88 protein-coding genes (1 of these 88 running past the window's edge) are annotated in these 115,343 nt (G+C 46.1%); 37 read left to right on the top strand and 51 right to left on the bottom strand.

The window, feature by feature from the left end:
• A protein-coding gene (locus tag DWY55_RS05395) for a glycoside hydrolase family 57 protein (protein WP_005823576.1) crosses the window boundary here: on the top strand, window positions 1-132 show its final stretch. Its footprint begins 1,284 nt before the window's first position; only the last 132 of its 1,416 coding nucleotides appear in the window; its start codon lies off the left edge, out of view; its stop codon occupies window positions 130-132.
• An 80-nt stretch (window positions 133-212) separates the two neighbouring features.
• On the opposite strand, the gene DWY55_RS05390 is transcribed toward DWY55_RS05395, so the two are convergent.
• Both DWY55_RS05390 and DWY55_RS05385 read right to left on the bottom strand, forming a co-directional pair.
• The gene (locus DWY55_RS05390) at window positions 213-1,796 is read right to left on the bottom strand and encodes a DUF4270 domain-containing protein (protein ID WP_005835469.1); all 1,584 of its coding nucleotides are present in this window, start codon (window positions 1,794-1,796) and stop codon (window positions 213-215) included.
• A gap of 23 nt (window positions 1,797-1,819) precedes the next feature.
• A complete protein-coding gene (locus DWY55_RS05385) occupies window positions 1,820-2,644 on the bottom strand; it encodes a glycogen/starch synthase (RefSeq protein WP_009037059.1) in 825 nt (274 codons plus the stop codon).
• A gap of 246 nt (window positions 2,645-2,890) precedes the next feature.
• Here DWY55_RS05385 and panC point away from each other — a divergent pair, with 246 nt between their 5' ends.
• Together panC and panD are read left to right on the top strand one after the other, a co-directional pair.
• The gene (panC, locus tag DWY55_RS05380) at window positions 2,891-3,748 is read left to right on the top strand and encodes a pantoate--beta-alanine ligase (RefSeq protein WP_044469131.1); all 858 of its coding nucleotides are present in this window, start codon (window positions 2,891-2,893) and stop codon (window positions 3,746-3,748) included.
• A 32-nt stretch (window positions 3,749-3,780) separates the two neighbouring features.
• Complete coding sequence (panD, locus tag DWY55_RS05375; protein ID WP_005823568.1) at window positions 3,781-4,134, top strand: aspartate 1-decarboxylase; 354 nt, start codon at window positions 3,781-3,783, stop codon at window positions 4,132-4,134.
• 63 nt (window positions 4,135-4,197) lie between these two features.
• Here panD and DWY55_RS05370 read toward each other — a convergent pair whose 3' ends face one another.
• Both DWY55_RS05370 and DWY55_RS05365 read right to left on the bottom strand, forming a co-directional pair.
• Window positions 4,198-5,844 carry a S41 family peptidase gene (locus tag DWY55_RS05370; protein ID WP_117877921.1) on the bottom strand — a complete coding sequence of 549 codons (1,647 nt, stop codon included), beginning with the start codon at window positions 5,842-5,844 and terminating at the stop codon, window positions 4,198-4,200.
• 107 nt (window positions 5,845-5,951) lie between these two features.
• Window positions 5,952-8,252, bottom strand: coding sequence for a bifunctional dihydroorotate dehydrogenase B NAD binding subunit/NADPH-dependent glutamate synthase (locus DWY55_RS05365; RefSeq protein WP_035449960.1), 2,301 nt, complete (start codon window positions 8,250-8,252; stop codon window positions 5,952-5,954).
• Between the two features lie 196 nt (window positions 8,253-8,448).
• Here DWY55_RS05365 and DWY55_RS05360 point away from each other — a divergent pair, with 196 nt between their 5' ends.
• From DWY55_RS05360 to DWY55_RS05350, 3 genes are read left to right on the top strand one after another with little or no spacing between them, the layout of a single operon-like run.
• Window positions 8,449-10,584: a TonB-dependent receptor domain-containing protein gene (locus DWY55_RS05360; RefSeq protein WP_005835473.1), complete on the top strand. Its 2,136-nt coding sequence runs from the start codon at window positions 8,449-8,451 to the stop codon at window positions 10,582-10,584.
• Between the two features lie 5 nt (window positions 10,585-10,589).
• A complete protein-coding gene (locus DWY55_RS05355) occupies window positions 10,590-11,603 on the top strand; it encodes a sensor histidine kinase (RefSeq protein WP_005828900.1) in 1,014 nt (337 codons plus the stop codon).
• 1 nt (window position 11,604) lies between these two features.
• Window positions 11,605-12,306, top strand: a complete 702-nt coding sequence (locus DWY55_RS05350) for a LytR/AlgR family response regulator transcription factor (RefSeq protein WP_005828898.1) — start codon at window positions 11,605-11,607, stop codon at window positions 12,304-12,306.
• Window positions 12,307-12,453: 147 nt separating this feature from the next.
• On the opposite strand, the gene serS is transcribed toward DWY55_RS05350, so the two are convergent.
• The 4 genes from serS to DWY55_RS05325 all read right to left on the bottom strand — a co-directional run bounded on the left by serS (window position 12,454) and on the right by DWY55_RS05325 (window position 16,718).
• The gene (serS, locus tag DWY55_RS05345; protein WP_005828896.1) at window positions 12,454-13,728 is read right to left on the bottom strand and encodes a serine--tRNA ligase; all 1,275 of its coding nucleotides are present in this window, start codon (window positions 13,726-13,728) and stop codon (window positions 12,454-12,456) included.
• Between the two features lie 141 nt (window positions 13,729-13,869).
• Window positions 13,870-14,139 (bottom strand): 50S ribosomal protein L27, encoded by a 270-nt coding sequence (gene rpmA / locus DWY55_RS05340; RefSeq protein ID WP_005828893.1) that lies wholly within the window; start codon window positions 14,137-14,139, stop codon window positions 13,870-13,872.
• Window positions 14,140-14,161: 22 nt separating this feature from the next.
• Window positions 14,162-14,479 carry a 50S ribosomal protein L21 gene (rplU, locus tag DWY55_RS05335; RefSeq protein WP_005828892.1) on the bottom strand — a complete coding sequence of 106 codons (318 nt, stop codon included), beginning with the start codon at window positions 14,477-14,479 and terminating at the stop codon, window positions 14,162-14,164.
• 226 nt (window positions 14,480-14,705) lie between these two features.
• Window positions 14,706-16,718 (bottom strand): HAD-IA family hydrolase, encoded by a 2,013-nt coding sequence (locus tag DWY55_RS05325; RefSeq protein WP_120178032.1) that lies wholly within the window; start codon window positions 16,716-16,718, stop codon window positions 14,706-14,708.
• A 173-nt stretch (window positions 16,719-16,891) separates the two neighbouring features.
• Here DWY55_RS05325 and DWY55_RS05320 point away from each other — a divergent pair, with 173 nt between their 5' ends.
• The 10 genes from DWY55_RS05320 to DWY55_RS05275 all read left to right on the top strand — a co-directional run bounded on the left by DWY55_RS05320 (window position 16,892) and on the right by DWY55_RS05275 (window position 35,030).
• Complete coding sequence (locus DWY55_RS05320; protein ID WP_016272631.1) at window positions 16,892-19,123, top strand: GH92 family glycosyl hydrolase; 2,232 nt, start codon at window positions 16,892-16,894, stop codon at window positions 19,121-19,123.
• Window positions 19,124-19,134: 11 nt separating this feature from the next.
• Entirely contained in the window at window positions 19,135-19,728 is a 594-nt protein-coding gene (locus tag DWY55_RS05315; RefSeq protein ID WP_005828885.1) for an RNA polymerase sigma-70 factor, read from the top strand.
• Between the two features lie 11 nt (window positions 19,729-19,739).
• A complete protein-coding gene (locus DWY55_RS05310; RefSeq protein WP_005835480.1) occupies window positions 19,740-20,729 on the top strand; it encodes a FecR family protein in 990 nt (329 codons plus the stop codon).
• 65 nt (window positions 20,730-20,794) lie between these two features.
• On the top strand, window positions 20,795-23,071 hold the full coding sequence (locus DWY55_RS05305) for a GH92 family glycosyl hydrolase (RefSeq protein WP_005828880.1): 2,277 nt from the start codon (window positions 20,795-20,797) through the stop codon (window positions 23,069-23,071).
• A gap of 303 nt (window positions 23,072-23,374) precedes the next feature.
• Entirely contained in the window at window positions 23,375-26,761 is a 3,387-nt protein-coding gene (locus DWY55_RS05300) for a TonB-dependent receptor (protein WP_035449952.1), read from the top strand.
• A gap of 11 nt (window positions 26,762-26,772) precedes the next feature.
• Window positions 26,773-28,362, top strand: a complete 1,590-nt coding sequence (locus tag DWY55_RS05295) for a RagB/SusD family nutrient uptake outer membrane protein (protein WP_005828876.1) — start codon at window positions 26,773-26,775, stop codon at window positions 28,360-28,362.
• A gap of 22 nt (window positions 28,363-28,384) precedes the next feature.
• On the top strand, window positions 28,385-29,398 hold the full coding sequence (locus DWY55_RS05290; RefSeq protein ID WP_005835485.1) for a glycoside hydrolase family 18: 1,014 nt from the start codon (window positions 28,385-28,387) through the stop codon (window positions 29,396-29,398).
• A 9-nt stretch (window positions 29,399-29,407) separates the two neighbouring features.
• Window positions 29,408-30,562, top strand: coding sequence for a DUF1735 and LamG domain-containing protein (locus tag DWY55_RS05285; protein WP_005828870.1), 1,155 nt, complete (start codon window positions 29,408-29,410; stop codon window positions 30,560-30,562).
• A 38-nt stretch (window positions 30,563-30,600) separates the two neighbouring features.
• Window positions 30,601-32,583 (top strand): BT_3987 domain-containing protein, encoded by a 1,983-nt coding sequence (locus tag DWY55_RS05280; RefSeq protein ID WP_120178031.1) that lies wholly within the window; start codon window positions 30,601-30,603, stop codon window positions 32,581-32,583.
• A gap of 167 nt (window positions 32,584-32,750) precedes the next feature.
• Window positions 32,751-35,030, top strand: coding sequence for a GH92 family glycosyl hydrolase (locus DWY55_RS05275; protein ID WP_117588971.1), 2,280 nt, complete (start codon window positions 32,751-32,753; stop codon window positions 35,028-35,030).
• Window positions 35,031-35,088: 58 nt separating this feature from the next.
• Here DWY55_RS05275 and DWY55_RS05270 read toward each other — a convergent pair whose 3' ends face one another.
• The gene (locus DWY55_RS05270; protein WP_117588972.1) at window positions 35,089-35,643 is read right to left on the bottom strand and encodes an RNA polymerase sigma-70 factor; all 555 of its coding nucleotides are present in this window, start codon (window positions 35,641-35,643) and stop codon (window positions 35,089-35,091) included.
• A gap of 218 nt (window positions 35,644-35,861) precedes the next feature.
• Here DWY55_RS05270 and DWY55_RS05265 point away from each other — a divergent pair, with 218 nt between their 5' ends.
• The 9 genes from DWY55_RS05265 to DWY55_RS05225 all read left to right on the top strand — a co-directional run bounded on the left by DWY55_RS05265 (window position 35,862) and on the right by DWY55_RS05225 (window position 51,748).
• Complete coding sequence (locus DWY55_RS05265; protein WP_117588973.1) at window positions 35,862-36,782, top strand: FecR family protein; 921 nt, start codon at window positions 35,862-35,864, stop codon at window positions 36,780-36,782.
• A 256-nt stretch (window positions 36,783-37,038) separates the two neighbouring features.
• Window positions 37,039-40,329, top strand: coding sequence for a TonB-dependent receptor (locus DWY55_RS05260; protein WP_243633637.1), 3,291 nt, complete (start codon window positions 37,039-37,041; stop codon window positions 40,327-40,329).
• Between the two features lie 16 nt (window positions 40,330-40,345).
• Window positions 40,346-41,977: a SusD/RagB family nutrient-binding outer membrane lipoprotein gene (locus DWY55_RS05255; RefSeq protein WP_117588975.1), complete on the top strand. Its 1,632-nt coding sequence runs from the start codon at window positions 40,346-40,348 to the stop codon at window positions 41,975-41,977.
• Window positions 41,978-42,010: 33 nt separating this feature from the next.
• A complete protein-coding gene (locus DWY55_RS05250) occupies window positions 42,011-43,120 on the top strand; it encodes a glycoside hydrolase family 18 (RefSeq protein ID WP_117588976.1) in 1,110 nt (369 codons plus the stop codon).
• 27 nt (window positions 43,121-43,147) lie between these two features.
• The gene (locus tag DWY55_RS05245; protein ID WP_117588989.1) at window positions 43,148-44,299 is read left to right on the top strand and encodes a DUF1735 and LamG domain-containing protein; all 1,152 of its coding nucleotides are present in this window, start codon (window positions 43,148-43,150) and stop codon (window positions 44,297-44,299) included.
• Between the two features lie 214 nt (window positions 44,300-44,513).
• Complete coding sequence (locus DWY55_RS05240) at window positions 44,514-46,799, top strand: GH92 family glycosyl hydrolase (RefSeq protein ID WP_171030415.1); 2,286 nt, start codon at window positions 44,514-44,516, stop codon at window positions 46,797-46,799.
• A gap of 16 nt (window positions 46,800-46,815) precedes the next feature.
• On the top strand, window positions 46,816-48,123 hold the full coding sequence (locus tag DWY55_RS05235; protein WP_117588977.1) for an MFS transporter: 1,308 nt from the start codon (window positions 46,816-46,818) through the stop codon (window positions 48,121-48,123).
• A 108-nt stretch (window positions 48,124-48,231) separates the two neighbouring features.
• Window positions 48,232-49,206 (top strand): glycoside hydrolase family 130 protein, encoded by a 975-nt coding sequence (locus DWY55_RS05230; RefSeq protein WP_117588978.1) that lies wholly within the window; start codon window positions 48,232-48,234, stop codon window positions 49,204-49,206.
• Window positions 49,207-49,504: 298 nt separating this feature from the next.
• Window positions 49,505-51,748, top strand: coding sequence for a GH92 family glycosyl hydrolase (locus tag DWY55_RS05225; protein ID WP_117601114.1), 2,244 nt, complete (start codon window positions 49,505-49,507; stop codon window positions 51,746-51,748).
• Window positions 51,749-51,826: 78 nt separating this feature from the next.
• On the opposite strand, the gene DWY55_RS05220 is transcribed toward DWY55_RS05225, so the two are convergent.
• From DWY55_RS05220 to miaA, 9 genes are all read right to left on the bottom strand, one after another.
• Complete coding sequence (locus DWY55_RS05220; protein ID WP_117601113.1) at window positions 51,827-53,353, bottom strand: ATP-binding protein; 1,527 nt, start codon at window positions 53,351-53,353, stop codon at window positions 51,827-51,829.
• Between the two features lie 440 nt (window positions 53,354-53,793).
• Window positions 53,794-54,678, bottom strand: a complete 885-nt coding sequence (locus DWY55_RS05215) for a TraB/GumN family protein (protein ID WP_117877929.1) — start codon at window positions 54,676-54,678, stop codon at window positions 53,794-53,796.
• A gap of 77 nt (window positions 54,679-54,755) precedes the next feature.
• Window positions 54,756-55,268 carry a C40 family peptidase gene (locus DWY55_RS05210; RefSeq protein WP_005828855.1) on the bottom strand — a complete coding sequence of 171 codons (513 nt, stop codon included), beginning with the start codon at window positions 55,266-55,268 and terminating at the stop codon, window positions 54,756-54,758.
• Complete coding sequence (locus DWY55_RS05205; RefSeq protein WP_120178029.1) at window positions 55,265-56,068, bottom strand: ABC transporter ATP-binding protein; 804 nt, start codon at window positions 56,066-56,068, stop codon at window positions 55,265-55,267. Before DWY55_RS05205 ends, DWY55_RS05210 begins: the two co-directional genes overlap by 4 nt.
• A gap of 25 nt (window positions 56,069-56,093) precedes the next feature.
• On the bottom strand, window positions 56,094-57,581 hold the full coding sequence (locus tag DWY55_RS05200) for a DUF5687 family protein (RefSeq protein ID WP_005835497.1): 1,488 nt from the start codon (window positions 57,579-57,581) through the stop codon (window positions 56,094-56,096).
• Between the two features lie 83 nt (window positions 57,582-57,664).
• Window positions 57,665-60,493, bottom strand: coding sequence for a M16 family metallopeptidase (locus DWY55_RS05195; protein WP_009037041.1), 2,829 nt, complete (start codon window positions 60,491-60,493; stop codon window positions 57,665-57,667).
• 103 nt (window positions 60,494-60,596) lie between these two features.
• A complete protein-coding gene (kdsA, locus tag DWY55_RS05190; protein WP_005828848.1) occupies window positions 60,597-61,397 on the bottom strand; it encodes a 3-deoxy-8-phosphooctulonate synthase in 801 nt (266 codons plus the stop codon).
• Between the two features lie 23 nt (window positions 61,398-61,420).
• A complete protein-coding gene (locus tag DWY55_RS05185) occupies window positions 61,421-62,347 on the bottom strand; it encodes a diacylglycerol/lipid kinase family protein (protein ID WP_009037039.1) in 927 nt (308 codons plus the stop codon).
• 66 nt (window positions 62,348-62,413) lie between these two features.
• Entirely contained in the window at window positions 62,414-63,331 is a 918-nt protein-coding gene (miaA, locus tag DWY55_RS05180) for a tRNA (adenosine(37)-N6)-dimethylallyltransferase MiaA (protein WP_009037038.1), read from the bottom strand.
• Between the two features lie 627 nt (window positions 63,332-63,958).
• Between miaA and DWY55_RS05170 the strand changes: the two genes are divergently transcribed.
• Both DWY55_RS05170 and DWY55_RS05165 read left to right on the top strand, forming a co-directional pair.
• Complete coding sequence (locus DWY55_RS05170) at window positions 63,959-65,251, top strand: MATE family efflux transporter (protein ID WP_005828839.1); 1,293 nt, start codon at window positions 63,959-63,961, stop codon at window positions 65,249-65,251.
• Window positions 65,252-65,265: 14 nt separating this feature from the next.
• Window positions 65,266-65,886, top strand: coding sequence for a CatB-related O-acetyltransferase (locus tag DWY55_RS05165; RefSeq protein ID WP_005828836.1), 621 nt, complete (start codon window positions 65,266-65,268; stop codon window positions 65,884-65,886).
• Between the two features lie 10 nt (window positions 65,887-65,896).
• Here the strand turns inward: DWY55_RS05165 and DWY55_RS05160 are convergent, their stop codons facing one another.
• Window positions 65,897-67,957, bottom strand: a complete 2,061-nt coding sequence (locus tag DWY55_RS05160) for a HelD family protein (RefSeq protein WP_005835504.1) — start codon at window positions 67,955-67,957, stop codon at window positions 65,897-65,899.
• Window positions 67,958-68,084: 127 nt separating this feature from the next.
• Between DWY55_RS05160 and DWY55_RS05155 the strand changes: the two genes are divergently transcribed.
• On the top strand, window positions 68,085-68,669 hold the full coding sequence (locus DWY55_RS05155) for a nucleotidyltransferase domain-containing protein (RefSeq protein ID WP_009037035.1): 585 nt from the start codon (window positions 68,085-68,087) through the stop codon (window positions 68,667-68,669).
• A gap of 2 nt (window positions 68,670-68,671) precedes the next feature.
• Here the strand turns inward: DWY55_RS05155 and DWY55_RS05150 are convergent, their stop codons facing one another.
• Window positions 68,672-69,436, bottom strand: a complete 765-nt coding sequence (locus DWY55_RS05150) for a LuxR C-terminal-related transcriptional regulator (protein WP_120178028.1) — start codon at window positions 69,434-69,436, stop codon at window positions 68,672-68,674.
• A 167-nt stretch (window positions 69,437-69,603) separates the two neighbouring features.
• Between DWY55_RS05150 and DWY55_RS05145 the strand changes: the two genes are divergently transcribed.
• Window positions 69,604-70,068: a DUF2867 domain-containing protein gene (locus DWY55_RS05145; RefSeq protein WP_005835508.1), complete on the top strand. Its 465-nt coding sequence runs from the start codon at window positions 69,604-69,606 to the stop codon at window positions 70,066-70,068.
• Between the two features lie 317 nt (window positions 70,069-70,385).
• Here the strand turns inward: DWY55_RS05145 and DWY55_RS05140 are convergent, their stop codons facing one another.
• A complete protein-coding gene (locus DWY55_RS05140) occupies window positions 70,386-71,027 on the bottom strand; it encodes a hypothetical protein (RefSeq protein ID WP_004288678.1) in 642 nt (213 codons plus the stop codon).
• 479 nt (window positions 71,028-71,506) lie between these two features.
• Here DWY55_RS05140 and DWY55_RS05135 point away from each other — a divergent pair, with 479 nt between their 5' ends.
• Window positions 71,507-72,370 carry a toprim domain-containing protein gene (locus tag DWY55_RS05135; protein ID WP_004288680.1) on the top strand — a complete coding sequence of 288 codons (864 nt, stop codon included), beginning with the start codon at window positions 71,507-71,509 and terminating at the stop codon, window positions 72,368-72,370.
• A 100-nt stretch (window positions 72,371-72,470) separates the two neighbouring features.
• Here the strand turns inward: DWY55_RS05135 and DWY55_RS05130 are convergent, their stop codons facing one another.
• The 3 genes from DWY55_RS05130 to DWY55_RS05110 form a co-directional block, all read right to left on the bottom strand.
• Entirely contained in the window at window positions 72,471-73,250 is a 780-nt protein-coding gene (locus tag DWY55_RS05130; RefSeq protein WP_004288681.1) for a DUF4121 family protein, read from the bottom strand.
• Window positions 73,251-73,598: 348 nt separating this feature from the next.
• Window positions 73,599-73,901, bottom strand: coding sequence for a helix-turn-helix domain-containing protein (locus DWY55_RS05115; RefSeq protein ID WP_004288682.1), 303 nt, complete (start codon window positions 73,899-73,901; stop codon window positions 73,599-73,601).
• Entirely contained in the window at window positions 73,898-74,191 is a 294-nt protein-coding gene (locus DWY55_RS05110; protein WP_004288683.1) for a helix-turn-helix domain-containing protein, read from the bottom strand. Before DWY55_RS05110 ends, DWY55_RS05115 begins: the two co-directional genes overlap by 4 nt.
• A gap of 210 nt (window positions 74,192-74,401) precedes the next feature.
• Between DWY55_RS05110 and DWY55_RS05105 the strand changes: the two genes are divergently transcribed.
• The 3 genes from DWY55_RS05105 (at window position 74,402) to DWY55_RS05095 (ending at window position 76,524) form a co-directional block, all read left to right on the top strand.
• Window positions 74,402-75,232, top strand: coding sequence for a phosphoribosyltransferase (locus DWY55_RS05105; protein ID WP_172556406.1), 831 nt, complete (start codon window positions 74,402-74,404; stop codon window positions 75,230-75,232).
• Window positions 75,233-75,470: 238 nt separating this feature from the next.
• Window positions 75,471-75,797, top strand: coding sequence for a helix-turn-helix domain-containing protein (locus DWY55_RS05100; RefSeq protein ID WP_004288686.1), 327 nt, complete (start codon window positions 75,471-75,473; stop codon window positions 75,795-75,797).
• A gap of 22 nt (window positions 75,798-75,819) precedes the next feature.
• Window positions 75,820-76,524 carry an NYN domain-containing protein gene (locus DWY55_RS05095; RefSeq protein ID WP_004288687.1) on the top strand — a complete coding sequence of 235 codons (705 nt, stop codon included), beginning with the start codon at window positions 75,820-75,822 and terminating at the stop codon, window positions 76,522-76,524.
• Between the two features lie 80 nt (window positions 76,525-76,604).
• Here the strand turns inward: DWY55_RS05095 and DWY55_RS05090 are convergent, their stop codons facing one another.
• The 27 genes from DWY55_RS05090 to tssD (DWY55_RS04955) form a co-directional block, all read right to left on the bottom strand.
• On the bottom strand, window positions 76,605-77,384 hold the full coding sequence (locus tag DWY55_RS05090; RefSeq protein WP_004288689.1) for a PRTRC system ThiF family protein: 780 nt from the start codon (window positions 77,382-77,384) through the stop codon (window positions 76,605-76,607).
• Window positions 77,381-78,082, bottom strand: a complete 702-nt coding sequence (locus DWY55_RS05085; RefSeq protein WP_032935770.1) for a prokaryotic E2 ligase family D protein — start codon at window positions 78,080-78,082, stop codon at window positions 77,381-77,383. Before DWY55_RS05085 ends, DWY55_RS05090 begins: the two co-directional genes overlap by 4 nt.
• A gap of 10 nt (window positions 78,083-78,092) precedes the next feature.
• A complete protein-coding gene (locus DWY55_RS05080) occupies window positions 78,093-79,202 on the bottom strand; it encodes a hypothetical protein (protein ID WP_004288691.1) in 1,110 nt (369 codons plus the stop codon).
• A gap of 34 nt (window positions 79,203-79,236) precedes the next feature.
• On the bottom strand, window positions 79,237-79,458 hold the full coding sequence (locus tag DWY55_RS05075; protein ID WP_004288692.1) for a PRTRC system protein C: 222 nt from the start codon (window positions 79,456-79,458) through the stop codon (window positions 79,237-79,239).
• Window positions 79,459-79,479: 21 nt separating this feature from the next.
• Entirely contained in the window at window positions 79,480-80,454 is a 975-nt protein-coding gene (locus DWY55_RS05070; protein WP_039953009.1) for a PRTRC system protein E, read from the bottom strand.
• Between the two features lie 19 nt (window positions 80,455-80,473).
• Window positions 80,474-80,683 (bottom strand): hypothetical protein, encoded by a 210-nt coding sequence (locus DWY55_RS05065; protein ID WP_005858546.1) that lies wholly within the window; start codon window positions 80,681-80,683, stop codon window positions 80,474-80,476.
• An 18-nt stretch (window positions 80,684-80,701) separates the two neighbouring features.
• Window positions 80,702-80,914, bottom strand: coding sequence for a hypothetical protein (locus DWY55_RS05060; RefSeq protein ID WP_004288695.1), 213 nt, complete (start codon window positions 80,912-80,914; stop codon window positions 80,702-80,704).
• A gap of 297 nt (window positions 80,915-81,211) precedes the next feature.
• Window positions 81,212-82,984, bottom strand: a complete 1,773-nt coding sequence (locus tag DWY55_RS05055; RefSeq protein ID WP_004288696.1) for a DNA topoisomerase — start codon at window positions 82,982-82,984, stop codon at window positions 81,212-81,214.
• Window positions 82,985-83,056: 72 nt separating this feature from the next.
• Complete coding sequence (locus tag DWY55_RS05050; protein WP_004288697.1) at window positions 83,057-83,332, bottom strand: DUF4099 domain-containing protein; 276 nt, start codon at window positions 83,330-83,332, stop codon at window positions 83,057-83,059.
• Window positions 83,333-83,386: 54 nt separating this feature from the next.
• Window positions 83,387-85,225, bottom strand: a complete 1,839-nt coding sequence (locus DWY55_RS05045) for a DUF3945 domain-containing protein (protein WP_004288698.1) — start codon at window positions 85,223-85,225, stop codon at window positions 83,387-83,389.
• Window positions 85,226-85,837: 612 nt separating this feature from the next.
• A complete protein-coding gene (locus DWY55_RS05040) occupies window positions 85,838-87,157 on the bottom strand; it encodes a sigma-54-dependent transcriptional regulator (RefSeq protein ID WP_004288700.1) in 1,320 nt (439 codons plus the stop codon).
• Window positions 87,138-89,477, bottom strand: a complete 2,340-nt coding sequence (locus tag DWY55_RS05035) for a hybrid sensor histidine kinase/response regulator (protein ID WP_039952934.1) — start codon at window positions 89,475-89,477, stop codon at window positions 87,138-87,140. The genes DWY55_RS05040 and DWY55_RS05035 overlap by 20 nt, the downstream gene beginning before the upstream one ends.
• Before the next feature lie 196 nt (window positions 89,478-89,673).
• Window positions 89,674-90,198 carry a TetR/AcrR family transcriptional regulator gene (locus DWY55_RS05025; protein ID WP_005858561.1) on the bottom strand — a complete coding sequence of 175 codons (525 nt, stop codon included), beginning with the start codon at window positions 90,196-90,198 and terminating at the stop codon, window positions 89,674-89,676.
• A 236-nt stretch (window positions 90,199-90,434) separates the two neighbouring features.
• A complete protein-coding gene (locus tag DWY55_RS05020) occupies window positions 90,435-91,574 on the bottom strand; it encodes a StlD/DarB family beta-ketosynthase (protein WP_004288704.1) in 1,140 nt (379 codons plus the stop codon).
• Between the two features lie 4 nt (window positions 91,575-91,578).
• Window positions 91,579-92,199, bottom strand: coding sequence for a TetR/AcrR family transcriptional regulator (locus tag DWY55_RS05015; RefSeq protein WP_005858563.1), 621 nt, complete (start codon window positions 92,197-92,199; stop codon window positions 91,579-91,581).
• A 624-nt stretch (window positions 92,200-92,823) separates the two neighbouring features.
• Window positions 92,824-94,182 carry a transposase gene (locus DWY55_RS05010; RefSeq protein ID WP_004292408.1) on the bottom strand — a complete coding sequence of 453 codons (1,359 nt, stop codon included), beginning with the start codon at window positions 94,180-94,182 and terminating at the stop codon, window positions 92,824-92,826.
• Window positions 94,183-94,379: 197 nt separating this feature from the next.
• On the bottom strand, window positions 94,380-95,360 hold the full coding sequence (locus DWY55_RS05005) for a hypothetical protein (RefSeq protein WP_004288707.1): 981 nt from the start codon (window positions 95,358-95,360) through the stop codon (window positions 94,380-94,382).
• Between the two features lie 107 nt (window positions 95,361-95,467).
• Complete coding sequence (locus tag DWY55_RS05000) at window positions 95,468-95,971, bottom strand: hypothetical protein (RefSeq protein ID WP_004288708.1); 504 nt, start codon at window positions 95,969-95,971, stop codon at window positions 95,468-95,470.
• Window positions 95,968-97,200 carry an AAA family ATPase gene (locus tag DWY55_RS04995; protein WP_004288709.1) on the bottom strand — a complete coding sequence of 411 codons (1,233 nt, stop codon included), beginning with the start codon at window positions 97,198-97,200 and terminating at the stop codon, window positions 95,968-95,970. The genes DWY55_RS05000 and DWY55_RS04995 overlap by 4 nt, the downstream gene beginning before the upstream one ends.
• A gap of 184 nt (window positions 97,201-97,384) precedes the next feature.
• Window positions 97,385-99,658, bottom strand: a complete 2,274-nt coding sequence (locus tag DWY55_RS04990; RefSeq protein ID WP_004288710.1) for a hypothetical protein — start codon at window positions 99,656-99,658, stop codon at window positions 97,385-97,387.
• A 40-nt stretch (window positions 99,659-99,698) separates the two neighbouring features.
• On the bottom strand, window positions 99,699-100,325 hold the full coding sequence (locus tag DWY55_RS04985; protein WP_039953011.1) for a hypothetical protein: 627 nt from the start codon (window positions 100,323-100,325) through the stop codon (window positions 99,699-99,701).
• Window positions 100,326-100,327: 2 nt separating this feature from the next.
• Window positions 100,328-104,596 carry a DUF6531 domain-containing protein gene (locus tag DWY55_RS04980; RefSeq protein ID WP_004288712.1) on the bottom strand — a complete coding sequence of 1,423 codons (4,269 nt, stop codon included), beginning with the start codon at window positions 104,594-104,596 and terminating at the stop codon, window positions 100,328-100,330.
• Between the two features lie 81 nt (window positions 104,597-104,677).
• Window positions 104,678-106,054 carry a DUF5458 family protein gene (locus DWY55_RS04975; protein WP_004288713.1) on the bottom strand — a complete coding sequence of 459 codons (1,377 nt, stop codon included), beginning with the start codon at window positions 106,052-106,054 and terminating at the stop codon, window positions 104,678-104,680.
• A complete protein-coding gene (locus tag DWY55_RS04970) occupies window positions 106,051-106,524 on the bottom strand; it encodes a hypothetical protein (RefSeq protein ID WP_004288714.1) in 474 nt (157 codons plus the stop codon). The genes DWY55_RS04975 and DWY55_RS04970 overlap by 4 nt, the downstream gene beginning before the upstream one ends.
• A 45-nt stretch (window positions 106,525-106,569) precedes the next feature.
• The gene (locus DWY55_RS04965; protein WP_004288715.1) at window positions 106,570-107,928 is read right to left on the bottom strand and encodes a hypothetical protein; all 1,359 of its coding nucleotides are present in this window, start codon (window positions 107,926-107,928) and stop codon (window positions 106,570-106,572) included.
• Between the two features lie 11 nt (window positions 107,929-107,939).
• Window positions 107,940-109,748, bottom strand: coding sequence for a type VI secretion system Vgr family protein (locus DWY55_RS04960; protein ID WP_004288716.1), 1,809 nt, complete (start codon window positions 109,746-109,748; stop codon window positions 107,940-107,942).
• A gap of 117 nt (window positions 109,749-109,865) precedes the next feature.
• Window positions 109,866-110,264, bottom strand: coding sequence for a type VI secretion system tube protein TssD (tssD, locus tag DWY55_RS04955; protein WP_004288717.1), 399 nt, complete (start codon window positions 110,262-110,264; stop codon window positions 109,866-109,868).
• 266 nt (window positions 110,265-110,530) lie between these two features.
• Between tssD (DWY55_RS04955) and DWY55_RS04950 the strand changes: the two genes are divergently transcribed.
• The 4 genes from DWY55_RS04950 to DWY55_RS04935 are packed head-to-tail and all read left to right on the top strand — an operon-like array spanning window position 110,531 to window position 114,881.
• Window positions 110,531-113,008 carry an ATP-dependent Clp protease ATP-binding subunit gene (locus tag DWY55_RS04950; RefSeq protein WP_165859508.1) on the top strand — a complete coding sequence of 826 codons (2,478 nt, stop codon included), beginning with the start codon at window positions 110,531-110,533 and terminating at the stop codon, window positions 113,006-113,008.
• Between the two features lie 11 nt (window positions 113,009-113,019).
• Window positions 113,020-113,442 (top strand): type VI secretion system tube protein TssD, encoded by a 423-nt coding sequence (gene tssD, locus DWY55_RS04945; protein WP_004288719.1) that lies wholly within the window; start codon window positions 113,020-113,022, stop codon window positions 113,440-113,442.
• Window positions 113,443-113,455: 13 nt separating this feature from the next.
• Entirely contained in the window at window positions 113,456-113,866 is a 411-nt protein-coding gene (gene tssD / locus DWY55_RS04940) for a type VI secretion system tube protein TssD (protein WP_004288720.1), read from the top strand.
• A gap of 25 nt (window positions 113,867-113,891) precedes the next feature.
• Window positions 113,892-114,881, top strand: a complete 990-nt coding sequence (locus tag DWY55_RS04935) for a hypothetical protein (protein ID WP_004288721.1) — start codon at window positions 113,892-113,894, stop codon at window positions 114,879-114,881.
• Window positions 114,882-115,343 lie beyond the last annotated feature (462 nt).

Raw genomic sequence — 115,343 nt, 5'->3', positions numbered from 1 at the left:
GAGAAGATAAAGGCTGCAGAAAAGAAAGAGAGCAAGGCTACAGCTAAATCTGCCGCAGAAAAACCGGCAAAGACCAAGGCTCCTGCCAAAAAGCCTGCCGCAAAGAAAACAACTAAAAAGGCTGCTGAATAATATCGGCAGCTTGTCCCATCAATCAAAAAAGCCTTCCGCTCAACAATGAGTGGAAGGCTTTTTTATGGAATATCTGTCAGTTACTTGTTGAAACTGGTGTATGTAACTTCTATTTTCAGCGGAGATTCCACTTCACCTTTTGCATTCTCTTTCGGGCCGCCTTTTAGTTTGGCATATCCCGGCTTAAGGTCGTTTTGGATACCGGTCATGGTTTTGTTACCGCTACTACTTGTACTGTTGTCATAGGTAATGGAAACCGGAATCAGCAATACCTTATCCCAGTCTTCATTTTCTTTGTTCCAAGTTTTCTCCCACTCTGTCTCATTCCAAGAACTGCCGGCTTTGTCTTTGGCGGCTTTCTTGGCAGCTTGTTTTTCGTTGATGCAAGTGGTAACCAAACGGGCTATGTTGCTGAATACATATTGATTAGTAGCAAATGCATTGTGGGTGGTTGTAAATGAGGTAATATTATCCCTGACTTTGTTCTCTTCAAAGAAGCTCTTCAAGTCCTGTTTACGTATCAACAGCACGTCATTGGGAGCACTCATGCTATATTCGTAGTCACTGTTTATATTGTAATTCGTGAAAGTCAGCTTCACGGCATTCAGGGTGTCATTGGTCAGTTTGTTGTATATTGAATCGTATGGCATGATAGCTTCGGTGAAGATACCGGCAGGAGATTTGATATAAGTGTGTTGGGGTTCGGCAGCCTTTTCCTTTATCAAATCAGAATTCATGAACTGGTTTGCCTGGATAACCTCTTTGGTAGAGGCAAATACAGTCTGCATGCTATAGAACAAAGAGTCTGTACCATCTTTTTTCTTCAGTGCTACACCGGTAGTATCATTTACGTGGTGGAAACGGAATTGCATATTTAAAGCCACATAATCCACATAGAGGATGGTTCCATCTCCGTAATCGCTCTTTACATATACTCCTTTGAAAATCTTGTCTATGAAAGTTGCGGCGTCTTTAAAGTATTCGGGATGCTCGCGATAAACCTTCAATATTCTGTCTTCGCCGAAAGTTTTCTTGTCCAATGGGAACGTCACATTGGGATAGAAAGTGTAATAACCGTTATTGTCCTTTTCAAATCTCACAGAGTCCGGAACAGACGTATCGAAAGCTGAATAAGCCTTACGTCCGAGCAGGGACTTGGGGTCGTACTTGTTGTAGTACTCTTCCGGATTGATATTGGTATAGCGATTTTTGTCCAGCTTCTTGTCCAATTCATAGATACTCATCCGGCATGCATTCAGGGAGTCGCCGAACCAACTGGAATAATAGACTGCAAGTTGCACTGAAACTACCGAGTCGGCAGTCATTGTACCAGTTGCCTTGATTGGATTTCCTTCACTGTCCCGTTCGGTCACTTTATACACTTCCGGAAGGGAGAAGTTTTCCGTACAGTTCAGCTCCGTAAGGAAACTTGTTTCGTAATAACCGAATTCCGGGTCGGAAAACTTGCCTATATAGCCGGTACTCGTTTTGGCAAATACAGAATCAACGGCAAATGAACGTGTTGTTACATTAAAAGTAGTAGTATGCGCTGACATGCCGTCAGAATCGGGCAACATACCCAGACCTAATGTTCCGGTGTTGTCATCGCATCCAAAGAAAGTCAGGACTGCCAAAAGCAATGTTCCCAGGTATCTTACTTTCATAGTTTTAACTGTCTAAATCGATTTTATTTTTGTTCTGTTTCCCATACCTTGTCGTAGAAGTCATTGCAGGCTTCAGCAAAGTTCTCGGGAGATTGATATTCCAATACCGGTTTTCCGGATTCGCGGGCATAGTTCAGTACTTCCTCATTGACGTGTTCGCTTTGCTGGATAATGCCGTCGGAGAAGTCAGCAGCCAGTTTGCAAAGTGCTGTGTAGTCAATGGGTTCCTTCAATCCTGCAATATCTTTCTTGGCGATGCCTTTCAACAATAGCTTGTTAGAGAAGTCTGCGTGGAAAGGTTGTTTGAAGTCATCTTCATAAAGGGAAAATATGACTTTGGCATCTCTGAAGGAAGGTTCGTCTTTATAGACTTTTTTGATGTACAGAGGCGCTAAAGCGGTCATCCAGCCGTGGCAGTGGATGATGTCGGGACACCAACGCAGTTTCTTCACCGTTTCCAGTACGCCGCGGGCATAGAAGATGGCACGGGCATCATTGTCTTCATACTCTTCACCATTTTCGTCTGTTACCTGCAAGCGGTTCTGGAAGTAGTCATCGTTGTCGATGAAGTATACTTGCATACGTGCAGACTGGATAGAGGCAACCTTGATGATGAGCGGGTGATCGGTATCGTCAATGATGAGGTTCATGCCGGAGAGTCGTATCACCTCATGCAGCTGGTTTCTGCGTTCGTTGATATTTCCCCATTTGGGCATAAACGTTCTGATTTCTCTGCCTTTTTCTTGAATAGCCTGAGGTAGGTTTCTGCCTACGAGGGACATTTCGGATTCTGAAACGTAAGGGGTAATTTCTTGGGTTATAAATAAAACCTTGTTCGCCTTTGTCATAATAACAATGTTCTCAATTATTCTGCAAAGATATAAAAAAAATCGGGCAATAAAGCAAACGGAGCCCGTCTATAATTCCTTATGAATTGTTAACTGCTTGTTATTCAGTGAGACAGCTGCTTCTGGAATTGCCGGAAAGTGTACTGAGTTTTGCATTAATTTGCGATATTTCTTCTTTATATGCTAAATAATGGTTTATTTTGCACCGCTTTTGCGAACAACCAAGTTATTATATAACCAATTAAAATGGAAATAGTACATACTATCAAGGACTTGCAGGCCGGACTTTCGGCTTTGAGAGCCCAGGGAAAGAAGGTAGGTCTGGTGCCTACGATGGGTGCTTTGCATGCCGGTCATGCCTCATTGGTGAAACGTTGTGTGGCAGAAAATGACGCTGCCGTAGTAAGCGTTTTTGTAAATCCGACCCAGTTTAATGACAAGAATGATTTAGTGAAATATCCCCGTACGCCGGAGGCTGATTGCCGTTTGCTGGAGGAGTGTGGAGCGGCATTTGTCTTTGCACCTTCAGTGGAGGAGATGTATCCGGAACCGGATGCCCGCCGTTTCAGCTATGCGCCGCTGGACACAGTGATGGAAGGAGCATTCCGTCCGGGACATTTTAACGGTGTCTGCCAGATTGTGAGCAAACTGTTTGATGCTGTGCAGCCGGATCGTGCCTACTTTGGCGAGAAAGATTTCCAGCAGCTGGCAATTATTCGCGAGATGGTCCGCCAGATGAAATATCCTTTGGAAATTGTAGGGTGTCCGATTGTGCGTGAGGAAGACGGGTTGGCTCTGAGCAGTCGCAATGCCCGTTTATCTGCCGAAGAACGTAAAAATGCACTGAAAATTTCGCAGACTTTATTTGAAAGTCGTACCTTTGGAGCTTCACATACGGTAGCTGAGACACAGAAGTTTGTGGAAGACACCATCGCAGCCGCCCCCGGATTGCGTTTGGAATACTTTGAGCTGGTGGATGGCAATACCTTACAGAAGATTACCGATTGGGAGGAAACTTCTTATGCTGTGGGTTGCATCACAGTATTCTGTGGGGAAGTTCGTCTGATTGATAATATCAAGTACAAAGAGCCTGCTGCCTTGTAATTTATAATTAGTAATTCGTAATTTATAAAGATATGATGATTGAAGTGTTGAAGTCGAAAATCCATTGTGCCCGCGTCACGGAAGCGAACCTGAACTATATGGGAAGCATTACGATTGATGAAGATTTGATGGATGCCGCCAACATGATTGCCGGCGAGAAGGTGTATATAGCCGACAATAATAACGGTGAACGTTTTGAAACCTACATTATTAAAGGCGAGCGTGGCTCTGGCAAAATTTGCCTGAACGGTGCGGCAGCCCGCAAGGTGCAACCTGATGACATCGTTATTATCATGTCCTACGCGCTGATGGACTTTGAAGAAGCCAAGTCGTTCAAGCCGACGGTGATTTTCCCCGACCCGGCAACGAACAAGGTGGTGAAGTAGTCTCCATATTGAAATATGGAAATAAAGCCCTGTTTGCAATTTATTTGTAAACGGGGCTTTGTTTTACTTCTGATTCTTCTCCGCAGGGTTCGTATGAGAATGAGGAGCCGATTTAATCTTGTCGAGTAAATACAGAATCTCAGTTTGGACATCGAAATTATATCTTTGGTAATCCTGATAGGTGGGCATCAAGTCTGGATAAAGTGTGTGGGCACACCGGTCTTTGCCCGGAAAGCATATTTGTATGGAGTTGGAGATAGAGCCTTGCATACCGGTATAGGGTAGCCGGAATAAGGTTTGTTCCATGTAGGTATTGGGGGCTTGTCCGCTGGGTATTCCTACAAGGGTAGCACCCATTTTCCACAGATAGAAAGTGTAGTGGAAAGCTGCACTGAAGGTACGTTCGTTGGTAATGACGTAAATGTGTTCCGGAGTATAGAGCGCCTTTCCTTGTTGCTTTCTCAGTTCTTCCGGCACACTGGATATACAGTTCTTGATGAAGTCGGTCCGTCGCTGTTCTATGTTTGTGGTGTCTGCTTCGTCCGTACTAAAAGTGTAGTCACCGTAGGCATAGTCTGTTCCGTATGCTTGGTTGAAATCCTGTAAGTTTGTCTGTAGTTTTTGCATGTAGAGGGGAGAGATGATACGATAGAATTCTATATCCATATCCGTTTGCAGGAAGTGGTCGCCGAACAGTTGGTAAAGTGTGGGTAGGACAATTGGAGTCCAGCCACCGCTATTGTTGCGCAAATCTATGATGAGGGTGGAGGAGGCTTCCTTCTTCATCTCTTTCAGCATATGGGCGAAAACTTCGGAAAGGGACGGGAGTTGCCGAATGGCTAGCAGGGTATCGGCGGGCATCTCTTGTTTCAGGATATCCCGATAATAGAATCCTATTTGCCGGTATAAATCTTTCAGCCCTTGTTTTTGCATATACTCAAAATTATCCCGTGCCATGATACTGTTGATATTGATGAGCATTATTTGCTTGTCGTTGTCTATGAACTGATAGGCCAGTTGTTTGTCTGTATAAGCTTTCCAACTGTTATTGTGTTGCATGGGTGTGTTTTGCACTTCCTGCCTTGACAATAAGGGAAGGGTTAATCCTCTTGATTTGCCGTCGGGAGTAAGAAGTGAGAGGTGAAGGTTGTCTTTCATTTCAGGGAAAAGCTGTCTCAAGAAATGTTCCGTAGGCATGGACCTGCATAGATTGGCATAACGGTCATATAGGTTTTCACTGGCTTGGATAGCGGCAGTGCGGGCCAGTACCTCTTCTAAAGAATCTCCGTTGATGGTTGTGATACGGCTACCTAACAAGTCTTTGTACGTTTCAGGGATTCCTTGAAGTATAATGCCGTCGGGGATGGTGCGTACTTCCAGTGCCAGGTAACGCTGATTTGCTTGTTGATTGGCTGTGGGAGGTAAAAGGTAGGTATGTCCGTCTTGCAGATTGGATAGGAAAATGCTTACCTTGTCAAAAAAGGTCTGTTTCGTACCGGGAGTCCGGCGTAACTCGTTCTCCAGATGGAAAGCTTGTTCGTAGAAGAATACTTTTCCTCCGAAGCCGCTGTAAGGGTCGGGATGGGTTGCTGCCAGTTCTTTTACCAGATACCGAAAGTCTGAGGCAAGGGAATCCCCGTTTAGGGGCTCTTGGGCGCTTGCCAATAGGTAAGCCAAACAGAGAAGGAGGGATAGATAAATACGTTTCATATTCTTGAAATATTTAAATTGTATGCTAGAAGGGGCAAGTAGAGGGAGAGGTTGTAGTAGAATAAAAAAGGTGGAGTTCGTATGTCTCCACCTTTCATGACAGATTCTTATTTTTTTAGCTGCTCGTTCATCGCTGCTGCTGCCTTTCGTCCGTCTCCCATGGCAAGGATTACGGTGGCACCTCCGCGGACAATGTCGCCTCCGGCAAAGATGGTCGGGATGGACGACTGCATGTTATCATTGACGGCAATCGTTCCCTTCCGGCCCAATTCCAATCCCTTGATGGAGCTTGGGACAATCGGGTTGGGAGATACACCTACGCTGACGATGGCAAGGTCGATGTCGATGGTTTCCGTGGCTCCGGGGATGGGTACGGGACTGCGGCGTCCGCTGGCATCCGGTTCACCCAGTTCCATTTTCTGAAGCACCACTTGTTTCACTTTTCCTTGTTCGTCGGCAATGTATTCGATTGGGTTGTGGAGGGTCAGGAATTCTACACCTTCTTCCTTGGCATGTTTCACCTCCTCGATACGTGCCGGCATTTCTTCTTCCGAACGACGGTAGATAATCATGGCACGCTCTGCACCGAGACGGCGTGCGGTACGTACGGAGTCCATAGCTGTATTTCCACCACCTATCACGGCTACGCATTTGCCGAAAGGAACCGGAGTATCGGAGTCTTCACTGGCGGCATCCATCAGATTGACACGGGTCAGGTATTCATTGGACGAGAGGATATTGATGGAGTTCTCGCCGGGGATATTCATAAAGTTGGGCAGTCCTGCTCCGGAAGCTACGAATATGCCCTTGAATCCTTCCTCTTCCAGTTGTTCCACGCTGAGCGTCTTACCGATAATGCAGTCCTTGACGAATTCCACTCCCATTTTGGCAAGGTTGTCAATCTCCACATCCACCACTTTGTTGGGCAGGCGGAACTCCGGAATGCCGTATTTCAATACACCGCCAATCTCATGCAGTGCTTCGAAAACGGTAACGTCATAGCCATACTTTGCCATATCTCCGGCAAACGACAGACCGGCGGGACCCGAACCAATGACGGCAACTTTGATGCCGTTCTTTTCCTTGATTTCCGGTACGGAGATTTGCCCGCTCTCCCGTTCGTAATCGGCGGCAAAGCGTTCCAGATAACCGATAGCTACCGGCTTCTCGTTCATCTTCAGGTGTATACATTTGGATTCACACTGCTTTTCCTGCGGACAGACGCGACCGCAGACGGCAGGCAGTGCACTGGTTTCTTTCAGTGTCTTGGCCGCTTCGAGGAATTCTCCGCGCTCAATGTTCTTGATGAAGCGGGGGATGTCGATACCTACGGGACAGCCTTCCGTGCAGCCCGGATTAGCACAGTCCAGGCAACGCTTGGCTTCGGTCAGTGCCTGCTCTTCCGTTAAGCCCTGATTGACTTCCTCCTTGCGGCTGTGCGAACGATATTCCGCATCGAGTTCGTTCATCTCTACACGTGGAATGGCAGTCCGTTCTTTGGCTTTCATGGATTTGCGTAACTCCTGACGCCATGCAGCATTACGGCTTTTCTCATCTTCCATGTTTTCACCGGTAGCTTGGCAGGTCTGAGGTTCTTCCAGCTTGTGCATCTCCTCGCGTTCGATGTTTTTAAAAGCGCCCATACGCTTCAGCATCTCGTCGAAGTCCACTTGATGTCCGTCGAACTCAGGGCCGTCCACACATACAAATTTGGTCTTTCCTCCGATGGTGATTCGGCAGGCGCCACACATGCCGGTACCGTCAACCATAATCGTATTCAGGGATACATCCGTGGGGATTTCGTATTTCTTTGTCAGCAAACAAACAAATTTCATCATGATGGCGGGGCCGATGGCGAAACACTTGTTCACCTTCTCGCGCTTGATGACTTCTTCTACGCCTTCCGTCACCAGACCTTTTCGTCCGTAGGAACCGTCGTCGGTCATGATAATGACTTCGTCGGAGCTTTCGCGCATCTCCTTTTCAAGGATGATCAGTTCTTTGGTACGTCCTGCCAGTACGGTGATGACGCGGTTGCCGGCAGCTTTCAGCGCTTGCACGATAGGGAGCATGGGAGCTACGCCTACACCACCTCCGGCACAGACCACAGTACCGAAGTTGTCAATGTGCGTAGCTTGTCCCAACGGGCCGACAACATCCGTAATATAATCGCCTTCGTTCAGTTCGCAAAGACGGGTAGAGGAGAGCCCGACTTCCTGAACCACCAGTGTGATGGTTCCCTTTACCGGGTCGGCTTCCGCAATGGTAAGCGGCATACGTTCGCCTTTTTCGCCCACACGTACAATGACAAAGTGCCCTGCCTTACGTGATTTGGCAATCAATGGTGCTTCAATGACTAACTTAAAGACCTTTTCAGAAAAGTGTTCTTTGCTAATGATTTTATTCATTATCTAATAATTTTGTTGGTGTAATTACGCAATTACTGTCAGATTGATAGATTTTGCAAAGATAGGGGTTATTTGGTAATATCAAAAGAAGAATAGGGTAAAACTGCATGTTGTCACTGGATAACATTCCTTTGTCACTATAATTTGTTCACTTTCTACAGCCTGCCTACTTTTGAAATAAAAAATGAGGAAGAGTATGTATCGAAATGTTTTTTTAGGGGCAATTTTATTGAGTATGCCTTTGGTGGTTTGGTCGCAGCAGGATACGATTGCCGACCAGCGTTTGGAAGAAATTATGGTAACTGCTAAACTCCCGTTGGTAGAAATATCTGCCGGTAAAACAAGTTACCGGATGGATGCGTCAGTCACTCAAAGTACGGGAAGTCTTTATGATGTTCTTGCTTCCCTGCCGGGAGTCGTGATAGATTCCAATGGTAATATCTTGCTGAACGGACAAAGCGGTGCGACGATTCTGATGGATGGCAAGCCTACTTATCTTTCGGGAGATGAATTGATGAGTCTGTTGAAATCTACTCCTGCAACTAATGCTGATAAGATAGACTTGATAACCCAGCCTTCCGCACGCCACGATGCGGCGGGAAGCTCCGGGTTGATTGATATCCGTACAAGAAAAATCAGACTGCGCGGTGTGAATCTGGCCTTGAACGGCAATGGCAGTCTTGGACGGACGGGTAGCGGTTATGGAGGTGCCTCCATGAATATCCGGGAGAATAAGTTCAATCTTTATTTGAACTATTCGTATTATCAGGGGAAGGATGTCATAGACTTGTTTATCGACCGTGCGTTCGAACGGGATGGAGGAAGGATGATGCAGGACTCTTACCGGAAGCGTAGGAATTATTCGCACTATTTTCGTACCGGATGTGATTATTATCTCAATGAGCGGACAGTTTGGGGAGTCTCATTGGGTGGAAACTTTTCCCGGCAAAGGGAAAATGCAGGCATGTTTACGGAAATCCGAGAAACCGGAGTTGCGGGAAATACTTACAGCCATGCGGAGCAAAACCGGAATAATGTTTCTGCCGGAACCAGTATGGTGCACAAGCTGAAAAGAGAAGGGGGAGAACTCAGCGCTTCTTTTGATTATTTCCATTACTACCGTGTTGGAAACCAGTTGATGGATAGTTTTAAGCCCGATACATTGAAAGGGGATATGAAGGGAAATACCGACTTATATGTCGGACAGATAGATGCGGTTTATCCATTGAGTGAGGTTTGGAAGTTACAGGCCGGAGTCAAAACCTCATTTGTTACGATAGACAATACGGCAGGTTATATGCGTCCGTCGGTTTCCGGCTGGCTGCCGGACGGGGCACTTGGTTCCCGATTCGTATATGATGAGAATATCAATGCCTCTTATCTACAAGTCGGCTATGAGAAAGACCGCTTGAAAATCTCAGCGGGTCTAAGGTTGGAACATACCCATGTACACGGGGATTTTGGAGGAAATACACAACAGAAAGACTCTTCGTTTACAACGAATTACTTCCATTTGTTTCCTACTATTGCTTTGCAATACGGTTTGACTTCGGAACATCTGTTTCAGCTTTCGTATGGCAGGCGTATTACCCGCCCCAATTATGGTGATTTGAATCCTTTTACCTATATATTTGATGACTATACCCATGAAGGGGGAAATACGAAGCTGCATCCTTCTTTCTCTGATAATATAGAGTTGGGGTATGTGTATCGTGACTGGTTTCAGACAGTGCTCTTTTTCTCGCATACAGATGATGCTATCATGAAGAGCTATCGCGAACAGGAGGGGCGGCGTATCTATGTAATGCCCCAGAATCTGTCTTCCTATGTACAGACGGGTATGCGTGTACATGCCGCCAACCTCTCACCTGTTTCTTTTTGGAAGGTGAATCTGACCGCTATCGGTATTTATAATAATTATGGTTGGACGGAGCAAGGGCAGAAAATGAAAAACCGTATGTTTACCCCGATATTCGGCTGCATGAACCAGTTTGCTTTCACTTCCGTATGGTCGGCCGAACTTTCGGCAAATTATAATGGACGAATGGCCTACGGACAAGCCACAGTACATCCGGCGCTGGAAGTGAATGTCGGCATCCAAAAGAAGATGTTCCGTAACAGATGCACCGTTACCTTGTTTGCCAAGGATGTATTCAACACCAATTATCAAAAAGTAGATATTCAATCTCCCGGTGTGCAGGCGTTTGTTGACGAACGGCACAACAAACGTGTGCTGGGTATTGCTTTCGCCTGGCGTTTTCAAAAAGGCAGCGAGACAAAAGAAAGCAGAAGGAAAAAAGAAATAGATGAAACAAAAAGAGTAAATTTGTAACTGTTATGGGCAGACTGTGGAACAAGTGGCTGGTGCCGGCATTATTTGCCGTGATTCTTTTTCTGTGTATTCGTGTGGCGAATGATATTCCGAAACATGAATACTATTGGGAAAGTAATGAGTGGAATTTCATGCTGAAGGATATGCTTGTGGTACTCTTCATGTCTTATCCTATCTTTTTTCTATTGAAGTATTGGCTTCGTTTGTGCCGGAAGCGGAAGTTGGTATGGTGGCAGGAATACGGGGTAGTTGTCCTGACGGTTCCCGTCTGGTGTCTTCTGACGATGTGGGTCATCCGCTTTTTGATGGGGGTAAGTCTTGATTTATACGATGTGCCTGTTCCGGCCATAGTCAGTATGTTGCTTGGCGGCTTCTTTTATATATTCTTGCGTAATCAGATGATACAGAAGGAAAATGAAGCTCAACGCCTGCAGTTGGAGAAGATAAAAAATGACCAGCTCCAGACAGAACTGAAATTCCTTAAAGCGCAATATCATCCACACTTTCTTTTTAATGTACTCAATACGGTTTATTTTCAGATAGATGAGAATAATGAGGCTCCGCGGCATACTCTTGAGCAATTGTCCGATTTGCTTCGTTACCAATTATACAATGATGGGGAGAAAGTGCAAGTCCGTGTGGAAGTGGAATATCTGAAACAATACATCAGCCTATGTAAACTTCGTGCTACGAAGCGGCTGCAGTTGCAGGTGCATTTCGATGAAATGGAGGCGCAGGTTGAGATTTATCCATTGTTGTTTGTACCGTTGGTGGAGAATGCTTTCAAATATGTGGGAGGGAACTATTTTATAGCTATGGATATGTGTCTGAAAGAAGGCAAGTTGTGTTTTAGTATTGAAAATTCTATACCGGAACCATTAGTGCACCAGAAAGGAAAACATGGAATCGGCATAGAAAATCTGAGGCGCAGGCTGGAGCTGCTATATCCGGAGCGTCATACGCTGGACATAAATAGAGGAGATACTTTGTTTAGAGTAAAACTTGTGATAGAATTATAGGATGAAACAGGTAAAATGTGTAATAACCGATGACGAGCCTACTGCATGTGAAGGATTGCAACGCTATGTGGAAAAGGTGGATTTCCTTTCTTTAATGGGTGTATGTGAAGATACTATGCAGTTGAACACTCTTTTGCAGACTGAGCAGCCGGACTTGTTGTTTCTGGATATTGAAATGCCTTATCTTTCGGGGCTTGAACTCTTGGCATCTCTTGCCCATCCGCCTCATGTGATTATCACTTCCGCTTATGAGCAGTATGCATTGAAAGGTTATGAACTTGATGTTACGGACTATCTGTTGAAACCGATTTCGTTTGACCGGTTCCTGAAAGCGGTGAATAAAGTACATGGTCTTTTGCAGCAGGAGAAATGGCCGGATGAAGCTAATAATTTTATATTTGTCCGTTCAGACCGTCAGATGCATAAGGTGTTGTTTAAGGATATTCTGGTGGTGGAGGGGCTGGAAAATTACGTCTGTATTTATACGGAAAGCACAAAGCTGCTTGTACGTTCTACCATGAAGCGTATGATAGAGGCTCTTCCTGGTGGAGTATTTCAGCAAGTCCATAAATCATATCTGATAAATTTGGAAAAGATTGAGATGATAGATGGCAATCGGATTATAGTTGGGAGGCATACTGTTCCGGTGGCACGTAATTTCCGCGAGGAGGTGTTTGCACGTATTTTGAAGAATACTTTGTAGTTGCGCAGGAGAAGCTTGTCATGATAAAACTCCGGGCACGAATTACATGGATTTCACGTTTTTTGCTAACCGCAACTGTGAAATTCATGTAATTCGTGCCCGAAAGAAAGTGTCAAAGGCGTATTGCTGCACGTGACTATTATGGCCTTAGTCTATTATTTCAAATCCCGTATACGGAACCAATGCCTTTGGTATGCGGATTCCTTCTGGAGTCTGGTTGTTTTCCAGCAAGGCGGCAACGATGCGTGGCAGAGCGAGTGCGGAACCGTTCAGCGTATGGCAAAGCTCTGTTTTCTTTTCTGCCGTACGGTAGCGGCATTTCAGACGGTTGGCTTGATAAGTGTCAAAATTAGAGACGGAACTTACTTCCAGCCAGCGTTTCTGTGCTTCGGAATACACCTCAAAGTCAAAACAGAGGGCAGCCGTGAAGCTCATATCGCCACCGCAAAGGCGCAGGATGCGGTAGGGGAGTTCCAGCTTTTGAAGCAAACCTTCTACGTGGTCCAACATCTCCTGGTGGGATTGTTTGCTGTGTTCCGGTTTGTCGATGCGTACCAGTTCCACTTTGGAGAATTCGTGCAGGCGGTTCAAGCCACGTACGTCTTTCCCGTATGAACCGGCTTCACGGCGGAAACATTGTGTGTATGCACAGTTCTTGATGGGCAACTGCTTTTCGTCCAGAATCACATCACGGTAGATGTTGGTTACGGGGACTTCGGCGGTAGGAATCAAGTAGAGGTCGTCCACTTCGCAATGATACATTTGCCCTTCCTTGTCAGGCAGCTGTCCCGTGCCGTAGCCGGAAGCGGCGTTCACCACTGTGGGCGGCATTATTTCCGTATAGCCGGATTTGCGTGCTTCGTCCAGGAAGAAGTTGATGAGTGCGCGTTGCAGTTGTGCGCCTTTGCCTTTGTATACGGGGAAGCCGGCACCGGTAATCTTGACACCCAGGTCAAAGTCTATCAAGTCATATTTCTTGGCCAGTTCCCAGTGGGGCAGGGCGTCTTTGGGCAGCTCGGTTTCCATACCACCTATTTTCTCTACTACATTGTCGTCGGCACCTACGCCTTCAGGCACGCTGTCGTAGGGAACGTTGGGGATGGTATAAAGCAAAGTCTGCAAATCGTTGGCAGCCTGGTCCATATTGGCTTGCAAGTCCTTGTTGACTTCTTTCAGCTCGGCCACGCGGCTTTTGGCGGCTTCTGCTTCTTCTTTCTTGCCCTCCTTCATCAGTTGTCCGATGGATTTGGAGAGTGAGTTGGCTTCTGCCAGGTTTTTATCTAGGATGGTTTGATTGGCTTTTCTTTTGTCATTGAAGTCCAGCACTTGTGCAATGGTTTCTTTTGCATTCTTGAAGTGCTTCTTTTCCAGTCCGCGGAGAACCGCGTCGGTGTTTTCTGTAATTTGTTTGATGGTAAGCATATCTTATACTTGTTTTTATGTTATTCGGTTTTTTGAGTGCAAAGATATGGAAAAAACAAATAAAGTGTTGCTTTTGACATAAAAGAAAGGGATGCAACCTATTCGGATTGCATCCCTTTTCCTTATTTCTTGTTCGGAAACTTATGCTTCTGCATTTTCTGCAGGGATAACAGAAACTGAACGTCTGTCTTCCTTGCCCACTTTGAATTGTACAGTTCCGTCTACTAAAGCGAAAAGAGTGTGGTCTTTTCCCATACCGATGTTATTACCCGGGTGGAATTCAGTACCTCTTTGACGAACGATGATGTTACCTGCTTTGCAAGCTTCGCCACCAAATATCTTAACGCCTAATCTCTTGCTCTGTGATTCGCGGCCGTTCTTAGAACTACCGACACCTTTTTTATGTGCCATTTCTTCTTACTGTTTTAATTGATTAAGCTACTACTTCTGTAATTGTTAACTCTGTGAATTGTTGACGGTGACCGTTCAACTTACGATAACCTTTTCTTCTTTTCTTGTGGAAAACAAGAACTTTATCGCCTTTTACCATGTTTGATACGACCTGGCAAACAACCTTTGCACCCTCTACTGTGGGAGCACCTACGGTGATGTTGCCGTCTTTGTCTACCAAAAGAACCTTGTCAAACTCTACTGTTGCACCGTTTTCTGCATTCTGGATGTGGTGTACAAACAGCTTTTTGCCAGCTTCTGCTTTGAATTGCTGACCGTTGATTTCTACAATTGCGTACATTTCTTATATATAATGTATAAGTTAGCTCCGTCGGGTGGTCTCTAATCACTTAGAAAGCACTTGGTCGAACCCGGTGCGGAATAATCGGGCACAAAAGTACTCTTTTTATTCTAAATGGACAAATGTTCTTTTGCTTTTTTGTTCTTTTAATGCAGATTGTACTTTTAGATTATTGGAGAAAAACTGTTTCATCAAGGAGAAACAGTCCGTGTAGGGATGGTTTCTGTTACAAAATGAATTTCAGAACATAGATACCGGCCAGCATCAGCGCCATTACAAGACACGCGAATATGACGAGTAGCACAAGACTGTAAGTCAGCATGAGGATAGTGCGCCAAAAGCTTCTCCACCAGGTGCAGCGGTACAATTGTTTGTAATCCCAACAGAATAGGACGAAAATAAGCCATAAAGGCAGCTCATACAAATCGTCTACCTTTGCGTACCCGTTGAAAGGCAGCACGATGATGCTCAGCAGGAGTATCTGGCAAGCTATGTAGGCTTGTATGAACACATGCTCCGTGGTATTGTAGTTTAACTTATATTTCCGGCGTCGGAAGGCAAGTTGGGTGGCAAGTGCAAACAAAGGCAGTGTGGCAATGATGCGGAATGCCTTGTTTCCGTGTCCCCAGCTCTTCATCAGATTCCATACTTTCATTAGGAAAGGAGAGTTCTGTAAGACTTTTTCCAGTCTGTCTCCCACTTCCGAGGTGTCGTTTACAAATTCATCGATGAGGTCGCCATCATCGCTGTTCTGTTCGGACACCTGTGTGGCAGAAGTGGAGTCGTTCTTCTCTTCCAGTTTGTTCAAGCTTTTCTCCAGGCTTTTTATAGTGATGGCGAGGGCTCGCTTTTCCTCTTTGCTATAGGTTTTCTCCATCTTTTTGGTAAGCTTCTCTTTAGCGGCAATGATTTCTTTTTTGTCTGTCTGCTCTGTCTTTTCCGTCTTTTCTTTTTTGCTTAGGGCTTCCGGGTCTACCAGTTGCACAGCCATGATATAAAGGGCTGCAAGAATGAAGAGTGTCTGGAACGGGCGAAAATACTCTACACGCTTACCACCGATGAAGTCTCTAATCATGTACCCCGGACGGTAGAGGAGTTCCAGAAGGGTACGTCCAAAGCCATTATCTATATTGAAGAAGCCTCCGGCAATGTTTTTAAGCGCGTTACTCAACCGATAGCGTGGAGTGTTACGGCTTTGTCCGCAACGGTTACAGTAGTTGCCGGTATAGGTGGTGCCGCAATTCAGGCAGGTGCAGGTTTCGTTGCCAGCGGGAGGAGTTTTTCTCCCTTGTATCAGCTTGATGTGAAATGCGCGTAAGCGTACTGCGCAGGGGTGCCACCATGAGTCGATGAAAGTTTTTGCTTTGTTGGGTAGTATCCTTCTTTTTTGGAGGATACCCCACAATGTCAGTATGAAAACAACCGGGAAGAAGTTGCTGTCGTCGGTCATGTCCAGCTCTTCAATAGCCAGCCAGAAGAGTGTCACTAGAAGGAGGATTTGCCAGACGCTTATCCTTTTCTGTTTCCGGGGAGAAGTGGCATGCGCGTTTTCCGGCCGGATGGGATTTTCAATCTTGAATATGGAAGGATACTCCTCCTGAACTGCCAGCAGTTCTTCCAAGGTGTTCATTATTTTCCGGTGTGGGTACTTCTCCAATTCTTTGGCAGTGGTTACTCCGTGGGTGACTCCAGCAAAGTCTACTCCGGCCGCTTGGGCTGTTTCCGCATCTACCGTGCTGTCGCCTATATAGAGGGTCTCGGCTTTGCTGACATGTAGCCGCTTAATGGCAAGGAGTAGCCCTTCGGGAGATGGCTTGGCGGCTTTCACGTCTTCACCACCCACGATGATGTCCATAAAATCTTCAGGAAAATGCTGGTCGAGGAGTTCCTTGATGCGGAATCGGTATTTGGTCGAGATGATTCCGATGCGGGCGCCGGAGTCCTTCAGTGCAGTCAGTACGGACTTGGTTTCCAGGAAAAGCACCGTGTTGACAGTCATATGCGTATCGGCCTCTTTTCGGTATTCTGCCTTGAATCCTGCCAGTTGTCCGGCATCTGTCACGCCGGTGAGGATGGAAAAAGAGTCTTCCAGAGTCTTGCCGATAGTACGTTTGATGTCGTCATCCGTCACCTCTGTATATCCGTGACGGGTCAGTACGTTGCGGAAACAAGTGACGATTCCGCGGGAAGAATCAGCAAGCGTATAATCAAAGTCGAAAAGATAGGTCGTGTAATTCATTGTGACTTTTTGTGACAAAGATAGTGTAAAGTATATTTTTACAAAATAAAAAAGAGGATTAATCGGAATTTTGTATTACTTTTGTTTGCATGAATTCTGTAGAAAAGTGACAAGATGTGTAAGTGTTTTATCCGGTTAGGTTGTTATACTATACACGTTAACCCTATAATGTTATGAATTTGATAAAATCTTGTTGTTTGTTTGTGGTCTTTTCATCCTTTCTGGCATGCACCTCGCAGGTGTCGGATGTGAAGAGTGTGTCTTATACAGAGTTTGTGAATCCCTTTATCGGTACAGATTTTACTGGAAACACCTATCCGGGTGCTCAGGCGCCGTTTGGCATGGTGCAGCTCAGTCCTGACAACGGACTGCCGGGCTGGGACCGTATTTCCGGATATTTTTATCCGGACAGTACCATTGCAGGCTTTAGCCATACCCATCTCTCCGGAACCGGCGCTGGTGACTTGTATGACATCTCTTTTATGCCGGTGACATTGCCTTATAAGGAGGCGGAAGCTCCGCTCGGCATTCACTCTTTGTTCTCTCATTCGGAAGAGTCGGCAAGCGCTGGATATTATCAGGTGCGTCTGAAAGATTATAATATAAATGTAGAGTTGACGGCCACCGAGCGTTGTGGCATTCAGCGGTATACTTTCCCAAAAGCCGATGCTGCCGTTTTCCTGAATTTGCGGAAAGCCATGAATTGGGATTTTACCAATGATTCTCACATAGAAGCCGTCGATTCGGTAACGGTGCAAGGTTACCGTTACTCTGACGGTTGGGCACGCGACCAGCGCCTCTACTTCCGTACACGTTTCTCCAAACCGTTTGCTGCGATGCAGCTCGATACAGCTGCCATAGAGAAAGAAGGCAAGCGGATAGGGACATCTGTCATTGCACGATTCGACTTTCAGACTAAGGAAGGAGAACAGATTCTTGTCAGTACTGCCATCTCCGGTGTAAGTATGGAAGGGGCGGCACGTAATCTAGCAGCAGAAGTACCTGATGATGATTTCGACAAATACCTGGCTGCTGTGCAGGATGATTGGAACGAACAATTGTCCCGGATAGAAATAAAATGCGATGACCGCGATGAGAAAGTCAAGTTCTATACAGCTTTATATCATTCGATGATTGCTCCTACCATTTACAGTGATGTGGACGGCGCCTATTACGGTCCCGACAAGCAAGTGCACCGGGTAGAGGGCTGGACAAATTACAGTACTTTCTCCTTGTGGGACACTTACCGTGCGGCTCATCCTCTCTATACTTTTATTGAGCCGGAACGGGTGAATGATATGGTGAAGTCCTTCCTCGCCTTCTTCGAACAGAACGGCCGCCTTCCCGTATGGAATTTTCAGGGGGGCGAGACAGATATGATGATAGGTTACCACTCTGTGCCGGTTATTGTAGATGCCTATCTGAAAGGTATTGGGGACTTCGATGCGAAAAAGGCCTTGGAGGCTTGTGTAGCTACTGCCAATATCGATTCCTATCGTGGCATTGGGTTATATAAGAAATATGGCTATGTTCCTTATAATGTGACAGATCAGTATAATTCGGAAAACTGGTCACTTTCTAAAACACTGGAATATGCATATGATGACTATTGTATAGCCCGTATGGCAGAGAAGCTGGGCGATAAGGAGGTTGCGGACGAGTTTTATAAGCGTTCCCGTAATTACCGGAATGTCTACAATCCGGTAAGTTCTTTCATGCAGCCCCGTGATGACAAGGGAGAGTTTATCCGGAACTTCTCGCCGGACGACTATACTCCGCACATCTGCGAGAGCAACGGCTGGCAATACTTCTGGTCTGTGCAGCAGGATATTGACGGTTTGATAGTTTTGACCGGAGGTAAGGAACGGTTTGCCCAGAAGCTGGACAGTATGTTTACTTACAATCCTTCTGCAGATGATGAGTTGCCTATTTTCAGCACCGGGATGATTGGCCAGTATGCGCATGGAAATGAGCCTAGCCATCACGTCATCTATCTGTTCAATGCTGTGGATCAACCTTGGAAAACCCAGAAATATGCAGCCCGGGTGATGCGTGAACTCTACCTGAACACTCCTGCCGGTTTGTGCGGCAACGAGGATTGCGGACAGATGTCCGCCTGGTATGTGTTCAGTGCGATGGGCTTTTATCCGGTAGACCCGGTTGGTGGAAAATATGAAATCGGTACCCCCCTATATCCGGAAATGAAGATGCACCTGCCCGGTGGAAAGACCTTTACGGTACTGGCGCCGGCGGTGAGCAAGGAAAATTGCTACATTCAATCTGTCAAACTCAACGGTAAGAACTATGACAAAAGTTATATTACGCATGAACAGATAATGGATGGAAGTGTTTTCGAATTTGAAATGGGGGATAAGCCAGGTCAGGCATGGTACAGTCCCCGATAACCGGCTAACATATGAATGAACATTTCGACTTGACATATAAATCCCTTTTCCGCAGGTATTATACCAACCTGCTGTTCTATGCCACACGCATTGTGGGGGAAGAAGATGCGGAAGATGTGGTACAGGATGTTTTCGTGGAGCTGTGGAAGCGGAAAGATACCATGAAGGTGGGAGAGCAGATTCAGGCTTTTCTGTATAGGGCGGTGTATACCCGTGCCTTGAACGTTCTGAAGCATCGGGACATTGTGAGTGGCTATGAGGCTGTCATGCTCGAAATCCATAAAAAGAGGGTTGAGTTCTATCAACCTGACAGCAATGATGTGGTGAAACGGATAGAGGATGCCGAACTCAGGAGGAAGCTGTCCGATGCCATCAATGAATTGCCGGACAAGTGCCGGATGGTATTCAAACTCAGCTATCTGCATGATATGAAGAATAAGGAGATAGCTGATACAATGGGAGTGTCATTGCGTACGGTGGAGGCCCACATGTACAAAGCTTTGAAGTTGCTGCGTGATAAACTGGGGTATCTGAACCTGATGTTGGCTCTGTTTTTCATCGGGAAAGTAAGTGTTTTTGCGAGCAGCGTTGTTTTATTATCATAATGAAGGAAAGAATGAATAAGTTGAATGAGGAGATATTGGCCAAGTTCCTTATGGGTGAATGTACGGAAGATGAACTTCGTGAGGTGAACGCCTGGCTGGAAGAGTCGGGTGAGAATGCACGCGAATTGTTCAGGCTGGAGGAGATTTACCACTTGGGGAGACTGGGGGATACTTCGAATACACAAGACATAGAAAAGGCCGAAAAGCGATTGTTTAAAAGGCTGGAACAAGAGAAGACGAAACAATACAAGGTACGGAGGATGGTTGGGTGGATACGGTATGCGGCCGTATTTGTGGGCTTCTTCCTTTTGGGTACTTTCGGCTATCTTTTTTATCAGACTTATAGCCAGCCGGAAACATTACTGGCTGTCACCACTCATGATAAGATTAAGGAACTGAAACTGCCGGATGGAACCAAAGTCTGGCTGAATAAAAACACTACCCTGAAATATCCACATGAGTTTGCAGGGAAGGGAAGAAAGGTTTATCTGGAAGGAGAAGGATATTTTGAGGTGATGAGGAATCCGGAAAAACCGTTTGTCGTACAGAGTGAGGTCATGCAGGTCAGAGTATTGGGAACTGTTTTCAACCTCAAGTCTGACAAGGCTAAGATGTCTGCAGTAGCTACCCTTTTGAAAGGCGAAGTAGAGGTGAAAGGTAATCATGGCGAGGGTATGATTATCCTTGCCCCCGGACAGAAAGCCGAGCTGAACGGAATGACTAGGCGTCTGGTGGTGAAGCAGGTGGATACGGGAATCGAAAACTGGCACAATAATGAGTTTGTCTTTGAGAAGGCTGACCTATACACCATTGCGCGTACATTGGAGAATTCGTATGGGGTGAGGGTAATTCTGGCACCGAACATAGATGTAAGCAAGACTTACTCGGGTACACTGAAGAAAAAAGAGAGTGTAGGGGCTGTGCTGAATCTGATAAAGAATGCCATTCCATTGGAGTATAAAATTGTGGGGAACAGTGTTTTCCTCTCCTCAATGAAGTAGGAAGGCCGCACAAATTCGAGATATGACGAGAAGAATTTATTTAATACTAACAACTTTCTAATATTATGCGAAAATTAATCCTATTGTTTTTTTTTGTGAGCAGTGCTTTATGGCTGCATGCCAAAGACTTTACCCGGTATGTCAGTCCTCTTGTCGGCACGCAGTCTACTTTCGAGCTTTCCACCGGTAATACCTATCCTGCGATCGCACGTCCCTGGGGTATGAACTTCTGGACTCCTCAGACGGGTAAGATGGGTGACGGCTGGCAATACGTCTATACCGCGAACAAGATCCGTGGTTTCAAGCAGACACACCAGCCCAGTCCCTGGATTAACGACTACGGGCAGTTCTCCATTATGCCGGTGGTTGGCAAACCCGAGTTTGATGAAGAGAAGCGTGCAAGCTGGTTCTCCCACAAGGGCGAAGTAGCACTTCCTCATTATTATAAGGTATATCTTGCCGAACACGATGTGGTTACCGAGTTCACCCCTACCGACCGTGCCGTATTGTTCCGTTTCACTTTCCCTGAAAATGATCATTCATACATTGTTGTCGATGCCTTTGACAAGGGCTCTTATGTGAAGATACTTCCGGAACAGAATCGTATTATCGGTTATACTACCCGTAACAGCGGCGGTGTTCCCGAGAACTTCAAGAACTATTTCGTGATAGAGTTCGACAAGCCTTTTACTTATAAGGCGTCTGTAGCCGATGGCGTCTTGACCGAGAATAAGGTTGAGCAGGAAGCCGGACATGCCGGTGCTGTTATCGGTTTCAAAACCCGTAAGGGTGAAGTGGTACATGCCCGTGTAGCCTCTTCTTTCATCGGTTTTGAGCAGGCTGACCGTAACTTGAAGGAGCTTGGCAATGACAATTTGGAAACACTGGTTCAGAAAGGTCAGGATGCCTGGAACAAGGTGCTGGGCCGTATTGATGTGGAAGGCGGAACCCTTGACCAGTACCGTACTTTCTACTCATGTTTGTATCGTTCCTTGTTGTTCCCGCGTGCATTCTATGAACTGGATGAGGCGGGAAATCCGATTCATTACAGTCCCTACAATGGGCAAGTGTTGCCCGGCTATATGTATACGGATACCGGTTTCTGGGACACTTTCCGCTGTCTTTTCCCATTCCTCAACCTGATGTATCCGTCGGTGAACAGGCAGATTCAGGAAGGTCTTGTCAACACCTATAAGGAAAGCGGTTTCTTCCCCGAATGGGCAAGTCCGGGTCACCGTGGCTGTATGATTGGCAACAACTCTGCTTCCGTACTGGCAGATGCCTATCTGAAAGGTGTGAAGGTGGAGGATGTGCAGACGTTGTACGAAGGTCTCATCAACGGTACAAAGAATGTCCATCCCGAGGTCTCTTCTACGGGTCGCCTCGGCTATGAGTATTACAACAAGCTTGGTTATGTTCCCTACGATGTGAAAATCAACGAGAACACTGCCCGTACTTTGGAGTATGCTTATAATGACTGGTGCATCTACCGCATGGCAAAAGAACTGAACCGTCCGAAGAAGGAGCAGAAACTCTTTGCGGAACGTGCCATGAACTATAGGAATGTATTTGATAAGGAAAGCAAGCTGATGCGTGGTCGTAATCAAGACGGCCAGTTCCAGTCTCCTTTCTCTCCTTTGAAGTGGGGTGACGCCTTTACTGAAGGTAACAGCTGGCACTATTCCTGGTCTGTATTCCACGACCCTCAAGGTCTGATAGACCTGATGGGTGGAAAAGAGTCTTTCGTAGAGATGCTTGACTCTGTATTTATTGTCCCGCCCTTGTTCGATGACAGCTACTACGGCCAGGTAATCCATGAAATCCGTGAGATGACAGTGATGAATATGGGTAACTATGCCCATGGCAACCAGCCCATCCAGCACATGATTTACCTTTATAATTATGCTGGGGAGCCTTGGAAGGCCCAATATTGGCTTCGTCAGGTTATGAACCGCATGTACACTGCCGGTCCCGACGGTTACTGCGGTGACGAGGACAACGGTCAGACTTCGGCGTGGTATGTCTTCTCTGCACTTGGTTTCTATCCGGTTTGCCCTGGTACGGACGAATATGTGCTGGGCGCCCCTTTGTTCCGTAAGGCTACCCTCCATTTTGAGAACGGCAAGTCTCTGACTATTGATGCTCCGGATAACTCACCGGAGAACATGTATATCGAGTCTCTCAAGGTGAACGGCGTGGATTATTCCAGGAATTATCTGACGCATGGCGATTTGCTGAATGGCGGTACCTTGAGGTTTGATATGGGCAGCCAGCCTAATATGAAGAGAGGTACGCAGCCGGAAGATTATCCTTATTCTTTCTCGAATGAACTGAAGAAGTAAAGAATAGTAATAATATAGTAAGAAAAGGGTTGCCTCGAAAATAAGTTGATATATCATTTTGTTATTTACTATCTGTATTATAGGTGTTTTTCTTGAATCAGGTGGAAATAATTATTTGCTTCGTTAGTAATATTGAGCAAAATGATATATCAACTTGTTTTCGGGGTAACTCTTTTTTTTAGGATTAATGATAAAAAAGATACTTTTTCAGTAAGTGTATTTTCATTGTCTGTTGTTTTATATAGGAATGCGAGAGAATGAATCTCTCGAAGTAATTTATTGTATAACCTATAAATTGTGTTTATGAAAGACAATTATGCTTTTCGGAGTTCGACGTTCATGCGGGCTTTATTAGTTTTGTTGTTCATGGCAGTTTCTATCCAGTGGGGCTTTGCCCAGTTAAACCTGAATGTGTCTCGCGGCACATTGGGGACAGTCATTGAACAAATCAAGTCTCAATCCAAGTATCAATTTTTTTATGACGACAAACTGGCTGCGTTGCCGGTAGAAAACGTCAAAGTGAACAATGCGTCTATAGAAGATGCTTTGAATGTTATTCTCAAAGGGAAAGACATTTCCTATAAAGTGGAGGATAACATCGTTTATCTTTCTGAAAAGTCTGCTGCTCCTCAAGAGGGCAACCAACAAGGGAAAGAACGGACGATTACCGGAGTCGTGTCAGATGACATGGGACCTCTGATTGGTGTGAATGTATTGATAAAAGGTACCAGCAACGGGTGTATTACCGACCTCGACGGTAACTTTACGCTGACCACTACGGAGGCGAATCCGGTGATTGTATTCTCTTATATCGGTTATACTACGCAGGAAATCCCCGTGAAAGGTAATGCGCCGATTAATGTAATGATGGCCGGAGATACCCAACAGCTTGAAGAAGTTGTGGTTACTGCACTCGGTATCAAGCGTTCGGAAAAGGCATTGTCCTACAATGTACAGCAGGTGAATACAGATGCCATTACTTCCAATAAAGATGCCAACTTTGTGAACTCATTGAGTGGTAAGGTAGCGGGTGTGAACATCAATGCTTCTTCATCCGGTGTAGGTGGTGTATCAAAGGTAGTGATGCGTGGTACGAAATCTATCATGCAGTCTTCCAATGCACTTTATGTAATTGACGGTGTGCCTATTTTCTCTGGCCGTGGTACTGCCGGAGGTAAGGAGTTCGACTCCCAGGGATCTTCAGAACCGATTGCCGATATCAACCCGGAAGACATCGAGTCAATGTCAGTCCTGACTGGTGCCGCCGCTGCTGCCTTGTATGGTTCGGAAGCTGCCAACGGTGCCATTGTCATTACTACAAAGAAAGGTAAAGAAGGTAAGGTGAGCCTTACTGTCAGCAGTAATACTGAATTCACCAATCCGTTTGTGATGCCGAGCTTCCAAAACCGTTACGGTACGGGAACCGGTGGTGTGATGAGCACTTCAGGAGCCATGAGCTGGGGAGCGCCTTTGTCTGCAGCCAATAACTACAATTACAGCCCGAGAGATGATTATTTCCAGACGGGTATTGTAGGAACAGAGAGCATTTCTTTGTCAACCGGTACAGAGAAAAACCAGACGTATGCATCGGCTGCTGCTGTAAACTCCAAGGGTATTGTTCCCAACAACAAATACAACCGTTACAACTTTACGGTACGTAACACCACTACTTTCCTGGACGACAAGATGACTCTGGATTTCGGTGCAAGCTATATTCTGCAGAATGACCAGAACATGACGAACCAGGGTACTTACAACAACCCGTTGGTGGGTGCTTATTTGTTCCCGCGCAGCAACGACTGGTCTGATATCAGCATGTATGAGCGCTATGACGCTGCCCGTAAAATTTATACGCAATACTGGCCGGTAGGTGACGAAGGTATGGTAATGCAGAATCCTTATTGGATTAACTACCGCAATCTGCGCCAGAACAAGAAGGACCGCTATATGCTGAATGCCGGTTTGAGCTATAAGATTCTGGACTGGCTGACTGTTTCAGGACGTGTACGTTTGGATAACTCCAACAATGATTATACAGAAAAGTTCTATGCTTCTACCAATACACAGCTCACCGAGAGCTCTTCACGAGGTCTTTATGGTATTACCAAGACGCAGGACAAACAGTTGTATGCAGACTTCCTGGTGAGTATCAACAAATATTTCGGTGAAGATTGGTCACTCCAGGCCAACGTCGGTGGTTCATTCTCCGATATACGTTCGGATGCAATGAAAACACGTGGTCCGATTGCTGATGGTGGCGATGCCTTCAGCGGCGAACCGGTAGGTTTGACCAACTACTTTGCCATCCAGAACCTGAGTGCCAGCAAGACACAGCGTTTGCAGGAAGGATGGCGTGAACAGACCCAGTCTCTCTTCGCTTCGGCTGAGCTTGGTTACAAGAACACTTACTTCTTGACGCTGACCGGACGTAACGACTGGCCTTCACAGCTGGCAGGTCCCAACTCCAACAGCAAATCATTCTTCTATCCTTCAGTCGGTGGTTCTGTTGTACTGTCTGAGCTAATGCCTAACTTGAACAAAGATTATCTTTCTTTTATAAAGGTTCGTGGTTCATGGGCATCTGTTGGTAGTGCTTTCTCCAGATATTTGGCTAATCCTCACTATGAATGGAATTCAAGTTCCGGCCAGTGGAGTATCACGACCCAATATCCGTTGTACAATTTGAAACCTGAACGTACCAATTCTTGGGAAATCGGTTTGAACATGCGTTTCCTCAAGAACTTTGAATTGGACGTGACATATTACAATGCCAAGACTATGAACCAGACATTCAACCCGCAGTTGCCTGTCAGCGGTTGGTCGGCTATGTATATCCAGACTGGTGCCGTACGTAACTCCGGTATTGAGTTGTCGCTGAATTACAAGAATACCTGGAAAGATTTTACATGGGATACCGGTATAACCTTCTCCAGTAACAAGAATAAAATCCTGACTTTGGCAGACAATGCCATCAATCCCGTTACCGGTGAGCTGTTCTCTTTGAGCACGTTGAATATGGGTGGCTTAGGTGATGCCCGCTTCTTGCTGAAAGAAGGTGGGAGCATGGGTGACCTTTACTCACTGCGAGATATGAAACGTGATGCCAATGGACAGATTTTTGTGGACCAAAATGGAACGGTTGCTACGGAAGCCATAACGGACCCGGATAAATACATCAAGTTGGGAAGCGTACTTCCTAAAGGTAATTTGGCTTGGCGTAATAACTTCATTTGGAAGAATTTCACAGCAGGTTTCTTGATTTCAGCCCGTTTGGGTGGTGTGGTTTACTCACGTACACAAGCTATGTTGGACTATTACGGTGTGTCCGAGGCTTCTGCCGATGCACGTGATTTAGGTTACGTGTTGGTGAATGGTAGAGATAAGGTAAACCCCGAAACATGGTACGGTGTAGTAGGTAGCGGCACGTCTGTTCCCCAATACTACACTTATTCTGCTACCAATGTTCGTCTGCAGGAAGTATCTTTGGGTTACACCATCCCCAGAAAGTTGTTGAATGATGTGTGCGATATCAAGGTTTCGTTGGTAGGCCGCAACTTGTGGATGATTTACAGCAAGGCTCCTTTCGATCCCGAAAGTGTAGCTTCTACCGATAACTTTTATCAGGGAATAGACTATTTCATGATGCCGGCTTTGCGTAACATCGGCTTTAGCTTGAGCTTTAAATTTTAATACCAAACGATATGAAAAAGAAAAATATTATAAATAAATTGATTGTTGCTCCGTTGGTTATGGGCTTTATGTCCTGTACCGGCAATTATATGGATATCAACTCCAATCCTTATCAACCGGGTGATTTGACTCCGGATGATTATGCACTGGGTTCTGCCATGAGTAACTTGGCAAGTACGGTTATCTCATCAGATGTCAATACGGCACAGTTTACTGATTGTTTGTTGGGTGGACCGTTGGGAGGTTATTTTGCCGATTCAAATGCCGGCTGGTCCAATACAATATCCAATTTTAATGCTACAAATGACTGGACGCGTGTGTTCTTGATAAGTGACCGTATCATTTCAACACTTTACGGTAACTTGAGCACAGTGAAACAAGTATCGGAGAATACCAATAATCCGGTTCCTTATGCCATTGCTCAAATCATAAAGGTTGCTGCCATGAGTCGCGTGACTGATGCGTATGGTCCTATTCCTTATTCTAAAATCGGTCAGGATGGCAAGATTACCATTCCTTATGATACGCAGGAAGAAGTATATAACGCATTCTTCAAGGAACTGGACGAATCCATCGAGGTGCTGACTGAAAACAGAAATGCGGCGTTGGTTGCTTCTGCAGATTTCGTGTACAGTGGTAATGTACAGAAGTGGGTGAAGTTTGCCAATTCATTGAAACTGCGTTTGGCTATCCGTATTGCCAATGTAAGCCCTGCTAAGGCTAAAGAAATGGCTGAAAGTGCAGTGAATCACGAGTTGGGTCTGATTGAAACAAATGCAGACAATGCTACATGGAAGTATTTCGGTACAATTAGCAATCCGTTGTTTGTGGCAGTACGTTACAATGAAGAAGCTTCAGGTGGTGATACCCATCCTGCTGCCGACATCATCTGCTACATGAACGGTTACAACGACAATCGTCGTGCCAGCTATTTTGAGGAATCAAAATGGCCTGGAGAGACTTATGTAGGATTACGTCGCGGTATCAACCTCAGTAAGATGAAAGAGTATTTCATCAATTATTCGCGTGTGAAGATTTCCTCTTCTGATCCCGTGCTTTGGATGAATGCGGCAGAAGTTGCCTTCTTGCGTGCTGAAGCCACTGCAATCTATGGTTTCAACATGAAAGGAACCGCTGCTGATTTTTATGAACAAGGTGTCCGTCTCTCTTTCGAACAGTGGGGAGCTACCGGTGTAGACAGCTATCTGGCTGATGAAAGCAGTGTACCTGCTCTTTACAAAGATCCCGCCGGTCTTAATACTTATGAAAAGAACCTTTCAGCCATTACTGTCAAGTGGAATGAAGGGGCATCCAAGGAAGAAAAACAGGAACGTATCATTACCCAGAAGTGGATTGCGAATTGGCCGTTAGGTAACGAAGCTTGGGCTGACTATCGCCGTACAGGCTATCCCAAACTGTTGCCTGCAACCAGTGAAGGTAACTTGAGTGGTGGAATTGTTGATAGCGAGAAAGGTGCACGCCGTATGCCTTATCCTTCTGAAGAATATACAAGTAATACTGAAAACGTGCAAGAGGCAGTAAACAGCTATCTGGGTGGACCGGACAACATGGCTACTGACGTATGGTGGGCACGCAAATAATAACAATAAATGCTGAATAATTATGAAATTATATAAGAAATCATTCAAAGGAATCGCGCTGGCAGCTTTTTCCGTATTGGCATTGTCTGCCTGCTCCGACTGGACGGATTCAGAGAGTATTAAACTGAAAGAACCCGGAATCGACGAACAGTCTCCCGAACTGTATGCCAAGTATCTGAAGAACTTGCAGGAATACAAGAATTCTGACCATAAGATTGTATACGGCTGGTTTGATAATAGTGAGAAAGTTCCTTTCAGCCGCGGGCAGCACATGTCGGATGTTCCCGACAGCCTGGACGTAATTATCGCAACTACTCCCGATTTGGCGGAATTCGAATTGGAAGATATTGCAAATGTACATGAGAAGGGAACGAAAGTATTCTATTCCATCAGCTATGACAATATCTTGAAGGAACATACCGACAAGGTGAAAGAAGGAACAGAAACATCTGCATTCTCGGCTTATCTGTCGGCTGAGCTGAACAGACTGATAGCTCTTGAAGCACCTTTCGACGGTATTGTAGCCGAGTATCGTGGTAGCAATCCTATCTACATGTCCGAAGCCGACAAGGCTGAAGCAAAGGCAAATCAGGATACTTTCTTCGGTGTGATATCCAACTGGAAGAGTGCCAATTCAGGTAAGCAACTGGTGTTCCAGGGGTATCCTGCCAACCTGATAGGCCAGTCTGTGCTCTCTTCTTGTGACCATATCATCTTGATTACAAATGATGTCACGGATGTTGCCCAACTGGGGATAGAAGCGCTTCAGGCCTTGATGGCAGACGGTGTTCCGGCTGACCGCTTCATTGTATCGGCATCTACCGTCTCTCTGGATACAACAGATAAGACTACCGGATATTACAATGCTTTGAGAGCTCTGTCGGAAGCTGCTTATTGGGTGACAGAACCGTCTGCAGAGTTTACAAAAGCTGGTCTGGCTATTGAGAACATGCAGAATGATTATTACAATGCTACCAATACCTATCAATACGTGAGAGAAGCTATCAATATTATGAATCCTGCTCCTAAAAAATAAAAGAATATCATGAAACTGAAAAGTATATATTTAGTATCGATGGCATTATTGGCAGGTGTATTTGCTGCTTGTAATGATAATGACGTTGAGAATTTCGATAATCAGGTGTATATCAACGGCTCGGCGATGACCAGTACTGTGTTGTTGAAAAACACTGTTTCCGATACGGAAGGTTCATTCCGGATTTCAATGGCCCGTCCTGAATCGCAGGATATAACTATTGCCTTGAAGGCGGACCCTTCACTGGTAGCTACTTATAACGCTACCTATTATGACACAGCCGAGGCTCTGCCGGAAAACTATTATACGGTAGAAACTCCGCAGGCTACCATTTTGGCCGGTGCTGTCATTTCAGACGACATCACTGTCAGCTTCAAGAACTTGACGGAGCTGGATCGTGAGAAGGTATATGTATTGCCGGTTACGGTAGACCAGGCAAGCATCGGAGTCTTGAAGAGCTCCGGTACCATGTACTACGTGCTGAAGGGTGCCGCATTGATTAATACGGTTCCTGATATTACCAAGAATCTGGTTTACGTAACTTGGACCAATCCAGATGTAGCCAATAATATGAATAAGCTGACGGCAGAAGCGTTGATTCGTGTAAGCAAGTTTGACAAGATGCTGACTTCCATTATGGGTATCGAAGGTAAGTTCCTGCTCCGCATCGGTGATGCCGGAATTCCTCAAAACCAGTTGCAGGTGGCTACAAGTAGCGGCAATGTGACCGATGAGAGTCTGGTTATTCCGACAAACGAATGGACACATATCGCTGTGACCTACGATGCGGATGCAAAAACAGTTATAATCTACATCAATGGTAAGAATATGCTGGAGACTACTTTGGACTGCGGAGTCGTGAACTGGGGCCAGACCATGACCGATGAAGGTAACGGATTCTGGATTGGCCATTCATACAATCGTGACCGTTGGTTGGAAGGTAATATCTCAGAGGTGCGTATCTGGAACAAGGTGTTGACATCAGCAGAAATCAATGCAAAGGACCACTTCTACCAGGTAGAGCCGGATGCTGACGGACTGGTTTCTTACTGGAAGTTCGATGAGGGCGCCGGTACTGCCATTCACGATTATAGCGGAAATGAGAACAATGCTACTGCAGTGGAATCATTGACTTGGACTGCTGTGGAACTGCCCGCTAAATAATTTAGTTATACCTTAATTCAAATAAAAAGATATTGATTATGAAATATATGAATCATGTAAAATCAGGCTTGCTGGCAATGGCTTTTGCATGTGCAGGAATATGCTTCACCGGTTGTGAAGATGATGTTGTCATCAACACCGGCAACAGTGACAAGCTGGATACTGTGGATGGCGTGTATGGCTATGTAAAGTCTGCCGCCGGTGCACGTGAACTTACTCCGATTTCTGTTTTTGGCGACAAGGTTGCTACCGGACATCTCTATTTTGAACTGAGCAAAGCTGCAGAGCAGGATGTTACGGTGACCTTCAAAGTGGACGAAGACGTTTTGGAGGCTTACAATAAGAAGAATGGAACAAGCTATAAAATGTATCCCGCCGATAAGCTGAGCCTGGCGAACGGTGGAACTGCCACTATCAAGGCGGGCGAACAGAAGTCGGCTTCTGTGGAACTGAATATCAATGCCGGAGGCACAATCGGACAGACTTATGCTGTTGCCGTTTCTGCATCTGCCAATAACGGTGTGGAAGTTTCTACAAACAATCAGGAATATATTTACTTGGTAAAGCCTTTGGCTGCTATTCCTGAGAGTATCAGTAAGGGTGATATACTTACACATTGCTTTGTGGAAGTAAATGACGAGAACATCTTGAATATGGGTGAATATACCATGAAGAGCAACGGAAAGCCTTTCTTTGATGTAGTCAGCATTTTTGCTGCCAACATCAATGTGGATAGCAAGACCGGTCGCGTACATGTTTTCTGCAATGACCAGGTTTCCTTCTTGCTGAGAAATGCGGATAAGTTCATCCGTCCTTTGCAGGCTAAGGGCATTAAGGTGGCTATGACTATTCTTGGCAACCATGACGAGGCTGGTATGGGTAACCTTTCGGAAGCTGCTGCCAAAGACTTTGCCAAGGAACTGAAAGCCTACTTGGATATTTATGGTTTGGATGGCATCGACTTTGATGATGAGTACACCAACTACAACAACTCCAATCCCGGTCCCGGCTTCGAAACACGCTCACGTGCCAACTTCGCGCGTTTGGTTTATGAGTGCCGCCAGGTATTTGGAGACAAGCTGATCGGTGTGTATGAATATGGTTCGCTCGACTCTCCAGACGGTGAGGTAGAGGGTATGAAGGTAGGTGACATTGTGGACTATATGACCTACGGTTACTACCAGAATCAGAATCCCGAGGGAGCCTTTGGCCGTGAAGAGTCTCATTTTGAGAACCTGCCCAAATCCAAGTATGCTCCGCTGCCTTGGAAGATTAATGATGAGTTGAACGGAGGTTGGAATGGATTTGACAAGAGCAAATTCCAAAAAGTGAAAGATGAAGGTTATGGCATTCAGATGTTCTACAATCCCAAACCGCTGATGTATCAGTATTATACGCTGCTTTCGGAAATAAGTAAAGTACTTTTTGATGATGAAGTGGAGTGGAGCGGTAAGTACTGGAACCGTACTGGTGAAGCTTATCAAGGAAAGATGATGGGCTATGAAGATTTGGTCGGTGAATGGAAAGTAACTTCCAGTAACTCCCTCTTTACCTATGTGGATGAAGAAGGCAATCCTCGCTGGTGGGATTGGAAAGGCAGTCAGGATTTTGAGAAGAATGTAATTATAGAGAAAGATGAAGAAGGTACCGGATATGTAGTTTACAACTGGGGTACTTTCCCCGAAATTACCGGTAAGTATCCGATGCATTGCGATTACTATAACGGTGCACTGCTCATCTATCCGCAAACCATTCATGAGGGCGATGCTGAAGACCCTGCTACCTACAAGATGCATTTCGGTACTTATAGTAATGCCTTCCAGTGGAAAGCATATCCTAAGTATGATAATTATTCCATGGATGGCGATATTGCTCCTAACGGTGATATGCGTATCTATGGTTTGGGCAACAGATGGGCTATCAACCCTTATAAGTATGTAGGCGGTGAGATTGAGAACGACATCTTCCCCGATGTTCCTTACTTCGTGAGTGAGAACTATACGATGAAGAAGGTACGCTGATGCCATGTTTTCCGTAAACTGAGGTTTCGGAAAAATGGATGCTTGAACCTTTTCATACATGAAACAAAGGAGGGCTTTGCTCAAAGTAATGGGGCGGCCCTCCTCAAGCATTCTCATATAACAAGATTCTATTATGAAGCTATACACTTACTTATACAATAAACAATATGAAGAAAAACATGAAATCTAGTTCCATACTGTTGGGCGGACTTTTTCTGCTGGGGGCGGTTTGCAGCTGTACCCAGACGGCACCGGACTATGCGTCTTACGTCAATCCGTTCATCGGTACGGGCGGACATGGGCATACCTATCCCGGAGCGGTAGTTCCCAACGGAATGATTCAGCCCAGCCCCGACACGCGTATCTACGAGTGGGATGCCTGCTCCGGATATTACTATGCAGATACTACTATCAACGGATTTTCACATACTCACGTCAGCGGTACGGGTTGTGCCGATTACGGGGATGTGTTGCTGATGCCCACTGTAGGGCGGCAGGATTACCACTCTATGGGCTCGAAGAGCCAGCAGATGGCGTACGCCTCTGCCTTTTCCCACGAGAATGAAACAGCCGAACCGGGATATTATTCCGTATTTTTGGACCGCTACGGGGTGAAAGCCGAACTGACCTCTACCAAACGTGCGGCGATTCATCGCTATACCTTCCCGAAAGCGGAAGATGCAGGCTTTATCCTCGACTTGGATTATAGCATTCAGCGCCAGAAGAATGAACAGATGGAGCTGGAAGTAATCAGCGATACTGAAATCCGTGGACGCAAGAAGACTGTATATTGGGCTTTCGACCAGTATATCAACTTCTACGCCAAGTTCTCCAAACCATTTACCTATACGCTGGTCACGGACTCCATGGCATTGGACGAAGGCGGTCCGCTTCTGCCTACAGCTAAAGCTTTACTGCAATTCCAGACGGAGCCCAATGAGGAGGTATTGGTAAAGGTAGGTGTGTCTGCCGTGGATATGGACGGTGCCCGCAAGAATGTGGAAGCCGAAATCTCCGGATGGGATTTTGACGGTGTGCGCCGTGCTGCCCGCCAGCAGTGGAACACTTATCTCTCCAAGATTGACATCGATACGAAGGACAACGACCAGCGTACCATGTTCTACACGGCACTTTACCACACGGGCATGCAGCCCAACTTATTTACCGATGCTGACGGACGTTACTTTGGTATGGACTTGAAGCCCCATCAAGGCAGGGTGGACGAGCCTGTCTACACCATTTTCTCTTTATGGGACACTTTCCGTGCCTATCATCCGCTGATGACGATTATCGATCCAGAACTGAACGAGGCCTTCATCCGTTCGCTCATCCAGAAGTCCCGCGAGGGCGGCGTCCTGCCTATGTGGGAACTGGCCGGAAACTATACGGGTACCATGATTGGTTATCATGCAGCTTCCCTCATAGCGGATTCGTATGTAAAGGGATACCGTAACTTCGACGTGCAGGAGGCCTATAAGGCTTGCCTCCGTACGGCAGAATACGATACGACGGGCATTATCACGCATCCTTTGGTTGTGCCGCATCTGATGCCGCAGGCCAAGTACTGGAAGAACAAGATTGGCTACGTGCCTTGCGACAAAGACAATGAGTCCGTGGCAAAAGCGCTGGAGTATGCTTACGATGACTGGTGCATCTCTGTACTGGCAGGTGCCTTGGACGACGAAGTCAACCGCGACAAGTATGCTGCCTTTGCCGAGGGATATAAAGTTTATTTCGATCCGAGTACCCGTTTCATGCGTGGACTGGACAGTGAGGGCAACTGGCGTACGCCTTTCAACCCCCGCGCATCCAATCACCGTAACGATGACTATTGCGAAGGTACGGCATGGCAGTGGACTTGGTTCGTTCCCCACGATGTAGACGGATTGGTAGAACTGATGGGAGGACGCGACGCTTTCATCGGCAAGTTGGATTCTCTGTTCACTGCCGATTCCAAGCTGGAAGGTGAATCGACTTCGGTGGATATTTCCGGTCTGATAGGCCAGTATGCTCACGGCAATGAGCCGAGCCATCACATTGCCCATCTCTACAACTACGTAGGCCAGCCCTGGCGTACGCAGGAGATTGTGGATGAGGTGCTGCATACGCTTTACTTCAACAACCCCGACGGACTTTCGGGCAATGAAGACTGCGGACAGATGTCTGCATGGTACATTCTGAATGCGATGGGCTTCTATCAGGTATGCCCCGGCAAGTCGGTATATTCCATCGGACGCCCGCTGTTCAACGAGGCGACCGTTCATCTGAAAGACGGCAAGTCGTTCAAGGTGATAGCCCACAACAATAGCCGCGATAACAAGTATGTGCAGAGCATTGTGCTGAACGGCAATAAGCTGGAGACTCCATTCTTCACGCATCAGGATATAGTGGACGGCGGTACACTGGAACTGACTATGGGCAGCGAACCGCTGAAGCCGGAAGAGTAAATGGATTATTATGCTCACAAGATTCCCTGATGAGCAATACCTTTAATAAGGTGGAGTCCTACCGGGAAATGAATAGCAGCAGCAACGGCATGTATTCTTTTAGCTCGTTGCGCAGAAATTCCAATGTTTTTTGTTTATAGCGGTTGACTGACTTCACACTAAGGTTCAGCTCTTCCGCTATTTCTGTATGCGTTTTTCCCTTGAAGAAGCTCTCGATGAAGACAATGCGGTAGCTCTCGGGAAGCTTGTTCAGGGTACCGTACAGCATCCGGTACATTTCGTCTAAGGTATATACACTGTCCGGTTCCGTTTCGTAGACAGGGGTTTTCTTTTTGACGACTTCCGCATAATTCCATTCATATTCCTGATGCTTCAGGTAGTTCAGGCAATTGTTCCTCACGCACATCTTGAGGTAACCCAATATCGTTTTCGGGTCTATCTCGAAGTTGTCCATGTTGTTCCATAGGGAGGCGAATACTTCGGAAACAATGTCTTCGCGAGTCTCTTTATTGTCAACAAAACGCTTGGCATACAAGCAGAAGGGGGCATAGTACTCCTCGTAGAGCTGCTTGAATACTTGTTTCTTGCTTTGTTCATTAAGAGATAGTTTCATAATATATCTACAGTATTTCGAAGGCAAATATACAATAAGAAAGTCAAATAAAAGGTTCTTTTTGAAATTTAAAAGAACAAAGCTGTGGCAATAGGCAAGTAGTATTTTGTTATTAAGGACCCAATTGAAAAAACTTTGTTTTAGCTGTCCCTTTTTGATTTCCCGATTGTATTATCTATGTAATTGCAATTATAAATAGGTTATAAGGTTTAGAGATTATGGAAAAATTAGATTCGGATTTATTGTTTCGGAAAGCACAAGCATTGGGAGATGATATCCGGGAAATGGAATCAATTGATGTGGCCAAAGCTTTTGAACGGACACAGCAGTTGATAAGGAAAAAGCGGGGTAGGCAGATGTATGATAGCTTGATGCGCTATGCCGCATTCTTGACGTTACCTTTGCTGATGATTTCGCTGACGTTGGGCTACTTATATTTCAGTGGACCGGAAGCGGTAGACTGCTACGCCGAAGTCACGGCTGCCAAAGGTTCGGTCATCCGTTATGAGCTTCCTGACCATTCGGTGGCGTGGCTCAATGCGGGAAGTACCTTGCGTTATCCCATAGTTTTCAGGAAAGACAATCGGAGCGTGGAACTGAAAGGGGAAGCGTATTTTGAAGTGCAGGCCGACAAGAAACGTCCTTTTTATGTGAACACACTGGATGGATTGAGTGTATATGTATACGGAACGAAGTTCAACGTGGCTGCCTACGAGGATGAAGAACTTATTGGTACGGTGTTGGAGAAAGGTAAGGTAAATGTGGTAACCCCCAATCAGGAGACAATGGAATTGTTACCCGGAGAGCAGTTGCTTTACAATCGGAACAGTCGGAAATGGATTAAAAATAAAGTGGATGTCTACGAGAAGGTGGCTTGGAAAGACGGAAAGCTGATTTTCAGGAATGCGACGTTGGAAGAGATATTCAAAAGGCTTTCAAGGCATTTCAATGTGGATATTGAGTTTGACAATAGGTTGGGAAAGGAATACAAGTACCGGGCGACTTTCCACAAAGAGACCTTGCAGCAGATTTTGGATTATCTGGCAAAGTCGGCAGCCTTGAAGTGGAGGGTGGAAGATGCTGCGCAGCAGGCAGACGATACCCTTACGAAGGCTAGGATTATAGTAAACTTATATTAGTAACCCTTAAAACCATAAAGAGCCTATGATATAGTATAAGAAGAGCAAAAACAAAAAAGGAAGAAAACTGTCCCCACAGCTTTCTTCCCTACTCATTAAAAAACTCACGGATTTTGGTTTAGCAGACAAGAAGCCGTGAATCAAACCTTAGTTCATTTAGTAATAAACTTTAGTTAACCGCAAATGTATGAAAAATAATCATTCATTTAGTGCAGTATGCCTTAAATATACCTTAAAATTAAAACTTCCTTTACCTATGAGGATAAGTCTAATACTACTTTTTGCTGTTGTATTACAGCTTCCTGCCAGTAACGGGTACGCCCAGCGGACGCGAGGCTCCTTTTCTATGTCGAGTGTTTCCATAGAAAATGTATTGAATAAGATAGAGGAGAACTCCGACTATGTGTTCCTCTATAATAACAAGACGATTCAGGCAGACCGCATTGTTTCGGTAAACAGCCGGTCGGGAAAGATAACAGAGATCCTGGATGACATGTTTCGTGGAACAAATGTCACTTATACATTGGTAGACAATCAGATAATCTTGTCCACGAAACAGATAAAGCAACAAGAACCCAAAATCAAGGTGGACGGCGTGGTCAAGGATGCTACCGGCGAACCGCTGATTGGCGTCAACGTGAAGGTGAAGAATACCATTGCCGGTACCATTACTGATTTGGACGGCAAGTTCAACTTGGCGGTAAACAAGGGGGACGTTCTCGAAATCTCTTATGTGGGATATACTACTAAGGAAATCAAGATAATAGACGATCGAATCCTGAATGTGCTGTTGGAAGAAGATTCGCAGAAGCTGAACGAGGTAGTGGTCACTGCCCTGGGTATCAAGCGTGCCGAGAAAGCGTTGAGCTACAACGTGCAGCAGGTGAAACAAGACGAGCTGGTCCGTGTGAAGGATGCTAACTTCGTGAACTCGCTGAGCGGAAAGATTGCCGGTGTAAGCATCAACAAGAGTGCTAGCGGCGTGGGAGGAGCTACCCGCGTGGTGATGCGTGGAGCCAAGTCCATCGAGGGCGACAACAATGCACTCTACGTGGTGGACGGTATCCCTTTGTTCAACACCAATATGGGGAATACGGACAGCGGTATCATGGGTGAGGGCAAGGCCGGAACGGAAGGTATTGCTGACTTCAACCCCGAAGACATCGAAAGCCTCTCCGTGTTGAGCGGCCCTTCGGCAGCCGCCTTGTACGGTAGCAGCGCCGCCAACGGGGTGATTCTGATTACTACCAAAAAGGGCAAGGAAGGAAAACTTTCCGTCCAGTTCTCTTCTTCCACGGAGTTTAGCAAAGCCTACATGACACCGGAGTTCCAGAGCACCTACGGCAATAAAAAGGACATGTACGAAAGCTGGGGAGAAAAGCTGGCTACCCCTTCTGCCTACGATCCGAAGGACGACTTCTTCAATACCGGAACCAACTTCATCAACTCGTTGACATTGACCACGGGCACCAAGCAGAACCAGACGTTCGCGTCCGTATCATCCACCAACTCGGCCGGTATTGTGCCCAATAACTCTTACGACCGTCTGAACTTCACTATCCGCAACACTGCCACCTTCTTCAAGGATAAACTGCAACTCGACCTGGGCGCGTCGTATGTGAAGCAGAAAGACCGCAACATGGTGTCGCAAGGACAGTACTGGAATCCGGTGATGGCTGCCTACCTCTTCCCGCGGGGAGAAAACTTTGAAGACATCAAGACTTTTGAGCGTTATGATGACAGCCGTAAGTTTCCCGTACAATACTGGCCGGTGTCCGAACCTACCTACGCTTCGCAGAACCCTTACTGGACTGCCTACCGCAATGTGGCTACCAACGAGAAGAGCCGCTACATGTTCAACGTGGGGCTGACCTACAAGATTACCGACTGGCTGAACGCCGCCGCACGCTTCCGCATGGACGATACGCATGTGCTCTTCGAACGCAAGATTTACGCCACTTCCGACCAGAAGTTTGCCGAGGGAAAGAAAGGACATTATGGCTACAGCAACTATAACGACCGCCAAGAATACGCCGACTTCATGCTGAATGTCAACAAGCATATCCGGGACTTCAGCATTGCTGCTAACTTGGGCTGGAGCTATTCTAACTATTGGCTATTGGAGAGAGGATATAAAGGAACATTGAGCCTGGTACCCAATAAATTCGTGGCAGTCAACATCGACCCGGCCAATGGACGTGTCTCCGAAAAGGGCGGTGATAGCCGCGTGCGCAACCATGCCGTCTTTGCCAATGTGGAATTAGGCTGGAAGAGTATGCTTTACTTGACGCTGACCGGACGTAACGACTGGAACTCCCGTCTGGTGAACACCGACGAAGAGTCCTTCTTCTATCCTTCCGTAGGTTTGTCGGCCATCATTTCCGAAATGGTAGATTTGCCCCGGTTCATTTCTTACTTGAAGGTACGTGGTTCCTTTACCGAAGTGGGCGCTCCAATTTCCCGTTCCGGTCTGACTCCCGGTACGGTGACAACTCCCATTGACGGCGGTACGGTGAAGCCTACCTATATCTATCCGTTTACCGACTTCAAGGCAGAGCGTACCCGTTCGTATGAATTCGGTTTAAGTTTGCGTTTGTGGAACAAGTTGAGTGCAGAAGTCACTTACTACCATTCCAATACCAAGAACCAGACTTTCTTGGGTAACTTGCCTGAATTTACCGGTTACAAGCAGATTTACTTGCAGGCCGGTAATGTGGAGAACCGCGGATGGGAAGCCTCTTTGGGTTACAATGACAAGCTGAAGAACGGACTGGCATTCTCCTCCACATTGACATTTTCGCGTAACGTCAACAGAATTAAAGAAATGGTGGATGGTTACCATACTGATTTGTTGGACGATCCCATCCAGATTTCTGAAGTTGTGAAAGATGGCGGACGTATCATTTTGAGGAAAGGTGGCAGCATTCACGACATTTACGCCAATACCTTCTTGAAGAAAGATCATCAGGGTTATGTAGAGATAAAGAGTGACGGTACGTTTGAACTGGATAATAGCGGTAAGCCCGTCTATTTGGGCAAGACTTCCCCCGACTTCAATATGGGATGGAACAACTCCTTGTCGTACAAAGGACTCGGACTCAGCTTCCTGCTCAACGGACGTTTCGGAGGTGTGGTTACCTCCTCTACCGAAGCATTGCTCGACCGTTTCGGCGTGTCGAAGCGTTCGGCCGAGGCACGTGACAATGGCGGTGCATTATTGCCGGGACAGGGCAGGGTAGATGCAAAGACCTACTACCAGATGATTGGTACAGGAGGTTACGAGACCTCCGGCTACTATGTCTACAGCGCTACCAACATCCGTTTGCAGGAGTTGACACTCAGCTACACCATGCCCAACCGCTGGTTTGGCAACGTACTGAAGGACGTGACGGTTTCCTTCATTGCCAACAATCCCTGGATGGTGTACTGCGAGGCTCCGTTCGACCCCGAACTGACTCCCTCTACCGCCACCTACGGACAAGGCAACGATTACTTTATGCAGCCAAGTGTGCGTAGCTTTGGCTTTGGTATTAAATTCAAATTATAACAGACCGACTTTTAATATGAAAAAGATAAATCAATATAAGCTTTTAGCGGGAATATATGCCCTAGCATTGTTGGCATCCTGCGATTACGAGGAAATCAATACCAATTGGGCTGAAATGAACGAGAAGGAAGAAGCCATGGACGGTGTTGCCGTCGGAGGATTGGTGACAACGATGGAGCAGACCGTCTTCCCGGTAGGGACACAAGCCGACGATACGGACATCATCAACATGTACCAGACCGACTATCATCTGTCTGCCGACTGCTGGAGTGGATTCTTCTCACAAAACAACTCTTGGAACGGTGGTAACAACAATACCAGTTATTATTTGATTGACGGATGGATTAAGGGTACTTATGCACGTTCTTATACCAATGCACTCGACCCGTGGAAAAAATTGAAAGCCGCTTCTGAAAAGAACGACACTCCCGAAGTCTTTGCCTTGGCACAAGTATTGAAGATTTCGGCTTGGCACAAGGCGTTGGAGAGTTTCGGGCCGATGCCTTATTCACATGCAGCCGATGCTACGATGAACATTCCTTTCGACTTGGAGAAGGACATATATGCTGCCATGTTCAAAGACTTGGCCGATGCTGTGGAGGTTTTGACCAAGAAAGCGGATGCCGGGGTGACCATTATGGAAGATTATGATGCGGTTTATGCGGGTGACTCTAGGAAATGGGTGAAGTATGCCAATTCGCTGATGCTTCGTCTGGCGATGCGCGTACGTTTTGCCGATACCGAACTGGCAAAGCGGTATGCGGCTTTGGCCGTGAAACACTCCATCGGAGTGATGACCTCCAAAGACGAAGAGGCGCAGATGAGTTCGGGTGCGGGCATCACTTTCCGCAACAACATCGAGTGGTTGGCCGAGCAGTACAATGAATCGCGCATGGGGTCGTCCATGTTCTCTTACCTGATGGGTTACGAAGACCCACGTCTGAGCGCTTACTTCAAACCGGTGGATGACAAATGTACTTTGGGACAGTTGGCATTCGATGGCAAGAAATATCAAGCCATTCCTGCCGGGCATCTTTACGGGCAGAACGATGTCTATACGACATTCTCAAAGCCGAATATCAAAGGTGACACTCCGACCTATTGGATGCGTGCTTCCGAAGTCTATTTCTTACGTGCTGAAGCTGCTTTGGTGTGGGGAGGTGAATTCGGTAATGCCGACGAACTCTACAAGCAAGGTATTGGGATGTCGTTCCAGGAAAACGGGGTGACAGCTTCGGTCGATGATTACATGAACTCCGGCAATGTACCAATCAAGCATGAGTTCGGTGGTTCTTACTCTTGCAGTTTTTCCGCCCCTCGTGCCGTTACAGTCAAGTTTGAAGGCAGCCGGGAAGAAAAATTGGAGAAGATTATTATCCAGAAGTGGCTTGCGCTCTTTCCCAACGGTCAAGAGGCTTGGACGGAGTGGAGAAGAACTGGCTATCCCGACTTGAATCCGGTGATGGCAAACAGAGGTTCGTTCCAAGGAGCCACCATTGAAAAAGGAGTGCGCCGAATGATTTATCCGACCAGTTTCCATCAGACAACGGAGGACGAGGCCAACTATCAGGCCATCCTGAAGTTGCTCAATAATGGGAAGGGTGGTGAAGACAAATCTTCTACCCGTCTGTGGTGGGATTGCAAGTGATAAACGATGTCTTACGTTAGAAATAAGAAAAATATGAAAAAATTGAAGAAACTATTATATATTGTTCCGTTGCTTGGTTTGATGGCTACTGCCTGCACGGATATTGAGAGCATTGAGATAGATCATATCGGTGGTAACAATACCAAAGATGACGTGGAGAGCGAAGCGTACTATGCCGACTTGCGCGCGTATAAAGAAACCGCCAAGAATTATGGCCGCCCCGTTGCGTTCGGCTGGTTTTCCAACTGGGCGCCGACGGGAGCCATGCGGAGGGGGTATCTCACTTCTGTGCCCGATAGTATGGATATCATATCTATGTGGAGCGGTGCCCCAGGACGTTATGAAATCACTGAGGCGCAGAAGAAAGACAAGGAGTTTGTGCAAAAAGTGAAAGGCATCAGGTTATTGGAAGTCTGCCTGCTTTCACACTTGGGCAAAGGGCGCACCCCTACTTCGGTATACGATGAAGTGGAAAAAAAAGCCATAGAAGAGGGTTGGAGCGAAGCTAAGCTGACAGAAGAAAGAAAGTTTGCTCGCTGGGACTTCTGGGGGTTTACTTCGCATGACTTGAACAACAAGGAAGAGCTGGAACGGGCTCTTTCCAAATTTGCCAAAGCCATCTGTGACTCGTTGGTGACCGGCGAGTGGGACGGATATGATATCGACTGGGAACCGGGTAACGGTTTCAATGATTCCGACGGTACTATCGGCAGCCGTAACATCGGTTTCGTGGTGAAAGAGTTGGGCAAATACATCGGTCCTAAGAGCGACCCGGAGAACAAAGGGCATAAACTGCTATGCATCGACGGGCATATCAATGATTTCTTGCCTGAGATAGAAGATTATGTGGATTACTGGATAACTCAGGCGTATGGGCATGCTTCTCCTTATTTGCATTCGCCTGGCAATATCAATGAGAAACTCATTGTCACGGAGAACTTCGAATCGTTTGCTTCCAATGGAGGGCAATTGTTGAAACAGGCCGCCTGGATGCCGGAAGAAGGGTATAAAGGCGGTGTGGGAGCTTATCGCTTTGATAATGACTATGACAATGCACCCGATTATAAATGGATGCGTCAAGCCATACAGATTAATCAGCGTGTGTTCAACGAATGGAAAGAAAGCAAAGGAAAAAATAAGTAGTGAATCAAATTTTAGAATATGAAAGATATGAATAAATATTTGTTGAAATATATGGTGTTTTGCTTCATAGCCATGCTGTCGGTCAGTTGCAATGATAGCGAAAGTGATTTGCTGGAACCTAAGGTCTATTTTGAAGAAAGGGAGTACCGGATAGAGGTGGAAGAGGGCGAAGCGATGACCCATGAGTTGCGGGCACGTGTGTCATCCTTGTGTGCTTCGCAGGTAGAGGTGTCTTATGAAGTGGCCGATACTTCTGTAATTGAGGCTTATAACAAAAAGTATGGAACGGAATATGAGATGTTCGATGCTACTGCCGTAGATTTGGGAAATGCTGTTGCCACTGTTCCTTCCGGAGAGGTGTATGCCGGATCGGTATCGGTGAAATTTTCTAAGTTGGATAAGGTGGAAGAAGGTAAGTCTTATCTGCTTCCGGTGCGTGTACGGTCTGCTTCTCTACCGGTTTCCCAAGGGGGAGATGTGGTTTATTTTATCCTCCACAAGCCCGTGCGGATTATGAAGGTGGCTCGTGTGTATAACAATTATGTGAGGATACCTTTGCTTCCCGGTACCCAATTCACATCCGTTACTTACGAAGCATTGATTTATATTGATTTCTTTGGAAACAACAATACTGTTATGGGATGCGAGGGAACTCTGATTTTCCGTATCGGTGATGCACCTTTGCTGGAGAAAGACCATTTGCAGATTGCAGGCAAATCGGAATACAGCGTTTCTCAGGCTTTGGGAACCGGGAAATGGTATCACGTGGCGTTCACTTACAATCAGCCTACCGGCAAGACTGCCATCTTCATCAATGGAGAAAAAGCTTCCGAAGCGGTTTGGGATATTCCGAGCTTCGATTTCGGTAAGGGCGACTTCTTTATCGGTAAGGTGGCCGGATTCATGTGGGGCGAACGTCCGTTCTATGGTCGCATGAGCGAAGTCAGACTTTGGAATGTGTCGCGCACGGAGAGTCAAATCAAGGAAAACATGATTACGGTTGACCCGAAATCGGAAGGCCTTGCTGCTTATTATAAGTTGAACGGAACCGACCAGTTCCAAGACGGAGAGACGTGGAAAGTGAAAGATGCTTCCGGTCATGGAATGGACGGATTGGTGAATGGAGGCGATAAAGCCCTCGGCATCGTGGAATTGGATGAACCGATAACTATTAAATAGCAGGATTCCGGTTTGGATATGAATGCAAGTTCTTGCAACTACCAATTACAAGAACTTGCATTCTTTCTTTTACCGACATGTCTTTATTCTTTATCCTTCTATTCTGCTAATTAAAATTAAAAAATAATCTGCAGTATTAGTGTTTTTGCCGAGTGAATTGTTTTATTAACCAATAAAAGGCAAAAGAATGTGTCTCAATAAACTTAAATTTAGGATGAAAAACATGAAATCTATTGCATGGCAAGCCGGATGTCTCTTGTGGTTGGGCATGGCGGTATGCAACTGTACTCCGGCTTCTTCAGGGGAAGACTATGCATCTTACGTAAATCCGTTTATCGGTACGGGGGGGCACGGACATACCTATCCGGGCGCAGTGGTACCCAACGGGATGATTCAGCCGAGCCCCGACACGCGCATCTTTCAGTGGGATGCTTGTTCCGGTTATTACTATGCCGATTCCACCATTAACGGATTCTCGCACACGCACCTCAGTGGAACGGGTTGCGGTGATTATGGCGATGTGCTGCTGATGCCCACCGTGGGCCGTCAGGACTATCATGCGATGGGGAAGAAGAGCCAGCAAATGGCATACGCCTCGCCTTTCTCGCACGGGCGGGAGAAGGCAGAACCGGGATATTATTCCGTATTCCTCAACCGTTATGGCGTACAAGCCGAGTTGACCTCTACCAAGCGCGCCGCCATTCATCGCTACACGTTTCCCAAGTCTGGGAAAGCAGGATTTATCCTTGACCTTGACTACAGCCTCCAGCGTCAGAAGAATGAAGAGATGAAGCTGGAAGTCATCAGTGATACAGAAATCCGCGGACATAAGAAAACCGTTTACTGGGCTTTCGATCAATACATAAACTTCTATGCCAAGTTCTCCAAACCGTTTACTTATACAATGGTGACCGATTCCATGGCATTGGATGAAGGGGAACCGCTGCTGCCCACCGCCAAGGTGCTATTGCAATTCCAGACGGAGAAGGATGAGCAGGTGATGGTGAAGGTGGGTGTTTCAGCTGTGGATATGGACGGTGCCCGCCGGAATGTGGAAGCGGAGATACCCGGATGGGATTTTGACGGAGTGCGTCGGGCAGCCCGCCAATCATGGAATGAATACCTTGCCAAGATAGATATCGAGACGGAGGATGAAGACCAGCGTACCATGTTCTATACGGCGCTTTATCATACGGGTATGCAGCCCAATCTGTTTACCGATGCCGACGGGCGTTATTTTGGCATGGATTTGAAAGTGCATCAGGGTAGCGTGGAAGAGCCCGTCTATACCATTTTCTCTTTGTGGGACACGTTCCGTGCCTACCACCCGTTGATGACGATTATCAATCCGGATTTGAACCAAGCCTTCATCCGCTCGCTCATCCAGAAGGAGCGCGAAGGCGGTGTATTTCCCATGTGGGAATTGGCGGGCAACTATACGGGCACGATGATAGGCTATCATGCTGCCTCCCTTGTGGCAGATGCCTATATGAAGGGCTATCGCGACTTTGATGTACAGAAGGCATACCGCGCTTGCCTGCGTGTGGCGGAGTATGACACTACTGGTATTATCACCCATCCTTTGGTATTGCCTCATTTGATGCCGCAGGCCAAATATTGGAAGAACAAGGTCGGTTACGTGCCTTGCGACAAGGATAATGAAGCAGTAGCTAAGGCCTTGGAGTATGCCTACGATGACTGGTGCATCTCTGTGCTGGCCGGTGAGTTGGGCGACACGCTGAACCAACGGAAGTATGCTGATTTCAGCAAGGGCTATCAGAACTATTTCGATCCAGTTACCCGTTTTATGCGTGGACTGGATAGCAAAGGCAATTGGCGTACGCCGTTCAATCCCCGCTCTTCCAACCATCGCAGTGATGACTATTGTGAGGGGACTGCCTGGCAATGGACCTGGTTTGTTCCTCACGATGTGGAGGGACTGGTGGAACTGATGGGAGGCCGTGAAGCTTTTATCGGTAAGTTGGACTCGCTGTTCGTGGCCGATTCTTCACTGGAAGGTGAACTAGTGTCTGCCGACATTTCCGGCCTGATAGGGCAGTATGCCCATGGTAATGAGCCGAGTCACCATATCATTCACTTCTACAACTATGTGGGCCAACCCTGGCGCACGCAGGAGTTGGTGGACGAGGTACTGCAGACGCTTTATTTCAACAATCCGAACGGGCTTTCGGGTAATGAAGACTGTGGGCAGATGTCGGCATGGTATGTACTGAATGCCATGGGCTTCTACCAAGTTTGCCCAGGCCGTCCGCTCTATTCCATCGGTCGCCCGTTGTTCGACAAGGCGACAGTGAACCTTAAGGATGGAAAGAAATTCACGGTGGTGGCCACGGACAACAGTCGTACGAACAAGTATGTTCAGAAGATGTTGTTGAACGGCGAGGAATTGGTACGCCCGTTCTTTACGCATCAGGACATAACGGACGGTGGCACTTTGGAGTTGATAATGGGCGACAAGCCGGTAAAGACAAACAATTGATAACGTGCGATTAGTTATGAATCACAATAATTACCGTAACCCGGTTTCCTGGGTGCCTTCCGTTTATTTTGCCATGGGGCTGCCTTTCATTGCAGTCAACCTGGTCTCTACGTTCATGTTTAAGGATTTGGGCATATCCGACACGCAGATTGCCTTCTGGACTTCTATCATCATGATGCCCTGGACGTTGAAGTTCCTTTGGAGTCCGTTCCTGGAGATGTACCGCACAAAGAAGTTCTTTGTGGTTATCACCCAGTTGTTGAGCGGATTGCTGTTCGGACTGGTGGCTTTTTCGTTGAAGTTCGATTACTTTTTTGCCATTAGTATTTCGACAATGGCAGTCATCGCTTTCAGCGGAGCCACGCACGATATAGCCTGCGATGGCGTGTATATGGCGGAACTGTCACCTGCCGACCAAGCCAAGTACATCGGTGTGCAGGGGGCTTTCTACAACATCGCCAAATTGGTGGCGAACGGCGGACTGGTGGCGATGGCGGGTATGCTGGCCCAGAGTTTCGGGGCGATGGAAGGCCGTTCTATGCAGGAGAACATGTCTGCTTATAAGGAAGCGTGGATGATTATCTTTATCGTCATTGCCGTGTTGCTGTTGCTGTTGGGGGGGTATCATTCACGGATGTTGCCGTGCACGCAGAAGCGGCAGGACGCCAAGCGTTCGGGCGCGGAGGTGATGCGGGAACTGTGGGCGGTGATAAGGAATTTCTTCACAAAGCGCCACATCTTCTATTACATTTGCTTCATTATCCTCTACCGCTTTGCTGAAGGGCTTGTGATGAAGATTGCACCGCTCTTCTTGCGCTCCTCGCGTGAGGTGGGGGGATTGGGGCTTTCGCTTACTGAAATCGGTACGTTGAACGGTGTCTTCGGTTCAGCGGCTTTTGTGCTGGGATCCTTGTTGGCAGGCATCTACGTGTCGAAGCGCGGGCTGAAGAAGACGCTGTTTTCGCTCTGCATCGTGTTCAACTTTCCGTTCGTGGCCTACACGCTACTCGCCATTTATCAACCGGAGAACCTTTATCTGATAGGTGCGGGCATCGTGGCGGAGTATTTCGGTTACGGCTTCGGCTTCGTGGGGCTGACGTTGTTCATGATGCAGCAGATTGCTCCCGGCAAGCATCAGATGTCACACTACGCCTTTGCTTCCGGCATCATGAATTTGGGAGTGATGCTTCCGGGGATGATGAGTGGTTTCTTTAGTGATTTGTTGGGGTACGAGAAGTTCTTCACTTACGTGCTGTTGGCCGCCGTACCGTCGTTGCTGATAACATACTTCATTCCCTTTACGCATGACGATGAGGTGAAGTAAGCTTTGCAGCATGAATGAGACTTGTTGCATAAAAAACTATTGAATAAAAGAATATAATCTGTGCCCATCTGTGTAATCTGTGGTGCAAAGATAAAAATCCAAAATATTATGAACAATAAATTTACTTCAATCCCTTGGGAAGAGCGTCCGGCAGATTGTGCGGACGTGATGTGGCGTTATTCGCAGAATCCCGTTATCGGACGTTACCATATTCCGACGTCCAACAGTATCTTCAATAGTGCAGTGGTGCCTTTTGGCGACGGATTTGCCGGTGTGTTCCGTTGTGACAACCGGGCGGTGCAGATGAATATTTTTGCCGGTTTCAGCAAGGACGGCATCCACTGGGAAATAGAGCATGAGCCAATCAAGTTCAAGGCCGGGAATACGGACATGATAGAGTCCGAATATAAATACGACCCGCGCGTGACATGGATTGAGGATCGCTACTGGATTACGTGGTGCAACGGCTACTACGGTCCCACCATCGGTATCGGCTATACTTTCGATTTCAAGGAGTTCTTCCAGTGCGAGAATGCTTTCTTGCCTTTCAATCGCAACGGTGTATTGTTGCCTCAGAGGTTCGATGGCAAATATGCACTCTTGAGCCGTCCCAGCGACAGTGGCCATACACCTTTTGGCGACATCTACATCAGCTTCAGCCCCGACATGAAGTTTTGGGGCAAACACCGCCATGTGATGGCTCCCACACCTTTCCCCGAAAGTGCCTGGCAATGCACCAAGATAGGGGCGGGTTCGGTACCGTTCCTCACGGACGAAGGTTGGCTGATGTTCTATCACGGCGTGATAACCACTTGCAACGGTTTCCGTTACTCCATGGGGGCGGCTATTCTGGATAAGGACAATCCTGCCAAGTTGCTCTACCGCACCCGTGAGTATCTGCTTGCGCCTGCTGCTCCATACGAACTGGCAGGCGATGTACCCAATGTGGTGTTCCCTTGCGCAGCATTGCAGGATGGAGAACGTGTAGCTGTATACTACGGTGCAGCCGATACGGTAGTGGGGCTTGCCTTTGGCTATATCCACGAGATTCTGGAGTTCACGAAGCGCACAAGTATTTTGTAAGCACCAAGCAGTTGGCAGGCGCTTGGTATTGCTGAAAAAAAACGTCTGCCGTAACTGTCTTATACTTAGTGAAATATCACTGCAAAGATACTGCATGCTTTTTGCAGTGATACTGCAGAGCCGTTGCAGCGCCACTGCAAAGCTGATGCAGCGTTACTGCAAAGCTGTTGCAGCGCTACTGCAAAGTAGTTTGCAGTGTCACTGCAGACCGTTTGCAGTAACGCTGCAGAGTGCATGCAATGACACCGGCATGGGTAGCGTGCTCACTAACTAATAAAGAACAAATCCCTACTATATTATGAAACGACTGATTACTTTCTGTATCATCTCCTTTGGAATGCTCACGGCATCTATGGCTGCGGAGAAGCAACCGACGGACTATGTGAATCCTTTTATTGGTACCACCAACTTCGGCACTACAAATCCGGGAGCCGTCTGTCCCAATGGAATGATGTCCGTAGTGCCCTTCAACGTGATGGGCTCGGAGGACAACAAATACGATAAAGATGCCCGCTGGTGGTCCACTCCCTATGAGTATCACAATTGTTTCTTCACCGGATATTCGCATGTCAATTTGAGCGGTGTGGGCTGTCCGGAATTGGGTTCTTTGCTGCTGATGCCCACTACGGGAGAGTTGTCCGTGGATTATAAGGAGTATGGAAGCCGCTATAAGGACGAGCAGGCATCCCCCGGATATTACAGCAACTTCCTGACCCGCTACAATGTGAAGACGGAAGTGACGGCAACTCCCCGCACGGGTGTGGCGCGTTTCACCTTTCCTGCTGGGCAAAGCCATGTACTGCTGAATCTGGGCGAAGGTCTGACCAATGAATCGGGAGCTTTTCTGCGTCGGACGGGTGAGTGCGAGTTTGAAGGTATGAAGCTGCTGGGTACTTTCTGCTATAATCCGCAGGCCGTTTTCCCCATCTACTTTGTGATGCGTGTCAACAAGCAGCCTGCTGCTTCGGGCTACTGGAAGAAGCAACGCCCCATGACCGGTGTGGAGGCCGAATGGGATCCCGATAACGGACGCTACAAACTTTACACCGGCTACGGGAAAGAGCTGGCAGGAGATGACATCGGCGCTTACCTTACATTCCATACTGAAGAGGGCGAGCAAGTGGAAGTACAGATGGGAGTCTCTTTTGTGAGTATAGAGAATGCCCGGCTCAATTTGGATATCGAGCAGCAGGGAAAGAACTTCAGCCAAGTGCTGGAGGAAGCCCGTCGTTGCTGGAACGATGACCTCTCGCGCATCCTTGTGGAAGGAGGTACGGAAGAGCAGAAAACCGTTTTTTATACGGCACTCTATCATACGCTGATACATCCCAATATCCTGCAAGATGTGAACGGGGAGTATCCCGCTATGGAGAGTGACAAAATTCTGACCACCAAAGGCGACCGTTATACCGTCTTTTCCTTGTGGGACACTTACCGCAATGTGCACCAGCTTCTTACGCTAGTATATCCCGAACGGCAATTGCAGATGGTGCGCTCCATGCTCGACATGTACCGCGAACACGGCTGGCTTCCCAAATGGGAACTCTACGGCCGTGAGACGCTGACCATGGAAGGTGACCCTTCCATCCCCGTCATCGTCGACACCTGGCTGAAAGGTCTGCGCGACTTTGACATAGAACTGGCCTACGAGGCCATGCGCAAGGGAGCCACCCTGCCGGGGGCGGAGAACCTGCTCCGTCCGGACAATGACGACTATGTGTCATTGGGATATGTGCCTCTGCGGGAGCAGTATGACAATTCCGTTTCACATGCCCTGGAATACTATATTGCCGACAATGCCTTGTCGCGCATAGCTGCTGCGCTTGGCAAGAAGGAGGATGCCCGTCTGTTCCACGAACGTTCGCTGGGCTACAAGCATTATTACTGTAAGGAGTACGGTACTTTCCGTCCCATCTTGCCGGACGGAGAATTCTATGCTCCTTTCAATCCTATGGAAGGTGAGAATTTTGAGCCCAGCCCCGGCTTCCACGAAGGCAATGCTTGGAACTATACTTTCTATGTTCCCCACGATGTGAAAGGGCTTGCCCGGCTCATGGGTGGAAAGAAGCCGTTTGTAGACAAGCTTCAGCGCGTGTTCGACGAAGGGCTGTACGACCCTGCCAACGAACCGGACATTGCATACGCCCATCTTTTCTCTTATTTCAAGGGTGAGGAGTGGCGCACGCAGAAAGAGCTGCACCGCCTTTTGCAGAAGTATTTCAAGAATGCCCCCGACGGAATTCCCGGCAATGATGATACCGGAACGATGTCCGCTTGGGCTATCTTCAATATGATGGGCTTTTATCCGGATTGTCCCGGAGAACCGGCATATACGCTATCTACTCCGGTATTTGATAAAGTAACCATAAAGCTCGACCCTAAGTATTGGGGACGCGACCAACTGGTAATAGAGACGGAACGTCCGTCGGCAGAATCTCTATATATCCGCGAGATGAAGCTGGGAGGAAAAAAACTGTCCCGATATCGTATCACTCATGAAGAACTGGTGCAGGGAGGTAAACTGCAGTTTAGTCTTCGATAGGTATTGTGAGTCAGGATAACATCGGTGATGGTTTAGGTTGCCCGCTGTTGACAGAGTTCATGTCAGTGGCGGGCTTTTCTATGCAGGTTGGCTTCCGGCAGGTTGATAGGGTATTTCGAACCAGAATTCGGAACCTTTCCCCGGAATAGAGCTGACGCCCACTTTTCCGTTCATTTTCCCGGCAATCATGGTGCAGATGGAGAGTCCGAGGCCCGTGCCTTGTTTAAAGCTGTTTAGCTTGACAAAGCGTTCGAATACATCCTTTTGCTTTTCGGGAGGAATGCCGCACCCGGTATCACGGACAAAGAAGCGAATCCTGTCTTCTTGCGGCAGGTGATAACCAATGTCGATGAAACCTTCTTCCGTATGCTTGAGGGCGTTTGACAGATAGTTGTTCAGTACTTGCCTTACCCGCTTGGGAATGGTATGAATGCTACAGCAATCCGTACCGGGGAGGAGACGTATGCAGACTTTGGGCGGAAGTTTCAGTTTTGCCATCGTCTGCATTTCATCAAGCGTCTTGTTTACATCCATATCTCCTTCTGTGAATTCGAGAATGCCGGCTTCGATGCGTGACAGGTCGAGAATATCATTAATCAGTTGCAGCAGCAGTTGGGTGTTTTCTTCGATGATATGTATGTATTCCTTTGTATCTTCGTCTTGTATATAATCGGAAAGTATGGAGGAGAATCCGACAATGGCGTTTAGTGGAGTACGTATCTCGTGGCTCATATTGGCAAAAAAAGCCGATTTCAGGCGGCTGGCTTCTTCTGCTTTCTCTTTGGCTGCCAGTAGTTCGGTGATATCCAGTGCAGAACTGACAATCCATCTCTCTTTTCCTTTGTTGTAGGACACCAGCGTTTTGTGAAACGACAGAACATACTCTCTGCCTTTGGGATTGACAAAGTGTTTGATGTAGGACTGGGGAGTTTCCGACTCTTCGACTTCTTTGTCTGTCTCCTGAATGAAATTATCTTGCATTAGGGGTTTGAACTCCTCTTCATAGTGTCCCACAATATCCTCAGCGGGGACTTCCATCATCTCTGCCGCTTTTTTGTTCCATATCAGGTAGCGTCCTTCGTCGTTTTTGTCTTTTACTGTAGTGGCGATGGGGAGGTTCTCCAGAATACTTTCAAGGAAGAAACGGTATTTTTCGTTTTCCCGGCGTTGGACTTCATCTTCCGTAATGTCGCGTATGAAGGCCATGGCATAATTTCTGTTGAGGTAGACCATGCGCACTGCGATATATAGTTCTTCACTACTTTCCACTCTTATCTTTAGGATCAGGCTGTCCGAAGTGCGGGTATTCAGTACGCGTAACAGCGACGTCATGTATTTCCGGCATTCATCGGCGTCTGTCACTAAATTATTGATATTTAGAACTCCCGAATTCAGAAATGGAAGTCTGTTCGCCTTTTCGGTAGGTGTATTAAGTAGTTTTACGACAATACCTTGTCTGTTCAGCAGATATACTGGAATGTCTATTGCCCGGATAATCTGTCTGTTCAGACTTTTGTATTTATGATTTATCCAGTATAGAAAGCTTGCAGATGTAACGGCAATTAACAGAAATAACTGTACTTCTCCAAATAATGTAAGATGCATACGCGGTGTCTTTCATTTCGTCTGTCCTCATTGACGAAGGTTATTATATAAAAAGCGCGAGGACTGTTATTGTCTATCTGCATTCGAGGCTCTGGAAAATGCCCACACCGTTAATAGACAACAGCCCCCACGCCTAAGTATATAATAACATAGACGTGAAGAAACTGTTGCTATTATCCTGCGGTGTTTAAGAGAATTTTCCAGATTCCGAATAGCAGGGATAATAACTTTCGCTTCTTGCGTTCTTATCGAATCGAGTCAAAAGTGACGTTATCACTATAACAGCCAAGACTTTGGTGCAAAAGTAGTATATTTTTCGGGATGTACAGTATGATGAGGACAATAAAGTGTATATGCAAACAAAGCGTGATGGTATTTGACCGTCACGCTTTGTATAGTCTGCCATTAAAAGTTGTTGTTAGAGAGAATTGTTAGAGGATTTATTTCATGGCTTCTATGGTATATCCTTGTTGTTTCAGAAGGTTCAGCACTCCATTGTCTCCGGGCAGGTGTCCGGCACCGACTACGAAAAGGGTGGGGGCTTCCGTCATGATGGCAGGCATCTTTTCAACCCATGCCTTGTTGCGGTTGTCCAGCATGGCTTCCATCTCTCCGGGCAGCGGGTCGCATGAATTGCCGTCGCGCTCTTCCATCAGTTGCAGCATGGCGTCCAGGTCTTGCTTTTCATAAGCGGCAATCAGGCGCTTGCTTTGCTCGATACCTTTCTCGATGTCACTGATAGCGCAGTAGAGGAGGCTTGCCTGGCGTTGCAGCGTCTGGCTGTTGAACAGAATGTCTATTTGTGACTGGGCTGTTTCCAGACCGCCAATTTTCTTGCCTTGCTGTGCGGCCTGCTGCTGGAAGTAAGTGTCAAGCTGTTCTTGCGGGTTGAAGCCCGGAGTGTGTTTCATGTAGAGCAGGACGACAAGCTGCTGGTTGATGGCAGCCGGTTTCAGTTGTGCCAGCATGGCAATGTCCACCATCATGTTTTCCTTGATGGCTTTGCCTACTTCTTCGTATTGTTCGGGAGTAAAGAGGCTTTGCAGCGTGGTGTCTTTGGGCATCATCATCTGCTGTTGCATGCTTTGCATGAAGGCGGGAGTCGCCATTTCGCTCATCACAACTTCCCCGTAGACTTGGGCGGTTTCGCTCATGGCCTGCGGCATGGCGGCAATGCTGTCCTTTATACTGAGTGGAGAGAGGTGATAAGTACCGAAAATATAGGATGGTTTCTCTAATCCTTTACCGGATACTTTCCATAAAAGTTGTGCATTGGCGCTCAGCGCAATGCTGATGAATAAGAGGATGCCTAAAAGTTTCTTCATTGTTTTCTTCTTTTAATAGTTTCTGGACTATCAGTCGGGACAGAGTAAAGAAAATCACAAGAAGGGAAAAATTAGTATTATTTTATTCTTCCTCCGCAGAGCCAGTGTTGGGTGTAATATTTTTCCCGGAGGTTGCTGACTATGACTCCCTGGCTGGTGCTGGCATGTATAAACTTGCCGTCCTTGAGGTAGATGCCTACGTGTGCCACTTTTTTGCGGGAAGCACGGCTGGTGAAGAACACCAAATCTCCCTCACGCAAGTTGCGGCGGGAGATTTTACTGCTCTCTTTCAGTTGCCCGTCTGTGCTTCTCGACAGACGGGTGTGGTAAACTTTCTTATACAGTTGCGATACCAGTCCGGAGCAGTCCGTTCCACGTTTGCTGTCGCCACCTGCGCGATAGGGGGTGCCTATCCATTCGGAGGCATGGATGTATAGCTTGTGGTTGTCCTGCAGTTCAATATCCACTCCCAAACGGACGGATGCCTGCGCCAGGGCTTTGTAGTCCAGGCGTGGCGCGGAAGTATGGCAAGAACTTAGGCCTATCAATATGATGGTAAGAGCTACTATATAAGAAAGATATTTTTTCATGCTTCCGAATTTTTTTCTTCTACCGTTTTATCTTCTTTTTCCGTTATTTCTTCTACGGCTGCTTCTACTACCGTTTCTTCTACCACGGCTTCTTCCTCCACACCGACGTTGAAGTAAGCTTCCAATTCCTGCTCGGCAGAGTTGTTCTCATTTCGTATATCGCGGATAATAACGCCGTTTTCTAACAATGCAATACGTGGACAAACGTCCACTGTGTGATTCAGGTTATGGCTGGAAATGATGACGGTGGCTCCGTGCTCTTCATTGTATCTTTTCAGCAAGTGTTTGATTACAGACTGTGAACTGGGGTCAAGGAAGTTGAACGGTTCATCCAGAATCAACAGTTGCGGGTGATGTAGCATAGCGGAGATGATGCCGATTTTCTGCTTGTTTCCGGCAGAATAGTTGCGGATGAATTTTTTTTGCCCCATCACTTCGCCGTTCATGAAGCGTTCGAAGGGAAGCAGGCGTTCGTCTACCTCCTCTTTCTTCAGACCGTACATCTTACCGATGAAGTAGAAGTATTCTTCGGGGGTGAGGTAGTCTATCAGGAAACCGTCGTCTATAAAGGCTCCCGTGAAGTTCTTCCAGTCCTCGCTTTTGCTGACGTCAATGTCATTGATGGTTACATTGCCCCGGTCTGCCTGCAGTAAGTCAAGAATAAGCCGGAAGAGGGTGGTCTTGCCTGCACCGTTGTTGCCTACCAGTCCCAGCATATCGCTTTGCCCGATGGTGTAGTTCTCTATATCTACGGCTTTTTTTGTGCCGAAATTCTTTTGTAAATTGTTGATGCGTATCATGTTAGTGATTGATGTTTAATGATTTCTATTTCTGTCTACTGTCCCTGAAGCCTTCCATATTCTTGTAGCGGCGTTTCATGAGTCGGTGATATACATTCATCAGCCAGAATTTGGAAGTGGCGATGAATGCCACGCCGATGCCGATAAGTATCCAGGGGGTGACCTCTTTGCCAAAGATGGCATTCAGTGCAAAAAGCAGCAGTAAAGGTATGCCGAAAGCACCTCCTGAAATCAGATTCTGCAGACCGGTGCCTATATTCTGCCGGCTGGTCATCTTTGAATTCAGGTCGGTAGTCTTGTTGTTGTAGACTGCCAGTTGGAACAGACAGCAGTATACGGCTCCCGGAATGAATATCAGCCATGCAATGCAACCGAGTACGGATACCTTCCCGGTAACCATACCGGGAATCATCAGAATCGTAGGAATGAGCAATGCAATGCTGTACAGTATGTATTTGGCACGCAGCAGCGAGTAGATAGATTCCTTGCGGCTCATCAGTCCGTCAATGTAATTGCCTTCGTAACCCATCAGTGTGCTGAGGAACATGATGCCGAAGATAATGTAATTATAAAGGACGAAGAAATCTCTCAGACCTCCGTCATACACATCGGAAAAGCTAATGATACTACTGAACATTATCACTACACCGGTGATGGAATAGAGCGAACGCTTACAAATCTTGTTGCGTAGCAATAACTTGAGTTCCAGTCTCATGTATTCGCCTATTTCGCCGTAGCGGTCGAGGAATTTGTATTCGGATACATGTTTTATCCGTGTATCTTCCACTTTGTTCAGTTCATTGTAGATGAGTTTCTGCATCAGGGTGCGGTTGATGAACCACATGAGGGCGATGGCAGCCAGTACACCGATGAATGACAGTATATTACCGGTGATGAACCCTTCTCCCAGATTGACAAAACAGTCGAAAAGCGGACTGTTGTCCGGAATGAATAGTGCGGCGGCAATGCCACCATATACTACTACCGGTAATGCCAGCCACCAGATGCGTTCACCCATCAGTGTGCGGCACAACAAGAACCAGTAGTTATTGAATACCATCAGCAGCCAGATGCCAATGCAATAGGTCAGCACACCACTGATTCCATAGAATTTGGTGACGGTGATGATGGAAAACGGAACAAACAGAAACAGCCAGAACAGATTGAAGCCATCCAGTCCGGAACGGATCAGCAGGAAGTCTATAAGACGATTCCGTTTGATGGGAAGCAGCAGGTAGGGCTTCACTTCCTGGGTGGGTGTTTTTTGGAAAGGCAGGCGTATCAGGAAATCCAGCACAAGGACAAATATCAATCCGGAGTTCATTACGTGATAGGCTTCTGTGGCACCACCGTCAAAGGCGAATGCAAAGGTCGTACCGAAGAATATCAGGTAACCGGCCCAGAAGACGAACATGAAGTACATCCAGAATTTTCCAAATTTACTTTTTTCGTACATCGGATTTCGTTTTTCCGCCAGTTTTCCGTGCTTGCGCAAATCTAAGAAAAGACTCATAGTATTTGTATATATAGAGTTTGTATAAAAAAAGCTGCGCTGCCTTTCATCGAACAACGCAGCCTTCTGTGTGTATGGCTCTCTTATTCTTTGTCAGGAGTTTCAGGACTGATCATTGATACCTCAATCTCATTCTTCTGCTTGAACAAGTCGTCGGTGAACTTTTGGATGTCCTTCACGGTGATGCTGTTGACAATCTGTTCGTAATCCTTTATCGGATTCATACCGGTGAACAGGTATTCGTCAATGCTTCCCAGCCAGTAGCTGTTTTCCTTCAAGTCTTCGGCGTGTTTTTTCAGCATGAACTCCTTCACTTTATTCAGGTCTCCTTCCGACGGACCTGCTTTGGCGATGTTGTCGAGTTCTGTAAAGATAATCTGCATCAACTTTTCTCTTTTTGCCGGAGCGGTTTCGAATATAATTTGCAGAAGGGCCTTTTCTTTCGGATATTTGCTTAACTGGCCGCCTACATATACACCGTAAGTGCCACCTTCGTCTTCACGTACCTTGGCTGTATAAACCAAGTCAAGAATCTGGCTGGTCATATCCAGCAGGATGTCATTTTTCAGGTCGTACTTGCAGTCACCGTTCAGCAGGACAAAATTTGACGCTTTAGCAGTTTCCTGCTTCCTTACGAACTCATTTTTATAAACTCCCTGGCGCATGTCGACTTTATTGTCCTTGAATGTTTCCTTGCGGTTGATGGCAGGCAGTGAACCCAGGTACTCGGCGATGAGTGGTTTCATTTCCTCCACATTCACATTTCCTACAAAGATAAAGGTAAAATCGCTGGCATCTTTGTAGCGGTCTTGATACATGGACAGAATCTTGTCATAATCCATCTTGTCAATCATGTCCGCCTTTATTCTGGCTCTTCTGGGATGGTGCATGTAAATACCGGCCGAGACAGAGTCACTGAACGCCACCTGGGGATTCATTTCCATATTCTGCAAAGCAGCTTTGTTGCGGTTCTTGTAGGATGCGAAGGCATCGTCGTCACGGCGTGGAGCGGTGAACGTCAAGTAAGTGAGCTGCATCATTGTTTCGAAGTCTTTCGGTGAACAGCTGCCATTGACGGTTTCTGTCTTGTCACCGATACCATAGCTGACGGAAGCTTTCTTGCCGGCCAGAACTTTTTCCAGGTCTACGGCACTGAAATTACCCAGACCACCGACACTCACTGCATCCAGTCCGTTGATGTTGATGATTTCCGAGTCGGGGAACAGGGAACTACCGCCTAGGCTGACTCCCTTCATGCGGATTTCGTCTGCCTTGAAGTCTGTCTTCTTGATAATGACCTTGACTCCGTTGGAGAGTGTCAGCGTTGTAGTGCCGAATGTATCATCTGTCTGCTCGGATACAATCTTTCCGCCTTTCGGGGCTTCGGCCATCAAAGGTTCATCCGACACCTTGTCTACGTAGGCAGTCAGTTTTTCAGCTTTAATATCTTTCAGAATCTTCTTGATTGCATCTTCTGTCGGCATTTTCAATCCTTCCTTATCCGGACCGAGAATTGCGACTACCTGGTTACTGTCTGTCACGAGGGCTTGCATCATCTGGTTCAGTGCGGCAACCGGAATGGCGGGAGCTATCTGATTGATGATGGCGTATTCGTTTTCGATGCCCGGAATCGGTTCGTTATCGAGGAAATGACGGACATATTCATCCACGTACTCTTCATTCTTGCGTTTGTCACGCTCGTTATAAGCAGATTCCAGTTGGCGCAGATATTCGGCACGGGCACGGTTGTATTCCGTTTCCGTAAAGCCGAATTGGCGGGCGCGTTCTGTTTCGCGCAGGAGAGTGGCTATTCCATTTTCTATGGCATCTTCCTTGCAGACAACGACACCGGTGAAGGCATCTTTGGTTTTGGCAACAAAGAAATCATCGTCATAAGTGGCGGCATATATATAAGGAGGATTGGCGGTCTGTACCAATTCGTTCAGACGCGCATTCAGCATATTGTTGATGAGCGTGGTTGCATAATTCTGTACCAGATAGCCCATGTCGCCTTTCTGCTCGTCAGGAGTGGCTTCGTGCTTGTTGAAGATGAGGGCTTGTACATTGGACTGTTCCTTGTCCTGATAAACCAATACAATAGGCTCCTTGTTGTCGTTTACCGGATAGTACTCGCGTTTGGCAGCATTGGGCTGGGCGGGAATATCAGAAAACATTTTCTTGATTTGGGCTTCGATGGCGTCCACATCTATATCGCCAACTACCACAATACCCTGAAGGTCCGGACGGTACCACTTTTCATAGTAGTCTCTCAAAGTTTGCGGTTTGAAGTTCATAACGACCTCCATCGTTCCGATAGGGAAACAAGTGGCATATTTCGTTCCTTCGAACATGACTGGAAGCATCTTCTCCTGGAAGCGTTGTATGGCGCTCATACGGGTGCGCCATTCTTCGTTGATGACTCCGCGTTCTTTGTCTATTTCCTTCGGGTCCAGGGTCAAATCGTTACTCCAGTCGTGCAGAATCAGCAGGCAGGAGTCGATGGCTCCCGGAGTAGTGACCGGCACATTGGAAATGTTGTATACGGTTTCGTCTACGGAAGTATAGGCGTTCAAGTTCTCACCGAATTTCACCCCGATACGCTCCAGGTATTGCTTCAGTGCATCACCGGGGAAGTGGGTCGTTCCATTGAAACACATGTGTTCCAGGAAGTGGGCAAGGCCGCGCTGGTCGGCTTCTTCCTGAATGGAGCCTACCTTTTGGGCAATGTAAAAGTCGGCCCGGTTTGCAGGCTGGCTGTTCTTGCGGATATAATAGGTCAATCCGTTGTCCAACTTTCCGATACGGACATTTTTGTCGACCGGGATAGGCGGCATTTGCTGTGCAAATACCTGCTGAAAATTGCAGCAAAGAATTAACGCTACAATCCATAAACCACGTAATAGATGTTTCATATTATTATGAATTTAAATTGTTCTTGAACTATCTGTCGGACAGCCCTTGGATAAATCACAACTTCTGTTGTTTTTTTCGGATTCCATTCCGGATAAATGGAATTTATCTGACTGCTTCCCGGATGCGGACTAATTTGGTCAGCAGGTCTTCCAGCAGGTCGAGTTTCAGCATGTTGGCGCCGTCACTCTTGGCTACGGCGGGATTTTCGTGGGTTTCGATGAACAGTCCGTCTACACCTACGGCAACACCGGCTTTGGCTACGGTCTCGATAAGTTGCGGCATACCTCCCGTGACACCACTGGTCTGGTTGGGCTGTTGCAGGGAGTGGGTTACATCCAGGATGACAGGGAAACCGAAGGTCTGCATTTCGGGGATGCCGCGATAGTCGATGACCAAATCCTGATAACCGAAAGTAGTTCCGCGTTCCGTCAGCATGACGTTCCTATTGCCTGCTTCCACTACTTTATCAGCCGCAAAGCGCATGGCAAGCGGAGAGAGGAACTGCCCTTTCTTGATGTTGATGGTTTTTCCGGTTTTGGCAGCGGCTACAAGCAGGTCTGTCTGCCGGCAGAGGAAGGCGGGAATTTGCAGAATATCCACATATTCGGCAGCCATGGTGGCTTCTTCGGCTGCATGAATGTCGGTCACGGTAGGTACTCCGAAGGTGGTGTGCACTTTTTGCAGTATCTTCAGCGCCTTTTCGTCGCCGATGCCCATAAAGGAATCCAGGCGGGAGCGGTTGGCTTTGCGGTACGACCCTTTGAATACATAGGGGATTTGCAGTTTTTCGGTGATAGTCACGATACGTTCGGCAATGCGCATTGCCATTTCTTCTCCTTCGATGACACATGGACCTGCCAGTAGGAAGAAGTTTCCGGCAGGATTATTCTTTAATTCAATCATAGGTTGTTACTGATTAAGTATTTTCAATTGGGTATAATCAATGTTATTGCTTCATGCAGTACGCTGATGTCCAGTGGAAAATGACGGTCGAGAATACGTCCGTCCAAATCGACAGAGGCATTTTGCGCACGCAGCACTTTTACTTTTTGCGTACGGTAGGGCATCACTACCTTATGGTTCAGAATCCGCCCTTGGATAAGCATCCACAATCCCGACCATAGTTGCAGCAATTCGGGACGGTAAATGACGGAAACATCCAGCCAGCCATTATAGGGCACTGCACTAGGCGCTTGTCCGTATCCCCACGCACTGCCTATGCAGACAGTCATGATGCGTCCGCGTATATGCTCGCCGTTTATCTTGAGATGCATGCGGTACAGCTTCCGTTCGAAGATAATGGATAGCAGTGCCATGAAGTAAGAGAGGAACTTCACTCCCCAGAAACGCTTGCACTGGTCGGTGATTTTCACGATACGGGCTCCCAGGCCTATGTTGATGGCATTGAGAAAGTAGCGTGTCAGATGCTTTTCACCGTCGTAATAATAGCAGGTACCCACGTCTATTTTCCGGCGGCGGTTGTTGATGATGCAATCCACCGCTTTCTTGTAATCCGAACTCATTTCCCAATAGTCGGCAAAGTCATTTCCTATACCATTGGGGATGATGCCGATGGCTATATTCTCCTTGTCTGGTGCATTGGAAAGCATGATGCCGTTAATGACGTCATTCAGTGCGCCGTCACCGCCTACTACAACAATGGTGCGGTAGCCGTTGTTGGCGAGGATGCCTGCCAGACGCTCTACCGAACCGAACCCTTCGGACTGCACATAGTCGTAAGGCACACCTTTGCTGTCTATGTATTCTTTGATTTCTTTCCACCGTTTCTGCACTTTCCGTGTTCCGGCTTTGGGGTTGTATATCACTCCCAACTTTTCGGGTTCTGCACTCATGATTCTATTTACAATTTGACTATTTACTATTTACGATTTAAATCACCCGGTCACTTTATCATTTCATCATCCTTCCAACTTCTTCTTTACAAAAGCTATCTTTTCTTCCATCGGCCACCGGGCATTCATCCAATGGATGGTAAATCCACGCCGTTCCATACCGCGGAACCAGGTCATCTGGCGTTTGGCAAACTGGTGGATGGCTGTTTCCAGTTGCGTGAACATCTCTTCATAGGTCAACTTGCCGATGACATAAAGTGTCAGATACTTGTATTCCAGTCCGTAATAGATGAGGTCATCCGGTTGGATGCCTTGCTCTATCAGACGTCGCACTTCGTCTATCATTCCTTCTTCCAGGCGCTGGTGCAGGCGGCGGGTGATTTTCTCCCGACGCAATTCCCGGTCGATGTCCACACCTATGATGAGACTGTTCATCTGGGGGAAGGAACGTTCGTCTACTGGGGTATGGGCATAATACTCTTCGATTTCGATGGCTCGTATGGCACGTTTGGCTGTGTCCACGTCCGTGGTATTGTGCAGGCTTTTGTAACCTTTCAGTATGTCGGTCAGTTCTTCCAGCGATTTGTCTGCCAGACGGGTGCGCAACTCGGGATTCTCGGGTACGGGCAGCAGACGGTAGCCTTTCAGTACTGATTCGAGATACATTCCGGTTCCTCCACATACAACGGGCAGGCAACCTTTTTGTTTAATAGTCTCGTAAGCATTCAAGAAATCACGCTGATACTCGAAAACATTGTACTTATAGCCCGGGGCGGCTATGTCGATGAGGTGATGGGGAATCTGTTTCCCGTCGACGGTATAGTCAGCAAGGTCTTTGCCGGTGCCTAGGTCCATCCCCCGGTAGATTTGCCGTGAATCGGCACTGATGATTTCCGTATGGAGTTCGGCGGCCAAGGCGGCTGCAAATGGAGTCTTTCCTGAAGCGGTAGGCCCTAATATGGCGATTAAATCATAGTCTGGCATATATAAGTTCTTGTTAATCTCACTACAAAGATAGTGCAAACCGAATGCAGAATAAAATGAACTCGTTCATTTTTTATGCTGAGGTGCAGCTTATCTTCGTGTTAGTGCAAAGATAATGCAAACTGGGAGTATAATGGAAAGAACTTGCTTATTTTTTTACGTGATGCTATACCTCCTTTTCCATTTTGAAGCAGAAAAAGTGAAAAAGGACGTGAAAACGAGCATTTATCTTATTAAAATGTGTTATGAAACATGCTTTTTTTCTTGGAAAGTTTGTCAATGTCCCAAAAGTCCGTACATTTGCAATGTGTTTTTCATAGTATTAGATTTAAGGTTAACAAAGGTTGGAGTACAGCGGTACTCCTTTTTTTATGCCCTAAACTGAACTTTGGCACTTTTTTTCTATATTTTTACACTATATATTGAATGAACAAACATATTCACCTCTTATGAAGCTCTGTATATAGCTACGCTCAACGAATAGCCCTGCTTGATAAAGCTATTCAGCTATCTGGCAAACGATGACCCGTTTGCCACAGAGATTGTGTATCCTTTTATTCATGAATTTGCAGGATGGCATGCTGTACTTGTACAGTGTGTTGTTTTGTGCTATTTTATTGTTGAGCAATGCATTATACATATAAACAGATATGGCTTATCAACTTTCCGGTAATGATGAGCATTTTGATGGAGCAGCTGATAAATATAACCGATGCTGTTTTCTTAGGTCACGTTGGCGAGGTGGAATTGGGAGCATCTGCCATTGCGGGGATTTATTATTTGGCGGTCTACATGCTTGGGTTTGGGTTTAGTATCGGATTGCAGGTGATGATTGCCCGAAGGAATGGAGAATGTGACTATGGTAAGGCTGGGAAGATATTCTTTCAAGGTTTCTTCTTTTTATCGGGATTGGCCATTTTGCTTTGTCTGCTGATGCAGGCAAGTTCTCCTTTCATATTGGGAAGGTTGATTTCCTCGCCGGAGATTTATCGGGCTGTAATTCAATATCTGGACTGGCGCAGTTTCGGTTTGCTGTTTTCGTTTCCGTTTTTGGTTATCCGTTCTTTTCTTGTGGGAATAACATGCACTCGGGCATTATCGTGGGCTGCTGCCGTTGCAGTAGTGATTAATATTCCTTTGAATTATATTCTGATAATTGTTGGAGGACTGGGAATATCGGGAGCTGCCATTGCTTCTTCTCTGGCAGAGATGGGTTCTTTGGTGATGCTTCTTTTCTATGTATGGCTGAAAATAGATAAAGGGAAATATGGATTGAAACCGGTATATGACGGAAAGCTGTTGGTGGATGTGCTGAGCTTGTCGGTATGGAGCATGCTTCATGCCTTTATCAGCGTGGCTCCGTGGTTCTTGTTTTTTGTGGCGGTGGAACATTTGGGTAAAACGGAATTAGCCATTTCCAATATTACGCGAAGTGTATCTGCTGTCTTTTTTGTAATAGTCAATTCTTTTGCGGTCACTACGGGTTCGCTGGTCAGTAATGCGATTGGGGCTGGAGAAAGGAGGGCTGTTTTCATTATCTGCCGTAAGATACTGAGGTTGGGCTATTCTGCTGGATTTCCACTGATAGGGGTAGCTGTATGTTATAATCGCTTGATAATAGGAATCTATACAGATAACGAACTGTTGACGGAGCAGGCTTTCATCCCTTTTGTTGTGACGTTGCTGAATTATACCTTTGCCTTGCCAGGCTATGTATATCTCAACGCAGTTGGAGGGACCGGTAAAACCCGGATTACTTTTCTTTTCCAAGTGACTACCACTGTCGTGTATTTGGGGTATCTTTATTGGTTAAGCGCTTGCACTCATGCATCCTTGGCTATTTACTTAACGGCAGAATACCTTTTTGTGATTTTGCTGGCACTGCAATCGGTTTTCTATTTAAGAAGTAAACAATATTAGAAACATATCGAATTATGATGACTAAAATATATCCGCGTACGGGAGATAAGCAAACCGTATATCTTAATGCTGTTGTAAAGGATCCTCGAATAGAGGTTGGTGACTATACTATTTATAATGATTTTGTAGCTGACCCTTTGTTGTTCGAGAAAAACAATGTGCTGTATCATTACCCCATCCATCAGGAGAGGCTGGTTATTGGTAAATTCTGTTCCATTGCTTGCGGTACGAAATTTCTGTTCAACTGTGCCAATCATACGTTGAAATCTCTGTCTACTTATACATTTCCTTTATTTTACGAAGAGTGGGGATTGAAGAAATCGGACATAACGGATGCATGGGATGACAAAGGAGATATTATAATAGGTAATGATGTTTGGATTGGTTATGAAGCGGTGATAATGGCTGGTGTTCATATAGGAGATGGGGCGATTATTGGTGCACGTGCTGTTGTGACTAAAGATGTTCCCCCTTATACAATTGTAGGGGGAACTCCTGCCAAAGAAATCAGGAAACGTTTTGATGAGGATGTGGTGAAGAAATTATTGCGGCTGCAATGGTGGGATTGGTCGATTGATGAGATACGCTGTTACTTGCCGCATCTTGTACAAGGCTGTTGGGATAGATTTCCTTAATAATCCATCATCAGTGAGTTGCCGGTCTTGCCTCGTGAAATGTCAAGGTTAGGCGGTGCATAGCTCTGGTTACAGCTACATAAAGCATACTCTTGTCAATCTCCGAACGGTAATTTCTCTCATCCGTCTGTGGAATAATGACTTCGTCAAACTCAAGCCCTTTTGCCATGTGGGCAGAGGTGATGACGATGCCTTGCACAAATGCGGAGCTTTGACTTGATAGGAAGCTGATATCATTGGCATATGATTTCAGCATGTCTGCCATCTTCCTGGCTTGCTGCTCCGTCTTGCATATGATGCCAAGAGACTTATATCCGGATTTCCGGTAAGTGGAGATTAGCCCCATAATGCCGGACAGTTCTTCTACGGCACTGCCGAACTGCAGGATTTGTGGCTTTTCTCCATGCCGGGCAACCGGTTCCAGCTCTGCGTTAGGATGAATCTTTTGCGCAAAATCCGTAATCTCGAAGGTGGAACGATAACTCTTACACAATTTCATGATTTCACTTGCAGTAAGTGACTTTTGGATAGTTTCTGCTGTGGATGAGCCATAAGGATTCACGGACTGTCCTGCATCGCCCAACACGGTTTTCCGGCATGGAAAGAGTTTCTGTATTACCTTGTACTGTATGGGCGAATAGTCCTGCATCTCATCTATCAACAGATGTTTGACTCTGAATGGCTGGTTCCCGTTTCCCTCCAATGCCAAGTGTAGGTATGCCAGCGGTGCCAAGTCTGAGTATTCGAGTGTATGTCCCTTTCGCATTTTGAACATTCCGGGATTATTTGTCCATTTAAAGAAATCTTTGTAGACTTGAATGTCGTTATTGCCTGCAAACATTAGTCTGATTTCTTTTTTCAAAAGGTTTCTGCCGGCGGTGGTTACCGTAAAGGCGTATTGTATTTTCAACATATCCAGCATATAATCAGCCATAGCATCAAATCGTCGGCGTATGGGATAACGGTTGAAACGTAGGTACTGTTCTTCAATAAACGGGGCAGGTATGGTGATGTATTTGGTCAGCTTCACGTCTGCTGCCTTGAAGTAGGTGTTCTCTATGTGGAGGATAAACTTGTCAAGCTCTGAAATGAAGCCGAAAGAGGCTTTATAGGCTATTCTGTCGATGAGGCTTGAGGATGGCTTTTCTAACAGTTCATTCACTAGCCCGAAGTATGTTTGGTACTTATATTTGTGTTCCAACACTCCGGAGAGTATTTGTTCCATACTGGTTTCGGGCACGGTTTCTTCCCCAAGTTCGGGGAGGACGTTGGAGATATAATCGGAAAACACTTTGTTGGGGGAGATAATCAGAATATCTTTTGATGAGATGCTGTCTCTGAAGGTATAGAGCAGGTAGGCTATGCGGTGCAGGGCGATGGATGTTTTTCCAGAGCCGGCCACTCCTTGAATAATAAGCGTGCGGATATCTTCGTTGCGGATAATCCGGTTCTGTTCCCGTTGGATGGTGGCAACGATATTTTTCATCTTGTCATCTGCATTGGAACTTAACTCTTTTTGCAGAATGTCGTCATGGACGGTCAGGGCACTTTCAATCATAAATTCCATTTTGCCGCCCCGAATTCTGTATTGGCGTTTTAGGGAAATTACTCCTTTAATCTCTCCCGATGGAGACCGATAGCCTGCTTCTCCTAATTCATGGTCATAGAACATGCTCGAAACGGGTGCTCGCCAGTCATGGATAAGGGTAGCTCGACTTTCCGGGTCATAGAAGGTATGGATACCTATATAGATAGGCATCACTTTGCTGTTTTCTTTCTTTTCCAAAAAATCAATTCGTCCGAAGTAAGGAATGGCAAGTATCTTGGTGAGCCGCTTATGCTTGTTGATTACACTTTCCCCCAAGGCAAAATGGTTCAGGATGCTTTCGCGCATGGAGCGTATCTCGTGTGGGTCGATGTCTTTGTTGGACCAGATATAGTCTTTGTATTCTGCCAAGGTGTCGACGTGGTCTTTCACGGATGCGTCGGTATTACCGATAACCTTTTTCAGAAAACTGATTATTTGCTTTAAATATTCTTTCTCTTGTTTCTCTGTTTGATTGAATGCCATAATTAGTTGTTGCTAAAAGATAAGACAGTGTGCAAAATTAGTGTATTGTATCAAGAAGGGAAATGGCTATTTATAGCTATATACTGGGAAGTTTTATATCTTTGCACATTCAAAAAAGTGGAGGTAAATGGACATTCATGAGCTTGCAAGGCAGAATCAGCAATCTGCATGGAAAGTATTGGAAGATACCTGTATTATTGAAGCATGGGAGCGCATTGGAGCAACCGTTCATTTGGTGGGCTCACTCCGTACCGGGCTGTTGGCGAAAAGTAGGGATATAGATATCCATATTTATACCGATAGGTTGGATGTAGGAGAGAGCTTTTCGGTCATCCGGGAACTTGCGGAACGGTTGCCTTTGCAGGAAATACAATATAGGAACCTTATCCATACGGAGGAAGAGTGCATGGAGTGGCATGCTTTATATAAGGATAGAGAACAGAATACTTGGAAGTTTGATATGATTCACATCCGGAAAGGTTCCAGGTATGATGGTGTTGTAGAAAAGGTGACTGCCGCTATTGCGGAGCGCCTTACTCCTGAAATTAGGAAAACGATATTGCAAATCAAATTCGATGTGCCGGATGGTGTAACGATTCCAGGTATAGAGATTTATCATGCTGTCTTTACGGGAGGTGTCCGCACTTATAAGGAGCTTGAAGAGTGGCGCAAAACAAATCAGTTGGCGGACAGTCTCGGTTGGCTTCCGTAATCTTAGAGGTAGATACCAAGATTTTCTACTATATGGATGGCTTCCATTATATTGTTGGCATCTAACTTGCTTAGGATGTTTTTCCGGTGATTGTTCACAGTATAGATGCTCACTCCCAGCTGGTGAGCGATTTCCTTGCTTAGAAAACCTTGTCGGATGAGTCGTAATATTTCTTTCTCCCGGTTGGATAATTGTTTGTCAGGAGAAACAGTGCATGTTGGAAGCATCTCTCCCGTTTTTCTGTTCACCACCGTCCGTTTGATTCTTTCGATAGGGGTCTGGTCGGGAAGTATGTCCATTACTCCCATGATTATCCAGGCTTTACCATTCCGGTCTGTTTCTATGACTTGTTGCCGGCTACTTACATTGATATACTGTTGCCGTGCATTCAACATACGGAATTGAAATATTTGCCGGTAGTCATTTCTTTCTTCCGGTGGGAGTGAGTAGATGAACTGTCCATGCTCGATTTGGCATTCTGTGAGTTGAATTCTGTCATCAGGGTGTATTCTCTCTTCCAGTAAATCGCCTTGTTGCTTGATTGTCTTTATCCAAGTGGGATTGTATCCGAAAAGATGGGCAAAACTGTCGGATGCAAAATCGTATCTCTCTTTAAATACGTCAACTGTAAAAATACAGCTCTGACTCATTTGTGAGAACGCTTGCACGGATATTCTTTTCTTGTTCCACAAATCATAGTCCACATCGGGACCGCTAATCTGCTGTCTTGCCCATAATTCTTTGGGAGTTGTCTTGTTGGTAGTCATGGAACAAAGATAACTGATAATTTTCTTTTGAGCTTTATCTTTTACGGGATAATATTATTTCTAAGAATATGTTGTAGGGTTGGATTAAGTGGCTACCTTTGTAGGCCGTGTCATTGGGGACGTCGTGAATGAAAAGCAAACGAGTAATAAATTCAATATGTGATAAGATGAAAGATATACCGGCAGACAGCTTAATAAAGAATTATTTTCCTGTAGATTATATAGATTCTTTTTCTAAAGTGATGGTCACTGGGCAGGCTTTGACACCGGAAGATTTTCGCAATCTTGCCTTCAGCCGATTTCCTAAGTGGATTGGTTGGCTCATGAATTTTAGGAATGCGATTGTAAAGCCATTAGGACTGGATACAGCAACTAGATTTACAGATATGGTCTTGGATAAAAATCTGCATGAAGAAATTCTCGGAATGCCGGATAAGCATCTTGATTTCCATGTGTCCATGTGGTGCGGGGAATATCACGAAGGAAAACAAGAACTTCGGATTACTACTGTTGTGAAGTACAATAATTGGCTGGGAAGGGCATATTTCTTTATTATCAGACCTTTTCATGGGATAATAGTAAAGTCTATCTTAAAGCATGTTGCTGGGGATAGGGGGAGTGGGTGTAAATAAATACTCCCATTGAAATATTATCATTTCAATGGGAGTATTTATTTGAGTGGTGCCACCAGGAATCGAACCTTTTGCTTCGGTTTATTCTAACTCCTTGAGTGACTGCACATTTTTTGCTTTATCTTTTATGAAAACCATTGAATTGGCCTTACGCTAAATTCATTGTTTTTCTTTACTAATCTGACAAAATTTGTCTCTTTGACACTGCAAATATAATACACAGGTTCGATTTCTGCAAATATTTTCATTCCTTTTAATTATAGTTTTCAACAAGAGAAAAAAATAAAAACATGTGCTAAATTAAATGCATTAAGAATTTATTTATTGTTTGGGGTGTTGACTTTAAAGTTGGAAATTTTGCTTCGCAAATCATTAGAAAGATATACCCCTTGAATCTTTATTTTGCATGAATAAACCAAAAGCACTAAAAGAGCAAAAATACAAATGACGACTATTTCACTAGGCGCCAAAAAGTTTGGAACTGACTTGGGCATGAAAGCACCTGCAAAGAGATCTACTAAACATAAGATTATGGCTCCCACCTTTCCTAAAGCACTCTTTACCTTTCTTGATTTTTGTATCTCTATATCGCTTACAATTTGTGCAATCACAGTATTATTGGTTTTCATTGCATATTCTTTCAACATAAATATCGAAACTTCTTCATCCTTAAATAGAAAAATATATTTCCCAATTAAGGGTACTGCTAGTGTACATAATGCAAAGAGGATACAAGTAAAAAATTTCACAGTCCAAATACAGACAATACCTAATATTACGAATGGAATCAGGTTTATTAGAGTTAAATCCTGAAACGTAATTCCAGGTTCTTTTTGGGGACAACACACACCTAAATACAAATCTGTAAACACCAATAGAATAAGGACATTTGTCCATATATCCGTATCATAAATCTTGTGGTTGTCAAATAACGCAATCAAATCTTTCATGTTGTTCATAAATACTTTTTTAAATTAATAGTTTATAGTAAAGCGGCAGTCAACAGTTTTTAAATTTCCATTGTATTAAAATATAGAGTTTATACAGAAAAGAAACAGGGCTATTGGTTATCAATATCCTAAAACCTTATTCGATATAATGTCTACAGATTATACCATTCAAATATATTATGTGTTATTGGATTCTACAAATATACAGATACTATTCAGAATGTCATAACTTCTCCATAAATATTATTTTGTACAGTTTTGTTTTACTTATAATTCATGCCTTTATCATACTTTGCGGCATTGTTGCATGAAGGAGGTGTGCATGCCAAAACAGAAAAGTTTTTTTGAGCCATTCATGTAAAAAGGATATACAGGATGTCATCTGATGACTTTTAATGACATCTGATGACACTGCTTTTTATGTTTCGGATATAAAGCGGTTCTTTGTCGTGTATTAATAGTGAACTAATCCATGAAAATGAGATGCCATGAACATACAAGAAGCAAAGAACATCAGACTTGTTGATTTTTTAGCCGGATTCGGATACGAACCGGTAATACAGCGTGGGAACAGCGTATGGTACAAATCGCCCTTCAGGACGGAAAAGGAGGCCTCTTTCAAGGTTGACCTCCATAAGGAATTGTGGTATGATTTCGGTCTGGGGAAGGGAGGGGACATTATAACGTTGGCCAAGGAGATTTATCGGACACAAGATATAGGTTATGTACTACAGTGTATTGGGGATAAAAGAGCCGTACTGAAACCGGTTACTGTTTCCTGTCCGTTTGAAAAGGCATATCTCGCCTTTCAAGATCTGAAAATCATTCCTCTTGCCAACCGGATACTGCTTACTTATCTGAAGGAACGGTGCATCGATCTGGAAACTGCCCGAAAAATATGCAGGGAAGCTCATTTTAAACGGAATGGGAAGAATTATTTTGCCATCGCTTTCCCTAATATTTCCGGAGGGTACGAAATCAGGAACAGGTATTTCAAGGCTTGTATTGCTCCCAAGGACATCAGTCGCATCATTAGCACGCCGGAAAGCAGGATTTGCTATATTTTTGAGGGGTTTATGGATTTTCTGTCTTTCAGACCGGCTTTTCCATCTTTGGAAGAGGGGGATTATATAGTGTTGAATTCTGTCAGTAACTTACAGAAGGCTTTTTCTTTCCTTTCACAATATGACGGCATCCGTTGCTGTCTGGATAATGATACCGCCGGGAAAAATGCGGTGCAGGCATTAAAGGACAAATACGGAATCCGTATATGCGATTTTTCGCATGAATATTCCGGATATAAGGATCTGAATGAATATTTGTGCAGGAAGAACAATCTGCTCCATATCTAATAGATGTATTGAAAAGACTGCCTGATGATATACCCTTGTTTCCTTCCTGTCATATGTGGCAGAAGAAAACAAGGGTGATTTTTCATGTGGTGATACTATGTTAATAGTAGAATGTGGTCAGATGCGTTTTATGGTCTTTTACAATCTTTACTTCATGCATTTGTCCGTATATCTCACGCATGGATACCGGACAATCCATCTTTTCCCATTCTTCCGGGGAAATCCTCATGTCGGAATGCCTGAAACACAGCATGACCATTTCCTGAGAATCCTCTTCTGCGAATATGGTACCTTCATGGTCGTTGACAAACTGTTTGAGTCCATCCTCATCCTTACAGGATATTTCTCCGACGTACATATCCTCGCTCGGCCGGGTGTTTTTGCGGATATGGATTTTGAACCATTCCCGGCTTTCCGGCTGTTCAGGTGCGCCACACTCCCACAGGGCTATTTTCGCATCGTAGTAAACCTCCCCGTTTTCACATGCCCCGTAATGCCCCCAATGCTTGAAACGGCCGGTAGTCCATGCCTTGAACCTTACATCGCCTGCCTTTACCAACAGACACTCACCGCCATGCATATCGCATTTGATACCCTCTTTGTCACGGGACACGAATGGAACACGGGAAAAATCCCGGAGTATAATGTTATCTCCATATACGGCATCTATAAAGAACAGCCGGGAACGCTCACCATAACCGGAAACAAAGAACAGGTTGTCTCCTGTCCGTGGATACCGGTCAGAGCGTGTCTTTTCGATGTGTTCCACCATGGTATTCACTTTATCTATATCTTCCTGTACAAGTCCGTGTATCCGATCATACCAGTAGTTCAGGCGGATGAAAGTTTCTTTGCTATACTTGTTTGTTGTCTGAATCATAATTTTCTTATTTTGTGATTAAACATTTCCGGCTTTGGCAAAGCCGGTATTTCTATCTCTTACATGTCAGACATTTGTCTTTTGCTCTGATAGTGCAAGGCTTGGCGAAAAAATACCGCAGCGAAGCGAGGATGATTTTTTCAGCCAACCAGTCCGAAGGACCGCCTTGCGCATCAGAAGCAAAAGGCTACCTTTACATGTAAGAAATAGAAATGCTGACCGATATATGATTCCAAAATAAAAAAACTTATAATCTGCCGGTTCTGTAATAAGAAAGCCATGAAACCCTCTCTTTTTATCGTTTCCATGACTTTCTTATGTTTATGTCGTGATACTTGGAAACGGGTATTACCAATGATCAAATGTTTCCACCCTGTTTTTTTCCAACAGAACCAGAATGTCCTTTTCCTTATATAAAAGTTTGCCTCCTACTTTGTAATAGGGCAGCCTGCCGTTCATTCTGTAATCAGCCAGCGTCCTTCGTGTCAGCTTTAATTTCTCCGCCAACTCGCTGTCGGTAATGTAACGCTCTCCGTTCAGAACCGGACGAAAGTTTTTCTCCTGGTCATCCAGCATTTTGGACAGGGTGCTTATGTTCCGAAAAAAACGTATAATCTCAGGGCTTTCTTTGGTCAGTATGAATTGAGTCATAAGGATTCGGGGGTTACATGGTGAATACTGTTTTCCAAATAACGTATAATATCCTGACGCCTGTAATATACCTTGCGGTCTATATGGCTGTAAGGGATAATCCTGCTTCTCCGAAGTTGCAACAGCTTTCGGGGCGAGACATTCATAAGCATACACGCTTCCTGATTGTCAATCCAGTCATCCATACTACAGATGCCTCCTCCGCATGTTTCACGCATTTTCTTTTCAACGGCTTCCAAAGCCTCATTCATTTCCATGAATGCCTTAGCTTCGATACATACAAACTCCATAAACTCTGCTTTTTTTGTCCGGCACGAAAATACGGGAAGTAAAAGTCGTGGGCAAAAGGATGTCATCAAACGGCATCAGATGTCATCAGATGTCAGAGACCGCTCTGTTTGGGGAAGCAAAGTAAAAGAATGGCTAAAAGTCTGTTTCTTTACCGGAAAAACAGTATTTTTATCTCGGACAATCTGTCCGAAAATAAAAAAACAGGAAATATGGAACTGATAATCAATGCAACATTATTACTAGCGGCTATCGTTCTCTGGATATACGGACAATACTGGAGAAAAAAGTGCGGCAAGGTGCTATGCCAATATGCAGCAGCCTACGATGAGCGGGAAGACAGGGAGAAACCGCTACGTCAAGCCATCATAGCAGGAAATCCTCATGCACCGCTGCTATATGCGCTGACTTGTCCTGAGCTGTTTGATAAAGTCCGTCCGTTGCGATTGTTCTCATTCGGGAGCATTCGCTGCGTGTTTGCCGGCTATTATTTTCCCAAACGCTTTGAAAGCTGGCTTTGTGATGACCAGTTGGCATTCGTGCAAAAAGTATATGATTTCAAGGATGGAAAAGACAGCTGTACGGAATATTTTTCACAAGCATTCCTGCTTCTTTCCACTGATGAGGATATTACTGCCATGTTTATGCCGTGCAGCACATCAGACCGCTATTACAGACGTTTCTCAGGTATTGCCAGTTTTCTGGAAACGCATGGCTATGTCCGTTCAGGACTGGATTTAATATGCATTACGGAAAGCAGGGAGTGTAAACACGCCTCAGAAAAACGCTCTGAAATAAATACCGCCAACTATATGATGTCAAACGATCTGTACGGAAAGCGCGTGGTGATTGTCGATGATTTGCTGACCAGCGGAGCCAGCCTGATGGAATACGCCCATAATCTGGAAAGGGCCGGTGCCAAAGTGGAAGGTGCTGTATTTCTTGCCCGTACCTTTCAGATGCCTTCGCCGGCAAAAGTAAAACGCCTGGTATGGAAACGCCATCTATCAGTCCTGATCTGGAGAAGGTCTGACGACCTGTAAATTGTAAAGTTTACATTCGGATTTTACAATTTTACACCTCGAATTTTTACATTTCAATTTCCCCTATACTATTTTTATATCTGTATTTTATTGATTTGCAGTGTTATACAATTTCTTATCCAATATAAACGGATAATGTGGCATACATTTTTCACTGAACATGGCATATACTCTTGAAAGTGCGCACAAGAAAAGGGTATTCCAGTAATAACCTTTAAAAAGACAGGAGAAAATTGCCATGATGTATATAGACAATGAAGTGCTTGAAAAAATGATAATGACCATAGTGGAAGGTTTTGACCGTATAGAAAAGAAACTGGACAGGATGGGACGCGTGAAGGACTGCCTGAACGGAGACGAGCTTTTGGACAACTATGACATTGCCAAACTGCTAAACGTGTCATTGCGGACAGTCGCCCGTTACAGGGAAAAAGGGCTGATCCGTTATTACCAGACGGACGATAACGGGAAAAACTTCTACAGAAGCTCGGAAATACAGGAGTTTTTACAGAAACGTGGGAAAAAAGATAAGGGCGGGAATACCAACATGGGAAAGTTATGCTAACTTTGTTTCATAAACAGTTGTTATGAAGACAAATGCCAATTCAAGATATACCGTTGCAGTCCTTATTGACGGGGATAACGCATCCTTTGAGAGGATGGAAGATATAATGGGCTTTGTTTCCCGTTACGGGGATGCCGTTGTGAGACGAATTTATGGAGACTGGACGAGGAAAGCGCTTTCCGCATGGAAGGAAAGTGCCAGGGAGCATGGATTCAGGCTTGTACAAGCTTCCTCCCATGTTCCCGGAAAGAACACGACGGACATTGCACTGGTCATAGATGCGATGGATATTCTTCGGGACGGGCAGGTGGACTGTTTCTGCCTGGTGGCCAGTGACGGTGATTACAGCCTGCTTGCCCAACGGATACGGGAAGCCGGGGTGAAAGTGCTGGGATATGGGGAAGGAAAGACCCCGGTGTCATTGGTACGGTCCTGTTCCGTATTCCTGTATGCCGACCGGAAGGAAAGCAAGGCAGAGGAGAACACTCCCGAATTTTTTATCCGAAGGGATATGGAGTATTTCGACAAGGCTTTTGAGCAGGCGGCTGACGGCAAAGAAGAGGTTTCCCTTTCACTGATCGGCGGTGCATTGAAAAAAATGATGCCCAAATTCAAGGTCAGGAGATATGGATGCAAGACATTGGGCAAACTTTATGAAAAGTTGGACCGGTATGAGCTGGTCATGACGGAAAAGGGAGTGGCAAATGCCGTACGGCTGAAATATTAAACCGCATGGCAGGAGTGTTCCAAAACGTCAGTTTCTCCTATACATCGTTTTATGTATCAGGAGAAACTGACGTTTGTGTTCTATACCGGGATGGGGTTTACCCGTAACGTGTCAAGATTGAGATAGGCTCCCCGGTAGAACGTTCTTCCTTCCCTGAGCATGCGCCACAGGACGTCGCATCCGATTTGTGCCAACATGGAATTGATGAAGAGATCCTGCTTTTGCAATGCCTCCGTCAGCGAGCAGCTCGGTCCCGAATCCTTCTCCCTGATGGTGGAATAAGGGACTTCCTCCGTTATGACGTTCATCTTGGGTATAGGCAGGTATTCAATGGAGGAGGGCTGCGGTATCTTGCTTTTGACATTTCCTATCAGTACTTGTCCGGTGGTCTGAGCATTGCCGAAATCCATCCAGTATATCGGTGATTTCTCGTCATCGTATGAACGTTCCCTATGCTTTTTCAAAAAACGCCACAGACCGGTCCGTGAACGGGTGGTATCCGTGCAGGTGATGATGATATTCGCCAAAACGGAATCTGATGTTCCTGACGGATAGCATTGCCTTTTTGCCTCCCATGAAAAGCCGAAAAAGCGGTTGATACGGGTTACAAGTGCCACCGCCTTGTTCAGTCCGAGCTCGGATTCGCTGAACAACTGGCGTCCGATATTCGCTTCCGTGACAGTATCGGGGTCAAAAACCGTCACGTGCAGGCCCGGATGTCCGAGTGCCTGCAATGCGATACTCATTCTTGCCAGATTGGTGGCCACCTGCGATCCGGTTCCGCCCGCACCGATTACGAAAACGGTTACGGGATGGTGGGGATTGAGCAGGTATCTGTCTGTATAATGAATCTTTTTCATACCAATAAGTCTTTAAGTTGTCTGTCCATAGGTTTCAATTCGTTATAGTCAAACGGATTGGTCCGTGCCTTTTCCGTCACCGAAACCAGATTGCTTTCGGTGGGGTTCCTGCTTCCTCCCAAATGGGAAAATTCACTGAGCCAGAAGCGTTTTTCCCAATGCTCAAGGAGTTTTGAGAAAGTCATGTTTTCCGGAGGAGTCAACGAGGCATTTCCCAGACAGACACTGCTTCCCGTTACATTGAAAAACGGGGCAAGGAAAAGCGGGCTGTCTTCTGCCGGTGCTTCTCCCTTATAGGCAAAAATTTCCAGTCTGTCACCGGAAACCCTGTAAATGACACCGGGTACATGGAATGTCCCGTCCGGAATATTCAGCCTTTCGGAAAAGAACATCTGCCGTTTTCCCGGAGGATTGTACCAGATGTACCTCTCGTGTCCCTTGCGTGTATCGCACCACAGCATATTGGCGGGGATTTTCCCATGCGGTACATCCTGCCGGTTATCCGTATAGTATTCCACAAGGGAGTCCATAAATTCATACGTAACGGGGACGGCAGCCTCCATCCGGCCTCTGTCGTTGATCGGATGCAGTTCGAGATAATATGTCCCGTGTCCATAGCGGCCATCACTGTATTCGTAAGCAATCAGTGCCGCTTTGGGAACCATCACCTGTTGAAGTTTCTTAGTCAGTTCATTCATTTCATTCGTTTTAAAAGTTGTCATCAATATAGTCTGTAAAACGCACCAACCATCTGGAAAGCCTTTCCGGATAGTCATCCATCTGAAAAAGACAGTCTGTTTCCGGTGTCAGTAGCTTGTAAGTGACCGGAGTAAGGGCATAGACCTCCCGGTAGTCCGAATTCATATACTCCTTGACACACTCCGCCAGTGTATCACCAGTAGAATAGACCAGCATGACCTGGCTTTCCATTCCCACCGGGGGAAAATCGCATTCCTCTTCATAAGCCCAATCGTACTGGTAGCCTGTCAGGACCGGGCTTTCCGGAGTAATCAATGCCATGCCGTCCTCTATCAGTTCCAACAGCTTCAGCTCTTTTTCCTTTTTTGTCCGGTAATTCCGCACAGCCTCTTCCAAAGACTTGCAGAACGGTTTGCCCGACATCCGTCTGAGTGCTTTCATCCGTTTTCCAGACTGATAGGAATCCGCCAGCCGTCTGTTCGCCCTGATTTCCTTCGGGGAAGCATCGGAATCCCGGTTTCCCCAGTCTTCCAGCTCTTCTATGGCAAAGTCATAATAAAATGTCTCGGTAACATCGTACAGCCCGTGATGCCGGACAAATTGCCGGATGAACTCCCTGACAATGTCCTTCAATGGTGCCGGAAGCCGTTCCGTAAAATCAACCGGAATCCAGAACAAAGCAGGTTCCGGCCAGTCGTGATGGCGGAACAGACAGAAATGCAGCCTTCCGCTTTTCTTTTCCAGATTGATACACTCCGGTACACACTCTTCCATAACTCTGTACAACTCGGTAATATTCAGGCGGGGGCACCCCCCTTTCCTGTATCGGAAAGGGAGTTTTATGCCCATAAGTTCCGCATATCTTGATGCCGACCGGTAGAGATAGTCAAAATTTTCCGGAGTCGTGAGATTGATCGGAGAATCATTATCCATATCCTGATGCCAATAATCCGGTGCAAGGGGTGTGATTCTACCGGTCAGAAAAGCATTGTGCTTCCCGGTGGCGGAAGTATCCTTCTTTTCCGTTCCGAGGTTCCCCTTCGGATGTGGGACGAACTTACTGAGAGAATAATCAGCCGTGCCAGTCCATCCTTGGCTTGTTCTGAAAGCTGTCTGCATGTTTCCTTATCCTTTTTTTTCTTGTTCATACCGCTTACCCTTTCACTCCGATGGTTGTCTTGAAGCGGTAAACCGCCTTGTCGTCCTCCCACTCAGGACCATATACCGTTGCCGTGGTCAGTTCAGGGTAGGTCATGGAATAGAAGTCCATCACCTCGTTTACGGACAGTTCGCTGTTCGGATCATCCAACACGAGCTCCATAGAGTCCTTCTTGAATTTGAATACTCTCTGCAATCCTTTGATTTCAAGTGCCATATTATTTTTCTTTTATAGGGTTTAACAATATACCATATCCATTTGTGCCATATCCGTCATGCGGCATTCCTTCGGAAAGTCCGGATATTCCGCATAAGGGTCCTCCCTGAGCAGCTCCCGGTCATCCTCGTAATCCTTGTCGAAGTTATACATTGCAGCCTCCTGCACCGTTGCATACTGTGACGGAGCCGGTTGTTGCATCCAGCGATTGTCCGCCAATTGCGGTTGCGGCACCTGTACCGGTTGATGGAACTGGATGTCTTGCGGTTGTGGAGCAGCCTGCTGAGGAACCGGTTGCGGTGCAGGTTGCCTATATTGTACGGGCTGGACTTGCGGCTGTGCAACGGGTTGCGGAGCCGGGGCAGGCTGTTCGGGCATGAACATCGGAACTTGCTCTCCGCTCCGGTATTGTGGCGTCGGGGCTGCCATCGATTGTGGAGCCGATTGCTGCAAGGATGGCTGTGGAGCAGTTACCGGCGGCTGTACCATGTCGAACAGACTTCCCTCGGATGCCTTCTTCTGCACTTCCGCCATTTTTTTGTCAATGTCCGCCTGTTTGTCCGGCTGTGCCAGTACCTTAGCCTGCCTGAACCAGGTCAATGCTTCGGAATAATGCTTTCCTGCCGTGGCATCCTCAGCTTTCTTCAACAGTTTTTCCATCTTTTCCCGTTTTTCACGGGCTTCCTTGGACTCCTTTTCCACCGTAGGCTTGGAGGTTTTGCTTTGTGAAACCGCCTGCTCTGCCTGCTTCTCGAACGATTCCAGGTTGGTAAGGATACCTTGCGCTTTCTGTACGGGTGCACCGACAGCCTGCAGGAATCCTGCATCCAGTTCTTCCGGCGTACCGTTCAGGATGAGCGGGACAATGCGTTCTCCGGCCTTTACTCCCGACCGTCTGGGAACGACGGCTACCGTCAGATTGTCGTTTACCCGTCTGATGTTGATACTCAGGTCTGTGCCTGTCGTAATCATTTGGTTGATTGCTTGAAAAAACATAATGGTAAAATTTAAAATGTTATACATAAGTTTCCTTGAAAAAATCCTTCAGGATTCTCTGCCTGTCCGGATTCGAGGCGATGCCTTTCAACGGTTCCAGATAGTAGCCGATACGTCTGGGCCCGTCTGTCGTACAGGGAGGCTGTCTTTTGACAGGTGTTGTCCGGTTTGTGGCAGGCCATGCAGCCGGCATGACCGGAGCCGAGGATGTAAATGTGTAAGTTCTCATATCTTCTGCATTTGATGGTTATACAAGCATGCCCATGACAATCAGGACAAGGATTGTTTTCAAGACAAAGGTGAATGTCCTGAAGGCGAGACGGACCAGTGTTCCGGACATAAGGAACAGGACAGACAGATACACGGGAATGACGCCCTTGCAGTAAAGCAGGCATATTCCCGTAAGCAGAACCAGTGCGACCACTTGCCTGCAGATGTTTTCGATGAATTTCAGTTTCATGTCTTTAAATTTTTAAGAATGAATAATCCCATCGGGATATGTTTTCCCGATTTTATAGGCCTCCGGCCCTTGGATTGCCTTTTTGCGCAAGGCTTGGCAAAAGAAAATACCGCAGCGAAGCGAGGATGATTTTCTTTTAGCCGACCAGCCCCTGAAAGGGGCCGCCTTGCGGCAAAAACGAGGCAATCCAAGACCTTTGCCGCTTAAAAGCGGAAAAACGTATCTTGTACATATATAAAAAAAGAGGCACAGACCCCAGTCTGCACCTCTTCTGTTCCGTACCTTCCGCCCAGCCGTCTATATGGAACCATGCGGCCGTTCATCTTCCGAAAGTTTCCGGAAAATCTCACCGGTAACCTCATTTACCGTTTCCAATACACCATCCAGGAATTCTTTCTGTGTGAGTTCTCCCCGTTCAATCCGTGCTAGCTCCGCTTCCCAGCCGGAGGTGAGGGAGGAGTCAGCCACTTTCATTCCGCGTACCGTTTCATATAAAAGAAGACCTTTCGGGGTCGGGATAATGTATTTGCCCGAATACCGGATATATTTACGCTCCAGAAGCGTACGGATGATATTCGTGCGCGTGGATGCGGTTCCCAGACCGGTCTTGTCCATATAGTCTGCCAGTTCCTCATCCGTATAAGGGGCAGCGGGCAGCGATTTCCTGTGTATAAGACTGCATCCCGTTACCGGCAGTTTCTCCTCCCGAAAAAGTTCAGGGGGTACGGGACAGAGGTCGTTGTCTTCCGCGACAAGCCGTTCCCTCTGAAAGATACCGAGCCACCCCGTTTCCAGAATACGGTATGTACGGATTCGGAACTTGCGTGCGGCACAGACCGCTTCAACCGTCGTATATTCCACCTTGCAGGGCGGCATGAACGTTTCAAGCATCCTGCCGACAACAAGGGTGTAAACCAGCCTTTCCTCCCTGTCCAGTTCCCCCGGCTGTATGCCGGTGATGACAATGGCATGATGCTCCGCCGTGTCCTGATTTCCGGTTACGCCTTTCCTTGCAGCAAGGTCGATCATACCGGCATATTGGCGGAATTCCTTGCCGGACAGCAGCTTTTCCATAACCGGAGGCAACATGTCATACATGTCTCCGGGCAGCAGACGGCTGGAAGTGCGCGGGCAGGAGATCAGTTTTTTCTCGTACAGGCTTTGGGTAATTTCCTGCACCCGTATGGCTGTCAGGTTATGGTAACGGTTCGCATCCTTCTGAAGCCCGGTCAGGTTATAAAGGGCAGGTGCGGTGATTTCCTCAGTCCGGCTGCTGACTGCCGTGATACGGGCATATCCTGCCGCCTTGCAGTCCTCGTAAAGTTCCAGGGCATCCCGGCGGTTGCAGAAATCTTCCACATGCCGCATCTTTATTATCTTCCCGTTCTTGCAGAGGCTGACGAATACGGGCCAGCTGTCTGCGGGAATGTGATTTTCCCTTTCCCTGTACCGTCCGCTTATCGCTGCCAATACAGGGGTCTGTACCCTTCCAAGCGAGTTGTTCCCGAAACCGACCGCCTTGCAGACGGCATAGCTCGAATTGACTCCAAGAAGCCAGTCGGCCTTGTTGCGGCTGTCTGCCGCCAAAAACAAGTTGTCGAACAGGCTGCAAGGACGAAGGTTTTCCATTCCTTTGGCAATGGCTTCGTCCGTCAAGGAGGAGATCCACAGGCGGAGGCAAGGTTTCCTGCATCCCAAAAAACGATAAAGATACCGGAACAGCATTTCCCCCTCGCGGGAAGCGTCGGTTGCCGCAACAATGGTGTCACACGCATCGAACACCCCGGCTATCACCTTCAACTGGAGCACCGCATTGATGTCGGGATTCCATCCCGTGTCCGTCTTTACATGCCGTACCGTCAGAAAAGGAGGCGGCAGCAGGGGGAAGTTCTCCCGCTCCACCCATGCCGTACCGGTATCTTTCGGCATCGCCAGGGAAAGCATGTTGCCGTATGTCCATGTTACCATGTATCCGTTTCCGCTCATATATCCGTTCTCTTTTCTGTCAGCTCCCAAAACCCTTGCTATCTCTCTGCCCACATTGGGCTTGTCAGTCACTATCGCTATCATATTCTTTTTCCTTTTGATGTTCCGTACCGTCAGGAACGGCACGGAACGTGAGTTATACTTATTGTTTCCCGGTCAAACTGCCGCCTCCTCCTTCTGACGGAGACCGTTTATTTCCATAACCGGCCTGCCGTTGCCGTCGGGTACCAGCTTCAGCGTGGCATCCATTGTCAGGCTGAGGACCGAAATATGGAGTTTCAGCGGAACGATGCCCGTTTCCTTTCCTTGCAGCAACAGTTCCATGTTGCCTTCCGCTTCCAGTTGTTTCTTACTGATACCTGCGGCCTTCAGACCGTCCCAGTCGATATCTTCCGTCTTATAAATATGACGGGTATTCTGATCCGTATTCATACGATTCGTTTTTTTTAGGTTTGTATGATTGATTCTGTTTCTCTCCGAGCAGGTCTATACCGCCTGCGATGCACCCTTCTTCTGCTCCTGCTGCTGTCCCTGTGCGGTTTCCGTCTGTGTGGCACGGCGGGAAGTGTCCCTGCGGATGTCCGGATTTTCCTGAAAATACTGCAACTGCCCGGAATAGGGATTGACTTTCAGGTAGGAACTGAAGGTCTGCCCGTTGTTTTTCAGCCCTTCGACAAGCAAAGTCTTGCCATCCTGGAGGTTCGCTTTTTCCTGTGCCGTGAACACGTGCCCGTAAACCTCCGCCGGAATACGCGGTGCCTGCTGCTCGTTGAATCCGTTCGGCGTGCGTGAATACATCGTCCTGCCGGTATTCATATCCAGCTTGACGAACGAGGAGAATTCCTCCCCGTTGCGCCCGATCATGTTTTCCAGATAGACCGGCTGTCCCTTGCGCAGGGTTTCCCTGTCTTCGGCAGTCAGCTGCACGTTGCAGATTTCCTTTGGAATATAAATCTCTCCGGTTTCCGGATTGTGCCGCGTGTAGTTCGGGCGCCCCGTTACCTTGTCTATCGTTACAAAGGACGAGAAGGTGTCATTCCTGTTCCTGAACTTCATGTCTTCCACCAGAATGGTATGTCCTTCGCTGAGCATTTTTATCTGGGTGGGCGAGAGAGGCACGCCTCCGATGGAACGTTCGTTGAAAATCTGGTTTTTCGGAAAGATGAATTCCAGTCCCCTGCGCTCGGCACTGTACTGGAGTGTGGCATCGAATTCCTTGCCCGCTTTGGAAGTCATGCCCTCCACTTTGACAGGCTGTCCCTCCTTCAGCAGCCTGATTTCCTCTGCGGTAAGTTTGACCCCGCTCACTTCCTGCGGGATGTAAACGTGCTCCTGACGGACGGCAACCAGCTCGTTGGTGCTCTTGTCGATGGAAATCAGACAGGGGGTATATTCACTTCCGCGCAGATTGAGTTCCGCCACACGCCCCATGTTGCCGGTCTCACGCAGGTTCTTCTTGTCCTCCTCGTTAAAGTTAAACCCGAAATAAGGACGTTCCAACTGCGGTTCCTTGCGTATGCCGTGAATGGCAAGTCCCACCTGTCCGTCCTGTTGCGGGATGAGTGAGAGCCTTGCATCCAGTTTGGCTGTCAGCAAACCGGAAAGATGGATGGTCAGGGGCACCAGTTTGTTGGTCTTGTAGCCCTTCAGCATGGAATCAAGGAGTCCCTGCTGTTCCAGCGAAGCCTTTGAGATTCCGACCTTTTCCAACTCCTCCCAGTTGACCATGTTCTCATTATACCGGTAACGCGGTCCTTGCGACTCCTGCGCTGCCTGTTGAGCCTGGGGCTGCTGCTGTTGCTGTGCCGCCTGCTGTACTTCGCTCTGTTGCAGGGGTTCCTGCGGTTGTGTCTCTTTGTCTGCCATAGCTGTTGTTTCTTTTTGGTTTACACTTTGTTCCTTCTTGTTTTCTCTCGGACGGATTTCGTAGCGTTTGAGGAACTCTTTCACCGCATCCGTCTGCTTTCCCTCCGACAAATCCCTGATGGCCTGCTTGTTCACCTTGTAGTCGTGGTAGGTCATGCGGAGCAGGCGGAAATGGGTAGGTTCCTTGAGCTGGCTCCAAAAATTCTTGATGAAGTTTTCGAGAATACTCGAATTCTTGTCGAATTTCAGGAATGAGTTTTCATTCTTCTCGTCCGCCGGAACCGTCTTCGCTTTTCCGTCCTTGTCAATTTCACTGACAGCCTGTACTCCGAATTTCGGATCGTTCTTGTTATGAACCAGCATCAATTCCGTAATCTGTTCCACCGGGAGAGCATCACTTCCGGCCTTCGGCTTCCGAGTCCGTTTGGGCTTTTCGTTCGGGGTCTTTTCTTGTGCCATACCTTTTCTTTTAGGGGTTAATGAATTGCTTTGACGCTTCAAAGGTATGGGGTATTTCCAAATAATATGCTGATTTTCAAAAAGGTGTCATCAGATGTCATCAAATGTCATCAGATGTCATAAACACGACTGTTTCCAACGGCTAAACCGTGAACGGAGAAGAGGGGAAGTGAATGAACGGAAAGAGAGAAGATACGTGAGGCAGAAGGGAAAAAGCCTGCGCATCCGACACCAGAAAAAGAGCAGGCGGACAGGAAAGAAAACCATGCAGAACAGAGGGAGCTGAAGCCCCCTGTCTTCTCATGCCTTCCGCTTTTTTACAGCAAGACTTTCATAAGACCTGTATTCCGGCTGGATATGTGGAATTTCATGGATTATGAAACACGGCCTCTTCAAGCAGCCCATATCCTTTATCCATGCGTCACGTCGGTCGCAGTTTGCCCCTGTAATCGTTTTTCAAATCGAATCTGGATTGCCGCCGCATTCTTTTTCGTGAAAATTTTCCACGGCGAAGCCGCAAGGAAAATTTCCACGAAAAGATTCGGCAAATGCGGCCGGCAAGACAAATTCGATTTTCCTTTGATGAGGGGGAAAACTGTATCGCAAACAAACCTATCTGGAAATTCCGTGCAGGCTCATTCTCTTGTAAAGGGTCGGGCGGCTGATTCCCAACAAGGCCGCTGCCTGTGTCAGGTTCCCTTTAGAGATGGAAAGAGCCGTCTTGATCTGTTCTATGTTTCTTCTTTCATCTTTCTGCAAACACTTGTCTATCTTCTCTTTCCCCATGGGGTCAGAAACGGACTCTCCCGTATATTGGAGCCGTAAGGAATTGGGGGTAATCAGTTTTCCTTTGCATATCAATACCGCCGCATGAATGACCTGCTTCAGTTCCCGTACATTTCCCGGCCAACTGTATCCCAGCAGCATCTTCTTTGCCGGTTCGTCAAAATCCAAGACCTCTTTCCGGAGCAACCCGCAAGATTGCTCCCGGAAAAAATCCGCCAAAGGCAGTATATCCTCCAGGCAATTATGCAATGCAGGTACGGTGATGGTAAAATCCTGAAAGCGATAAAGCAGGTCCTTCCGGAAACGCTTTTCCGCAACAGCCTCCTGCAAATCCTCATTGGTGGCCGCAATGATGCGCACATCCATCAGCCTGTCCCGTTGTCCGCCTACCGGACGATATCGCCGTTCCTCCATGGCACGCAACAGCATCCGCTGCGTTTCTATCGAAAGGTTCTCCACCTCATCCATGAACAGGGTGCCTCCCTGCGCTTCCTGAAAATATCCTGCCTTTTCCTCTGTGGCTCCGGTAAACGCCCCCTTGACATGGCCGAAAAAGGCGGAAGGTGCCAGCTCTTTGGACAAACTGCCGCAATCGACCGTTACATACGGCTTGCCGGATCTGAGGCTCTGCCTGTGAATCTTTTTTGCCAGGTGTTCCTTTCCCGTTCCGGTGCTTCCCAATATCAGTACCGTCATATCCGTCGGCGCTACCATGTGAATGTACCGGTTCAACTCGCAAAAAGGGGTGCTTTTGCGTTCATAGATTACCTTGGTGAAAGCCTCGTTCACCGTCCTTATTTTTTTGATTACGGGCAGCAGCCTGGTTTCAACCAGCGGTTTGAGGATATAATCTTCCGCACCCAGCTTCATGGTATGAACCGCAGAATGTATCTCTTCATAATTAGTCATCATGATGAACGGGTGCATATAGCCGTTCTCCCTCATCCACTGCAACAGCGTGGTACTTTCCCCGTCAGGCAATCTTAAATCCGCCAATACGATGTCATCCTCACGGACGGATGTCCCAATGACCTTCTTAGCCTGTGCCAGCCTGTAAGTCCTTACAGTATCCAAATCCGCCTTCTGCAAAAAATTGCAGATATAATTACAGAACAAGACATTGTCCTCAACAACAATTACTCTCATAAGCTTTCTTAGCCTGTTGTGCCAAACATATTATTTCTTTTCCTTTTTCCAATACCTGCTGTACAGTCCGCCCGAACTCGTCCACAGAAAACTCTCCCGAATCCTGAAGCAGTGCGAACAACTCACGCAGCGGCTTGCCGGCATGAATGATCTCCCATGAGCCTGTCAGATGATGTATCCATTCTTTCAGTGCCTCATGATCATTCTTTTCTGCACATTCAGCCATAGCCTCCATATCCTTCCTGGTCTCCCGAATCAGGGTATCCAGCATCTTCCTCCTGTTCCCATATTTCAGCAGGGCATCGAGGTCTATTTGTTCAGACTGCCTTTCACTTCCCAGACATTCCGTACATACCTGCAAAAGTTCTTCGGCGGAAAACGGCTTTTTCAAACAGCCCGAAAACCCTGCCGCATACAAATCCCCCGTATCGCAGTTTCCCGATGCGGTACTCGCGATAACCGGAATGCTCCGTGAATTTCCCACATTGGCCATGCGCAGGAGCTTCAACACCTCGAATCCGTTTGTCCGGGGCATTTTCAAATCCGTAATCAAAAGGTCATAACTACGGCTGCGGACATGCTCCATCAGATCACGCGTGTTCTCACATACCGTGCAAGCCACCCCGTGATACGCAAACATTTCCCTGATTGCCGCCAGCAAAACGGTGTCATTGTCCAATACCAGTACCGTATAGGACCGTACGGAAATCCGGCTCCTGCCGCTCTCCGCCGTCGCTTCCTCTGCCACAGCCAAAGGAAGACAGACAGTGAACCGGCTGCCCACCCCTTTCCGGCTTGCCACTTCAATCCTGCCGTCCAACAATCCGACCAGACCTTTTACTATTGAAAGTCCCAGTCCGACCCCTTCTTCCGCAATCGCATTGGGAAGCCTCTCGAATGCAGTGAAAATGCGTGTCTGCTCCTCATCGTCCATTCCGGTGCCGGTATCTTCCACGATAAGCGTCAATACGCCCTGGTCAAATTGTGTGCGAACCGTTACACTTCCCCGCTCCGTAAACTTGATTGCATTGGACAACAAGTTGCTTCCTATCTGTATTATCCTGTCCCTATCTCCTATAACAACCGCATCTCCGGCACTCAGCACGTTCAGCAAAAGGTTTTTTCCTGCCGCCAGCGGCATAAAATCCGTTTCCAAAATCTCGGTGACGGAACATAACCTGAACGGGACAGGAACGGCCTTTTCCCCGCCACTCTCCAACCGGAAAAATCCCAACAGGGAATTCAGCATGGAAGACATGTGTCTCGCCACCTGCCGTATGTTCCGGCTGTATTCCCTGCACTTCGACACTTCTCTTTCCGTGGAAAGCAATTCCGCATAGCTGCTGATAGAAGCAAGCGGCGCACGCAAGTCATGGGTTACGGCCAGCATGATTTTCTTTCTTGCCTCAATCAGTTCCTCGTTTTCAAGAACGGTCTGCTCCAACTGACGGACTGTGCCTTCCAGCCTTTTTTTATAACGGTTTATACGCATCATGTCCCGGTGTATCACCATATAGGACCATATCAGCAGCAAAACCATGAATGCCGTCAGACCGATGACCGTGGCAAATGACCGTTTCCCGGCTTCCGCAACTTCTTCTTCCTGTCTCTTCAATTCCGCTTGTACCGTTCCATCCATATTCTCAATCATCTGCCGCAACTGCACGTTCAGCCTTCTGTTCATCCTATCCAAGCTGTCCGTCCGTTCTGCCAGCTTCCGGGCATACGCCTGCTGTCTGCCAACCACGCTCCGGTTAAGTTCATGAAGCATGGAGGCGGCAGAAGGAGTATCCGCCTTGTGGCGTTTTGCGAACAACCTCTTCAGGAATCCCCCTTTGGGGGCATTTTCCCGTTCACTCTGTTTGGCAATGGCCGGAATTTGCGCTGCAATTTCCCGGTCGGCTTCCTCCTGCCTGTGTACCCAATATATGATTTCCCGCATATACCGCTCCTTGGCTCTCCACAAATTACGGATGCTGTCTGTATGTGAGCCGGAAGAGGAGTACCTCAAGCTACACAACAGGCTGTCAATGTGCCGTCTCTGTTTCTGAAATAATAAAAAATCCTGCTCACTCCACTCCATAAAGGTTTCACAGAAGAAAGAAAGCCTGAGCATTTTCACATATATATCATTTATCTCATGCTTTTTCCGGTTAATCATCCGTACTTCCATTTCCCTGGCCTTAGTCTCTTTCCATTCGCAGATGCCAACGTAAGCAATACCACTTATAACTACAATCTTGGCCATATATCCTACCGCTATTTTGGCAAGAAGCGGTTGCAGGCGCAAAGATTTCAACAATTTATTCCTACTTTCCAATTATTCACTTTTTAATTCATTATATTCTATTAAAATTCTTTGCAAAATAAACCGACCAGTCGGTTTATTTTGCAAAGATAAGCCTTTTCCAAGAATAATGAAAAAAAACAGGTTCCAGCAAGTAAAGTTTTATCATTTATCAGTCTAAAAGACAACGGAATGAACTGAAAGGGAAGAAAAGGAAAGGAATGCGGACCTAAATTTCTGAGAACATCCCCAAGAAAGTCTTACCAATAGAAGTGTTCAATGCCTGTCTGCTGAACGCCTTGGCATCCTTCAAACTTATTTTATGACCATAAGCCACATTGGAAAGAAAGTCCTGTTCCCGGACAAGAAGTTGCTGATACATTTGTGGAAATTCGTCCATATATTCATGGGCGGAGGAAACAAACTGCATATAACATATCAGGAGATTGCCATTCAGATGTTCGGGAAAACTGTTTATCACCCGTTCTATCGGATTCCTGTATTGCCTTAAAAACTCATTCCAATCCTTGTCAGCCAAAGAATACATTTCACAAGAAATCTGCGAGTCGGGGAAAAAACGCATTCTGACAACCGCATCAATCAGTTTCTTTTTGGAAGGAAAGTAGTGTATGACAGCCCCTTTGGATTTATGCACGGCAACAGCCACATCACAGAATGAGGTCTGCTTCATTCCTTTTGTGATGAATAACCTGTATGCCTCCTCTATAATCCGCTGTTTCAAATTCGGGTCCATCCTACTGCCTATATTATAAAAAAATAGCACAGACGCAATCAACATCCAAACATGGTAGTGGAATACCTAGAGACGAAGTGACGCACCTGTGCTATATATTTTAATATAGCGCAAGCTGTCATATTCCATCTTGTCTCTTTGAAATTTTCCACTTTTCGTTTGGAAGATGATATATGATACTATACTATGTCGTTTTAACAGCGCAAAAATACGTTATTTATCGTTTATTTCCAAATTTATACGACACTTAATAGCACTGTTCCATAAGAAAAGCGTCCGCTTTCAGGGACAAGCAGCAGTATTTTTTCACCGGATTTGAGTTTACGGGTAGAACAGAACTCATCCAAGGCAGCCAGTATTGCTGACGATCCGATATTTCCCACCCAGGTAAGATTGGTAAACCACTCTCGTTTGTACAATTCAAAACTCTCGTTTTTCATCGCTTCAATGAGATTACCATAAATAACCATTGACGAAGAGTGAGGTATTACATAATCCACATCGTCAGGAGTCATGCCATGTTTATTCAGACATGATTTAATATGTCTAATCCATAACGGCATCAACTTCGTCCCTAAAAGTTTAATGTCCTGTTTAATAACCATAAGGGACTCATCGACCAATTCCTGACTTTCAAAAGATTTCCAGCTTTTCAGTTCACCGTCCTCCCTCCGGACAGCTCCGGCAAACATACAGGTAGGGGTTTCATTGGCATATGAATCCATTTCTATCCATTCAATCTTTAAAGATACGCCCTTTTCTCCCGGATGATTTTCCAATAATGCACAACTCGCACCATCGCTTAACATAAAGCGCAGGAAGTCCTTTTCCAAAGCCATATATGGATTGGTGCCCAAATTGCAGCATCTTTCATATTCGATATCGAAGTTTTTGGATAAAAGCATTGCTGACACCAATTCAGATGTGCTGCATATTGCATTCTGTTTTTCTGATGCAGCTATGCTCAAATAAGCTATTTTCAGAGCTTGCAGACAAGACAGACAAACTCCAGCAGAAGAGAATATTTCAACAGGTTCTTCCCAAAGCCCATGTACCATAGACGCATGAGAAGGCAGAATCTGATCAGGGGTCGCAGTAGCACAAGCAAGCAACTCAATGTCCTTTTGGCTCTTATTGGTCAATGCCAGCAACTTACGTATAGCCAGCATCGCCATTTCTGCATTTGTATGTGTGATTTCTTGATTTTTGTTTAAGGCATAGTATCGCCGTTTAATTCCATTTTGCTTTAAAACTATCCGTTGCACTTTGGAATGTTTTCCAGAAATGAGTCCCAAGAACTCTTCCATTTCATCATTGGAAACAGGAGAGTTCGGAAAGAAGCTTGCAAGCCCAGTAATAAAAACATCTTTCTTCATTAGTTCAATTTTTAATTAGTTCATATTGATTATAAAGAACTACTTTCAGTTCTTCTATTCGCAATCCATTCACCAATGCATCCTGAAAACATTTTCCAAACAGCAGGATTCGAAATGTCAAAGCCAATGTAGAAGGATTAACATCGGATCTTATTTCTTTTGTTTCAACAGCCTTCACAAATATTCTTTCCCATAATTTAATCTCCTTATTTGTTATTTCGTTGAAAGCCTCGTTAAATCCCGGATAGAAATATTCTGCCTGCAAAATCAAGTTAAGATATGCACGTGTAATATTGGTCTTCTCTTTTTCTATGAGATAGATCCTCATTGCATTCATCGTTTCCTCCACCTTCTTTATGTAATAATCAATAAATTCAAGCAGAGAGGTGTGAGAAATGTCCTTGAACTTATTTTTGGCATCTTGTTTGTGAAAAATGTAAAAATCAATCACATCAATAAACAGTTCTTGCTTGCTTGGATAATGATATGACATACATCCTCTTGATAAATTCAGACTTTTTTCTATCTCCTTCAGGGGAACCGTGTTGTAATCTTTTGTCAGAAACTGTTTGTATGCAGCTTCCCTGATTAATCTTTTTGTTTCTGAGCCTTTTACTCCTTTCATAACCTTGTTTTTTAGTATCATACAAAAGTAGGTCTTTTGAGTGAAAACACGTTCATTTTTAGTATAATTAAATATGTCCTACCCAATTACCATTAAATCATTTATGACCATACATACCAGTTTATGAAATAAATGCCAACGATGCCTTTTTCTTTTTTTTCTTATACATATATTATTTTTTGCTTATATTTGTCTTCAAATAAGCCGATTAGTCGGTTTGTTCGGCATAGAGGAACCCAAACAGAAAGTGGAATTTCAAAACAGAGATGTTCCTCTATGTCTTTGTTATTCCATCTTCCGGCAACCGGATTCTATCCCTGTTCCGCCATATCCCTAAAAAATACCGACCGGATGGTATTTTTTACGGCAAAAGTATAAATATATACCATAAAAACAAAGGGAAAGGCCAATTATGCATTCTATCGGCAAAGAAATGCCTATGAAGGGATATTCAGTAAATGTCTCTAAAAAATAAGATGGCATATGAAGATGATAGGGCATGACCACTTCATATGCCATTCTTATTGCCATTTTTCCGTGCTTTCTCACATAATTCTATCCGACAGGACATGACGTTCCGGAAGAAGTCTGATGACCTCTTCTGATTCTGTGAGTAAAATCATATCATGCTGCTTTAGCTGTTTTGTTTCTGATTTTTTCTATCATCAGTATGGCATTTGCCGTATGTATTCCAAAGAAAATCCACAGTATTTCCGTCTTCCTGTTTCCGGCCTTTATCCTTGAGAGCGAGTAATGTTGCTTTTGAGTGCCGAAGCTTCCTTCAAGCCGTGTTGCCCTTTCTTTTGAGAGTTCGCTTCTAAGCACCTTCCTCAAAGGCTCATCTTTGGCCGCCCTTCCCTTGCGCACAAAGGATGTGGATATCCCATATTTTGTACAGAACTTTCTGTTGGCATTATTGGCATATATGGAATCGGCAGCCACACATCTTACCCTTACATTCATAAGCTTCTGCTGCATACGGATACAGTCCTTCAAGCGTATACCCTCATTGAATGCCTTGAACGAGAGGTGTTCTATGAACGATATGCCGTCTATCTGTATATTATTGACCTTTGCACCAAACTCGACGGACTTGGTTTCCTTGCCTCTGACGATGGGACGTACATAATGACGGTCAATGCTGACGATGCGGTCACTGACTTTCCGCCCTTCAAACATTTCCTTTTCTTGTACAAGCACCTTTCTGATGATGGAAAGACGCTTATGATAATCCTGGGTATATCGGAGTAAAGCACCGTACTCGCTATGGATCCCATCCCTTTGACTGAGGAGCTTTTCAAGAAGCTTGATCATACGGCGCTTAAGCATTCTTGTCCTTGAAGCTCTCCTCTTTCTTTTCTTGCAGTAGGACAGATAGGATTCCGCCACATTCCTGTATTTGTTGCGCGGACGCCTTATGCCCAGCTCCCTGCAATGCCGGCATATATGCCTGTAGAGCCATTCGAGGCTTTCCCAAAGGAGTTTCATGTCCGTAGGAAAACGCATGTGGCTTTCATAGCATGTGGCATCGGTCATGCAGACGTGAAGGTTATCAAGATAAGGTTTCCAGTGTGAAGCCAGGAGCTCCTGGAAAGAATCAATGTCAAGGCGGGATGCTATCTCATTACGGATGGCACTGATTATCTTGAAGTTGGTTATGGGAAGGGACGGGGGAATCATAATTCCACAGAAAATCTGGTAGTGTATGTTCCCGTTCAGATGTTCCACCAGTTGCCTGTCGGAGAATCCGGTGTATGCCTTCAGGACCATAAGGGCGATCTTTGCGGAAGGACTGAATCTGTTCCTGCGTCCCAGGCGCCGGGCCGACAGGCCTGCGGCTTTTGCCATACATTCAAACGGAAAGACTGAATGAAGCTTGCCAAGCTCACTCTCATTAAAACTCTTGCGGTATTTTTCCAGAATATCAAATTCTGTAAAACCCAAAGTAGGGTGAATTTCTGAAATATTCACTATCTTTGCCATATCTTATTAGTTTGGATATTTCCCCCGTTTTGGCCGTCAAACCTTATTTTCGGGGGAATACCTAAAGATACAAAAAAGCCAACTAATTCGCAATAATTTGTGTATGAATTAGTTGGCTGATTTTGTAATATTTAATGAATGTCCCTATGAAATATACATAATCCGCTTTTCCCTATGAGAAACATTATGTTACCGGCTTATCTTGAAGGCATCTTCATCTTAACCTGCACCCCCTGTGAGTTTAAAACACGAACCGGTGTCTTTTCTCCGGCTTTCAAATAGAACAGAAGATAATCCTTCGCACGCTGGGACTCGAAGAAACCTTTTTCGCGATACTCGGCAATCCACCTCTGAATCATCGGAATCTGCCAACGGTTCATCAAAATATAGTAGCCGAAATAATACTCCAAATCGCTTAGGAAAATATTGAGTTTCAGGTAATCCCACCAGAACTGTTCTTTCTTTTTGCTTTTGGCATTGAGTATGATAACCTGATGTTCATAAGTGTCACGAGGATTTTCCCAATCCTGTTGCGAAACAAATACATCGGGAACCACATTATCGGCATGGTCCTTTGCCGGAATAAAGGGAGATAAGGATTCTATTGAATCCTTTATCTTTCCATATAAGGACGGTTCGTACTCCTTGTTGTACAGCATAACATCCCGCAAACGGGTGGAAGTGAGATGGGTTACCACAGAACGTCCTACCACACAATGATCCGGAACAGTCATTACCGATGCCAGACGTTTCATAAATCTGATTTCCGCTTTTGCCTGTTCTTCCTTATCCGGTCTCTTGAAAGGATAATCTGACCAGGCAATCTTCCGCATCCCCAGATGCAGGTCTGTAAGCTGCAACCCCGCATACGCACAGAAAATGGAAGCACGAATTATCTTGAAGATAGGGGTACGGTCACCCTCGTGGGCCACGTAAGGCAGGTTTTCCACACCAAAAAGCATTTCATTTTCCGCTATCAAATCGGCAGAGACCGTCTTGCCTTCTTCCAACCGTCCCTTAATCTTGAAGTTACGCTTTTGGTATCCCCAAGTGTGAACAGGCCGCGTAGCTATCAGTGCCACACAATAATTGCCGTTTTGCGGTGTGAAATCTACATTTTGCGGTGTTGCATTGAGCATCAACTCGTTCAGCAACTTAATCTTTTGGATATAGTCCATAAATCAACAGGTTTTAAGTGAAACATTTTGTTAACAGTGCAAATGTAGGCATCAAGTTTCGTACCGGAGTTCCGTTTTTCGCCGAAAATCACTGCAGGGTCAACCAATTATTCAATATTTATTCTGTTCTCGATTCTCAGTATATAGTTTGTTTCCGAGAAAAAGCGTTCCATACGTACTGCCTGACCGGTTCTGAACAAAGGTTTTTCACTATTGGCTATGTAGGCTTTTTTTATGGGAAAATTCCGTGCCTCTTCCTGTTGTTCAAAATAACCAATGGTAGAACGCAACTGCTGTTCGCCGTCTTTTATCCATTGATTACCCTTGCCTTTTCTTTGCTTCAACTCTACAAATATGATCGTATCTCTATAAAACAGGCAGCCGTCGCAGCGGTTGTCCATACTCCCGTCCGCCCTGCGCAGTTCAATGCAATGGTCAACCGGTACGAAATTCACCTTTACCTGAGGATAATTATCCACCGCCGCAATCCAATCCTGACCCTGTTTTTCTGCAATATATGCTTTTTCAGCAGCAGGAGCCGGCCGGTCGCATATACCGAATTTGCGTCTGTTTGATGATGATATATGTTGTGTCGGGAAGAAGTCAATCATAATTCCTGTTGTATTTCCAATAAATCGGCAAAATCTTCGTTTGTTCTCTCCAGCATCCTGTTGAGGAAGTTCTCATCGGAAGGAAGCCCATGATATGTGTCCAGTACTGTTACCGTCCCTTCTATCTCGTTGAACTCGTAAATAGCGATTTCGTCAGGGTGTATGGCAGCTTCTATGGGATAAATAGCATTTATCCTTTCTTGTACCTCACAGGAAAGATTATCTACAGTCAACAGCATACCGGCTTTGACAGCGACGGTCAGGCTATTAATAAGGTATGGGCTATGTGTTGTAACCACCAAACGGTTTGTTTCCAAAGCATTGTTAAAAGCCAGCAACTGTTTCATTATCATCCATTGCGATTCCGGATAAAGGTTTTGTTCCGGTTCTTCTACAATGTTGACAAATGCCGATTTGTTGAATCTGGCAGAAACGGCTGAAAGGGCAATCCTCCGTTGCTCGTCTGTAAGGTTCGGTGTGTTCCATATATTCGCAACTTCCGCTTCGAAGCGTTTCGCTTCATCGCTGCTCATCTTCTGGGCACTATTCGCCTGACTTTTTACAGATTCGGACAAATGTAAAGAAACCAAATAAAGCGGTACGATGGATTGGAATCCGCTGGACGCTTCCATCAACTTCACCTTATAGTCCTCACCTTTGACATAAACAATGTCATTTTGTTTGTTATATTCCAGTTGAGCATGATTGATAGGCAGTTCCAGACTACTCTTAATGCGTTGTTTGGCTTTGTCATATTCCGTAAGAAAACCTAGCAAGGCATCCGGCAAATCCTTAATCAGATCCGGTTTGTTGACCATGCTGATGAAATTCCGTTCGGCAGGAACATACATGATTTGAGGAAGGGCATAGCTGTCCAATGCATTCTCATTCTTTTCCATGACAAGTTCGCCTTGCTTCGTGTAGGTAAACTTGTAAGAATCCCCTTCGTAGAAAATCTCAGTCTGTTCCTTTATGAAATAATTGGAAATACGATGGTAACCGCAATACTTGTTCTTGAACTTGGAGGCGGTAAATTCTTTCTCCTTGAAATCACCCCGTGTCAAGACCTTCTCCATCCATGTAAAGGTGGAAACCAGTTTGGCAACCGTACTTTTACCGCTACCCTGGTTACCCGTAAAAACGGTTACTTTCTTTATATCTATCCATCCGTCCGTTACAGATGCTGTTTCTTTCAACGGACCGAAGTTTTTAATCTTGATTCTACTCATATGGTTATTTTATAGACTTACGGCAAAGATAGTGTTTCTAAATGAGACGACCTAATGAATGTTGTGTTTCATTTGCTGTGAACATAGAGGTCTTCCCAATTCTTTGTTTTTCCAAATTTTAACCTGTATGTTTTATGATGGCTTTCTAATAGTCAGAAGTGTCAATCTGATATCCGAATATGTATCAGTCGGCATTGAACGGACGGATTTCGGAAAGATTTTCATTGCCGCTGTCAATAAAGCGGTCGAGCACCTTAATCATGACAACAGGTATTTTCTGCTTCCATAGTATCTGTGCGTCCAGCTCTGTACAAACCAATGCCATCTGTTTCAATTCTTTTTCCAAGTATGCTCCCGAACTGATATATTCATTCAGAAGAGGTTCGTTTTCGGATAATTTGATTACAGAGGCATATAACTTGTATTGTTTATTGATACATTTCAAATGAAACTTGTCCTTTAGTGTGGAAGGCGGATCAAGTAATTTCAGTTTGGGCAGGTCTGACTTGTTGAGAATAATCACAGTATTTGTAAATTCGACTGTATGATCTCCAGGCAGACTATACAACAATCTGTTGTCAGGGGATTTGAACTTATACTCGTTTTCCTTCCGTAAATTCTGAGGATAAGCATTGTACCAGTTGAAGTGGAATCCGATGATTATCTGTTTGTCGGTCAATCTTAAAGTCTGGAAGACTTTGTCAAGATTTTCCGGAAAAACCCTATATTCACTTTTAGGCTGATACTGGAAGCTTCGGAGCCAGCAGTTTTTGAAAGAGTATAGTGTAGCAGCACTGAAAGACTCCTTAAAATTGACATATCCTATTGTTTTATCCGTACAGAATGCCTCTGCCGGCATCAGCTGACGTATTCTTCCGACACAATTGAACTTGTTACAGCTTTTGTACTCATCATCAGTTATGACAGATACTTCTGTAATCCACTTCATTTCTCTGCCAATACTATCTGATGCTATTTGGTAAAAATCCTGAATTTCATCTTCAGACAGCTGTTGAGTAACTTTTTGATGTTGTATTGCTGAAGTAAGCGAATTGGAAAGGGACTCCAGTGCATTCTTCAGCTTATGTTTAGCCCTGTATATGCGCGACTGATCCAATGGCAGTATTGTTGTGATGTCTTCCAATGGAATGGAATTCTGCTCAATCTGTTTCAGGATAATAGGAACATTTTCCAGCCATTCGTTCTTTTCGGACAAGGATTCAGGAAGAGCCGGCAGTGAATAAAAATCCTCGTAAACATAGGTGCGGTTAAGTGTTGCCAGACGTAACATTAGGATATACAAGTATTTCTGTATCCAGCCATTGATGATGCTATTGTTGCGTACGCCAGCCTGAAGACCAAAAAATGGATATTTTTGCTCGTATTTGTACATTGAATCGGGGCTGAATGAGAGCAAGTTCATATACAGTGGAATAATTTCAGCCAGCGATCCTGGAATCAGAACATAATGAGGTGGTTGGCTATTAGTGTAATACAATATTTGATTTAAAAGTTCGTGCTCCTTTCTAAACAGCAAAAGTCCCCCCAATGCGATATGGAACTCCTTAAATTCTTTCCGCTCTTTTTGCCTTAGCTCAACCATTTTACTATCGGCAACAGCTTGTCCAGATGGGGTATAGGAGACATATATGCGCTCATTAAGTTGGAAATCTGCAAGGTGAAGAAGCAGAAGAGAATTGGCTGCATTCCAATATTTGATAATCCATTCACTGCGTTTGTAAAACAATTGCTGGTTCAAACAAGTCCAGATTGTACGGTAGGTATTCTGATGCATTATGGTGAACTGCACTCCATCAAGCATTACATTGACTATGTCATTGCCGTTTTTGATGGAAACCGCCTCCTTTTGTTGCATACACAGCTGTTCATTGATAGAGATAATGCCTTCGTATAACTCCGGCGGATATTCCATTACCGTCCATTGTCTTCCTTCACGTAAAGACATGGTCCAATTATACAATTCTTGAAAACAATCGCGCAATACATCCACGTTGTTCTGTTTGAGCATGGCAATAAAAAGTTCGAACCATGCCTTTCTGGTATTTCGTGGAATATCGTTCCTCTTGATTAGATGCTTTTGCAGTTTTTCAGGCACATTATAAATATAGATAAGCCTGAAAATCATAAATATACTGAATGTTAGCAGTACACAGAATATTGTCGCGAGAATAATGGCAGAATAATCTATGCACTTTGTAAGAACTCCGAAATCAAAATAGTTAGGTGGAGCGACCAATTGATAGAACAGTAAAAATATGGTAATAGCGAGCAAGCCAAGAAAATGCTTTGTGCTTCTTTCGTTCATAAAGAGTTGTATCAGGCGGGTAGATTCATATTTATCGTCTATCCGCTGAATAACTCCAATTAACAAGGGAACGGCAATGCCCAGTATGGCTGCCGTTATAGGTATAATAATTTCTTTAGAAAAAATATCCATAATGTAAGAGGTTAATTATTTTTTATGGCATAGTGAATTGCTATTCTATTTTATACTTTTGAAGTATCCAAATCTTATCTATCAGTTTATATTGAGCTAATATTTTTGTTTCTTTATCTATCTCCCAAAGCAAATCTTGTATTTTTTGTCCATTTTCCATGTTAGTGAATTTTTTTCGTATCGGATTTCCAAGCAAAGCCATAGCTTTCTCATAAGATACAGTTTCTATTACTGATAACTTTAAATTGCCATTGTCATCTGGTAACCAAAGATTATCTATCAAAAATAAACGCATATCCTCTGTTAAGTCTTCTGCTATCGACTTTAAATTTGGCAATTTACTTTTATATTTTTTTATGTTCTCTGCAAAAAAAGGAAATAAATGTTTCCCCATAATTAGCCGTTGCATTGCCACATTAGTCTTGTAAGGGTTAAATTCATCTAAAGACATTATCAAATCCATTCCTAATGTGTTATCTCCTTTATCAAATCGGACTTTGGAGTTAATCCCCATTGTACTATACAATGCTCTAAAGCAAAACAGAAAATCAAAATCAATTTGATTATATTTATCTTCAATAATTTTAGTGAAACTCCTAAGTTCTTTACTAATTTCGCGAACTTTGATATAACCTGGAGAGTCTGAAACTACTCTTATTCTTTCCATAATCAATGATAACATTTATTACCTGCTGGCTTTTTACCAAATCGTTTTTCAAACTTCTTTATACGGCTTGTTTCAAAATTTTGGAAAGAAGGTTTTGCAGATTTATTTGGAGAACGCTGTAATGGTTGATAATCTAATTTGTTATTATCTAACCATTTTTTGCTATATCTGTTTTGAATTTCTGAGCCGTTTTTCCTTCTTCTGAAATCTGCGGTTTCTCCTATTTTCCAAATATCGCCTTCATTTAACCACGTTTTACCAACAGGGGTATCGCTTCCCCATTCATACACATCATAATAACCGCTCTTTGTTGCAACCAATTTATATATTTCGGCTGTAAGTCCAAATGGGTCTAACCAACTATTGGTGTCATAAACATATCCATAAAGAGTTGGATTGTTTCCGACTAAACCAATTGGGTCTTGCAACAGATAGCTTCCTGTTTTAGGAGAGTAATAACGGAAACGGTTGTAGTATAGATTTGTTTCTTCATCCTCATACTGCCCCTGATACCTGAACGGACACTCATTCAAAGAATGTCCTTCAAAAAAAGTTGCAATTTCCCCATAAATATCCAGTATACAGTCCCATGTCTTATTTCCATGTTCGTCGAACATCTGGATGGGTGTTCCCAAATAGTCAGACACGATGGAATATTGCTTGCCATGCTGTATCTTCGCCATTGGTACAAATGTGCCTGCTTCAAATACCCAGGTGGTAATATTCTCTGTCGGCTCTTTTGACGGAACGTTTTCTTCCTTATCCGGCTGCATATCGGGAATTTTGTAGCTCCACTCATGTAAAGGCACGTTTCCGTCCCACACCCAGCGTGTGACCTTACTGAGATATTGCTTGGCGGTGCGGCGTCCCAGCGCATCGTAGCGGAACTCCACCGGTCTTCCGTCCGGACGTATAACCTTCTTTAGCATACCATTGGAACTCCACTCGTAGAGCCATCCCGTACCTGTAGCTAGACAGCGGACGCCGCGCTCCTTCTCCATGCGCTTGCGATCGTACCTTACGCCCGTTTCCTGCAACCGTTTGAACTCACGGAAAATGAGGTTCCCTTCATCATCGTAGTGATAGAAACAATCCGGGTCCTCCAGCAGTCTTCCCCCGGCACCGTATTTGCGGTCCTTCCTGTCCGGAGTCCCGAAGAGGTTGCCCACGAAGTCCGGTACGCGGTAAATCACGTCCGTTTCCGAACCCTGGGTAATTTCCTGCCGGATGAGGAAGTCGAAACGGTCATAGTCGTAGCGCATGACCGTTCCCGTCAGCTCGTTCTCCTTAGAAAGCAGTCGGTTGGCAATCCCCCACTCATAGCGGTATGCTCCACGCTCGATGCCTCCCGACCGAACCGACTTGCGCACCTCGCGCCCGAAACAGTCGCGCTCGGTGCAGACTGTTACGCCACCGGAGAAGGTGCGCTGCACCTCCAATCCCGTGTTGTCACGCACCCATGATGCCTGCCAGCCTTCGCCCGCCTGCATGGTCTGCAAATTACCCTCTCGGTCATAGGTATGACGGATGTCCGCTCCCAGACTGCTGGTGATGCGGGTACAGCTGCCTTCGCCGTCATAGGTACGGCTGACGGTGTATTCTCCCTGCCTTTCCTCGGTAACCAGTCCCGTCTTCCTGTCACGGGTGAACTCCAGCAGGTTCTCGCTGTTCTTCGCCTTGACAAGCATGCCGTCCTTGTCGTACGTGTAGAGGGAGACCTCCCCGTCATACTGTTCCTCCTTCAGGATATTGTCCAGTCCATCATACTGGTATTCCGTCCATTTTCCTCCGGGACGGTTCACACGGGTGACACGGCCCGCACCGTCGCGCTCGTACTCACGCCGCATACCGTCGAAGCCGGTTTCCGTAACGACCAGTCCCAGCCCGTCCAGCTCGAAGAAATAGTTGTCGCCCGCCTCGTTGCCGATGCGCCGGAGCTGCAACTCGCTGTTGTAGCCGAAGGTGATGTGGTGCCGTTCCTGCTCGCGGCTTTTCAGTACTCCCAGTGCCCCATAGGTGAACCTGACCTCGCGGATGTTGTCGCTGGCATGTACCATGTTCCCCATGGCATCGTACTCAAACCGGTGCACGTTGCCGTCCGGTTCTTCCAGCCGTACCAGGTTGTCCGCACGGTCGTAGGCATAACGGGTAACATTGCCTTTCACATCCACCGCCTGCACAAGCCTTCCCCTGCCGTCGTACTCCCACCGGCGGAACAGCCCGTTGGGGAACTGCAGCAGCTCCAGGTCGTACCTGTCGTTGAACGTGAGCGTGTAAACCCGGCCCTGTCCGTCCGTTATGGTACGCAACACGCCTCCCTCGTAGGCATATTTCACTGTCTCTCCGCCCGGTGTGGTCCGGCTGACGACGCGGTCCAGTCCGTCATAGTCCCATGAAAGCCTCTTTCCGCCCGGAGTGTAGAGCGAGACGAGGTTGCGGTTGCCGTCGTAGTCCAGAAAGGTGTCCTCGCCGTTCTCGTCCGTTATCCGGACCGGCTGGCCGAATTCGTTGTAGGAAGTCTTATGGGTGTAGCCTTCGGGGTTGACCGTGACCTCCAGCTCTTGAAAGCTGTTGTACTGGCGGCGGGTAATTCCCCCGTTGGCATCCACTATCTTGTAGATGAGTTTGTCCTCACCGTAATAATATTCGGTTTCGGCATTTTCCCCGTTACGGATATGGGTATATCCCTTGCCGTAACGGATGAAATATTCCATCACGCCTCCATCGCCCCATGTATGCACACAGCGGGCATTCTCTCCCTTACCTTCATATTCCCAATGGAAGGACATGCCCCCTTGGTTGGTAAGCTGTACCAGCAGGTGTCCGCCGGAATAGACGAAATGCTTGCTGACATCCAACGCGTCAATGGTTTCCACCATGTCGCCCCGGTCATCGTAACGGTAACGGACCAGCTTCACCTCCTCACCGTCCTGATGTACGGATACGCAGAGTACCCGTCCCGACTCGTCGGTTTCCACCTTCAGGAATTCTCCCCGTGAGGATATGATTCCTGCCAGCCTTCCCCCCGAAGCGTATTCGAAGCGGATCCGGAATCCGTCCTTCGTGGAAATGCCCGATACCATGCGGTAACCGGAGCGGTTTTCAGGACCGTCAAAACGGTATTGCAACCCCCGGATGTCCGTAAGCATGTAACCCCGGTCATCGAGTGTCCATGCCAGCTGTTCCCTGCGGTCAAAATGGGATTCTCCAAGTTTCAGCGCAGGCAGGAAGGACTCCCGTCCGTCAGCATGACGGAATGCGAACGCCCCTTCCTCCAGCTGCCGTATTCCCAGATTGTAGCTGTGGTGCCAATTGTATCCCAACGGACCGTCCACGGCGGCATCACTGTAATAGGTACGTTCCCATACGACGGGAATCGGACCCGGAAGCTCGAAGTCCACATTGGTGTGATAGACCCTGCCCGTAGCAGCGTCCACCGGCTCACCGAATATGATGCAAGCTGTTTTCTTGAGAATCCTGGCAAGCCGGGGATTCAATCCCGCCTTGTCTATCAATCCATGCAGCAGATGGGATATTTTTTTTCCGAACTTTGACAATCCTTTCAGCCCCAGTTTCATCGCCAGCGCAAACACATCAATGGTAGGCGGTCCTCCCACAATCACGGGATTTCCTACGGATGTGATGGTGGAGAGCATGGAAGTGGGGGCAAGCAGGGCCTTGCTCACCTTCCTGGGCTTCCCCTTGCGGGGAATCGTCGGTATTCCCACAATGTTGCATGAGAGTGCCGGATGTGTGAGGGAGGAACAGGGCGCACCGTCCGCCAGGACAGTGGAACTGCCCATCCACATCTCCGACTCGGACATACCGCTGACCAACGGAGCCGGATGCAATACAAATGCCGGCAGATGCACGATGCCGATACCTGCCTGCGCAATCCACTGGTTATGAACCTTGACCGACGGAGCCATGCTCTTGAGGATGTTGCACGCCACTCCGGCCACTCCATCAGCCGCAGACGGCATGGCAGCCGCCATGCCGGCCATGAGGTCTGCCATGAGGTCGTACACCTTGCCTACATGAGGCACAGGCATGATGGGAGAGGGAGGGGTAACGGTAGGATGCATGTCTATCCCGATGGACAGGTCGCCGAACTTGGCGACAGGCATACCCGGCATGGAAGGAAGGATTCCGCCCAGACCCGCCTGAATCTCGTCCAAAGCCGCCTTGGAGGCTGAAAAAAGGTCGGCAAAACCCCGTCTGACGCTGCTGCTACCGGCGGCGTCAGCTATATTCTTGAACACATCTGACATGGTGAGAATTTTTTAGAATGTGAAAAAGAGACAACCGGGTGTTCCAACCGGCACACTCCGGCTGTCCCTGCAAGGACTTACCTATGCATCCTGTGCATAGTCGCTGTTCCAGTCGTTCTCGTCATCCCCTTTTGTACCTTCCAACTTGATGACAAAACTCTTTGCCGGGAAATAAGGAGTCAGGTGAATGTCGAGGAAAATACGGTCTTTCTGCTTCGGATCGCGCTCGAAACGAAGAATCTTGAATTTCTCAATCAAGCGTCCGGGACCCTGTATGCTATCCAAAAACTTGCTGATCTGACCACGCAAATCCCTTTCCGCCTTGCTGTTCCAGTTCTCAAAGGCACGGCGGTTGAGGAAATCCATCAGCACTTTCGTTACCCAATCGAACACACGGACTACGGAATAGGTCTGCAATCCCAAGTTGTCCCCATTGAACAATGTCTTGGCAGAGAAAGCCATCACCTTGCCGTATTCCTTCACCATCGGAATCAGGCCAATCTTCTCGATTTCGGAAATCTCGCTTTTTTTCAGATTGAAGGCAACCCCGTCCACTTCGCTCATGGAACCATACTTCTTACCGGCGGTAACCTGTGCCATTACCGTCTTGTACACACTGCCGGCCAATGCCGCAGAAGGAGGAATCAGCAAGTCTTCGGTTTCGCCCAGTTCTGCATAGCGTCCCCGTCCTACCAGATAGTTGCAGGTCATACATACGTTGGACTTGTACACATCGCCTCCCGAAAGATTGGAATCAAAGAACATTTCAATGACATCATCCGGTTTTTCCAGATCAGCGAAATCCGTGTAAATCATCACCTTGTTGTCATGCGCAATCTTTGCCCATTTTTCAACAACCTTGTTGGAACCCAAATATCCCGGGATAACCAGCAGGGAATAGTTGGTACGCAAGTCCAAACGGTCATAATTCGCACGAAGCTCGTTTGCAATGGCATCGATAAAGAAGGAGTTGTCCAAATCGGTAAGCTGGCTCATCGAAGCGTTCACAATGGAGATATTCTTGATCTTGTCGGAATCCGTATTCTTGTAGAAGAGCATGACCGTGCGGTAGGACTTCTCCAACTGCCTGACCTCTTCCACCGCTTTCAGCTGGTTCTGGGATAGCAGACCGGACACCGCCGCAGACTTCTTCTGGCACAGCTCCACCATCTCGCTGATGGATTTGTTGCCTTTCAACATATCGACCCACATCTCAAGCCGTTTTTCCAGCTCCTTGCGCTCAGCCGCCCGTTCAGGGTCGGAAAGGAATATGTTCCGCCGTGCCTTACGCTCCGGATTCATGTTCTGTATGCCGTCCACGGAAGATTCCAAGACATTGAAACCGCCAAACTTAGCCAGAATCTGCAATTCAGCGTTCAGATTTCTGGACTGCGCCACAGCCTGTTGCTGCTGTACGGCTGCTTCTCTTTGTGTATTCTGTTCGCTCATAACTATCATTCATTAGTGGAGTTAGACTTCTCATTGTTCTTCAAATCGTCCAAAATGGCAGAAATCGCATTGACAAACGCTCCACGTGTCTCCGGATTTTCCAGCACCCGTTGCAGCACCTTGTTGGAACGCAACGACTTCTCCATCCTGTCCGCAAACTGCTTTTCCGCATTCAGGCCGGACAAGAATGAACTCTGCTCCGTCATTTTCTTGACAGAAAAATCACCGACATTGTGGAAACGGAAATTTTCCTCTACGGGAGCACCGTCCGCATCCGCGAACTCGATATCTATTTCCGGCCGGAAATGTGCAAAGACTTCGTCAATGTTGGTCAGACCTGCAACCACTTCGGGAGCCACCGCCTCATCCTTCGTCAGCTGTTCCACCAATAAGGTTCGATTTTGTGGAATTTCCGCAATACCTTCGGAAGCGTCAATCTTCACTTCGTTTCCGCCGATTCCATAATTACCAAGATCCATACTTATTCAATTTTAAATTTAAAATATATATTAATTAAATCTCGCTCAACTGAAAAAACTTCCCCTTCTTCTGGCCTTCGCCTGCTGCATATCCGGATTGTCCACCAGTTCCTTCCAATCCTCCCCAATCCATTCGCAGAGCTGCCGTTCCAATATCCCGACATCAATCGGAGCACGAACCAACCTTCCCGTATGAAGAGCCAGATACGCCGCATAAACGAACGTGGAACTCCGCCTGATTTCGGCAGAAAGGTAGCTGCCGCCTGCCAGGGCAAGCAAAAAATATTCGAAAGCCTGTTCCATCTTTCCATCCTCATAGCGCAGGAAACCACACATGCGATAGCCTTCCATGACATAATAAGGGTCCTTTTGCATGACGGCTTTTTTAGCCATCATGTCATACAAGGCAACCGCTTCCTCCCGTTTTTTCCCGGCTGTCAGAATGGCCGCTTTCATGGAAACAGCCATTTTCCAATAACTATATCCTGCCGTTTCACCGCCCTGCATCGCCTTTTCCGCCTCCCGGACGGTTTCGTCGCTGTATTTCATGCTATGCTTATATTCCCTGATAGCATAACATGCCTCGGATGCGATAAGCAGAGCGGAAATCCGGATATTCGTATCCTTTATTTCCTGTGCAATATCCAACAGTTTTCGGATTTCCCTGTCCAATAATTTCCAATCCTGCTTTTGTGTAGAATCCATGACAACCGTAACCTGCTGCTTGAACCGATTTTCAGGTGCAATCAGGTCGTTACCGCTATCCGACCGTGCCATCCGGTTATGCAAAGCCGCCGCCATATCGAACCGCGGGCGTATGCAAACCACTTCCCGAGACTCACCCAATCGGATACTCCTGTTCTTTTTCAAGTCAATGGTTGTCATCCGGATTCCCTGCGGGACACCTTCTTTCAGCACATTGCCGAACCATCCTGTCCGGGAATACCCCCTTTCCTGTTCCGGAGGAAAGTACAGACAGAAAAAGGCATCATCCAACCGGGAGATACATGCCTTGAAACGCAACATCTCTCTCCACAAGTTGCCCGCCGTATGCTCAACCGACACATCAGGAATGTATTCTTCCTTCAGCAACCCGTCGTGCCTCAGAGCCCTGAGAATATCATACTTCTCCTCAACCTTTTCTGAAAACCAACCCGCATATTCCTGCCAGAGCTGTTCAGTGTATTCCTCGTCATCCCCCCTGTACGGCGTATCAAAACGAAAGAATATGTCATCGAACTGCCCTACCGGAGAACGTTCTATTTCCAGAAACCTGTCTACCAAGTCCACATCGTTCTGCCCGACAATCCATACAGACAGTTTCCAGTCCTTGTTGCCGACTATGTCCGCCCAGTAATCGACCGCTTTGTAATATTCCTGTATCACAGATGCAGATGCTCCCATAGCCAACCGAATTATGAGTTAAACTTTACTATTCCTCCCGAAACCGTTACGTTTCCCTTTCCCTCTATCATCAGATTTACACCGTTGACCGTTCCGTTCTTTGCAGCAACATCGTAATCCTTTGTCGCTTCCTGTTTGATATTGGTACCGCTGCTGCTAATTATACTCTTTTCGCTGCTGAGTACCATACATTCGTTGCCGGACAGCAATGTTACACTTTTCCTGCCTTCGAGAGCAATGGTATCGGCCTGCAAGCCTATCGACTTATCATCCATTACGATGACCGATTCCGCCTCGTTGGTAAGGGTAATGCTCTTTTTCGCCATGACGGTAATGGCATCCGTGCCATCCAACATGATCAGCTGTTTTCCCGTCTGGTCGGTAATAACGATGCTTCCCGTCTCATCATCGAAAACGATGGCATTGCCGCTGCGTGTGATAATGCTCTTGACCTTGTTGTCCTTGTCCCCTCCTTTACCTGAACCGGAATGGAACACCGACCCCGTAACATAGGGGCGGTCCGGGTTGCCATGCTCGTAGCTTACCATAACCTGATCGCCGACTTCCGGAACAAATACCCATCCGCGATTTTTGGGAACCGCACCACTTACTCCCGCATTAGGAGTCTGCACCCTGATCCAATTGGTTGTCTTGCCGTTTTTCTGCCAGTCGAAAGCCACTTTCACACGTCCCTGTCCCTTGTCGTCGTTGTTTTCCTTCACCGTAGCCAGTTCCGGCAACGCCAACGGCCGCTTCGCATCGGGAACAGGAATATGTACCGTACTGTCCGGCACACCGACAAAACTATTGGAGTAATGTCCGTCACGGCATACCTCATGCTCAATCCCGACAATACGGAACTTGCCTAAAGGAGGCAGTTTCATCCTGTCGGGGAAAGAAACATCGATGATTTCACCAATCCTTATCCGGCAAGTCTTTCCTATGCCTTTGATGTTCAGAAGATTGGCACCAGACGCATTCTTTACAATCCTCATCTGTTCGTCCAGTTCCGCCTTGTCCGTTACATGGGGGTCGGCAGCCGAGGTTGTTTTTGCGGTATATGCCTTCTCAGAGCAGCTGTGTGCAATAGACTGAAGGTCGTTCATGCCATCCGGTTTGGCAGGCGTATCCGCATTATGCTGTTTGTTCTCCTGCGCTACATAATCGTATCTTGCGGATTTACCCGGTACCAGATTGGCAACCAGACGTACTTCCTCCAAATCCATGTCATAAACAATCTTCTCCGTATTGTCCCTGTCAGGCTTGCCGAAATACACTTTCGTTCCGTCATAATAGAACCACTCCCCATAAAGAGCCGAAAGGCGATTCATAAAGTCAAAGACACTCTCGTTATACTGCGCCATGTAGGGTATGGGCGCCGCATACTTGGGATTGGAAACCAGATTGACCTTTCCATACTCCTGCGTCGCCTCCTTTATTATGGTAGAGAGGGACTGATCCATCCAAGAGTCGAGTGTCCTGTTGTTCTCATACAGTATCGTAGGGCTTGTTCCGTGAATGGCCACTCCGCCTGTCTCGCCCATGCTTCCAACCATTTCCACTTGAGTGATGATTCCCTCGAAGTCATAACTTTCACCCGTCTGCCTATGGACAAATGAAATGCTGGCAGTTTCCCCGATGTAGCCGATGAATTTTTCCGGGGTCTGTTGGAACGTATTGTTAGGCGACAGATAATTCACCACCACAGTAAAGGTGTGATGCCGGTTGAAACCCTGACGGAGATGCAGTGAAACGAATTTCTGTTCTTCTCCTTTCACGGTTACTTTAGTAGTCACCAAATTCAGAAAACTTGCTCCCATACTATCTTAAACTATGATTTTAAATAAATAATCCGACTGGTCGGTATGTTTTTTGGTGCCGAAATAACCGGAATTGGTATATTCCGGCACCTTAAAACTTTGATTAGGAAACAACCATTAGTTGTTTTCCGGCCAATCCTGTACAAATGTAGCCTCGTCCATCTTCACGGTCTGTGCAGAAATGGCGAACTTGATTGTCATCGGATAAGGGTTAGCCACATTCAGTGCCTCTTCGTAATCCACCACATAACCATTTTCGAACACCAATTCCTTCATTTTGGCATCTTCATCCGCTTTCTTGAAGACGATGTTTCCGTTTACGGGCTGGTACTGCTTGAACATCTTATCCAGCACAATGGTATCGGGAGTTGATTCGATTTCCACATAGATTGTGCCACCATAAATGTCAGATGCCGGACGGCCTTTGGGGTCCACATCACGATTGAACTTAACTCTCCAGGTCAGTACATCAAACTCTCTTGAGTCCGAAAACTTAAATGACGCTTTAAATGCCATATTCTCAAAGTTTTAAATTAAAAAAATAAGTTGATTTTGAAATATCCGGTCAAAGGAGGCCTGCTACAGTCCTATCTTTGTCCTTCAATTTCTGCGCCCAATATATGGCATTTTCTGAAAACTACAAAGAACTTTTGATGATTTTTTCTTGTTTTTGCCGAAAATATGCCCATAAGCATAAAAAAAACACTGCCAACAATAGCCGAATTATTTTTTTTGCCTTATATTTGCAATGTTCTCCTGCGCAATTTTTAAATCTTACGATTATGGAAACAGGAGTTGGTTTCATCAATCTTGATGATTCTGTAAAAATTGCGCTTAACATAGCACTTGCAGTGGCTCGTGAAAATGCGAACGAGTGTTATACACCCTCGCATTTGTTGAAGGCTCTACTTCATAAAGATGTAGGGTTAAGAGATTTTATAATAAGTATAGGCAAGGATTTAGGCTATTTGGAGGAATGGGCGGACGTGTATATCGAACAATGCCCGAAATCCACCCAGTTGTCCGAAATCAAGCCTTCGGAACGGATTGACGCCGTTTTCCGTGCCGCAGACGATGCACGAATCCAGTTCGGGCTGTTCGACATCAATCCCATCTGTGTGCTATTGGCACTGGCAAAACCCGGTGTCGCTTTTTCCAGCGACCAGCTCAGGTCTTTCCCCATTCTGGAAAAGGATATCCATTCCATATATATAGGTAACGGGCAGCCGGCATGTCCTTCCGCCACTACGGAGAAGCCCTATGCCCCGACTTCCGCCTCATCCTCCTTCTTGGGCAAATACTGTGTGGATCTAACCGAAGATGCGGCCAACAAGCTGCATCCGGTCATCAACCGCGACCGTGAAAACCGTATGGTCATGGAGATACTGGGAAGCCGGAGCAAGTCCAATGTCCTGATTGTCGGTGATGCCGGAGTAGGAAAGACAGCACTGGTTTACGGACTTGCCTGGGACATAGTCAGCCATAAAGTACCCTCGTTTCTGGAAGAGACCCGTGTATTTGAGCTGGACAACGCTTCCTTGATTGCGGGAGCCACCTACAAGGGGGAAATCGAGGACCGCCTGAAAAACATCCTGAAGGAATTGCGGAATATCGACAATGCAATCCTGTTTATTGACGAAATCCATGTATTGCTGGACAACCGGCAAGGAAATACCGGTGCTGGAAATGTATTGAAATCCGAACTGTCGCACGGCGACCTGACCGTCATCGGTGCCACCACCATTGACGAATACCGCAAAATCATCGAGCCGGACCATGCTTTCAGCCGCCGTTTCGAGGTCATACAGGTAAGCGAACCGGACATAAAGTCCGCTATCCAGATGCTACACTCCGTGCAGAAACAATACGTGGACTACCATCATGTAAGAATCAGCAACGAAGCCGTAGCCGAATGTGTCCGTCTTGCCAAACGGTATATCAAAGACCGCCGTCTGCCTGATTCCGCCATCGGTCTGCTGGACATGACGCTCTCCGCCATCAAGATGGTCAATGAAACAGGAAAGAAGAATGTGGAGACCCTGCTGTCCGGGCTGGATGAAATAGAAAAGGACGAAAAGGACCTTCAGGAAAAGACCGAAGAACTGAAAACGCTGCTTTTCGTAATGCACAACAAATTAAGCCCCATCCTTTTAGGAGTCATACCCGATGAAGCGGACATCCATGAATTGCAGGAGTATGAAGAACTGACCGGCTATCTGAGAAACGCATTGAACGTCCTCCTCCAATTTGCAGAGAAGAAAATAGAGGAGGTGGGTATCTATGAGGTAGCCGCCGTTGTCGCCAGCAAGACAGGCATCCCTATCGGCAAGATACAGTCGCAAGAAAAGGAACGGCTACTCAATATGGAAGACTATCTGAGGCGACGCGTCGTCGGACAGGACCAGGCCCTGAAGACATTGACGGATGCCATCCTGGAATCCCGTAGCGGCATGAACAAGCCGGGACAGCCCATCGGCTCCTTCTTCCTGCTGGGACCCACCGGTACCGGCAAGACCGAACTTGCCAAAGCACTAGCGGAGGCACTGTTCAATGACGAGAAATCCATGATTCGATTCGACATGTCCGAGTTTAAGGAAGAACACTCCGCCGCCCTACTGTACGGAGCGCCTCCGGGATATGTGGGATATGAGGAAGGCGGCATGCTGGTCAATAAAATACGGCAACAGCCATACGCCGTTGTCCTCTTTGATGAAATAGAGAAAGCGCATCCATCCGTATATGACATTTTCCTGCAAATCATGGACGAGGGAAAACTGCATGACCGTCTGGGCAAGGAAGGAGATTTCTCCAACTCCATCGTGCTGTTCACATCCAATGTAGGAAGCGAGTGGCTGACCAAGCAACTTGAGTCCGGCAATGTTCCGTCCACCACCCAGATCATGGAGGTGATGGGGCAGCATTTCCGTCCGGAGTTTCTGGCACGCCTGTCTGAAATCGTTCCGTTCTCCCCCATCCGCGAAGACATACTCCTGAAAATATTCGACATACAGTTCAACGGAGTCAGAAAACTTCTGGACAAGCAGGGTATCGGCATAACCATCACCGATGATGCCCGTAAGATGCTTGCACACAAAGGATTCACACCCAAATACGGTGCCCGCCAAGTGGCCGGTGTAATCCGTAACTATCTGCGCAGACCGATTTCACGGCTTATCATCAACGGGGAGCTGGGCAAAGGAAAAAGTCTGGAGGTAGATCTGGACGAACAGAATGAATTAACCTGGAATATTCACCAATAATCAAGTATCGTATGTTTGGATATACCGTATTCTTAAAGATAGGCAACCTGGCTGCCTCCTCACTGACCGACATGTACAAGGACAGCTACCAGCTCATCGGCTGCGAATTCGGATTTGCCCAAGGGATAGATATCAAAGGACAGGTACAGACCGAGGTAAAAGGCGGCACGTTTTATGTAACCTACCCTCATCTTCCCAACCGTGACATGATCCAGTGGATGCTGGATGCCCGTAAATACCAGAGCGGAGCCATCGTAGTTCATGACAACCAAGGCTCCACGCTCGAAAAGATACTCTTTGAGAAAGCGACTTGTGTGGATATGGAAATCAGCTATATCCGGCAGGGCAAAAGCTATATTGCGACCAAACTGACCGTACAGGCACAGAAACTGGCATTCGGTACAGAAGAGTTTGAAAATCAGTGGGTGTTTTAAAAACAGCAGCGTTATGGGACTTTTTAATTTTCCGCAAGTGGACAGCAACGTGAATGTCATATTCAGCGTTGACGGCGACGAATATGCAGTGGAACAGTTCAAGATAGGTTTTCACCAGCCAGTAGATAACCTAAAGAACCAACCGGAAGGCGAAGTGCGTGGAGGACGAATCATGATAACCCTTTCGCAGACGGTGAAAAGCAACATCTACGGATGGGCTGTGAAACCGTGGGTGAAAAAAAACGGGGCAGTTCTGTTCAAGACCGGAACGTCCGGAGTGATATTTGAGGTGGCGTTTATGAACGCGTATTGCATAAGGCTACACAGAAGTATCAGTTTCGGACAGGGGTTATCTACAACATTAACGATTTCTCCAGAAACATTAACTGTTCAAGGTGTTGATTTCGACAATAGATGGGTGTAATATGGGAAATTATAGAACAACATATATGGAGTTAGATGACTTTAGGGTCAGCTGTATCCAAGGATATCCTTATGAAGGATTTGTCATTGGGTGTGGGTATGCATATGTTGAAAACATCCCATCGGAGATGGCTATATTAGAAAATTCATCATATATATACAATCCAATAAAAGTTCAACAAATAGACACTTCTTTGTTGGCAATTATCAAGAGCCTTCATTTGACACCTGATGACATTCGAAATAAATTAGTTTCAGAAAAAGGAGATATGTATGTCTTAAATATTCCAGAAGGCCCATTGATGATACCTAAAAAAGATTCTGAAATTATCATATCTACTGATGAATCCGATACTTATTTCAATATTAAAATTGAAGTGAAAAGTAAGGATATAAATGAAACATATAATTATGAATATAATCACTATTATATTGATCGTTGGTCAATAGAGTTATTGAAACTTTTAGGAACTAAGGATACTAATACTTTGATTGATAGTTTTATAGATTACTCAAAGGAAGTGTGTGGATATGTTGGCAATTTTGCAGAAGGTTTGACTAAAACAGGAAAAACTAGAATTTCAAATAAAAATTTGAGACTTTATTTTGAAAAACAATCAGGATATATCTTTTATGGTAATCAATATGTTAAGACTTATTCACTTTTTCGTATCGGGGAGAAAATAGGAAATGCAATAAAACCTATTGAATATGGATTAAATGCTCTTGAAATAGGGTACGCTTTGGCTAAAGATAAAGGATTTGGAGATAATACCCAAAATACTATTTTAAAAATTGGTGGTGGCATGGCTGGAGGGGCTGCTGGTTTATATTTAGGTACAAAAATAGGAACGTTTTTAGGAGCTACTGTTGCTGGGCTATTTACTGCTGGTATTGGAATCGGTGCCGGCGCTGCTATTGGAGGGTTTATCGGAAGTGCTATTGGAGGGTATTTGGGTGGTGAGTTGGGAGAAGATATTATTATCGATATTTCAAATTCTTTGATATTAAAATGAAAACATTGCTTAATTTATATTGGAATATAATGTTTTATTGTACATATACATTGTTGTTCTATCTTTTTAATAGATTGCTAAATCCAATATATTGGTTGCAAAACAAAAAAGTTAGATTACGACTTAATGAATATATTAACAATATTGTGTCTTTTTTGAATAAACGAGAAGTGGATGAACGAGGTATAGATTCTGGGATTATTATATTTTCAACTTCTTATATTTGTGCCCATACACTTTGTTTTTTAAGTTTTATATTTTGGCTTATTTATAAAATTACTAGGGTCAATGTCATTCAAATGGCTTTCAATAACATGTTGGTATTAAGTATATTTTTTGTGATTATATGTGCGGTTATATATATTACGAACTATTTGTTTTTGTTTAAAAAAAATAAGTACGAGTTTTTTTTTGTGAAGTTTAATACGGATAAAAAATATACACTATATTATGGAATATTTT

This window comes from Bacteroides sp. AF25-38AC, from assembly GCF_003602995.1.
Taxonomy (GTDB): domain Bacteria; phylum Bacteroidota; class Bacteroidia; order Bacteroidales; family Bacteroidaceae; genus Bacteroides; species Bacteroides uniformis.
The sequence above is the reverse complement of the archived record's forward strand: the minus strand, read 5'-3'. Positions and strand labels throughout refer to the sequence as shown.

What these genes read in the sequence shown, in the direction of transcription:
- DWY55_RS05390 (WP_005835469.1), bottom strand. Translation starts at nt 1,796, where the DNA reads ATGAAAGTAAGATACCTGGGAACATTGCTTTTGGCAGTCCTGACTTTC.
- DWY55_RS05385 (WP_009037059.1), bottom strand. Translation starts at nt 2,644, where the DNA reads ATGACAAAGGCGAACAAGGTTTTATTTATAACCCAAGAAATTACCCCT.
- panC (WP_044469131.1), top strand. Translation starts at nt 2,891, where the DNA reads ATGGAAATAGTACATACTATCAAGGACTTGCAGGCCGGACTTTCGGCT.
- panD (WP_005823568.1), top strand. Translation starts at nt 3,781, where the DNA reads ATGATGATTGAAGTGTTGAAGTCGAAAATCCATTGTGCCCGCGTCACG.
- DWY55_RS05370 (WP_117877921.1), bottom strand. Translation starts at nt 5,844, where the DNA reads ATGAAACGTATTTATCTATCCCTCCTTCTCTGTTTGGCTTACCTATTG.
- DWY55_RS05365 (WP_035449960.1), bottom strand. Translation starts at nt 8,252, where the DNA reads ATGAATAAAATCATTAGCAAAGAACACTTTTCTGAAAAGGTCTTTAAG.
- DWY55_RS05360 (WP_005835473.1), top strand. Translation starts at nt 8,449, where the DNA reads ATGTATCGAAATGTTTTTTTAGGGGCAATTTTATTGAGTATGCCTTTG.
- DWY55_RS05355 (WP_005828900.1), top strand. Translation starts at nt 10,590, where the DNA reads ATGGGCAGACTGTGGAACAAGTGGCTGGTGCCGGCATTATTTGCCGTG.
- DWY55_RS05350 (WP_005828898.1), top strand. Translation starts at nt 11,605, where the DNA reads ATGAAACAGGTAAAATGTGTAATAACCGATGACGAGCCTACTGCATGT.
- serS (WP_005828896.1), bottom strand. Translation starts at nt 13,728, where the DNA reads ATGCTTACCATCAAACAAATTACAGAAAACACCGACGCGGTTCTCCGC.
- rpmA (WP_005828893.1), bottom strand. Translation starts at nt 14,139, where the DNA reads ATGGCACATAAAAAAGGTGTCGGTAGTTCTAAGAACGGCCGCGAATCA.
- rplU (WP_005828892.1), bottom strand. Translation starts at nt 14,479, where the DNA reads ATGTACGCAATTGTAGAAATCAACGGTCAGCAATTCAAAGCAGAAGCT.
- DWY55_RS05325 (WP_120178032.1), bottom strand. Translation starts at nt 16,718, where the DNA reads ATGAATTACACGACCTATCTTTTCGACTTTGATTATACGCTTGCTGAT.
- DWY55_RS05320 (WP_016272631.1), top strand. Translation starts at nt 16,892, where the DNA reads ATGAATTTGATAAAATCTTGTTGTTTGTTTGTGGTCTTTTCATCCTTT.
- DWY55_RS05315 (WP_005828885.1), top strand. Translation starts at nt 19,135, where the DNA reads ATGAATGAACATTTCGACTTGACATATAAATCCCTTTTCCGCAGGTAT.
- DWY55_RS05310 (WP_005835480.1), top strand. Translation starts at nt 19,740, where the DNA reads ATGAATAAGTTGAATGAGGAGATATTGGCCAAGTTCCTTATGGGTGAA.
- DWY55_RS05305 (WP_005828880.1), top strand. Translation starts at nt 20,795, where the DNA reads ATGCGAAAATTAATCCTATTGTTTTTTTTTGTGAGCAGTGCTTTATGG.
- DWY55_RS05300 (WP_035449952.1), top strand. Translation starts at nt 23,375, where the DNA reads ATGAAAGACAATTATGCTTTTCGGAGTTCGACGTTCATGCGGGCTTTA.
- DWY55_RS05295 (WP_005828876.1), top strand. Translation starts at nt 26,773, where the DNA reads ATGAAAAAGAAAAATATTATAAATAAATTGATTGTTGCTCCGTTGGTT.
- DWY55_RS05290 (WP_005835485.1), top strand. Translation starts at nt 28,385, where the DNA reads ATGAAATTATATAAGAAATCATTCAAAGGAATCGCGCTGGCAGCTTTT.
- DWY55_RS05285 (WP_005828870.1), top strand. Translation starts at nt 29,408, where the DNA reads ATGAAACTGAAAAGTATATATTTAGTATCGATGGCATTATTGGCAGGT.
- DWY55_RS05280 (WP_120178031.1), top strand. Translation starts at nt 30,601, where the DNA reads ATGAAATATATGAATCATGTAAAATCAGGCTTGCTGGCAATGGCTTTT.
- DWY55_RS05275 (WP_117588971.1), top strand. Translation starts at nt 32,751, where the DNA reads ATGAAGAAAAACATGAAATCTAGTTCCATACTGTTGGGCGGACTTTTT.
- DWY55_RS05270 (WP_117588972.1), bottom strand. Translation starts at nt 35,643, where the DNA reads ATGAAACTATCTCTTAATGAACAAAGCAAGAAACAAGTATTCAAGCAG.
- DWY55_RS05265 (WP_117588973.1), top strand. Translation starts at nt 35,862, where the DNA reads ATGGAAAAATTAGATTCGGATTTATTGTTTCGGAAAGCACAAGCATTG.
- DWY55_RS05260 (WP_243633637.1), top strand. Translation starts at nt 37,039, where the DNA reads ATGAGGATAAGTCTAATACTACTTTTTGCTGTTGTATTACAGCTTCCT.
- DWY55_RS05255 (WP_117588975.1), top strand. Translation starts at nt 40,346, where the DNA reads ATGAAAAAGATAAATCAATATAAGCTTTTAGCGGGAATATATGCCCTA.
- DWY55_RS05250 (WP_117588976.1), top strand. Translation starts at nt 42,011, where the DNA reads ATGAAAAAATTGAAGAAACTATTATATATTGTTCCGTTGCTTGGTTTG.
- DWY55_RS05245 (WP_117588989.1), top strand. Translation starts at nt 43,148, where the DNA reads ATGAATAAATATTTGTTGAAATATATGGTGTTTTGCTTCATAGCCATG.
- DWY55_RS05240 (WP_171030415.1), top strand. Translation starts at nt 44,514, where the DNA reads ATGAAAAACATGAAATCTATTGCATGGCAAGCCGGATGTCTCTTGTGG.
- DWY55_RS05235 (WP_117588977.1), top strand. Translation starts at nt 46,816, where the DNA reads ATGAATCACAATAATTACCGTAACCCGGTTTCCTGGGTGCCTTCCGTT.
- DWY55_RS05230 (WP_117588978.1), top strand. Translation starts at nt 48,232, where the DNA reads ATGAACAATAAATTTACTTCAATCCCTTGGGAAGAGCGTCCGGCAGAT.
- DWY55_RS05225 (WP_117601114.1), top strand. Translation starts at nt 49,505, where the DNA reads ATGAAACGACTGATTACTTTCTGTATCATCTCCTTTGGAATGCTCACG.
- DWY55_RS05220 (WP_117601113.1), bottom strand. Translation starts at nt 53,353, where the DNA reads ATGCATCTTACATTATTTGGAGAAGTACAGTTATTTCTGTTAATTGCC.
- DWY55_RS05215 (WP_117877929.1), bottom strand. Translation starts at nt 54,678, where the DNA reads ATGAAGAAACTTTTAGGCATCCTCTTATTCATCAGCATTGCGCTGAGC.
- DWY55_RS05210 (WP_005828855.1), bottom strand. Translation starts at nt 55,268, where the DNA reads ATGAAAAAATATCTTTCTTATATAGTAGCTCTTACCATCATATTGATA.
- DWY55_RS05205 (WP_120178029.1), bottom strand. Translation starts at nt 56,068, where the DNA reads ATGATACGCATCAACAATTTACAAAAGAATTTCGGCACAAAAAAAGCC.
- DWY55_RS05200 (WP_005835497.1), bottom strand. Translation starts at nt 57,581, where the DNA reads ATGAGTCTTTTCTTAGATTTGCGCAAGCACGGAAAACTGGCGGAAAAA.
- DWY55_RS05195 (WP_009037041.1), bottom strand. Translation starts at nt 60,493, where the DNA reads ATGAAACATCTATTACGTGGTTTATGGATTGTAGCGTTAATTCTTTGC.
- kdsA (WP_005828848.1), bottom strand. Translation starts at nt 61,397, where the DNA reads ATGATTGAATTAAAGAATAATCCTGCCGGAAACTTCTTCCTACTGGCA.
- DWY55_RS05185 (WP_009037039.1), bottom strand. Translation starts at nt 62,347, where the DNA reads ATGAGTGCAGAACCCGAAAAGTTGGGAGTGATATACAACCCCAAAGCC.
- miaA (WP_009037038.1), bottom strand. Translation starts at nt 63,331, where the DNA reads ATGCCAGACTATGATTTAATCGCCATATTAGGGCCTACCGCTTCAGGA.
- DWY55_RS05170 (WP_005828839.1), top strand. Translation starts at nt 63,959, where the DNA reads ATGCATTATACATATAAACAGATATGGCTTATCAACTTTCCGGTAATG.
- DWY55_RS05165 (WP_005828836.1), top strand. Translation starts at nt 65,266, where the DNA reads ATGATGACTAAAATATATCCGCGTACGGGAGATAAGCAAACCGTATAT.
- DWY55_RS05160 (WP_005835504.1), bottom strand. Translation starts at nt 67,957, where the DNA reads ATGGCATTCAATCAAACAGAGAAACAAGAGAAAGAATATTTAAAGCAA.
- DWY55_RS05155 (WP_009037035.1), top strand. Translation starts at nt 68,085, where the DNA reads ATGGACATTCATGAGCTTGCAAGGCAGAATCAGCAATCTGCATGGAAA.
- DWY55_RS05150 (WP_120178028.1), bottom strand. Translation starts at nt 69,436, where the DNA reads ATGACTACCAACAAGACAACTCCCAAAGAATTATGGGCAAGACAGCAG.
- DWY55_RS05145 (WP_005835508.1), top strand. Translation starts at nt 69,604, where the DNA reads ATGAAAGATATACCGGCAGACAGCTTAATAAAGAATTATTTTCCTGTA.
- DWY55_RS05140 (WP_004288678.1), bottom strand. Translation starts at nt 71,027, where the DNA reads ATGAACAACATGAAAGATTTGATTGCGTTATTTGACAACCACAAGATT.
- DWY55_RS05135 (WP_004288680.1), top strand. Translation starts at nt 71,507, where the DNA reads ATGAACATACAAGAAGCAAAGAACATCAGACTTGTTGATTTTTTAGCC.
- DWY55_RS05130 (WP_004288681.1), bottom strand. Translation starts at nt 73,250, where the DNA reads ATGATTCAGACAACAAACAAGTATAGCAAAGAAACTTTCATCCGCCTG.
- DWY55_RS05115 (WP_004288682.1), bottom strand. Translation starts at nt 73,901, where the DNA reads ATGACTCAATTCATACTGACCAAAGAAAGCCCTGAGATTATACGTTTT.
- DWY55_RS05110 (WP_004288683.1), bottom strand. Translation starts at nt 74,191, where the DNA reads ATGGAGTTTGTATGTATCGAAGCTAAGGCATTCATGGAAATGAATGAG.
- DWY55_RS05105 (WP_172556406.1), top strand. Translation starts at nt 74,402, where the DNA reads ATGGAACTGATAATCAATGCAACATTATTACTAGCGGCTATCGTTCTC.
- DWY55_RS05100 (WP_004288686.1), top strand. Translation starts at nt 75,471, where the DNA reads ATGATGTATATAGACAATGAAGTGCTTGAAAAAATGATAATGACCATA.
- DWY55_RS05095 (WP_004288687.1), top strand. Translation starts at nt 75,820, where the DNA reads ATGAAGACAAATGCCAATTCAAGATATACCGTTGCAGTCCTTATTGAC.
- DWY55_RS05090 (WP_004288689.1), bottom strand. Translation starts at nt 77,384, where the DNA reads ATGAAAAAGATTCATTATACAGACAGATACCTGCTCAATCCCCACCAT.
- DWY55_RS05085 (WP_032935770.1), bottom strand. Translation starts at nt 78,082, where the DNA reads ATGAATGAACTGACTAAGAAACTTCAACAGGTGATGGTTCCCAAAGCG.
- DWY55_RS05080 (WP_004288691.1), bottom strand. Translation starts at nt 79,202, where the DNA reads ATGCAGACAGCTTTCAGAACAAGCCAAGGATGGACTGGCACGGCTGAT.
- DWY55_RS05075 (WP_004288692.1), bottom strand. Translation starts at nt 79,458, where the DNA reads ATGGCACTTGAAATCAAAGGATTGCAGAGAGTATTCAAATTCAAGAAG.
- DWY55_RS05070 (WP_039953009.1), bottom strand. Translation starts at nt 80,454, where the DNA reads ATGTTTTTTCAAGCAATCAACCAAATGATTACGACAGGCACAGACCTG.
- DWY55_RS05065 (WP_005858546.1), bottom strand. Translation starts at nt 80,683, where the DNA reads ATGAGAACTTACACATTTACATCCTCGGCTCCGGTCATGCCGGCTGCA.
- DWY55_RS05060 (WP_004288695.1), bottom strand. Translation starts at nt 80,914, where the DNA reads ATGAAACTGAAATTCATCGAAAACATCTGCAGGCAAGTGGTCGCACTG.
- DWY55_RS05055 (WP_004288696.1), bottom strand. Translation starts at nt 82,984, where the DNA reads ATGATAGCGATAGTGACTGACAAGCCCAATGTGGGCAGAGAGATAGCA.
- DWY55_RS05050 (WP_004288697.1), bottom strand. Translation starts at nt 83,332, where the DNA reads ATGAATACGGATCAGAATACCCGTCATATTTATAAGACGGAAGATATC.
- DWY55_RS05045 (WP_004288698.1), bottom strand. Translation starts at nt 85,225, where the DNA reads ATGGCACAAGAAAAGACCCCGAACGAAAAGCCCAAACGGACTCGGAAG.
- DWY55_RS05040 (WP_004288700.1), bottom strand. Translation starts at nt 87,157, where the DNA reads ATGAGAGTAATTGTTGTTGAGGACAATGTCTTGTTCTGTAATTATATC.
- DWY55_RS05025 (WP_005858561.1), bottom strand. Translation starts at nt 90,198, where the DNA reads ATGGACCCGAATTTGAAACAGCGGATTATAGAGGAGGCATACAGGTTA.
- DWY55_RS05020 (WP_004288704.1), bottom strand. Translation starts at nt 91,574, where the DNA reads ATGAAGAAAGATGTTTTTATTACTGGGCTTGCAAGCTTCTTTCCGAAC.
- DWY55_RS05015 (WP_005858563.1), bottom strand. Translation starts at nt 92,199, where the DNA reads ATGAAAGGAGTAAAAGGCTCAGAAACAAAAAGATTAATCAGGGAAGCT.
- DWY55_RS05010 (WP_004292408.1), bottom strand. Translation starts at nt 94,182, where the DNA reads ATGGCAAAGATAGTGAATATTTCAGAAATTCACCCTACTTTGGGTTTT.
- DWY55_RS05005 (WP_004288707.1), bottom strand. Translation starts at nt 95,360, where the DNA reads ATGGACTATATCCAAAAGATTAAGTTGCTGAACGAGTTGATGCTCAAT.
- DWY55_RS05000 (WP_004288708.1), bottom strand. Translation starts at nt 95,971, where the DNA reads ATGATTGACTTCTTCCCGACACAACATATATCATCATCAAACAGACGC.
- DWY55_RS04995 (WP_004288709.1), bottom strand. Translation starts at nt 97,200, where the DNA reads ATGAGTAGAATCAAGATTAAAAACTTCGGTCCGTTGAAAGAAACAGCA.
- DWY55_RS04990 (WP_004288710.1), bottom strand. Translation starts at nt 99,658, where the DNA reads ATGGATATTTTTTCTAAAGAAATTATTATACCTATAACGGCAGCCATA.
- DWY55_RS04985 (WP_039953011.1), bottom strand. Translation starts at nt 100,325, where the DNA reads ATGGAAAGAATAAGAGTAGTTTCAGACTCTCCAGGTTATATCAAAGTT.
- DWY55_RS04980 (WP_004288712.1), bottom strand. Translation starts at nt 104,596, where the DNA reads ATGTCAGATGTGTTCAAGAATATAGCTGACGCCGCCGGTAGCAGCAGC.
- DWY55_RS04975 (WP_004288713.1), bottom strand. Translation starts at nt 106,054, where the DNA reads ATGATAGTTATGAGCGAACAGAATACACAAAGAGAAGCAGCCGTACAG.
- DWY55_RS04970 (WP_004288714.1), bottom strand. Translation starts at nt 106,524, where the DNA reads ATGGATCTTGGTAATTATGGAATCGGCGGAAACGAAGTGAAGATTGAC.
- DWY55_RS04965 (WP_004288715.1), bottom strand. Translation starts at nt 107,928, where the DNA reads ATGGGAGCATCTGCATCTGTGATACAGGAATATTACAAAGCGGTCGAT.
- DWY55_RS04960 (WP_004288716.1), bottom strand. Translation starts at nt 109,748, where the DNA reads ATGGGAGCAAGTTTTCTGAATTTGGTGACTACTAAAGTAACCGTGAAA.
- tssD (WP_004288717.1), bottom strand. Translation starts at nt 110,264, where the DNA reads ATGGCATTTAAAGCGTCATTTAAGTTTTCGGACTCAAGAGAGTTTGAT.
- DWY55_RS04950 (WP_165859508.1), top strand. Translation starts at nt 110,531, where the DNA reads ATGGAAACAGGAGTTGGTTTCATCAATCTTGATGATTCTGTAAAAATT.
- tssD (WP_004288719.1), top strand. Translation starts at nt 113,020, where the DNA reads ATGTTTGGATATACCGTATTCTTAAAGATAGGCAACCTGGCTGCCTCC.
- tssD (WP_004288720.1), top strand. Translation starts at nt 113,456, where the DNA reads ATGGGACTTTTTAATTTTCCGCAAGTGGACAGCAACGTGAATGTCATA.
- DWY55_RS04935 (WP_004288721.1), top strand. Translation starts at nt 113,892, where the DNA reads ATGGAGTTAGATGACTTTAGGGTCAGCTGTATCCAAGGATATCCTTAT.